At 69.0% G+C, this 112662-nt stretch carries 104 protein-coding genes (2 of these 104 cut by a window edge); 49 read left to right on the top strand and 55 right to left on the bottom strand.

Annotation, left to right across the window (positions count from 1 at the left end):
- Both AC1DGC_RS13600 and AC1DGC_RS13595 read left to right on the top strand, forming a co-directional pair.
- On the top strand, window positions 1–67 hold the 3' portion of the coding sequence (locus tag AC1DGC_RS13600) for a response regulator transcription factor (RefSeq protein WP_478048096.1). The gene continues 569 nt to the left of window position 1, outside the view; the window shows 67 of its 636 coding nt (coding positions 570–636); its start codon lies beyond the left edge, outside the window; the stop codon is at window positions 65–67.
- Between the two features lie 116 nt (window positions 68–183).
- Window positions 184–1743 carry a thioredoxin family protein gene (locus tag AC1DGC_RS13595; RefSeq protein WP_478048095.1) on the top strand — a complete coding sequence of 520 codons (1560 nt, stop codon included), beginning with the start codon at window positions 184–186 and terminating at the stop codon, window positions 1741–1743.
- 87 nt (window positions 1744–1830) lie between these two features.
- Here AC1DGC_RS13595 and AC1DGC_RS13590 read toward each other — a convergent pair whose 3' ends face one another.
- From AC1DGC_RS13590 to AC1DGC_RS13560, 7 genes are read right to left on the bottom strand one after another with little or no spacing between them, the layout of a single operon-like run.
- The gene (locus tag AC1DGC_RS13590) at window positions 1831–2592 is read right to left on the bottom strand and encodes a 2,3-dihydro-2,3-dihydroxybenzoate dehydrogenase (RefSeq protein ID WP_449334345.1); all 762 of its coding nucleotides are present in this window, start codon (window positions 2590–2592) and stop codon (window positions 1831–1833) included.
- Window positions 2589–6500, bottom strand: coding sequence for an amino acid adenylation domain-containing protein (locus AC1DGC_RS13585; RefSeq protein WP_478048094.1), 3912 nt, complete (start codon window positions 6498–6500; stop codon window positions 2589–2591). The genes AC1DGC_RS13590 and AC1DGC_RS13585 overlap by 4 nt, the downstream gene beginning before the upstream one ends.
- Window positions 6497–6763 carry a phosphopantetheine-binding protein gene (locus AC1DGC_RS13580; protein WP_259202772.1) on the bottom strand — a complete coding sequence of 89 codons (267 nt, stop codon included), beginning with the start codon at window positions 6761–6763 and terminating at the stop codon, window positions 6497–6499. The genes AC1DGC_RS13585 and AC1DGC_RS13580 overlap by 4 nt, the downstream gene beginning before the upstream one ends.
- Complete coding sequence (locus AC1DGC_RS13575) at window positions 6760–7395, bottom strand: isochorismatase family protein (protein ID WP_478048093.1); 636 nt, start codon at window positions 7393–7395, stop codon at window positions 6760–6762. The genes AC1DGC_RS13580 and AC1DGC_RS13575 overlap by 4 nt, the downstream gene beginning before the upstream one ends.
- A complete protein-coding gene (locus AC1DGC_RS13570; RefSeq protein WP_478048092.1) occupies window positions 7395–9047 on the bottom strand; it encodes a (2,3-dihydroxybenzoyl)adenylate synthase in 1653 nt (550 codons plus the stop codon). The genes AC1DGC_RS13575 and AC1DGC_RS13570 overlap by 1 nt, the downstream gene beginning before the upstream one ends.
- A gap of 16 nt (window positions 9048–9063) precedes the next feature.
- Window positions 9064–10242 (bottom strand): isochorismate synthase, encoded by a 1179-nt coding sequence (locus AC1DGC_RS13565; RefSeq protein ID WP_478048091.1) that lies wholly within the window; start codon window positions 10240–10242, stop codon window positions 9064–9066.
- On the bottom strand, window positions 10239–11438 hold the full coding sequence (locus AC1DGC_RS13560) for an MFS transporter (protein ID WP_478048090.1): 1200 nt from the start codon (window positions 11436–11438) through the stop codon (window positions 10239–10241). The genes AC1DGC_RS13565 and AC1DGC_RS13560 overlap by 4 nt, the downstream gene beginning before the upstream one ends.
- 246 nt (window positions 11439–11684) lie before the next feature.
- Between AC1DGC_RS13560 and atpC the strand changes: the two genes are divergently transcribed.
- The 6 genes from atpC to AC1DGC_RS13530 all read left to right on the top strand — a co-directional run bounded on the left by atpC (window position 11685) and on the right by AC1DGC_RS13530 (window position 18281).
- Window positions 11685–12146: an ATP synthase F1 subunit epsilon gene (gene atpC, locus AC1DGC_RS13555; RefSeq protein WP_478048089.1), complete on the top strand. Its 462-nt coding sequence runs from the start codon at window positions 11685–11687 to the stop codon at window positions 12144–12146.
- Window positions 12147–12177: 31 nt separating this feature from the next.
- A complete protein-coding gene (locus tag AC1DGC_RS13550) occupies window positions 12178–13683 on the top strand; it encodes a DASS family sodium-coupled anion symporter (protein WP_478048088.1) in 1506 nt (501 codons plus the stop codon).
- A gap of 308 nt (window positions 13684–13991) precedes the next feature.
- Window positions 13992–16367, top strand: a complete 2376-nt coding sequence (locus AC1DGC_RS13545) for a ribonucleoside-diphosphate reductase subunit alpha (RefSeq protein ID WP_478048087.1) — start codon at window positions 13992–13994, stop codon at window positions 16365–16367.
- Window positions 16368–16449: 82 nt separating this feature from the next.
- Window positions 16450–17490 (top strand): ribonucleotide-diphosphate reductase subunit beta, encoded by a 1041-nt coding sequence (locus AC1DGC_RS13540; RefSeq protein WP_259202781.1) that lies wholly within the window; start codon window positions 16450–16452, stop codon window positions 17488–17490.
- A 7-nt stretch (window positions 17491–17497) separates the two neighbouring features.
- Entirely contained in the window at window positions 17498–17977 is a 480-nt protein-coding gene (locus tag AC1DGC_RS13535) for a flavodoxin (RefSeq protein ID WP_478048086.1), read from the top strand.
- On the top strand, window positions 17949–18281 hold the full coding sequence (locus AC1DGC_RS13530) for a thioredoxin family protein (RefSeq protein ID WP_394162108.1): 333 nt from the start codon (window positions 17949–17951) through the stop codon (window positions 18279–18281). The genes AC1DGC_RS13535 and AC1DGC_RS13530 overlap by 29 nt, the downstream gene beginning before the upstream one ends.
- A 91-nt stretch (window positions 18282–18372) precedes the next feature.
- On the opposite strand, the gene AC1DGC_RS13525 is transcribed toward AC1DGC_RS13530, so the two are convergent.
- Both AC1DGC_RS13525 and AC1DGC_RS13520 read right to left on the bottom strand, forming a co-directional pair.
- Window positions 18373–18684: a DUF3817 domain-containing protein gene (locus AC1DGC_RS13525; RefSeq protein WP_478048192.1), complete on the bottom strand. Its 312-nt coding sequence runs from the start codon at window positions 18682–18684 to the stop codon at window positions 18373–18375.
- A 139-nt stretch (window positions 18685–18823) separates the two neighbouring features.
- On the bottom strand, window positions 18824–19585 hold the full coding sequence (locus AC1DGC_RS13520) for an SDR family NAD(P)-dependent oxidoreductase (protein WP_449334354.1): 762 nt from the start codon (window positions 19583–19585) through the stop codon (window positions 18824–18826).
- 102 nt (window positions 19586–19687) lie between these two features.
- Here AC1DGC_RS13520 and AC1DGC_RS13515 point away from each other — a divergent pair, with 102 nt between their 5' ends.
- From AC1DGC_RS13515 to AC1DGC_RS13500, 4 genes are all read left to right on the top strand, one after another.
- A complete protein-coding gene (locus tag AC1DGC_RS13515; protein WP_478048085.1) occupies window positions 19688–20596 on the top strand; it encodes a LysR family transcriptional regulator in 909 nt (302 codons plus the stop codon).
- Window positions 20597–20741: 145 nt separating this feature from the next.
- The gene (locus AC1DGC_RS13510; protein WP_478048084.1) at window positions 20742–21536 is read left to right on the top strand and encodes a DeoR/GlpR family DNA-binding transcription regulator; all 795 of its coding nucleotides are present in this window, start codon (window positions 20742–20744) and stop codon (window positions 21534–21536) included.
- An 11-nt stretch (window positions 21537–21547) separates the two neighbouring features.
- Window positions 21548–22696, top strand: a complete 1149-nt coding sequence (locus tag AC1DGC_RS13505) for an MFS transporter (protein ID WP_478048083.1) — start codon at window positions 21548–21550, stop codon at window positions 22694–22696.
- A gap of 244 nt (window positions 22697–22940) precedes the next feature.
- Window positions 22941–23765 (top strand): isocitrate lyase/PEP mutase family protein, encoded by an 825-nt coding sequence (locus AC1DGC_RS13500; protein WP_478048082.1) that lies wholly within the window; start codon window positions 22941–22943, stop codon window positions 23763–23765.
- A gap of 6 nt (window positions 23766–23771) precedes the next feature.
- Here the strand turns inward: AC1DGC_RS13500 and AC1DGC_RS13495 are convergent, their stop codons facing one another.
- Complete coding sequence (locus tag AC1DGC_RS13495; protein WP_259202792.1) at window positions 23772–24092, bottom strand: SMR family transporter; 321 nt, start codon at window positions 24090–24092, stop codon at window positions 23772–23774.
- Window positions 24089–24460: a DMT family transporter gene (locus AC1DGC_RS13490; RefSeq protein ID WP_478048081.1), complete on the bottom strand. Its 372-nt coding sequence runs from the start codon at window positions 24458–24460 to the stop codon at window positions 24089–24091. Before AC1DGC_RS13490 ends, AC1DGC_RS13495 begins: the two co-directional genes overlap by 4 nt.
- A 246-nt stretch (window positions 24461–24706) precedes the next feature.
- Between AC1DGC_RS13490 and AC1DGC_RS13485 the strand changes: the two genes are divergently transcribed.
- On the top strand, window positions 24707–25570 hold the full coding sequence (locus AC1DGC_RS13485; protein WP_478048080.1) for a LysR family transcriptional regulator: 864 nt from the start codon (window positions 24707–24709) through the stop codon (window positions 25568–25570).
- A gap of 14 nt (window positions 25571–25584) precedes the next feature.
- Here the strand turns inward: AC1DGC_RS13485 and cml are convergent, their stop codons facing one another.
- The 4 genes from cml to AC1DGC_RS13465 form a co-directional block, all read right to left on the bottom strand.
- Window positions 25585–26784, bottom strand: coding sequence for a CmlA/FloR family chloramphenicol efflux MFS transporter (gene cml / locus AC1DGC_RS13480; RefSeq protein ID WP_478048079.1), 1200 nt, complete (start codon window positions 26782–26784; stop codon window positions 25585–25587).
- 150 nt (window positions 26785–26934) lie between these two features.
- Window positions 26935–27864, bottom strand: a complete 930-nt coding sequence (locus AC1DGC_RS13475; RefSeq protein WP_449334361.1) for a M14 family metallopeptidase — start codon at window positions 27862–27864, stop codon at window positions 26935–26937.
- 65 nt (window positions 27865–27929) lie between these two features.
- Window positions 27930–28592: an SDR family oxidoreductase gene (locus AC1DGC_RS13470; protein WP_478048078.1), complete on the bottom strand. Its 663-nt coding sequence runs from the start codon at window positions 28590–28592 to the stop codon at window positions 27930–27932.
- A 72-nt stretch (window positions 28593–28664) separates the two neighbouring features.
- On the bottom strand, window positions 28665–29129 hold the full coding sequence (locus AC1DGC_RS13465; RefSeq protein ID WP_478048077.1) for a (R)-mandelonitrile lyase: 465 nt from the start codon (window positions 29127–29129) through the stop codon (window positions 28665–28667).
- A gap of 201 nt (window positions 29130–29330) precedes the next feature.
- Between AC1DGC_RS13465 and AC1DGC_RS13460 the strand changes: the two genes are divergently transcribed.
- Complete coding sequence (locus AC1DGC_RS13460) at window positions 29331–30224, top strand: LysR family transcriptional regulator (protein WP_449334462.1); 894 nt, start codon at window positions 29331–29333, stop codon at window positions 30222–30224.
- Window positions 30225–30993: 769 nt separating this feature from the next.
- Here AC1DGC_RS13460 and AC1DGC_RS13455 read toward each other — a convergent pair.
- On the bottom strand, window positions 30994–31971 hold the full coding sequence (locus tag AC1DGC_RS13455) for a zinc-binding dehydrogenase (protein WP_478048076.1): 978 nt from the start codon (window positions 31969–31971) through the stop codon (window positions 30994–30996).
- A 90-nt stretch (window positions 31972–32061) separates the two neighbouring features.
- On the bottom strand, window positions 32062–32835 hold the full coding sequence (locus tag AC1DGC_RS13450) for a hypothetical protein (protein WP_478048075.1): 774 nt from the start codon (window positions 32833–32835) through the stop codon (window positions 32062–32064).
- A gap of 184 nt (window positions 32836–33019) precedes the next feature.
- On the opposite strand from AC1DGC_RS13450, the gene AC1DGC_RS13445 reads away from it, so the two are divergent.
- A complete protein-coding gene (locus tag AC1DGC_RS13445; protein ID WP_478048191.1) occupies window positions 33020–34291 on the top strand; it encodes an Nramp family divalent metal transporter in 1272 nt (423 codons plus the stop codon).
- Here the strand turns inward: AC1DGC_RS13445 and AC1DGC_RS13440 are convergent.
- Complete coding sequence (locus AC1DGC_RS13440) at window positions 34245–34679, bottom strand: MerR family transcriptional regulator (RefSeq protein WP_394162136.1); 435 nt, start codon at window positions 34677–34679, stop codon at window positions 34245–34247. The genes AC1DGC_RS13445 and AC1DGC_RS13440 overlap by 47 nt on opposite strands.
- Before the next feature lie 78 nt (window positions 34680–34757).
- On the opposite strand from AC1DGC_RS13440, the gene AC1DGC_RS13435 reads away from it, so the two are divergent.
- Entirely contained in the window at window positions 34758–35591 is an 834-nt protein-coding gene (locus AC1DGC_RS13435) for a class I SAM-dependent methyltransferase (protein WP_478048074.1), read from the top strand.
- Between the two features lie 115 nt (window positions 35592–35706).
- Here AC1DGC_RS13435 and AC1DGC_RS13430 read toward each other — a convergent pair whose 3' ends face one another.
- From AC1DGC_RS13430 to cyoA, 6 genes are read right to left on the bottom strand one after another with little or no spacing between them, the layout of a single operon-like run.
- Window positions 35707–36276 carry an SCO family protein gene (locus AC1DGC_RS13430; protein WP_478048073.1) on the bottom strand — a complete coding sequence of 190 codons (570 nt, stop codon included), beginning with the start codon at window positions 36274–36276 and terminating at the stop codon, window positions 35707–35709.
- On the bottom strand, window positions 36273–36755 hold the full coding sequence (locus tag AC1DGC_RS13425) for a copper chaperone PCu(A)C (RefSeq protein ID WP_478048072.1): 483 nt from the start codon (window positions 36753–36755) through the stop codon (window positions 36273–36275). The genes AC1DGC_RS13430 and AC1DGC_RS13425 overlap by 4 nt, the downstream gene beginning before the upstream one ends.
- Window positions 36752–37105, bottom strand: a complete 354-nt coding sequence (gene cyoD / locus AC1DGC_RS13420) for a cytochrome o ubiquinol oxidase subunit IV (protein WP_394162144.1) — start codon at window positions 37103–37105, stop codon at window positions 36752–36754. Before cyoD ends, AC1DGC_RS13425 begins: the two co-directional genes overlap by 4 nt.
- Entirely contained in the window at window positions 37102–37740 is a 639-nt protein-coding gene (cyoC, locus tag AC1DGC_RS13415; RefSeq protein WP_259202811.1) for a cytochrome o ubiquinol oxidase subunit III, read from the bottom strand. Before cyoC ends, cyoD begins: the two co-directional genes overlap by 4 nt.
- Window positions 37737–39716 (bottom strand): cytochrome o ubiquinol oxidase subunit I, encoded by a 1980-nt coding sequence (gene cyoB, locus AC1DGC_RS13410; RefSeq protein ID WP_449334371.1) that lies wholly within the window; start codon window positions 39714–39716, stop codon window positions 37737–37739. Before cyoB ends, cyoC begins: the two co-directional genes overlap by 4 nt.
- A gap of 2 nt (window positions 39717–39718) precedes the next feature.
- Window positions 39719–40660: a ubiquinol oxidase subunit II gene (gene cyoA / locus AC1DGC_RS13405; protein ID WP_478048190.1), complete on the bottom strand. Its 942-nt coding sequence runs from the start codon at window positions 40658–40660 to the stop codon at window positions 39719–39721.
- Window positions 40661–40886: 226 nt separating this feature from the next.
- Between cyoA and AC1DGC_RS13400 the strand changes: the two genes are divergently transcribed.
- The gene (locus AC1DGC_RS13400) at window positions 40887–42251 is read left to right on the top strand and encodes an aminotransferase-like domain-containing protein (protein ID WP_478048071.1); all 1365 of its coding nucleotides are present in this window, start codon (window positions 40887–40889) and stop codon (window positions 42249–42251) included.
- Window positions 42252–42261: 10 nt separating this feature from the next.
- Here the strand turns inward: AC1DGC_RS13400 and AC1DGC_RS13395 are convergent, their stop codons facing one another.
- The 3 genes from AC1DGC_RS13395 to AC1DGC_RS13385 are packed head-to-tail and all read right to left on the bottom strand — an operon-like array spanning window position 42262 to window position 43368.
- Window positions 42262–42687 carry a hypothetical protein gene (locus AC1DGC_RS13395; RefSeq protein WP_478048070.1) on the bottom strand — a complete coding sequence of 142 codons (426 nt, stop codon included), beginning with the start codon at window positions 42685–42687 and terminating at the stop codon, window positions 42262–42264.
- Window positions 42674–43033 carry a hypothetical protein gene (locus AC1DGC_RS13390; RefSeq protein WP_449334374.1) on the bottom strand — a complete coding sequence of 120 codons (360 nt, stop codon included), beginning with the start codon at window positions 43031–43033 and terminating at the stop codon, window positions 42674–42676. Before AC1DGC_RS13390 ends, AC1DGC_RS13395 begins: the two co-directional genes overlap by 14 nt.
- Window positions 43030–43368, bottom strand: a complete 339-nt coding sequence (locus tag AC1DGC_RS13385) for a hypothetical protein (protein ID WP_449334375.1) — start codon at window positions 43366–43368, stop codon at window positions 43030–43032. Before AC1DGC_RS13385 ends, AC1DGC_RS13390 begins: the two co-directional genes overlap by 4 nt.
- A 593-nt stretch (window positions 43369–43961) precedes the next feature.
- Here AC1DGC_RS13385 and AC1DGC_RS13380 point away from each other — a divergent pair.
- Window positions 43962–45713 carry a GmrSD restriction endonuclease domain-containing protein gene (locus tag AC1DGC_RS13380; RefSeq protein WP_478048069.1) on the top strand — a complete coding sequence of 584 codons (1752 nt, stop codon included), beginning with the start codon at window positions 43962–43964 and terminating at the stop codon, window positions 45711–45713.
- A 74-nt stretch (window positions 45714–45787) separates the two neighbouring features.
- Here AC1DGC_RS13380 and AC1DGC_RS13375 read toward each other — a convergent pair whose 3' ends face one another.
- Window positions 45788–47296 carry an alpha/beta fold hydrolase gene (locus tag AC1DGC_RS13375; RefSeq protein WP_394162158.1) on the bottom strand — a complete coding sequence of 503 codons (1509 nt, stop codon included), beginning with the start codon at window positions 47294–47296 and terminating at the stop codon, window positions 45788–45790.
- Between the two features lie 150 nt (window positions 47297–47446).
- Between AC1DGC_RS13375 and AC1DGC_RS13370 the strand changes: the two genes are divergently transcribed.
- Together AC1DGC_RS13370 and AC1DGC_RS13365 are read left to right on the top strand one after the other, a co-directional pair.
- Entirely contained in the window at window positions 47447–49150 is a 1704-nt protein-coding gene (locus AC1DGC_RS13370; protein WP_478048068.1) for a histidine kinase, read from the top strand.
- A complete protein-coding gene (locus AC1DGC_RS13365) occupies window positions 49138–49839 on the top strand; it encodes a LytTR family transcriptional regulator DNA-binding domain-containing protein (RefSeq protein ID WP_478048067.1) in 702 nt (233 codons plus the stop codon). Before AC1DGC_RS13370 ends, AC1DGC_RS13365 begins: the two co-directional genes overlap by 13 nt.
- Before the next feature lie 6 nt (window positions 49840–49845).
- Here the strand turns inward: AC1DGC_RS13365 and AC1DGC_RS13360 are convergent, their stop codons facing one another.
- Both AC1DGC_RS13360 and AC1DGC_RS13355 read right to left on the bottom strand, forming a co-directional pair.
- Window positions 49846–50124: a hypothetical protein gene (locus AC1DGC_RS13360; protein ID WP_259202821.1), complete on the bottom strand. Its 279-nt coding sequence runs from the start codon at window positions 50122–50124 to the stop codon at window positions 49846–49848.
- Window positions 50125–50167: 43 nt separating this feature from the next.
- Window positions 50168–50548 (bottom strand): winged helix-turn-helix transcriptional regulator, encoded by a 381-nt coding sequence (locus AC1DGC_RS13355; protein ID WP_478048066.1) that lies wholly within the window; start codon window positions 50546–50548, stop codon window positions 50168–50170.
- Window positions 50549–50634: 86 nt separating this feature from the next.
- Between AC1DGC_RS13355 and AC1DGC_RS13350 the strand changes: the two genes are divergently transcribed.
- Window positions 50635–51699 carry an SDR family oxidoreductase gene (locus tag AC1DGC_RS13350; protein ID WP_478048065.1) on the top strand — a complete coding sequence of 355 codons (1065 nt, stop codon included), beginning with the start codon at window positions 50635–50637 and terminating at the stop codon, window positions 51697–51699.
- Between the two features lie 127 nt (window positions 51700–51826).
- A complete protein-coding gene (locus AC1DGC_RS13345; protein ID WP_478048064.1) occupies window positions 51827–53140 on the top strand; it encodes an acetamidase/formamidase family protein in 1314 nt (437 codons plus the stop codon).
- 32 nt (window positions 53141–53172) lie between these two features.
- Here AC1DGC_RS13345 and acuI read toward each other — a convergent pair whose 3' ends face one another.
- Complete coding sequence (gene acuI / locus AC1DGC_RS13340; RefSeq protein WP_478048063.1) at window positions 53173–54159, bottom strand: acrylyl-CoA reductase (NADPH); 987 nt, start codon at window positions 54157–54159, stop codon at window positions 53173–53175.
- Between the two features lie 194 nt (window positions 54160–54353).
- On the opposite strand from acuI, the gene AC1DGC_RS13335 reads away from it, so the two are divergent.
- Window positions 54354–54959 (top strand): TetR/AcrR family transcriptional regulator, encoded by a 606-nt coding sequence (locus AC1DGC_RS13335; protein WP_478048062.1) that lies wholly within the window; start codon window positions 54354–54356, stop codon window positions 54957–54959.
- A gap of 106 nt (window positions 54960–55065) precedes the next feature.
- The gene (locus tag AC1DGC_RS13330) at window positions 55066–55758 is read left to right on the top strand and encodes a type 1 glutamine amidotransferase domain-containing protein (RefSeq protein WP_478048061.1); all 693 of its coding nucleotides are present in this window, start codon (window positions 55066–55068) and stop codon (window positions 55756–55758) included.
- Window positions 55759–55842: 84 nt separating this feature from the next.
- Here AC1DGC_RS13330 and AC1DGC_RS13325 read toward each other — a convergent pair whose 3' ends face one another.
- A complete protein-coding gene (locus tag AC1DGC_RS13325; protein ID WP_259202828.1) occupies window positions 55843–56055 on the bottom strand; it encodes a CPCC family cysteine-rich protein in 213 nt (70 codons plus the stop codon).
- Window positions 56056–56067: 12 nt separating this feature from the next.
- Complete coding sequence (locus tag AC1DGC_RS13320; RefSeq protein WP_394162175.1) at window positions 56068–56301, bottom strand: hypothetical protein; 234 nt, start codon at window positions 56299–56301, stop codon at window positions 56068–56070.
- Window positions 56302–56583: 282 nt separating this feature from the next.
- Here AC1DGC_RS13320 and AC1DGC_RS13315 point away from each other — a divergent pair, with 282 nt between their 5' ends.
- On the top strand, window positions 56584–58641 hold the full coding sequence (locus AC1DGC_RS13315; RefSeq protein ID WP_478048060.1) for a TonB-dependent receptor domain-containing protein: 2058 nt from the start codon (window positions 56584–56586) through the stop codon (window positions 58639–58641).
- 64 nt (window positions 58642–58705) lie between these two features.
- On the opposite strand, the gene AC1DGC_RS13310 is transcribed toward AC1DGC_RS13315, so the two are convergent.
- Window positions 58706–59623, bottom strand: a complete 918-nt coding sequence (locus AC1DGC_RS13310; protein ID WP_478048059.1) for a bifunctional helix-turn-helix transcriptional regulator/GNAT family N-acetyltransferase — start codon at window positions 59621–59623, stop codon at window positions 58706–58708.
- A 285-nt stretch (window positions 59624–59908) separates the two neighbouring features.
- Here AC1DGC_RS13310 and AC1DGC_RS13305 point away from each other — a divergent pair, with 285 nt between their 5' ends.
- A complete protein-coding gene (locus AC1DGC_RS13305; RefSeq protein ID WP_478048058.1) occupies window positions 59909–62470 on the top strand; it encodes a TonB-dependent receptor plug domain-containing protein in 2562 nt (853 codons plus the stop codon).
- A 54-nt stretch (window positions 62471–62524) separates the two neighbouring features.
- Here AC1DGC_RS13305 and AC1DGC_RS13300 read toward each other — a convergent pair whose 3' ends face one another.
- The 5 genes from AC1DGC_RS13300 to AC1DGC_RS13280 form a co-directional block, all read right to left on the bottom strand.
- On the bottom strand, window positions 62525–65353 hold the full coding sequence (locus tag AC1DGC_RS13300) for a hybrid sensor histidine kinase/response regulator (protein WP_478048189.1): 2829 nt from the start codon (window positions 65351–65353) through the stop codon (window positions 62525–62527).
- A gap of 279 nt (window positions 65354–65632) precedes the next feature.
- Window positions 65633–66949, bottom strand: coding sequence for a PQQ-dependent sugar dehydrogenase (locus AC1DGC_RS13295; RefSeq protein WP_478048057.1), 1317 nt, complete (start codon window positions 66947–66949; stop codon window positions 65633–65635).
- Entirely contained in the window at window positions 66946–67362 is a 417-nt protein-coding gene (locus AC1DGC_RS13290) for a DUF2231 domain-containing protein (protein ID WP_259202834.1), read from the bottom strand. Before AC1DGC_RS13290 ends, AC1DGC_RS13295 begins: the two co-directional genes overlap by 4 nt.
- A 147-nt stretch (window positions 67363–67509) precedes the next feature.
- A complete protein-coding gene (locus AC1DGC_RS13285) occupies window positions 67510–67743 on the bottom strand; it encodes a hypothetical protein (RefSeq protein ID WP_394162187.1) in 234 nt (77 codons plus the stop codon).
- Between the two features lie 322 nt (window positions 67744–68065).
- On the bottom strand, window positions 68066–68395 hold the full coding sequence (locus AC1DGC_RS13280) for a hypothetical protein (RefSeq protein ID WP_478048056.1): 330 nt from the start codon (window positions 68393–68395) through the stop codon (window positions 68066–68068).
- Between the two features lie 234 nt (window positions 68396–68629).
- On the opposite strand from AC1DGC_RS13280, the gene AC1DGC_RS13275 reads away from it, so the two are divergent.
- Both AC1DGC_RS13275 and AC1DGC_RS13270 read left to right on the top strand, forming a co-directional pair.
- On the top strand, window positions 68630–68911 hold the full coding sequence (locus AC1DGC_RS13275; protein WP_394162190.1) for a hypothetical protein: 282 nt from the start codon (window positions 68630–68632) through the stop codon (window positions 68909–68911).
- Between the two features lie 14 nt (window positions 68912–68925).
- Entirely contained in the window at window positions 68926–69375 is a 450-nt protein-coding gene (locus tag AC1DGC_RS13270; protein ID WP_394162192.1) for a lysozyme inhibitor LprI family protein, read from the top strand.
- Between the two features lie 66 nt (window positions 69376–69441).
- On the opposite strand, the gene AC1DGC_RS13265 is transcribed toward AC1DGC_RS13270, so the two are convergent.
- The 4 genes from AC1DGC_RS13265 to AC1DGC_RS13250 form a co-directional block, all read right to left on the bottom strand.
- Window positions 69442–70986, bottom strand: a complete 1545-nt coding sequence (locus AC1DGC_RS13265) for an arylsulfatase (protein ID WP_478048055.1) — start codon at window positions 70984–70986, stop codon at window positions 69442–69444.
- A 200-nt stretch (window positions 70987–71186) separates the two neighbouring features.
- Window positions 71187–72089, bottom strand: coding sequence for an alpha/beta hydrolase (locus AC1DGC_RS13260; protein ID WP_478048054.1), 903 nt, complete (start codon window positions 72087–72089; stop codon window positions 71187–71189).
- A 46-nt stretch (window positions 72090–72135) separates the two neighbouring features.
- Window positions 72136–72630 (bottom strand): hypothetical protein, encoded by a 495-nt coding sequence (locus tag AC1DGC_RS13255; RefSeq protein ID WP_259202842.1) that lies wholly within the window; start codon window positions 72628–72630, stop codon window positions 72136–72138.
- Between the two features lie 71 nt (window positions 72631–72701).
- Entirely contained in the window at window positions 72702–73250 is a 549-nt protein-coding gene (locus AC1DGC_RS13250; protein ID WP_478048053.1) for a hypothetical protein, read from the bottom strand.
- A gap of 248 nt (window positions 73251–73498) precedes the next feature.
- Between AC1DGC_RS13250 and AC1DGC_RS13245 the strand changes: the two genes are divergently transcribed.
- The 3 genes from AC1DGC_RS13245 to AC1DGC_RS13235 all read left to right on the top strand — a co-directional run bounded on the left by AC1DGC_RS13245 (window position 73499) and on the right by AC1DGC_RS13235 (window position 77508).
- Window positions 73499–75286 carry an FAD-binding protein gene (locus AC1DGC_RS13245; RefSeq protein WP_478048052.1) on the top strand — a complete coding sequence of 596 codons (1788 nt, stop codon included), beginning with the start codon at window positions 73499–73501 and terminating at the stop codon, window positions 75284–75286.
- Between the two features lie 97 nt (window positions 75287–75383).
- The gene (locus AC1DGC_RS13240) at window positions 75384–77297 is read left to right on the top strand and encodes a DUF885 domain-containing protein (RefSeq protein WP_478048188.1); all 1914 of its coding nucleotides are present in this window, start codon (window positions 75384–75386) and stop codon (window positions 77295–77297) included.
- A 79-nt stretch (window positions 77298–77376) separates the two neighbouring features.
- The gene (locus tag AC1DGC_RS13235; protein WP_394162200.1) at window positions 77377–77508 is read left to right on the top strand and encodes a hypothetical protein; all 132 of its coding nucleotides are present in this window, start codon (window positions 77377–77379) and stop codon (window positions 77506–77508) included.
- Between the two features lie 13 nt (window positions 77509–77521).
- Here AC1DGC_RS13235 and AC1DGC_RS13230 read toward each other — a convergent pair whose 3' ends face one another.
- The 3 genes from AC1DGC_RS13230 to AC1DGC_RS13220 all read right to left on the bottom strand — a co-directional run bounded on the left by AC1DGC_RS13230 (window position 77522) and on the right by AC1DGC_RS13220 (window position 79823).
- Window positions 77522–77917: a response regulator transcription factor gene (locus AC1DGC_RS13230; protein WP_394162202.1), complete on the bottom strand. Its 396-nt coding sequence runs from the start codon at window positions 77915–77917 to the stop codon at window positions 77522–77524.
- 112 nt (window positions 77918–78029) lie between these two features.
- The gene (locus AC1DGC_RS13225) at window positions 78030–78680 is read right to left on the bottom strand and encodes a response regulator transcription factor (RefSeq protein WP_478048051.1); all 651 of its coding nucleotides are present in this window, start codon (window positions 78678–78680) and stop codon (window positions 78030–78032) included.
- Window positions 78681–78851: 171 nt separating this feature from the next.
- Window positions 78852–79823, bottom strand: coding sequence for a helix-turn-helix domain-containing protein (locus AC1DGC_RS13220; protein WP_478048050.1), 972 nt, complete (start codon window positions 79821–79823; stop codon window positions 78852–78854).
- 224 nt (window positions 79824–80047) lie between these two features.
- On the opposite strand from AC1DGC_RS13220, the gene AC1DGC_RS13215 reads away from it, so the two are divergent.
- The 4 genes from AC1DGC_RS13215 to AC1DGC_RS13200 all read left to right on the top strand — a co-directional run bounded on the left by AC1DGC_RS13215 (window position 80048) and on the right by AC1DGC_RS13200 (window position 83877).
- Entirely contained in the window at window positions 80048–81724 is a 1677-nt protein-coding gene (locus AC1DGC_RS13215) for a sensor histidine kinase (protein ID WP_394162208.1), read from the top strand.
- A 102-nt stretch (window positions 81725–81826) separates the two neighbouring features.
- A complete protein-coding gene (locus tag AC1DGC_RS13210; RefSeq protein ID WP_478048049.1) occupies window positions 81827–82675 on the top strand; it encodes an acid phosphatase in 849 nt (282 codons plus the stop codon).
- A 104-nt stretch (window positions 82676–82779) separates the two neighbouring features.
- Window positions 82780–83175, top strand: a complete 396-nt coding sequence (locus AC1DGC_RS13205; protein ID WP_478048187.1) for an OsmC family protein — start codon at window positions 82780–82782, stop codon at window positions 83173–83175.
- 114 nt (window positions 83176–83289) lie between these two features.
- Complete coding sequence (locus AC1DGC_RS13200; RefSeq protein ID WP_478048048.1) at window positions 83290–83877, top strand: fasciclin domain-containing protein; 588 nt, start codon at window positions 83290–83292, stop codon at window positions 83875–83877.
- A gap of 174 nt (window positions 83878–84051) precedes the next feature.
- Here the strand turns inward: AC1DGC_RS13200 and AC1DGC_RS13195 are convergent, their stop codons facing one another.
- The 3 genes from AC1DGC_RS13195 to AC1DGC_RS13185 form a co-directional block, all read right to left on the bottom strand.
- Window positions 84052–84912, bottom strand: a complete 861-nt coding sequence (locus AC1DGC_RS13195) for an outer membrane protein assembly factor BamE (protein WP_478048047.1) — start codon at window positions 84910–84912, stop codon at window positions 84052–84054.
- Window positions 84913–85005: 93 nt separating this feature from the next.
- The gene (locus AC1DGC_RS13190) at window positions 85006–89586 is read right to left on the bottom strand and encodes a YadA-like family protein (protein ID WP_478048046.1); all 4581 of its coding nucleotides are present in this window, start codon (window positions 89584–89586) and stop codon (window positions 85006–85008) included.
- Window positions 89587–89810: 224 nt separating this feature from the next.
- On the bottom strand, window positions 89811–90803 hold the full coding sequence (locus AC1DGC_RS13185; protein WP_478048045.1) for a helix-turn-helix domain-containing protein: 993 nt from the start codon (window positions 90801–90803) through the stop codon (window positions 89811–89813).
- Between the two features lie 786 nt (window positions 90804–91589).
- On the opposite strand from AC1DGC_RS13185, the gene AC1DGC_RS13180 reads away from it, so the two are divergent.
- The 14 genes from AC1DGC_RS13180 to AC1DGC_RS13115 all read left to right on the top strand — a co-directional run bounded on the left by AC1DGC_RS13180 (window position 91590) and on the right by AC1DGC_RS13115 (window position 105762).
- Window positions 91590–91793, top strand: a complete 204-nt coding sequence (locus tag AC1DGC_RS13180) for a Flp family type IVb pilin (RefSeq protein ID WP_394162218.1) — start codon at window positions 91590–91592, stop codon at window positions 91791–91793.
- 105 nt (window positions 91794–91898) lie between these two features.
- Window positions 91899–92441 carry a prepilin peptidase gene (locus tag AC1DGC_RS13175; protein ID WP_449334413.1) on the top strand — a complete coding sequence of 181 codons (543 nt, stop codon included), beginning with the start codon at window positions 91899–91901 and terminating at the stop codon, window positions 92439–92441.
- Window positions 92438–92914: a TadE/TadG family type IV pilus assembly protein gene (locus AC1DGC_RS13170; protein WP_259202876.1), complete on the top strand. Its 477-nt coding sequence runs from the start codon at window positions 92438–92440 to the stop codon at window positions 92912–92914. Before AC1DGC_RS13175 ends, AC1DGC_RS13170 begins: the two co-directional genes overlap by 4 nt.
- Before the next feature lie 31 nt (window positions 92915–92945).
- Window positions 92946–93983 (top strand): Flp pilus assembly protein CpaB, encoded by a 1038-nt coding sequence (gene cpaB, locus AC1DGC_RS13165; RefSeq protein WP_478048044.1) that lies wholly within the window; start codon window positions 92946–92948, stop codon window positions 93981–93983.
- A gap of 18 nt (window positions 93984–94001) precedes the next feature.
- A complete protein-coding gene (locus tag AC1DGC_RS13160; protein WP_478048043.1) occupies window positions 94002–95354 on the top strand; it encodes a type II and III secretion system protein family protein in 1353 nt (450 codons plus the stop codon).
- Window positions 95355–95378: 24 nt separating this feature from the next.
- Window positions 95379–96665, top strand: coding sequence for a CpaE/TadZ family protein (locus tag AC1DGC_RS13155; RefSeq protein WP_478048042.1), 1287 nt, complete (start codon window positions 95379–95381; stop codon window positions 96663–96665).
- On the top strand, window positions 96650–98002 hold the full coding sequence (locus AC1DGC_RS13150; protein WP_259202879.1) for a TadA family conjugal transfer-associated ATPase: 1353 nt from the start codon (window positions 96650–96652) through the stop codon (window positions 98000–98002). Before AC1DGC_RS13155 ends, AC1DGC_RS13150 begins: the two co-directional genes overlap by 16 nt.
- Before the next feature lie 2 nt (window positions 98003–98004).
- Window positions 98005–98955 carry a type II secretion system F family protein gene (locus AC1DGC_RS13145; protein ID WP_259202880.1) on the top strand — a complete coding sequence of 317 codons (951 nt, stop codon included), beginning with the start codon at window positions 98005–98007 and terminating at the stop codon, window positions 98953–98955.
- Window positions 98952–99929 (top strand): type II secretion system F family protein, encoded by a 978-nt coding sequence (locus tag AC1DGC_RS13140; protein ID WP_394162230.1) that lies wholly within the window; start codon window positions 98952–98954, stop codon window positions 99927–99929. The genes AC1DGC_RS13145 and AC1DGC_RS13140 overlap by 4 nt, the downstream gene beginning before the upstream one ends.
- Before the next feature lie 5 nt (window positions 99930–99934).
- Window positions 99935–100786, top strand: coding sequence for a tetratricopeptide repeat protein (locus tag AC1DGC_RS13135; RefSeq protein ID WP_478048041.1), 852 nt, complete (start codon window positions 99935–99937; stop codon window positions 100784–100786).
- A complete protein-coding gene (locus AC1DGC_RS13130) occupies window positions 100783–101211 on the top strand; it encodes a DUF3613 domain-containing protein (protein WP_478048040.1) in 429 nt (142 codons plus the stop codon). Before AC1DGC_RS13135 ends, AC1DGC_RS13130 begins: the two co-directional genes overlap by 4 nt.
- A 4-nt stretch (window positions 101212–101215) precedes the next feature.
- Window positions 101216–103390: a TadG family pilus assembly protein gene (locus AC1DGC_RS13125; protein WP_478048039.1), complete on the top strand. Its 2175-nt coding sequence runs from the start codon at window positions 101216–101218 to the stop codon at window positions 103388–103390.
- 168 nt (window positions 103391–103558) lie between these two features.
- Window positions 103559–104218 (top strand): DUF2968 domain-containing protein, encoded by a 660-nt coding sequence (locus tag AC1DGC_RS13120; protein WP_449334467.1) that lies wholly within the window; start codon window positions 103559–103561, stop codon window positions 104216–104218.
- A 173-nt stretch (window positions 104219–104391) separates the two neighbouring features.
- Complete coding sequence (locus tag AC1DGC_RS13115) at window positions 104392–105762, top strand: serine hydrolase domain-containing protein (RefSeq protein WP_478048038.1); 1371 nt, start codon at window positions 104392–104394, stop codon at window positions 105760–105762.
- Window positions 105763–105774: 12 nt separating this feature from the next.
- On the opposite strand, the gene AC1DGC_RS13110 is transcribed toward AC1DGC_RS13115, so the two are convergent.
- The 6 genes from AC1DGC_RS13110 to AC1DGC_RS13085 form a co-directional block, all read right to left on the bottom strand.
- Window positions 105775–106200 carry a hypothetical protein gene (locus tag AC1DGC_RS13110; RefSeq protein WP_478048037.1) on the bottom strand — a complete coding sequence of 142 codons (426 nt, stop codon included), beginning with the start codon at window positions 106198–106200 and terminating at the stop codon, window positions 105775–105777.
- 233 nt (window positions 106201–106433) lie between these two features.
- A complete protein-coding gene (locus AC1DGC_RS13105) occupies window positions 106434–106889 on the bottom strand; it encodes an N-acetyltransferase family protein (RefSeq protein WP_478048036.1) in 456 nt (151 codons plus the stop codon).
- A gap of 283 nt (window positions 106890–107172) precedes the next feature.
- Window positions 107173–109902: a TonB-dependent receptor gene (locus tag AC1DGC_RS13100; protein ID WP_478048035.1), complete on the bottom strand. Its 2730-nt coding sequence runs from the start codon at window positions 109900–109902 to the stop codon at window positions 107173–107175.
- Between the two features lie 381 nt (window positions 109903–110283).
- Window positions 110284–111048, bottom strand: a complete 765-nt coding sequence (locus tag AC1DGC_RS13095; protein WP_259202891.1) for a SapC family protein — start codon at window positions 111046–111048, stop codon at window positions 110284–110286.
- A gap of 151 nt (window positions 111049–111199) precedes the next feature.
- Window positions 111200–112102, bottom strand: coding sequence for a hypothetical protein (locus tag AC1DGC_RS13090; protein ID WP_478048034.1), 903 nt, complete (start codon window positions 112100–112102; stop codon window positions 111200–111202).
- Between the two features lie 67 nt (window positions 112103–112169).
- Window positions 112170–112662 carry the 3' portion of a CDP-diacylglycerol diphosphatase gene (locus tag AC1DGC_RS13085; protein ID WP_478048186.1) on the bottom strand. 299 nt of this gene lie beyond the right edge of the window, so only the last 493 of its 792 coding nucleotides appear in the window; its start codon lies beyond the right edge, outside the window; it ends in the stop codon at window positions 112170–112172.

The following is a 112662-nucleotide window of genomic DNA, read 5'->3' as shown; positions in this document are numbered from 1 at the left end:
GCGCAAGATGCAGGCACGCACCCTGGTGGACCTGGTCCGGATGTACGACCGGTTGGAGCCGGGCTGATCACCGCCGGTAGTGGCCAGATGAGCAATGGGCATGAACCGGCCCCGCTGCGGGCCGCGGCGGCTTCCTAGAATGCGGGATGGCCGCAGACGCGGTGCCCTCCCTGGAACCTGCCGATGCGCGCTGCCCTGCCCTTTGCCCTGCTCACCCTGTGCGCCGCACTCGCCGCGTGCCAACAGGCGCCCTCTGCCAGTCCGGTGGCCACCGCCTCGGCGGCCCCGGTCGCCGAGGAGATCGCCTGGCGCCACGGCGATGTCGAGGATGCCTTCGCCGACGCGCGGCAATCCGGCAAGCCGGTGCTGCTTTACTGGGGCGCGGTCTGGTGCCCGCCGTGCAACAAGCTCAAGGCGACCCTGTTCCGCGATCCGGGCTTCATCGCGCTGACCCGCCAGTACATCCCGGTGTACCTGGACGGCGACCAGGAAGGTGCGCAAGCCCTGGGCGAGCAGTTCGGCGTGCGTGGCTATCCCACGTTGATCGTGCTGGATCCGCAGCGCCACGAAATCACCCGCCTGGCCGGTGGCAACGACAGCGCCGAACTGACCCGCGCGCTCACCCTGGCCGCCGGTCGCCGCACCGCGGTGGCCGATGTGCTGCGGGTGGCGGTGGTGTCGCCGCAGCGGGTGTCCGAGGACGACTGGCGCGTCCTGGGCGACTATGGCTGGGAAGTGGACGCCAACCGCCTGTCCGGGCAGCGCGACCCGGCGGCGCTGTTGCGGCAATTGGCCGCGTCCGCACCGGAACCGGCGCTGCAGCGGCGCTTCGCCCTGCTTGCCCTCGGCGCGGAAAGCAGCGGCAAGGACACGACGCCGCCGACGCCGGAGGCGCGGGAACAGGCCCGCGCACTGCTCACCACCGTACTGGCCGCCCCGGCCGAGGTGCGCGCCAACCGCGACCTGCTCGGCTACCAGGGACCGGCGCTGGTGGCCCGCGCCGCCGCGACGCCGGCGCAGCGGGAGCCGTTGGGCGGCCTGCTGCTGGCCGCGCTGGAGCGCGCCGACGCCACCCAGGACAACGCCGCCGATGCGCGGCTGTCCAGCGTGATCACCGAGCTGGCCCTGTACAAGCAGCAGCATGCCGGTGCAACGGTGCCGGCGGCACTGGTGGAGAAGGCGCATGAGCGGGTCGCCGCGGCCGATGCAGCGGCCACGACCCCGCACGAGCGGCAGGCGACGATCAGCACCGCGGTGTACGTGCTGCGCGAGGTCGGCGACGATGCGGCGGCGGAAAAGCTGCTGTTGGCCGAACTGGATCGCAGCCAGACCCCGTACTACTACATGCCGGACCTGGCCGAACTGGCCGAGGCGCGTGGCGACAAGGACGCCGCGCTGGAGTGGCTGCGCAAGGCGTACGCAGGCGCGCAGGGGCCGGCAACCCGGGTGCAATGGGGCGTGTTGTACGTGGAAGGCCTGGTGCGCCTGCGTCCGGACGATGCCAAGGCCATCGAAGACGCGACCGCGGAGGTGATCGCGGAGCTGGACGCGCAACCGGCCGGCTACCACCAACGCACGCGCCAGCGCTTCGAGCGGTTGGCGGGCACGCTGCAGACCTGGAGCCACGCCCATCACGGCCAGGACACGCTGGGCCGCCTGCAGGCGCGGATGGGGGAATCGTGCGCGAAGGCTGCGCCGGGTGCGGATGCCAGCGCGGCCTGCGACCGTTGGCTGAAAAGCTGAAGCAAGCAGGAGGGTGTCGGCCGCAAGGATGGGGATCGCGTGCCGAACCGCCCCTGCGGCAGGACGACTCACGCCGAGCCGTGGAGCTCATCCCCGCAGCGTTGCGCCGCCGTCCACGTAAATGTCGCTCATCGCAATGTGGCCGGCCTGATCGGAGAGCAGGAACATGATTGCCTGGGCGATATCGTCCGGCGTGGCCAGCTTGCGCAGCGGGATGCCGGCCTTGTAGGTCAGGGGATTGCCGTCGATCACCCGCCGGGCGCCGTCCGCGTCCTGCCACATGCCGGTCTGCATCGGGGTCAGCGTGGAGCCCGGGGCGACGATGTTGCAGCGGATGCCATGCGGGGCAAGTTCCAGCCCCAGGCAGCGGGTGAACATGCTGGCGGCCGCCTTGGACGCGGCATAGGCCGCCATGCCGTGGCGCGGCACACCGGCGGCGTTGGAGCTGACAGTCACGATGGCACCGCGACGCCGCGGCGTCATCACCCGTGCCAACGCGCGCGACACATGGAATACCCCGTCGGTGTTGACCGCGAACACGCGCCGCCACTGCGCGTCATCGATCTGTTCCACCGTGCCGACCTGCAGCACGCCGGCAACGTTGATGCAGAAGCCGATCGGGCCAAGCGTGGTTTCGGCCCATGCGACCAATGCGTCCACGGCCGCAGCGTCGCTTACGTCCAGCGCCTTGGCGTGCAGATTGGCATGTACGGGGGCGTCCGGCGCAGTGAGGTCGGTGGCGATCACCACGCTGCCGCTGTCCAGCAGCAGCTGCACCAGCGCCGCGCCAATGCCGCCGGCCGCGCCGGTAACCAGGGCCAGGGTGCCGTCGAATCCGGTCAGTTTCATGCGGGACTATCCTGTTTTGATGCAATCACGGTGGGGGTGTCCCAGCGCTGCAGATGGCGCGACAGCCACGGCGCGAGCTGCGCCACGGCGTCGCGGCCGGTCAGCTCTGCGTGCAGGAACGGCAGTTCATGCGCATCCACCTCCCCGGCATGCGGCTCCCAGAGCGCGGCGTGCAGATGCGGGCGTGCGGCGTGGTCGCGGCCAGCGCGCACGTGCCGCAGCCGGCCGCCGTAGCGGCCATGGTGATGTGCGCGGATAAGGCTGTTGGTGCCGGTGACGGCGCGCACCACGCCGTCGAGTACGGCGTCGGGCAGGTTGCCCAGTGCGCTTTCGCCGCGGCGCAGGAACGCCAGGATGCGCGCGCGGCTGTCCAGTTCGGGATGTGCATCGGGATCGTGGCCGGCGATCGCCAGCAGGGCACGCAGGGCGGCGATCGGGTCGGGGGCCGGCTCGGCACGCCAGCATTCGCTGGGGTAGGCATCGAGCAGGACCAGCTCACCCACCGTGCGCCCGAGCGCCTGCAGGCGTACCGCCATGGCCTGGGCGATGATCCCGCCGACCGACCAGCCCAGCAGGTGCACAGCGCCCTCCGGCTGCACGGACAGGACGCGCGCCACGTAGGTGGCGGCCAGCGCGTCGATGCTGTCGGGCAAGGGGTCTGCCGGGTCGAGCGCCGGTGACTGCAGGCCATGCACGCTGCGCGCAGGCTGCAGGGCACGGGCCAGGTCGCGGTAGTTCCACGCGATGCCGCCCGCCGGGTGCACCACGAACAACGGCGCCCTGCCCGGCTCGCCAGCGGCCAGGGTGATCATCGGTGCGAGGCCGTGGTCGATGTCGCCCGACGGCGCGTCCAGCAGCGCAGCCAGGCCCGCGACGGTCGGGTGCGAGAACACCGCACCGAGGCCGGGGTCGCGCCGCCAATGCTGCTGGATCGCCAGCAGCAGGTGCACCGCAGACAGTGAATCGCCGCCCAGGCTGAAGAAGTCCGCGTCGGCGCCGACCGGCGCATCCTGGCCCAGCACCTGCGCGAACAGCCCGGCCAGCACCTGTTCGTTTGCCGTCCGCGGCGCACGGCCGGTGGGCCCCTGCGCTGCTGGGGCGGGCAGCGCGGTGCGGTCGAGCTTGCCATTGGCGGTGACCGGCCACTGTTCGATCTCGACCAGGGCACTGGGCAGCATATAGTCGGGCAGGCGCGCGGCGATCCCGGCACGCATCCGCTCGATGTGCAGCGCGGTGCCGGAGACGTAGGCCACCAGCCGGCGGTCGCCGGGCCGGTCCTCGCGCAGCATCACCTCGGCCCGCGTCACGCCGGGCTGCGCATGCAGCGCGGCCTCGATCTCGCCCAGTTCGATGCGCAGGCCCCGCAACTTGACCTGCTGGTCGCTGCGGCCGAGGTACTCGAGTGCACCGTCGGCGCGCCATCGCGCGATGTCGCCGCTGCGGTACAGCCGGCCGCCGGGCACGTGCGGATCGGCGATGAAGCGCTCGGCGGTGAGGTCGTCGCGGCCGAGATAGCCGCGCGCCAGCTGCACCCCGCCCAGGTAGAGATCGCCGGGCACGCCGGCAGGCAAGGCGCGCATGCGCGCATCGAGCACGTACAGACGGGTGTTCCAGACCGGGTGCCCGATCGGCACCGGCTGCGAATGGTCTTCGCGGCCGGCCGGCCACCAGCTCACATCCACCGCAGCCTCGGTCGGGCCGTACAGGTTGTGCAGTTCCGCCGCAACGGTGGCGTGGAAACGATCGCGCAGCGCCGGCTCCAGTGCCTCGCCGCTGGTGAACACGCGGCGCAGTTGCAACCCGCGCACCGCGGGCACGGCCAGGAAGGCGTCCAGCATCGAGGGCACGAAATGCACGCTGGTGATGCGCGCGTGGCGGATCAACCCGGCCAATGCGACGGGATCGCGGTGCAGCCCGGGCGCGGCGATCACCAGCGTGGCGCCGCACAGCAGTGGCAGGAAGAACTCCCAGACCGACACGTCGAAGGTGGCCGGGGTCTTCTGCAGGATGCGCTCATCGGCGCCGATGCCGTAATGGCTGCGCATCCACAGCAAGCGGTTGACGATGGCGCGGTGCTCGACCAGCACGCCCTTGGGCTCGCCGGTGGAGCCGGAGGTGTAGATGACATAGGCCGCGTCGTGCAGCGCGGTGGCGTCGACCAGTGCCTTGTCGCTGGCCGTCGCCCAGTGCGCTGGCGCCAGCACCGGCACGCTGCCGAAACGCTGCGCGTCGTCGCCGGCGGCCAGCACGCAGACCGGCTGCGCGGACGCCAGGATCCGTGCCAGGCGATCATCCGGGTGGGCAAGGTCGAGCGGCAGGTAGGCGCCCCCCGCACGCAGCACGGCGACCAACGCGACCAGCAGTTCCAGCGAGCGCGGCAGCGCTACCGCCACCGTGGATTCCCGCCCTACCCCCTGCGCCTGCAGCTGCAGGGCCAGGGCACGGCTGCGCTGCTCAAGCGCGGCATAGCTGAGCCGGGCATCGCCGAACACCAGCGCGGTCGCGTCCGGGCTGGCGTGCATCGCCGCCGCCAGCAGCGCGCTCAAGGTCACCTCCGGCACGGGATGCGTGGTGGCATTGAGCTCGACCAGATGGCGATGCGCCTCGGCAGGCGTTGCCAGGGCGATGTCCTCCATCCGCCCGCCCTGGTCGTGCACGTCCAGGGCGGAGGCGATGAAGTGCAGCAGGCGCTCGGCATGCGCGGCCACCGTCTCGGCCGTGTACAACGCCGGGTTGGCCTCGATTTCCAGGTCCAGCAGCGCGTGGCCATCGCCGCGGAAGCCGAATGTGATGTCCTCGACCGGGCCGGTGCCCAACACTTCCAGCCGCGCCTGCACGCCGGCCAGCGGCAACGGCCGGTAGAACGGCTGCAGGTTGATCAACGGCCCAAACAGGCGGCGCTGGCCGCCGATGAGGCCGAGGTCGCGGCGCAGCTGCTCGCCGCGGTAGCGGCCGTGCCGACGGCCGCGCAGCAGGTCGCGCGCGATCGTGCGCACGACGCCGGCCACGCTGTCGTCGGCCGCGCCCACCCGCAGCGGAAGCACGTTCATCACCATGGCCGGAACACGCGCCGAGGCACTGCCCAAGCGGCCCATGAACGGCACGCCCACGACCACCTCGTCCAGCGCGCTGAAGCGACGGCAGTACGTGGCCGCGAATGCGGCCAGGAGGTCTGGCCAGGGCTGCCCGATCTGCTGGGCGGCGCCATGCAGCCGCGCCCGCAGTGCAAAGGGCACGTCGCGGACCTGCCGCAGCGCGTCGGCCGCGGCGGCGGCAGCGGCGCCCGCCAGCCCCTCGGCGGCCGGCGCCCCCGCCATGTACTGCTGCCAGTACGCGGCATCCGTCGCCCGCCGCTCGCCGTGCCGATAGTCGGTGTCCTCGGCCAGCACCGGTGCCAGCGCTGCGAGCGCGGGGCTGTCGTGCCCTTCCCCGGCATACAGCGTGCTGACCCGCTCACTGAACACCGCCATGCCGTAGCCATCGGTGGCCAGGTGATGCACGCGCAGGTACCACGCGTAGCGTTGCCCGCCCAGCACGAACAGGCATTGCCGGGCGACCCGTTCGCGGGCCGGGTGCACCGGCAGCAACCGATCCCGGTCCATCGCCGCACGTGCCGCCGCCGTCGGGTCGGGCTGTGCGGTCAGGTCCACCACCTGCAGCGCGGGCACCTGCGCGGGATCGTGCCATTGCCGTGGCTGGCCCGCGTCATCGGTCGCGAACCGCAGCGCAAGCGCCTGCGCCTCTGCCGCCGCGGTGTCGCAGGCGGCGATGAACCGCGGCAGCGACAGCGCGCCGTCGATCCACAGCACGTGCGCGGTGTTGAACGCGGCCGGTTCGCTCGCCAACTGCTGGGCGTACCACAGCCCGGCCTGCGCCTCGGTCAACGCAACGGGGGTGATGTCGCTCATGCGCGCTCGGTGCTGGCCTGCAGCCGCTGCACCACGCGCCACCACCCAGCCAGGGTGGCGTGCTCGGCCAGGTGGCTGAACTCCAGCGCGATGCCAGTGTTGCTCCAGGCTAGCACCAGCCCCAGCACGCGCATCGAGTCCAGGCCAAGGTCGATCAGGTTGTCATCGTCGCCAATCGCCTCGGGGGCTTCGCCAAGCATGCCGGCCACGTCGGCGCGCATGCGCTCGATGTCCAGTGCCGCACTGCGGGTGTCGGGGGTCATGCCAGTGCCTCCAGCAGCTGCGCGGTGGTGAGCGGGACGCCGCAGGTGCGGGCGATCAGGTGCAGGGCCAGGTCATGGTCGGCACGCGAGAAGTCGGCCACCGCATCGGCGGCGATGAAGGCCTCGATGTCGCGTTGGAACGCCTCGCTCACCGTGGCCGTGCAGCCGATATGCGCGTAGACACCGGTCACCAGCAACTGATCGCGGCCGCGGGCGCGCATCAGGGTCTCCAGATTGCTGCGCTGGAAGGCGCTGTAGCGGTGCTTGACCAGCACGTGGTCGCCAGCCGCCGGGGCCAGCGCCGCCACGATGGGTTCGTGATCCGGCGTGGCGTGCATGCCGGGCCCCCACAGGTCGGCCTGCAGGCCACGGTCGCGGTGGTCCTGGTTGCCGCGCTGGGCGGTGTAGAACACCGGAATGCCGCGTGCACGGCAGTGCGCCAGCAGCCGCGCGATGTTGGCCAGGACCGGTGCCAGCGGTGCGCTGTCGGCGTCGAAAGCGGCCAGGAAATACTGCTGCATGTCGTGCACCAGCAGGCCCAGGCGCTCGCTGCGCGGTTGCCAGGGGCCGCGCCCGACCGGCAGTTCGCTGGCCAACGGCAGCGGATAGGGGGAAATCTTCGGCAGCGCCATCAGCGCGGTTCTCCTGTCTCTTCGAGGTAACGCGCGCGCAGCTGCGCACGCAGTTCGCGGCGGCTGACCTTGCCCACCGCCGTGGTGCCGAAGGCATCGACGAACACCACCTGGTCGGGCACCTTGAAGGCGGCCAGGCCGCGTCCGCGCACCCAAGCCTTGAGGCTGGCCGCGCTCGGCGGCGTGTCACGCGCGATCACGAAAGCACAGCTGCGCTCGCCGAGGTAGGCATCGGGCATGGACACCACCGCCGCGTCGAAGACATCGGCATGCGCCAGCAGGTGGTCTTCGATTTCCTCGGCGGAGATCTTTTCGCCGGCGCGGTTGATGTGGTCGCCTGCCCGTCCCTGCACCACCAGGTAGCCGCCGGGCAGCTGCTGCACCATGTCGCCGGTGCGGTAGTAGCCATCTTCGGTGAAGGCGCGCGCATTGGCGGCTGGATCATTGTGGTACGCGCGGATGGTGTAAGGGCCGCGCGTCAGCAGGTGGCCGATGCCGCCCGCGGCGACCGGGTGGCCGTGGTCGTCGACCACCAGCACTTCGTCATCCGGCGAAATCGGCCTGCCCTGCGTGGTCAGCACCACCTCCAGCGGATCATGCAGGCGGGTGTAGTTGACCAGTCCTTCGGCCATGCCGAATACCTGCTGCAACGTACACCCCAGCGCATCGACCACGCGCCGGGCGGCCTCCGGGACCAGTTTGGCGCCGCCCACCTGCAGCACCTTCAGGCTGGACAGGTCGTGCGTACCCGTGGCGGCGGCCTGGGCCCAGAGCAATGCCAGTGGCGGCACCAGGCCGACGCAGGTCACGCCCTCGCGCGCGATCAACGGGAAGGCCGCATCCGGCCCCGGGCCGGGGCTCAGCACCACCCGTGCACCGGCGTACAGCGCACCGAAGAAACCGGGTGAGCTCATCGGGAAGTTGTGCGCGGCCGGCAGTGCGACCAGGTACACGCTGCTGCGGTCGATGCCGCAGATCTCGTTGCTGGCGCGGAACGAATAAATGTAGTCGTCGTGGGTGCGTGGGATCAGCTTGGACAGGCCGGTGCTGCCGCCGGACAACTGCAGGAACGCGACGGACTGCGGGTCTGGATCGGCCGGCAGGCCGGTGTCGTCCCCGGCCAGCGCGTCGACGGCGGTGAACTCGGCGGCATCGCCGACGATCAGCACGTGCTGCAGCGCCGGCTCGGCGGCCTGCAGTTCGCGGGCGAGCGTGCGGTAGTCGAAGCCATCCTGCACGGCCGCAGCGATGTAGGCCCGGGCCTGGGCCTTGCGCAGCACATGGCCGACCTCGGTGATGCGGTGCGCCGGCAGGGCGAACACCGGCACCAGCCCCGCCCGGAACAGGCCGCAGACCACGCTCACGAATTCGGGGACGTTGCCCAGCTGGACCACCACCCGGTCGCCCGGCACCAGCCCGCGCGCGAGCAGCCCCGCGCCGATCCGGCCGGCCTCCTGCCACAGGGCGGCGTAGCTCAGGCGTACCGACCCCCCCACCACCGCGATGTCATCGGGGTAGCGCGTGGCGCGGTCGCGCAGGAAGCCGGGGAACGTCTCCCCGGTCCAATACCCTGCGGCGCGGTAGCGCGCCACCGATCCGGGCGGCCAGGTCTGGCGCAGCGGCACCAGCGCGGATGTGGGGGCAGCAGTCATCAGCAACTCCGGTTATTCATGAGGCGGGCACCTGGTCCACGCCGAGCGCGTTCAACAGGGCCCCGAACTTGGCGGCGGTTTCGGCAACTTCCAGCGCCGGCTGCGAGTCGGCAACGATGCCGGCGCCGGCGTACACGCGCGCGTGGTCGCCCTGCAGGCGTGCGCAGCGGATCGCCACGTACCAGTCGCCATCGCCCTCGGCATCGATCCAGCCGACGGCGCCGGCGTAGAAGCCGCGCGGCACCGGCTCCAGTGCCCGGATGGTATCCAGCGCCAACTGGCGCGGCGTGCCGCATACCGCCGGCGTGGGGTGCAGCGCCGCGACCAGGCTGGCGACCGATGTCGTCGCGTCGGCCAGCGTGGCGGTGATGCGCGTGCCCAGGTGCCACATGGTGGCGGTGGCGTGCAGTGATGGACGCGGCTCGGCCTCGATCCGCGCGCACCACGGCGACAGCGCCGCGACGATGGCCTCCACCACGTGGCGGTGCTCGTCATGGTCCTTGGCCGAGGCCAGCAAGGCCTGCGCGGTACGTGCATCGTCGTCGGGATTGCTGCTGCGGCGCGCCGAGCCGGCCAGCGGATGCGACAGCACCTCGCGGCCGCGGCGCGAGACCAGCAGTTCCGGCGTCGCCCCGACCAGCCACGCCGGTGCCGCATCGGCCGCGACCGGCAGCGGCACCAGGTAGGTGGCCACGCTGGCGTCATGCCCAAGGCGCGTGGCCAGCTCGCGCGGCGCGACCGGCGGGTCGCAGCGCAGGTGCAGGCTGCGTGCCAGCACCACCTTGTGCAGTGCCGGCCGGGCCTGCCGCAGGGCGGTCAATGCATGCGCCACGCTGTCGGCATAGCGCGCGGCGCTGGGCTCGGCGGCGATGCTGCCGGCAAAACGCGGTGCGGGTGGCGCGGTGGTGGTGGCGTTGCTGGACAGCCATTGCGGCTGGTGCAGCGCATCGTGTTCAACCGGATCGAACGGCAGCGCACCGACCAGCAGCGGCAGGCCTGCGCGTGGCGTGGCAAAGAAGGCGGCCACGCGGTCGGCCAGCGTGGCGAGGCTGCCGCGCGGCAGCGGCGCGCGACAGCCGTGCGCCTCCAGCGAGCGCAGCGGCGCGCGCAGCAGGAACGGGGTGGCATCGCTGGCCTGCGCGACGCACACGCCGGCATCGACGTGGGACGCACCCGGGTGCAGCACCTCGTTCATGCCGCTGCCCCCGCCCGGTGGCGCAGCGCCGCGATCGACAGCAGCACCAGCAAGGCGCCCACCAACAGGTACGGCGCACTCGGCCGCCACTGGTAGAGCAGCGTGCCGAGCATCGGCCCGATCACCATGCCCAGGCCCTGGACCGACGCCACGGTACCGGCGGCGGCGCCCTGCTCATGGGCCTGGACCGAATCGGCGGCCAATGCCTGGAACGAGGGAAACACGAAGCCCATCCCGAACGCGGCCACGGCGTACGCGGCCAGCAGCGCCCAACGGCTCTCCACCAGCGCCACCGAGGCGAAGCCCACGCCGCTGATCAACGCGCCGATGGCGATCCAGCGACGCGCCGGCACGCCGGTCAGCTTCATCACCAGTCCCTGCGCCAGGATGAGGCCCACGCCCACCGCGGTGAGCGCGAGCCCGGCCGCACGCGCGCCATCGGCCGGAGACAGGTGCAGGCGGTCGATGGCGAAGAAGCCCACGGTCACCTGGGCGATGGTGACCGAAACCATGGCCGCGAATACCGCCAGGATCGGCAGGCGCAGGCGTGGATCGGCCCAGTGCAGGGGGGTGCGTGGGGCGGTGTTGGCGGGGGTGCGCGGTGCGTCGGCGGGCAGGCGCCAGGCGATCACCGCCAACGACAGCAGCGGCAGGACGGCGGCGACGTACAGGGTGAGCGACAACTGTTGGAAGGCGATCCAGCCTGCGGCCGCCGGCCCCACCACCATGCCCAGCGCATTGGCGCTGCCGAGCTTGGCCATGGCGGCAGCGCGCTGCCCGGGCGCGGCGCCGTCGGCAACCAGCGCCGCCGCGGTCGGGGGCACCGCGGCATAGAACAGGCCGACCAGCGCACGCGTGCCCACCAGCACCGCGACGGACAGCCACAGCGCGGGCGGGCGCGCCAACGCGGTGTCGACGAACACGGCCAGGGCCACGTAGATCACCACATAGGCGGCCAGTGCGATCAGCAGCACGCGCTTGCGCCCGACCCGGTCGCTCAGCACGCCCCAGCGGCGTGCCGACAGCATCCACAGCACGCCCGCGGAGGTCACCGACAACCCGGCGTGCCACTCGGCCAGGCCGAGCAAGCGCACTACCGGGCCGATCACCGCGACGAAGGCCATCATCGCCATCGTCCCGGTCAAGGCCGCAAAGACCAGGGCAGGCAACCCTGGCACCACCGAACGCTCACCCATGCACCACCACCACGCCAATCAAGGAAAGGTCGCGCGGCGCGGCAGCGCGGCGCGTCGGACTGATCGGCTTCGACGATGTGCATCGACGTGGCTATCCGCACAAATGATAACAGGTCGTATTCGCGATTTGGCCGAGGTGCGCCCGCGCGTTCATCCACGCCGCAGCCTTGCCACGGCATTGATGTCGATCAACACGCACACACAGCGACGCGACTAAGCTGGCCCTACCCCACCACGGCCTCTGCAATGGCGTCACTCCCACCCGGCACTGCCCTCCCCCGCATCGTCGCCGATGCAGCGCACGGCCTGGCCGTGCAGATCATCAGCCTGACCGGCGAAATCTGGAGCGGCGACGTGCGTGAGATCAGCCTGCCCGGCAGCGAAGGACGCTTCGGGGTGCTGGCCCAGCACGCGCCGCTGCTGGCCACGCTGCGCGAGGGCATGGTCTCGGTGTTCCCGGTCGGTGCCGAGCCGCCCCTGCATGTCTATGTGTCCGGCGGCCATGTGGAGGTGCAACCTGGCCGGGTGATCGTGCTGGCCGACCTCGGCCTGCGCAGTGAGGACCTCGACGACGCGCGGGCCCGCGCCGCGCGCGAGGCGGCCAGCGCGCCGATGGCCGCCGAGCTGACCGACCCGGACAACGCCAAGGTGCATGCCGAACTCGCCTGGCTGCGCGGTCAGCACCTGCGCGCCTTGCCCTGGAAGTAACACCGCCGCCCTGCCCGCAAGGACTCCCGCGATGCTCAAGCGACTGCAGGACCTGTTCCGCTATTTCAATGGCGCCGTGCCGTTCCGGCTGGTGCCTGCCCTGATCGCAACGGCGGTGCTGGTCACCCTGTTGCTGCTGCCCTGCCCCGACGGGCTCACGCCGAAGGCATGGGGACTGGTGGCGATCTTCCTGACCACCATCGTGGCGATCATCCTCAAGGTGATGCCGATCGGGGTGATGGCGCTGATGGCGATCGTGATCGTCTCGTTGTCCCAGGTCACGTCCAGTTCCTCCAAGGGGGCCATCACCGACGCCCTCGGCAGTTTCGCCAGCCCGCTGATCTGGCTGATCGTGGTGGCCATCCTGATTTCGCGCGGGCTGAAAAAGACCGGGTTGGGAAGTCGGATCGGGCTGATGTTCATCGCCCTGCTCGGCAAGCGCACGCTCGGGGTGGGCTATGGGCTGGCGATATGCGAGCTGGTGCTGGCCCCGTTCACCCCCAGCAACACCGCGCGCGGCGGCGGCATCGTGCACCCGGTGATGCGCTCGATCGCCAATGCGTTCGATTCGGACCCGGCCAAGGGCACCGAAAGCAAGGTCGGCACCTACCTGGCGCTGGTCAACTACCACGCCAACCCGATCACCTCGGCGATGTTCGTCACGGCGACCGCGCCCAATCCGCTGGTGGTGGATTACGTGGCCAGGGCCACCGGCCAGCAGCTGCACCTCAGCTGGACCACCTGGGCGCTGTGCATGCTGGTGCCCGGCCTGGTCTGCCTGCTGCTGATGCCGCTGGTGATCTACCTGCTGTCGCCGCCGCAACTGAAAGCCACGCCCGATGCGGTCGACTTCGCGCGTGGCGAACTGGCAAGGATGGGGCCGCTGGCGCCTAGGGAGAAGGTGATGATGGGCACCTTCGGCCTGCTGCTGGTGCTGTGGGCGAACGTGCCGGCCATGCTGTTCGGGCCCGCCTGGACACTGGACCCGACCGTCGTCGCCTTCCTCGGGCTGTTCGTGCTGATCATCACCGGTACCCTCGACTGGGACGACGTGCTGTCGGAGAAGAGCGCCTGGGACACGCTGGTCTGGTTCGGTGCCTTGGTGATGATGGCCGAGCAGCTCAACAAGCTCGGCGTCATCGGCTGGTTCTCCGAGGGCATGAAGCACGCCATCGTCGCCAGCGGCATGGGCTGGCAGGCCATCGCCGCGGTGCTGGTGCTGGCCTTCGTGTTTTCGCACTATCTGTTCGCCAGCACCACCGCGCACATCAGCGCGATGCTGCTGGCCTTCCTCGGCGTCGGTGCGTTGCTGATTCCGGCCGACTACGTGGTGCCCTTCATGCTGATGATGACCGCCGGCTCGGCGATCATGATGACGCTCACCCACTACGCCACCGGGACCTCGCCGATCATCTTCGGCAGCGGGTACGTCAGCCTGGGCACCTGGTGGCGGGTCGGATTTCTGATGTGCGTGTTCGAACTGCTGGTGTTCGCCGTCATCGGCGGCGCGTGGTGGAAAGTGCTCGGCTATTGGTGATCCTGCGCCCTCGCGCCGCTGCGGCGTTTGGTCACGCCCGGCACTGCCTCAACCCAACATATGATGTTGACGATGAGGCAGACCCACACTATGTTGTGTTTATCGGCTCCCCGCTTCCGCCAGGCCCGGTTCCCCGTCACGCCCTTGCATGCCCCCTCGGCTGCACGGCATGACCACCCGAACAGCGCCTGGAAGCGAGCCCCCTCCTCGGTCAACACCGCGGACGATCCCCCTGCCTCCATGACGCCCGCCCGGCCGTCGCGATGCCCGCATCGCGACGCGACATCTGCGCACCGCATGGACTCCCGATGATCAACGAAGACACCACCGTTACCGATACACCCCCGCAGTTGGAGGCGATTGCCAGCGGCAGCCAGCCGGGCCTGTGGATCAGCAAGGAAGGCGGCAACCGGCGCATGCCCTTCGAACAGGCGCGCCTGCTGCGTTCCATCCAGGCCGTGCATGCCGAGTTCCCGCACCTGGACCTGGCCGACTACCAGCGCAGCGTGCTGGCACTGGTGCACCGTCGTGAACAGCTCAACGCCGATGAACTGGTCGACCTGCTGATCCGCGAGGCCGAATCGCGCATCGACCTGGTCGCGCCGGACTGGGAACACTTCGCCGCACGCCTTTACCTGCGCCGCCTGTACAAGCGCGCCAGCAAGAACCGCTTCTACGATGCCAGCCTCAAGTACGGCTCCTACGTGGGCCTGCAGGAAAGCCTCGCCGATCGCAACGTGTATTCGATCGATATCCTCAAGACGTACTCCAAGGACGAGCTGGAGGAAGCCGGGGCGATGATCGAGCCCGAGCGCGACCTGCTGTTCGCCTACAACGGGCTGTACCTGCTGGCCACGCGCTACCTGGCCACCGACCACTCCCGGGGGGTGTACGAGCTGCCGCAGGAGCGCTGGCTCACCATTGCGCTGTACCTGATGCAGAACGAGCATCTCAGCGGCGACCGCACCCGCGCCCGGCGCATGCGCCTGGTCCGCGAGGCCTACTGGGCGCTGTCGCACCTGTACATGACCGTGGCCACGCCGACCCTGGCCAACGCGGGCAAGGTGGGCGGGCAGCTGTCGTCGTGCTTCATCGACACGGTGGACGACAGCCTGCAGGGCATCTACGACTCCAATACCGACGTGGCGCGCGTGTCCAAGCATGGCGGCGGCGTGGGCGCCTACCTGGGCTACGTGCGCTCGGCGGGCGCGCCGATCCGTGGCGTGGCCAACTCGTCCGGCGGCGTGGTGCCGTGGATCAAGCAGCTCAACAACACGGCCGTCAGCGTGGACCAGCTTGGCCAGCGCAAGGGTGCCATCGCGGTCTACCTGGACGTCTGGCATCGCGACATCGAGGCCTTCCTCGACCTGCGCCTGAACAATGGCGACCAGCGCCTGCGCGCGCACGATGTGTTCACCTCGGTGTGCCTGCCGGACCTGTTCATGGAGGCGGTGGAGCGGCGCGGCGACTGGTATCTGTTCGATCCGTACGAGGTGAAGCGGATCAAGGGCTGGTACCTGCAGGACTTCCACGATGAGCAGCGCGGCCAGGGCAGTTTCCGCGAACGCTATGCCGAGGTCGTCGCCGACGAACGCATCGGCCGCCGCACGATCAAGGCCATCGACCTGTTCAAGCGGATCATGGTCAGCCAGCTGGAAACCGGCAATCCCTTCATGTTCTACCGGGACGAAGTGAACCGGATGAACCCCAACAAGCACGCCGGCAAGGTGTATTCCAGCAACCTGTGCACCGAGATCCTGCAGAACATGAGCCCGACCCGGCTGATGCAGGAGATGATCAGCGGTGACCAGATCGTCACCACCCGCCAGGCCGGTGATTTCGTGGTGTGCAACCTGTCCTCGATCAACCTCGGCCGTGCGGTCACCGCCGCGCCGGACCTGCTGTCCAGCGATGTGCTGGAGCGGCTGGTCCCGATCCAGGTGCGCATGCTCGACAACGTCATCGACCTCAACCAGCTGCCGGTGCCGCAGGCCACCATCACCAACCGCAAGTACCGCGCCATCGGGCTGGGCACGTTCGGCTGGCACCACCTGCTGGCGCAGCAGCAGATCCACTGGAATGACGTACAGGCCGAGGCCTACGCCGATACCTTGTACGAGCGGATCAACTACCTGGCGATCCAGGCCAGCATGCGCCTGGCCGAGGAGAAGGGCCGCTACAGCACCTTCCTCGGCAGCGACTGGCAGACCGGCGAGTACTTCCGCGCGCGCGGTTACGACAGCCCGGCCTGGCAGGAGCTGGCCGCGCAGGTCAGCGTGCATGGCCTGCGCAACGGCTGGCTGCTGGCGGTGGCGCCGAACATGAGCACCGCGCAGATCGCCGGCTCCAGCGCCTCGATCGACCCGGTCTACGGCGCGTTCTACTACGAGGAAAAGAAGGACTTCCGCCGCCCGGTCGCCGCGCCCGGCCTGTCGCTGGAGACCTACCCGTATTACGAAAAGGGTGCCTACCGGCTGGACCAGTTCGCCAGCATCCGCCAGAACGCCCGCCGCCAGCGCCACGTGGACCAGGCAATCAGCTTCAACCTGTACGTGCCCAGCACCATCCGCGCCAGCACCCTGCTCGCCCTGCACATGAGCGCCTGGCGCGAGGGCCTGAAAACGACCTACTACGTGCGCTCCAACGACATCGACATCACCGAATGCGAGTGGTGTGGGAGCTGACGACCGCCGGTCGTCAACGGGTAGTGCCGGCCGTTGGTCGGCCACCAGGCAAACGCACGTCACCGATAACCAGGATACCCCCATGGCAACACCCCTCGAGCGCATCAAGATTCTCGAACCGCGCCACCCCAACCGCTCCACCGGCATCATCAATGGCCGCACCAGCGGCATCCTCAACTGGAACGACATCCCCTACCCGTCCTTCTACCGGGCGTACAAGGAGCTGTCGACCAACTTCTGGATTCCCGACGAAGTGGACATGAAGGGCGACGCACGCGGCTACGGCGAGCTCAACGCGCGCGAGAAGAACGCCTACGATTCCATCATCGGCCTGCTGGCTACGCTGGATTCGCCGCAGACCCGTTTCATCTACAACGTGGCCGAGTACATCACCGACCCGGCCGCGCACGCCAACGCGGCGATCATCGGCCAGCAGGAAGTGATCCACAACGAGAGCTACAGCTACGTGCTGGCCTCCATCGCCGGGCTGGCCGACCAGAACCGCGTGTTCGAGATCGCGCGCACCCACCCTACGATCCAGGCGCGCAACCAGCCGATCATGCAGTCCTACGACGACTTCATGCGCGAGAAAACCGCCGAGACCCTGATCCGCTCGCTGATCCAGTCCTCGATCCTGGAGGGCATCAATTTCTATTCGGGCTTCGCGTTCTTCTACAACCTGGTCCGCCAGAACCGGATGACCGGCACCGGCAAGATCATCAGCTTCATCAACCGCGACGAGCTGGCCCACACCAAGTTCATCAGCGAGCTGATCCGCGCCATCATCGGCGAGAACCCGCAGCTGCAGGGTGACGCGCTCACGGCCTACGTGCACGACGCGTTCGAGCACGCCATCGCGCTGGAAACGCGCTGGACCGGCGAGGTGCTGGACGGCATCGACGGCATCGACGTGGACGAGATGATCCGCTACGTGAAGTACCGCGCCAACAAGATGGCCGGCATGCTCGGCATCGAGAAGCTCTACAGCGATACCAACGTCAACGTGATGCCGTGGATCAAGGCCTACGCCGACAATTTCACCGAGACCAAGACCGACTTCTTCGAGATGCGCAACGCCAGCTACAAGAAGACCAATGCGGACAATGGCTTCGACGATCTGTGAGCCGCCCATGCGCATCCTGATGGCCTATGCATCGTTGAGCGGCAACACGCGCGAGGTGGCGCGGCGGGTCGCGGCACGTTGCCAGGCAACCGGCCACTCGTTGCAGCTGCTGGACGTGGACGGCGATGCAACCGCCGCACTGGCGCAGCCACGCGATGCGCTGTTGCTGGGCTGCTGGACCGACAACGCCGGCCGTACCCCGGCGGAGATGAAGGCGTTCGTGGCCACGCTGCGCGATTCCGCAGGGCTGCCGCCCGGCCCCGGCGTGGCCGTGTTCGGCACCGGCGAAACCCAGTGGGGCCCGGAGTACTACTGCGGCGCCGCGCACCGCCTGGCACGGTTCTTCGGCTCACCGCACCCGGTACTCCAGATCGAGCAGATGCCACACGGCCAGGCCGATACCCATGCCATCCACCAATGGACCGACACCGTGTTGGCCCGCATCGAGACCGCTATCCATGCAGATCCTGCACGCCGCCACGCCTGACGCCTACCGCGCCGCCCTGCGCGACCATCCCGCCGTGCTGGTGGATTTCCACAAGGACAACTGCCCCGGCTGTCGCATGCTGGACATGTCGCTGGCCAGCATCGCCGACTCGCCACGGGCCGCGGGCATCGTGCTGCTCAAGGTGCACCTGGAAACCATCGGCGACGTGTTCTTCCGCAGCCTGGGCCTGCGCCAGACGCCCACCTTGCTGCTGATCCGTGACGGGCAGGAAGTGGCGCGGATGGCCGGGTATCAGTCACCGAAACAGATCGGTGAGGCGCTGGCCTCGCTGATGCCGGCCTGAAATGCCCCGCCAGGTGAAGGCCACGTCGCCCGGGCGGTGAGCCATTTCGTGCAGCCGAGCAACGCTCCGCGCTACCGGTGTGGTTGCGTGGTTACGCCGTTTGACGGCCCAGCAACCCGCGCCGTTTGAACCACCACTCCAGCGGCAGCGTCACCAGCGGCGGCACGGCGGCCAGCAATGCGAGCGCCGCCGCCCACCACGGCCAACGCAGGCGCACCGCCGCCAGCAGGGTCACCACCACGTACCCCATGAAGGCGACGCCATGCAACGGCCCGAACACGCGCACGCCCACCGGGGTGGGATCGGCGGCGTGGTATTTGAAGTACATGCCGATCAGCAACCCGGCCCAGGTCAGTGCTTCGATGAAAGCGACGGTGGCGAATACGCGACCCATCGGGCGCATCGGAAGAGTGGCGTTCAAAGCAGGCTCGGCTCGGCACGGGAGAGAACGCCCATGATAGCCGCGAATCGAGAATGCGACCCGTTTACAGGTCTCCGCCGTCGCCACGGGCGTGCACGGCGACCGCGCACGCCCGCATCCCTCAGACGAACATGCCGCCCGAGGCTTCCACGCGCTGCGCGTTGATCCACGCGGTGCGCGGCGACAACAGCGCGGCAGCGACCGGACCGATGTCATCCGGCTGGCCGGCGCGGCCGAGCGCGGTGATCGAGGCGACCATGCCATTGACGTGCTCGTCGTCGCGCACGCGGCCGCCGCCAAAATCGGTGGCGATGGCGCCCGGCGCGAGCGTGTTGGCGCTGATCCCCCGTGCGCCAAGTTCCTTGGCCAGGTAACGGGTGAACACCTCGATGCCGCCCTTCATCATCGCGTAGGCCGAACTGCCCGGCAGCGAGAACCGCGCCAGGCCGCTGGACACGTTGAGGATGCGTCCGCCGTCCGCGATCAGCGGCAGCAGTGCCTGGGTCAGGAAGAACGGCCCCTTCAGGTGCACTGCCACCGCGTGGTCGAACTGTTCCGGGGTGGTGTCGGCGATGCTTGCGTACAGGCCTTCGCCGGCGTTGTTGAGCAGGCCCTGCAGGTGCGTGGCACCCCAGCCGCCCAGGACCTGCTTCACCTGCCCGGCGAACGCGGCGAAGCGGCCGCTGTCGGCCACGTCCAGCGGCAACGCGGCGGCGCGACGGCCCAATGCCTCGATCTGCGCGACCACCTCCAGGGCGGCGTCGGCCTGGCTGCGGTAGGTCAGCACGATGTCGGCGCCATCGGCGGCCAGGGCCAGGGCGGCATTGCGGCCCAGGCCACGGCTGCCGCCGGTGACGAGGACGATACGGGAGGAGCTGCTCATTTCGATTCTCCAGCGTTGAGGTGTGGGTACAGCCTATTGATCTTGCGGCGCCGCATAAATAACGCGATCCTGATTTGACTGTTCAACATCAGATAACAATCCATGGACCGCCTCGACCAGTTGCGCAGCTTCCTGCGCGTCGCCGAACTCGGCTCGTTCACCGGGGCGGCCGACAGCCTCGGCCTGCCCAAGGCCAGTGTGTCGCTGGCGGTGCAGCGGCTGGAGGCCGAGGTGGGCGTGCAGCTCCTTCACCGCACCACCCGTCGCGTCCAGCTCAGTGCCGACGGTGCGCAGTTCCAGCAGCGCGCCCGCGACCTGCTCGACGACATGGAAGAGCTGCAGGGCATGTTCCGCCGCCAGACCAGCCAGCTCAAAGGCCGGCTGCGGGTGGATATGTCCAGCGGCCTGGCCCGGCAGCTGGTGATCCCGCACCTGCCCGGTTTCCTGGCCCAGCACCCCGGCCTGGAAATCGAGCTGAGCGGCACCGACCGCCGCGTCGACCTGGTGCGCGAGGGCTTCGACTGCGTGCTGCGGGTGGGCAGCCTGGACGACAACACGCTCGTCGCCCGCCCGCTGGGGCTGATGCAGATCGTCAACTGTGCCAGCCCGGCGTACCTGGCCGCGCATGGCACCCCGCACGAACTGATGGACCTGTCCGATCACGCCCTGATCCACTACGTCGGCACGCTCGGCCAACGTTCCCCGGGGTTCGAGTATCCCGACGGCGCCGGCTACCGCAGTCTGCCGATGCGCGGGCCGATCACCGTCAACAGTGGCGAAGGCTACAACGCTGCCGCGTTGGCCGGGCTGGGCATCATCCAGGTGCCCCGGCTCGGGGTGCGCCAGGCGCTGGCCGCCGGCACGCTGGTGGAAGTGCTGCCGCAGCTGGCCGCCGAGCCGATGCCGGTGACCCTGCTGTATGCGCAGCGCCGCCACCTGCCGCAACGCGTCACGGCGTTCATGGACTGGGTAGCCGGGGTGATCCAGCCGGAACTGTCGCGGGAGGACTAGCGCAACCGCGCAGGCGGTGAACATTCATGCACGATTGAATGCACGGTTATGCGCATTAGCGCGCACGTTTTGGTATAGTGTGCCGCTCAAGACGGCGAGAAGATGCGCGTTTTCGCCGGTTTGACCGACATTCCCTGCACCTCCCATGTCCTCCGAGTCGTTCATGACCTCCGAAGCCCTGCCCGGCGAACGCCAACAGACCATCCTGCGCCTGCTGCGCGAACACGGCCGTGTGTTCTCCGCGCCGCTGGCGGTGCAGATGGGGGTGTCGGAAGACTCGATCCGCCGCGACCTGCGCGATCTGGCCAGCCAGGGCCAGTGTCGCAAGGTGTACGGCGGCGCCCTGCCCGCCGCGCCGGCGTTCCCGCCACTGGTCGACCGCCACGCCCAGCAACGCGAACAGAAGCAGGCCCTGGCCCGCGCCGCTGCCGCGCATGTCCGCCCGGGCGAGCTTGTGCTGCTCGACGCCGGTTCCACCAACAGCGCCATCGCCGCCTGCCTGCCCGACCAGCAGGGCATCCGGGTGATCACCAACGCGCCGGATATCGCCGTGCTGTTGATGGCGCGCAGCGGTATCGAGGTCAGCCTGATCGGCGGCCGGCTGGACCCGCGCATCGGCGCGGCCGTCGGTGCGCAAGCGCTCGAAGCGATCGCCGCGTTGCGGGTGGACGTGTGTTTCATCGGTACCTGCGCAGTGGATGCGGAGGCCGGGATGTGGGCCGTGGATGGCGAGGAGGCTGCGCTCAAGCGCGCGATGCTCGCCGCGAGCAGCCGCTGCGTGGTGGTGGCCAGCAACGAAAAGCTCGGCGCGCAGGCCGCGCATCGCATCGGCGGCGTCGAGCAGATCGACATCCTGGTGCTCGAAGCCGACGCACCGTCCGCCCAGGCCGAGGCGTTCGCGCGTCGCGGCGTCGATCTCCACCACGCCCGCGCAGAGTGAGACCGCCCCCGATGTCCACGCTTACCCGTTCCGCCCTTGCCGGCACGCGCACCGAACAGCACGCCACCCGCGCCGCGTTCTTCCTGCCCGGTTTCGCCACCGCCGCGTGGGCGCCCCTGGTGCCCTTCGCCAAATCCCGCACCGGCCTGGATGAAGGCTCGCTCGGCCTGGTGCTGCTGTGCCTGGGCGCCGGTTCGCTGCTGTCGATGCCGCTGGCCGGCATGTTGGCCGCCCGCCATGGTTGCCGGGCGGTGATGATCGCAACCCTCATCATGGTGATTGCCGCCCTGCCGCTGCTGGCCATTGCGCCCTCGCCGTGGACGCTGGGCCTGGCCCTGTTCGTGTTCGGCGCGGGCGTAGGGGCCTGCGACTGCACCATGAACATCCAGGCGGTGATGGTCGAGCGCGACAGCGGGCGCCCGATGATGTCCGGTTTCCACGCCTTCTACAGCATCGGCGGCGCCGTCGGCGCGGCGGCGATGACCGCGCTGCTCGCCCTGCATCTGCCGCCGTGGCTGGTGTGCCTGCTGGGGTCGGCGGTGATGGCCGCGCTGCTGGCGGCCTCGCTGCCGTTCTGGCGCAATGACAAGGCAGCGTCCGGCGCACCGGTATTCGCCGTGCCGCAGGGCGTGGTGCTGGGTATCGGCGTGCTGTGCTTCGTCGCCTTCCTCGCCGAAGGCGCGATGCTCGACTGGAGCGCGGTGTTCCTGCATGAAGTGCAGCACGTCGACCCCTCGCGTGCCGGGCTGGGCTTCATGACGTTCGCGATCGCGATGACGGTCACGCGACTGGTCGGCGACGGCGTGGTGGCTCGGTTGGGACGACACCGCGCGATCCTGCTTGGCAGCCTGGTCGCCGCGGGCGGTTTCGCCCTGGTCACCTTCGCCCCGGCGCTGCCGCTGGCGCTGTTCGGCTACGCGCTGATCGGCCTGGGCTGCGCCAACATCGTGCCGGCGCTGTTCTCGATGGCCGGCAACCAGAAGACCATGCCCGAAAGCCTGGCCATCCCGGCCATCACCACGCTCGGTTACGCCGGCGTACTGGCCGGGCCGGCGCTGATCGGCTTCGTCGCCCAGGGCAGCAGCCTGGTGTTCGCGTTCTGCCTGGTCGCCGCTGCGCTGTTGCTGATCGGGCTGTCGGCGCGCTGGCTGAAGGCCTGAGCCCCACCCTGACCCATGCAGCGGCGCCCAGCCTCACCTGCGCGCCGCTGCGTCGGCCGTACGCATCCGTTCCCCGCAGCGTGCGCGGCGGGGTCGCACGTGGCGTAGCCGCGCTGGCTGTACCGGCAGGGCTCCCTCGCGTGTCGAGTTGCCGGCGCGACGAGGCCCACGCGGTCGCGCAGCGCAGCACGGCGCCGGCGGCAGCTGGCGTTACCATCGGGTGACTGCTTACCGGATGCGCACCATGACGGCCCTGGCCTTCGATCCCCGCCCGCGCCGCGCGGCCTTCCGTGCGCTGCATGACACGGGCTGCTTCGTGCTGCCCAATCCCTGGGATGCGGGCAGCGCACGCTACCTCCACGGCCTGGGCTTCCAGGCATTGGCCTCGACCAGTTCCGGCTATGCGTGGAGCCAGGCCCAGGCCGATGGCACGCTGACCCTGGAGGAGACACTGGCCCATCTGCATTCCCTCGCCGCTGCCACGCCGCTGCCGTTGAACGCCGATTTCGGCGATGGCTTCGGCGCTCTCGAGGAGGTGGGCCGCAATGTCACCCGCGCGATCGCCACCGGCGTGGCCGGCATCTCCATTGAAGACGCCAGCGTGGATCCTGCGAGCCCGTTGCGCACGCTGGACGATGCCGTGGCACGGGTGCGTGCCGCGCGCCGCGCGATCGACGCGTCCGGCGAGGACGTGCTGCTGGTCGGCCGCGCCGAGAACTTCTTCGTCGGCCGTCCCGACCTGGACGATGCGATCACCCGCCTGCGCGCCTATGCCGAGGCGGGCGCGGACTGCCTGTACGCACCGGGCATCAGCACCCGCGAGCAGATCGAGGCCGTCGTGGCTGCGGTGGCGCCGCGGCCGGTCAACCTGCTGGTCGGCAGCGCGTTGCCGTTCACCCTGCAGGATATCGCGGGGATGGGGGTACGCCGGGTCAGCGTCGGCGGTGCGATGGCGCGCACCGCCTGGGGCGGAATGATGCGCGCCGCGCAGTTGCTGAAGGACGAAGGCCGCTTCGACGGCTTCGCCGATGCGGCCTCCGGGGCCGTGCTGAATCAACTGTTCCGCTGACCCGGCTCAGTGGCTGGACAGCACCCCCACCGCGCCGGTGACCAAGGCGATCCCTGCCCAGCCGATCGGGCGCAGGCGGTTGCCGAACAGCACGCGCCCGCAGAGGGCGGTACCGATTACGCCCATGGCACCCCACATCGCATACGCCGTAGCCAGATCCAGTGTCTTGACGGCCTGGCCGAGCAGCGCGAAGGCGATCCAGACCAGCACGATCGCGGCGAAGCCCCAGGCCGGCTTACGGAAACCATCGGACGTGGCGACCATCATGTTGGCGGCGATATCGATCAGCGCCGAGCACAGCACGAACAGGAAAGCGGTGAGGTTCATGGCGCGTGCTCCTCGCCGAGGGTGACGCAGACGATGCCGACCGCCGCCATCACCAGCCCGATCATCTGCTGCACGGACAGGCTGTCCTTGAACACAACGATGCCGACCAGCGTGAGAAGCGTCAGGCCCAGGCCTTCCCAGACGGCGTAGGCCACGCCCACCGCGATACCGCGCACCGACAGCGCCAGGAAGTAATACGAAATGGCCAGGGCCACGGCCATGACGGCATAGCCGAGGTAACCGCCATGACGCGCGGCATCGGCCATGAACGTGGTGCCGACCACTTCGGCGACGATCGCCACGATCAGGCAGGCCCATGCGATAAGACCGCCACGGGCACGGGGTTGGGAATGCACCTGTGTGTGCATGGAAAGCTCCTTGATTGCGGCCGGTACGCGCTGACGGAACGCCGGGCACCGGGCATCGGCCGGGAGGGCGGATGCGGATGTGTCGCTGCTTGCCGGTGACGTGGGTGGCGACACCGACACGAGGGCCGGTAAGGACCGACCGATGATCGGCACGCGGCCCTGCGATGGCACCCGAACGACGCGGCCAGTATCATCGTATTTTCCATCAGGCCAAAGATGGAACCCATCGACAAAGGCGATACATCCATGCGCTATGGCCCGGAATCCCTGCACGCCTTCGTCGAGGCCGCGGCACTCGGCTCGTTCTCCGCCGCCGCGCGCCGGCTGAAAAAGACCCAGTCCACCGTCAGCACCGCGATCGCCACGCTGGAGGCCGACCTGGGCCTCACCTTGTTCGACCGCAGTGGCCGTTATCCGGTGCTGACCGAGGACGGTCGCAAAGTGCTTGGCCATGCGCAGGAAATCCTCGCTGCCGCCGACCGCCTGGAGCAGCTCAGCATCCGTCTGGCCGATGAGGTGGAGCCGCGCCTGAGCCTGGTGTTCTCGGATATCTACCAGCTCAACCCGGACCAGCACCTGCTGCGCCGGTTCGAACAGCGGTTTCCCGATATCGACCTGGAGTGGCTGGATGCCGAAGGCAGCGACGTGCTGGAGGTCGTGCAGCGTGGCCGCGCCCATCTCGGACTGATCCCGCATCAGCCGGCGTACCCCTCCGAACTGGCGGTGCGCGCCCTGCCCCTGCGTGCGGAAATGGCCGTGTTCGTTGCCGCCGATCACGCGCTGGCCGCGCTGCCCGCACCGGAGGAATCGCACCTGGCCCGTCATCGCCAGATCTGCCTGAGTGGCGATGCGCTGCGCGACGGCCACGCGCGCGGGCGCACGTGGTCGGCCTCGGACTACCTGATGGTGCTGGAGATGGCCGAGGACGGCTTCGGCTGGGCCGAACTGCCCCGGGCGCTGGTGGCGCGCTACGGTCGGGGCATGCTGGTCGAGCTGCCCCTGCCCGGCTGGCCACGGCTGGTGTCCACCGATGCGGTGTGGCGCAAAGGCGCGCCGCTGGGGCCGGCAGCGCTGTGGTTGCTGGATCAGTTTCAACTGCCGGCCCCCTGACACCCACCCGCCGGTCAGGACGCAGCCTGCTCCCTGCGCTGCAGCGCTGCCAGGGCCACCATGACCACCACCGCCATCCCCGCAGAAAAGGCGACCAGCGGCCACGCCGTGTCTCCGGGCAGCACCAGCACCACGGCAGTGCCTACCGCACCAACGAGCACGCTCTGCGCGCAGAAGTACGCCGCCACCGCAGTGCCCGCGGCATCGTCGGCATGCTTCAACGCCCCGTTCGCGGTCACTGCCACCGTCGCCACCATGCCCACGGCCGATACCCACATCGGCACGATGAAGGTCACGAAAGACGGGCGACCCAGCCACGGCCCTGCCATGAGCAGGGCTGCACCGACCAGCAGCAGTCCCATGCCGCGTGCCAGGCAGCCGGCCTCGCCCCAGCGCAGCACCGCGCGACGGACCCCGCGGGTGGCCACCATCATCACCACAGCGACCGTGCCGAAGACCAGGCTGAACGCCACCGGCGCGAAGCCGGCGCGCTCGATGAGCACGCGCGGCGCTGTCGAGAAGAACACGAAGAACGTTCCCATTGCCGCGCTGAAGCCCAGCGTGTATGTCCAGAAGCGCAGGCTGCGCAGCACCTGACCCATCGGCGAGCGAGATACGCGTGTGCGACGGACATGGGTTTCCTGCCATCCGCGTACCGCATTGGCTACGGCGAGTGCGGCAAGCACAGCCAACGCGATGAAGATCGCGCGCCAGCCCCAGCTGCTCTCCAGCAGCGCACCAAGAATCGGCCCCAACGCGGGAACGAAGGCCAGCGCCGCACCGAACATGGCGTAGATCGTGGTGCCCTCCTCGCGATGCGCATAGACGTCGCGCACGGTGGCGAACGTTGCCACCAGCATCGCCGAGGCACCCAGCGCCTGCAGCACACGACACGCGATGAAGGGCGCCGCGGTCGAGGACGCGGCCAGGCCAAGCGAGGCGACCGCAAACAGCGTGCCACCCCCAAGCAGGACCGGGCGCCGACCAAGACGATCCGCAAGCGGACCAAACAGCAGTTGACCCACGCCGAGCAGCACCATGTACACGCTCAGCGTTAGTTGGATGACCGCCGGGGTCGTGCCGAGCACGCGTGGCATCTCGGGCACGACGGGAAGATAGATATCCATCGCCAGCGAGGCCAGGATATCGAAGGGCGCCATCAGCCACAGGGCTGCGGACAGGGAATGGGACCAGACAGGATGTTGAACAGGCATGGATGCGCCTCCGCACAGTGATGAACACAGGGCGGCCTCTGCCACATCGGAACAATGCAGTTGGACAGAGCGCCGCAACAACAACGAGGGTTGCTGCGGCTTATTCGTCGGAGGTCTTGGTGCTTCCCATCAAGATGCCCTCAAGCCGGGTCAGCGGCGGACTGGATGCGCCAACGCGTAATCGATCGCCGCGCAGATCGCCGCCACCTGGGCGTCATTGCACTGCTGCGGGGTGGCGCGCGGGCTGTCCGGGTAGACCTCGGTGGTGGTGGTGTATTTCGCGCCGCTGACGCTGGCGCACAGGCCCAGCTTTTCCAGCGGATATTCGATCACGCCCGGGGCCACCACGGGCGAGCCGATGATCTCGCCCTTGTCGTCGGCCGGGGCGATATGGGTCACCCGCTCGACGGCCGCATTGACCGCGGTCTGGAACGCCGGCTGCGGGTTCTCGCTGTCATCCACGAGATAGAAACCATCCGGGATCAGGCCCGGCTCGAACGGCTTGCCATCGCGCGCGGCCAAGGCCGGGCGGAACTCGGTTTCATCGGTGTCCGTGGTTTCGTGCAGGTCGATATGCATCGCGATGCTGCCGCGCAACGGCGCGACGAGCGCGATCAGTGCGGCCGATTCGGCCGCCGGGCTGTCGGCCATGAAGGAGCGGTTCGGATCGATCGCCTCGGCGTTCCAGCGCTGGATGCGCTCGTAGCCCCACGGGCTGACGCAGGGCACCACCAGCAGATTGGCGCGCCCGGCGTACTCGGCCGCGCGGGTCTGCAGGAACTGCAACGCGCCCTGCACGCCGCTGGTTTCGTAACCGTGGATGCCCCCGGTGACCAGCATCGTCGGCAACGCCGGATTCCAGTCGCGGCTGCGCACGGCGAACAGCGGGTACTGGTCCGGGGCGTAGTCGAGCGTGCCGTACTGACTGACATCGAACGCGTCACGCAATGCCTCCACCACCGGCAGCACATCGTCGGCATAGCGCCGCTGGGGCAGCTGACGGGCACGCCACTGCGCCTTCTCCGCAGCGCCCCAGGGCTGGCCAGGGGTGCCGATGGGATAGAAGGGGGCGTCGTTCATGGCGTGCTCGTCTGTGTCGCGGTGTGGAAACGCGATTTTACCACTGCCGCACCGGGCGGCCCCGCTTACGCGTGGGCAAGCGCCGCGATTGCGTCATCGACAGGCTGGTCGCCTTCGGTCAGCTCGATGATCGTGCGCCGCACCTCCGGATGTTCCACCAGCGCGACCAGCGTGGCGGCGACATCCGCGCGTGGGATGTCGCCATAGGCGATCGCCGGCCCCGCGGTGACGCGCCCGGTGCCCGGTGCATCGCTCAAGGTGCCGGGGCGCAGGATCACCCAATCCAGATCGCTCGCGGCCAGATACACATCGGCGCGCTTCTTGACCGTCATGTAATTCTCGAAGCCCTCACCCATCGCCTTGTTGCGACCGGCTTCCGGGAACGCCGAGACCAGCAGGAAACGACGCACGCCTGCCTGCCGGGCGGCATCCACGGCCAGCGCCAGGCCACGGCCATCGATGGCGTTGGTCACCTCCACGCCCGCGCCGCCCGCACCGGCGGTGAAGACCACCACATCGCTGCCCGCCATGCAGCCGGCGAGCGTATCCACGTCGATGGCGGTGAGGTCACCGGAGACCGGCGTAGCCCCCAGTGCGCTGAGTTCATCGCCCTGCCCGGCACGACGATGCAGCGCGAGCACGCGATGCGCCCTGTCAGCCAGCTGCTTGACGAGATGACGGCCAACCTTGCCGGCGGCGCCGACGATGAAAACACTGCTCAAGACCATTCTCCTGTGTCGATCTGCCTGGGAGGGTACGCAGGCGGATGTGACACGGCCGTCCGCATCGCGCGCCGACGTTCAGCCGCCGCTGTACTGCGCGTCGCTGACCTGCTCCATCCACGTTACCGGCGAGCCGTCGACCGCTTCGGCGATCGCGATATGCGTCATCGCCGTAGTGGCCTGCGCGCCATGCCAGTGCTTGACGCCCGGCGGGATCCAGACGATGTCGCCCGGGCGGATCTCGCGCGCGGGCTTGCCCCACTCCTGCACGCTGCCCACGCCTGCGGTCACGATCAGGGTCTGGCCCAGCGGATGGGTATGCCATGCGGTGCGTGCGCCGGGCTCGAAGGTGACCGTGGCGCCGCCAACACGTGCGGGCGCATCGGCCTGGAACGGTGCATCCATGCGGACGCGACCGGTGAAGTAGTCCGCCGGACCGGCGGCAGAAGCAGTGGTGCCGGCGCCGGTGATGCGGATGGGGGCCGTCGCGGCGGGCCCGGTGGCGGCCATCGACAGCGACAGCGCTGCAGTGAACAGGTCCATGAAGCGATCTCCTGGGGGAGCGACGGATCACGCCGCGGGGAAGATCACTGTAGGCGTGCCCCGGGACGGGGACTACCCACCGCAACCGGGATGCAGCCATGACCATGGCTCATCAATGCAATCAGAACGCGGCTTGAACTCATCAGTCTGGGCCGCGCATCATGGGCGCGCATGACTGCCATGCGCCCTTGGCCCCGCCCCATGGCCCGCGAGAACTTCAACGATCTGCAGGTGTTCGTCACCGTCGCGCGCGAACGCAGCTTCACCCGCGCCGCCGCCCAACTGGGCGTCTCGCAGTCCGCGCTCAGCCATACCGTGCGCGGACTGGAGGAACGCCTGGGCGTCCGCCTGCTGACCCGGACCACGCGCAGCGTCTCGATGACCGAGGCCGGCGAGCGACTGTATGACACCGTCGCCCCGCGCATGCAGGAGATCGAGGCCGAGGTGGCGGCGATCAGCGAGTACCGCGACCGCCCGGCCGGCACCATCCGCATCACCACCGCCGAGCATGCGGCCAACACGATCGTCTGGCCGCGGCTGGCCGCGGTGCTGCCGGCCTACCCCGACCTGCATGTGGAACTCACCGTCGACTACGGCCTGGCCGACATCGTCGCCCAGCGCTACGACATCGGCATCCGCCTGGGCGGGCGCGTGGCCAAGGACATGATCGCCGTGCCGATCAGCCCGCCGCAGCGCATGGCGATCGTGGCCAGCCCGGGCTACTTCGCCACGCATACCGCGCCGCAGGTGCCAGCCGACCTGGCCGCCCACAACTGCATCGGCCTGCGCCTGCCCACCCATGGCGGGCTGATGGTCTGGGATCTGGAGAAGAACGGCGAGGAAGTGAACGTGCGCGTGGACGGCCAATGGACCTTCAACGGCAGCAGCGCGATTCGTCGCGCGGCGCTGGCCGGTGCCGGCCTGGCCTATCTGCCCGAGGACATGGTCCTCGATGACATCGCCGCCGGTGCCCTGCGGCGTGTCATGCAGGACTGGTGCGACCCCTTCGACGGGTACTACGCCTACTACCCCAGCCGCCGGCAATCCTCCAGCGCGATGAAGGTGGTGATCGAGGCATTGCGCGCGGACACGTAGAGCCGACCGTTGGTCGGCTATCGCGGTGCCCGATCCAGGGCAGCCGACCAACGGTCGGCTCTACCGATCCGGCGACGCCCTCACGGGCGCAGCAGCACCTCGCCGTTGCGGCCCGGCTCGAGGCTGGCCTTGGCGGCATCGGCCACCTCATCCCGTAGAGCCGACCGTTGGTCGGCTATCGCGGTGCCAGACCCAACGTAGAGCCGACCGTCGGTCGGCTATCGCGGTGCCCGATCCAAGGCAGCCGACCAACGGTCGGCTCTACCGATCCGGCGCCGCCCTCACGGGCGCAGCAGCACCTTGCCGTTGCGGCCCGGCTTGAGGCTGGCCTCGGCGGCATCGGCCACCTCATCCAGCAAATCCGAGCGTTGGTCTGCTATCGCCGTACCAGACCCGACGTAGAGCCGACCGTTGGTCGGCTATCGCGGTGCCCGACCCAACGTAGAGCCGACCGTTGGTCGGCTATCACGGTGCCCGGCCCAATGTAGAGCCGACCGTTGGTCGGCTATCGCGGTGCCCGATCCAAGGCAGCCGACCAACGGTCGGCTCTACCGATCCGGCGCCGCCCTCACGGACGCAGCAGCACCTTGCCGTTGCGGCCCGGCTCGAGGCTGGCCTTGGCGGCATCGGCCACCTCATCCAGCAAATCCGACCGTTGGTCTGCTATCGCCGTAACAGACCCAACGTAGAGCCGACCGTCGGTCGGCTATCGCGGTGCCCGATCCAGGGCAGCCGACCAACGGTCGGCTCTACCGATCCGGCGACGCCCTCACGGGCGCAGCAGCACTTTGCCGTTGCGGCCCGGCTCGAGGCTGGCCTTGGCGGCATCGGCCACCGCATCCAGCCCGAACACACCGTCCACCGGCAGGCTCAACCCACCGCGCGCGGCCAGTTGCAGCAGCTCACCGACCAGGCGGCGCTTGTCGTCCGGGGCCATGGCCTGGCTGACCTTGCTGCCCCAGAAGCCCTTCACAGTGGCCTGCTTGAAGATCACGTCGCCCGAGTTGAGCTGCATCGGCTCCCCGGTCATCGAGCCGAACGACACCAGCGTGCCCCCATCGCCCAGCAGGGTCATCAGTTCGCTGCTGGCGCGCCCGCCCACCGAGTCGACCGCCGCGGCGATCGATGCCTCGCCGACCGTGGCCTGCACCTGCGCCATCCAGTCCGACCTGGCGGTGGAAATCGTGTTTTCGATGCCCAGCGCGTCCATTTCCGCGACGCCGGCGTCGCGGCGCACGAGGTTGACGCAGTGCACGCCGCGCGCCTTGGACAGCATCGCAAGCGCCTTGCCGACCGCGCCGTTGGCGGCGTTCTGCAGGATCCACTGGCCCTCGCGTACCTGCAGGAACTCCAGCAGCATCAGCGCGCTGAGCGGCATCGCGATCAGCTGCGCCGCGGTTTCATCGTCGATCGCATCCGGCATCGGAATCACCATCTTCGCCGGTGCGATGAACTGCTCGGCCCAGGTGCCATGCACTGACGCGGCGCTGACCCGCTGGCCTACCGTCAGGCCTTGCACGCCCTCGCCCAGCGCATCGATCACGCCGGTCGCTTCACTGCCGGCAACGGCCGGCAGCGTGGGCGTGTAACCGTACTTGCCGCGGACGGTCCACAGGTCATGGTTGTGGATGGGGGCCAGCACGGTGCGGATACGCACCTCGCCCGCGGCCGGTTGCGGGGCGGGCACCTCGCCTCCGTGCAGCACGACGGTGGGATCGCCAAAGGTGTCATGCAATGCAGCGCGCATGGAATTCTCCTGTTGCCAGTTCAATGGGGGATTGCCGGGCAGCGCCCGGCCTTGCAGGGGCACGCGCGGTGCCCGGAAACGCGTAGGACCTCAACGCCGATGGCGGTGCGCGGCCACGACCGCTACGGTCGGATGACGCCACGCCCGCGTGCGCAGCAGCAACGTCTGCAGCACCAGCAGCGCGGCAATCGCCAGCGCCAGCACCGACACCGTATCGGCACCCGGCAGGCGCCAGCCCGACTGCTTCACGTACACACCGACCAGTGCCCACACCACGGCGGCCGGGTAGGCAAAATGCCCACGCAGGCGCTGGTTCATCGCCCAGGCCAGCAGCGTGGCCAGGGCCAGCAGCACCACGCTCCAGCCGAACATGTCGGCGGTGGGCAGCCACTGATAGGCCACGATCACCTGGGCCGTGTTGAGGAAGGCGGCCATCGTCAGCCAGCCGGCGTGCAGGGCCAGTGGATACGCCGCCCAGGCGCGCTGGCCGCCGGTCGCGTCGATGGGCGCGGCGCGCACGGCTGCCATCAGCAGGCACACCAGCGCGGCCCAGATGATCGCCAGCGCGGGCAGGAACCACTGGCTGGAAAACACCGGCATCCACGCGGCCGTCAGCGCGAAGCCCGCTGCCGCCCAGCCACGCACCCCGGGCAGGTCCGGGCGGCGGCGACGCAGTTGCCACAGCCCGAAGATCACGTCCCACAGGAAGATCACGCCCCAGATCGCAAACGCGTACCCCGCGGCCACCAGCAAGGTGGGATAGCGGTCGGAAATCGCGCCATTGGTCGGGCCGAATGCGCCGGATTGCGAGAACCACGACACCACCGGCATGGCCAATGCGGCCAACAACACGATCCAACGCATGCATCCACTCCAACTCAAAGAGCGGTGACGATACGCGGTTCAGGGTTAAGGCGTTGGGAGGCCGCAGATTGCAAAGCCTTGATAACATAGCCTCTGCTATATTGCGGCCGTGGACATCCAACGCCGCCCCGACACCTCCCCCGCCTGGCCGTCCCCGGACAGCCACAGCCCCAGCCTGGGTGAGATGAACGCCAGCGTTGCCGTGCCCACCGGCGGCCATTGGTGGTTCCGCTTGTTGGCCTTCCTTGGCCCCGGCTACATGATCTCCGTCGGCTACATGGACCCCGGCAACTGGGCCACCGACATCGCCGGCGGTGCACAGTTCGGTTACCTGCTGCTCTCGGTGATCCTGCTCTCCAACCTGATGGCGATCGTGCTGCAGGGGCTGTCGGCGCGGCTGGGCATCGCGACCGGGCGCGATCTGGCCCAAGCGTGCCGCGACCACTATTCGCGGCCGGTCAATCTGGGCCTGTGGCTGCTGTGCGAGATCGCGATCATTGCCTGCGACCTGGCCGAAGTGATCGGCACGGCGATCGCCTTGAAGCTGCTGTTCGGCATCCCGCTGCTGGCTGGCGCGATCATCACCGCCGTGGACGTGGTGCTGGTGCTGCTGCTGATGAACCGTGGCTTCCGCGCACTCGAAGCGTTCGTGATCGCGCTGCTGCTGGTGATCTTCGGCTGCTTTGCGATCCAGATCTTCATCGCCGCGCCGCCGCTGCAGGCGGTGCTGGCCGGGTTCGTTCCGCACGCGCAGGTGGTGACCGATCCCAAGGCGCTGTACCTGGCGATCGGCATCATCGGCGCCACCGTGATGCCGCACAATCTGTACCTGCATTCGTCCATCGTGCAGACCCGTGCCTACCCGCGCACGGATGCCGGTCGCCGCAGTGCGCTGCGCTGGGCGGTGACCGACAGCACCATCGCCCTGATGCTGGCGTTGTTCATCAACGCATCCATCCTGATCCTGGCCGCGGCGGTGTTCCATGCGCATGGCCGGACCGACGTGCAGGAGATCGAGCAGGCCTACGAGCTGCTCGCGCCGATGCTGGGGGTCGGGCTGGCCTCGACGTTGTTCGCGGTCGCCCTGCTCGCCTCGGGCATCAACTCCACCGTGACCGCGACACTGGCCGGCCAGATCGTGATGGAAGGTTTCCTGCGGCTGCGGATCGCGCCGTGGGCGCGGCGCCTGATCACCCGCGGCATCGCGATCGTGCCGGTGGTGGTGGTCACGGCCATCTATGGCGAGCAAGGCACCGCACGCCTGCTGGTGCTGAGCCAGGTGCTGCTCTCGATGCAGCTGCCGTTCGCCGTGGTGCCGCTGGTACGGTTCGTATCGGACAAGGCCAGGATGGGCGCGCTGGTGGCGCCACGCTGGCTGATCGTGCTGTCCTGGCTGATCGGCGGGCTGATCATCGTGTTGAACCTGAAGCTGCTGGTGGATGTGGGCCGGGGCTGAGCGGCGTGGCCCGGCGCATCAAGGCACGGAAACGCGGGCACGCCAGGTGACTGCTCGCGCGGCAGGCGGCGGCATGGCGCAGGCCGTCGCGCATCGCGGTCATCCGGGCGATGCCCTGGTCGAGCGCATCGGCCCGGGCCGCCAAGCGTGCGCGGTCGATGCGGGTGCCACCGTCAGCGCTGAGCATCGCGCCAATCTCTTCCAGCGAGAGTCCCGCCGCCCTGCCCAGCGCGACCAGGGCCAGGCGCTCCATCACCTCCTCGGCAAACACGCGACGCAGCCCGCGCCGGCCCACCGAGCGGATCAGGCCCTTTTCCTCGTAATACCGCAGGGCCGATGGGGCCAGCCCCGCCCGTCGCGCCACCTCGCCGATATCCAGTTCCTGCATCCGCTTGACCTCAAGCCCACTTGAAGTGCCACAGTGCGACCTTCCCATCCCACTCGCAAGCCCGGACCGAGCCACGCAATGACCGATACCACGCAGCACGCGTTATGGAATGGCCCGGCCGGTGAGGCATGGGTGGAAGCGCAGCGCATTCTCGACCAGATGTTCGCGCCGCTGGCCAGCCACCTGCTCGACAGCCTCGCGCCGGGCGCCGACGCGCAGGTGCTGGACGTGGGCTGCGGCACCGGCGCGGTGGCATTGGGAATTGCCGCCAGCCTGGGTCCGGAAGCACGCGTCGCCGGGGCCGACATCTCCGCGCCGATGATCGCCTTGGCGCGCGAGCGCGCGCAGCGCGCCGGGCTGGCGGTGGACTTCCTCGTCGCCGACGCGCAGCGGCACGCGTTCGCCCCGGGGCGCCTGGACCGGATCGTGTCGCGCTTCGGCGTGATGTTCTTCGATGACCCGGTACAGGCGTTCGGCCAGCTACGGCGCGCCGCCAGGCGCGGCGCGGTGCTGCAGGCGCTGGCCTGGCGCGGGGCCGAGGAAAATGCCTTCATGACCACCGCCGAGCGCGCCGCGTTGCCCTGGCTGGCGTTGCCACCGCGCCAGCCCGGCGCACCGGGTCAGTTTGCGTTTGCCGATCAGGCCCGGGTCGAGCAGATCCTGGGCGACGCCGGCTGGGAGGATGTCGAGCTGCTGCCGCTGGATGCCGTGTGCCGCATCGACCGTGCGGATCTCGCCACGTACGTCTCGTTGCTGGGACCGGTGGGAAGCGCACTGCGCAACGGCGCCCTTGCTGCGCACATCCGAACGCAGGTGCTCGACGCGGTGCTGCGTGCGTTCGAGCCGTTCCTGGACGGCGATTGCGTGACGTTCACTGCCGCCTGCTGGGACGTGCGGGCCCTGGCAAGGTGAGCGACGGTGGAATCAGCGCCGGACCGTCAGCGTGCCGATCCGCTGCAGCGCCGACGAGGTCGGCGCGAGCAGGCACATGGCAGCGCATTCCCCCGGGCCGTGGCCGTCGGCCGGGTCAGCCGCCGGTCACCGCCAGGCGTCGCCGCAGCGAGTCAACGATGGCCTGCTCGCTCATGGCGTAGCCATAGACGTCCTGCAGTTGCCCGTCGGCACCGAGCAGGAACCACGACGCCGTGTGCTCGAAGGTTGCCAGGTCGCCTTCGCCGACGCGCCGATAGCTCACGCCCAGGCTCTCGGCGATGGCGCGGGTACCGGCCTCGTCGCCGGCCAGGCCCAGGAACGTCGTATCGAAGGCGGCCAGATACGCACGCAGGTGCGCCGGCGTATCGCGCTGCGGGTCGACGGTGACGAAGGCCACCTGCAGGTGTTCCGCCGCAGGGCCCAGCCGCCGCTTGATCTGCACCGCCTTGACCAGGCTCAGCGGGCACACCTCGGGGCAATGGGTGAAGCCGAAGAACAGCAGCGTCGGCTTGCCTTGCAGGTCACGGATTGCAAGCGTGCGCCCGTCGCTGCTCGCAAGCCTGACCGTCCCGAGGGCCGCCTGGCCCATCACCGGCGCCGCGCCATCGGCGCAACCGGCCAGCAGCGCCGCCGTCACGATGCCCGCGGCCAGCCAGCGCCTCACTTCGCCGCTCCGTGCGGCACCAGCCCATCACGCACGCTGAAGTCCACCCCCTGCGGTGCGCTGCGGGCGAACTGGAGCGTGACCCGCACCGCCTGCCCCGCCGACAACGGCCGGCGCGGCTTGAGCAGCATCAGGTGGTAGCCCCCGGGCTGCAGCGCGACGCTCTGGCGCTCCGGCAAGGCCAGGCCGTCGGGCAGCGCCTGCATGCGCATCACGTCACCGTCCATGCGCATGGCATGGATCTGTACCTCGGCAAACGCCGGGGACGCCGCCGACAGCAGCCGGTCCTCAGCGCCGCCGTTATGCAGATGCACATACCCGGCGGCCACATTCGCCGCTGGCGGTGGCAGGCGGACCCAGGGATCGCTGACCGACACCGTTGGCGTGGTGGGGGCCTGCGCGGCCGCAGCCACCGCCGGCATCACCGGGGAGGACAGCAGCAGCCCGGCCAGCAGGAATGCGCGGGATGAACGGCTCATGGCGTGCCCGACATCTGCATCGGCATCATGTTGAGGTTGGCGTTATGCATCACCCACAGCGATCCGGCCACCACGATGGCGATCAGGAACGCCGTGCACAGGAAGATGCCGGTGTTCTCGCGCTGGCTGCGCCCTGCCCCGATGTGCAGGAACAGCACCAGCTGCGCCACCAGCTGCACCACGCACAGCACCACGATGGCGGTCAGCCGCAGCGGCTGCGGGAGCAGATCGGTCATGACCACGCCGAACGAGGCGCCGGTCAGGGCCAGGCACAGCAGCAGGCCGAGGAGGTAGCCCTTCAGCGTGGCGTGGCCGCCACCGTGATCGGCATCAGGCGCGTTCGCGCTCATACAAACTCCCGCAGGTAGACGAAGGTGAACACACAGATCCAGATCAGGTCCAGGAAGTGCCAGAACAGGCTCAGGCACGCCAGGCGGCGGCGCACGATCCCGTCCAGGCCGAAGGTCAGCACCTGGTGGATCATGATGGCCAGCCACAGCAGGCCGAAGGTGACGTGCAGCCCGTGGGTGGCCACCAGCGTGAAGTACGCCGAGAGGTAGGCGCTCACATCCGGTGTGGCGCCTTCATGGATCAGCTCGGCGAACTCGTACAGCTCCATGCCGATGAAGACCGCACCGAGCACGCCGGTCACGGCCAGCCAGCCCACCACCCGGTTGCGCCTGCCCGCCTGCATGCCGAGCATCGCCAGGCCGAAGGTGAAGCTGCTGAGCAGCAGCACCACCGTTTCGGAGAGCACGAAGCCGAGCTTGAACAGTTCCTTGCCGCTGGGGCCGTCGGCCGTCCCGTTGAGCAGCACGCCGAAGGTGGCGAACAGCACCGCGAAGATCAGGCAGTCGCCCATCAGGTACATCCAGAACCCGACGACGGTCTTGTTGCCCTCGTCGTGGTGCTCGTGGGCAGGGTCGTGGTGACCGGCCGCGAGCTGTGCGTGCTGCGTGGCAGCGGTCAGGGTATCGCCGCTCATGCCTTGGCTCCTTCCAGCTTCGCGAAGTAGGCGTCTTCGATGCGCTTCACCTCGGCGGCGGGCACGTAGTAGTCCACGTCACGGTCATACGAGCGCAGTACGAAGGTGGCGATCGCGCCTACGAGGCCAATCGCGGCCAGCAGCCACATATGCCAGACCAGGGCGAAGCACAGCACCAGGCTGAACGCGGAGATCACCACGCCGGCGGCGGTGTTGCGCGGCATGTGGATGTCCTCGTAACTGTCCCGGCGCTGCCAGGCACGGCCGTGCTGTTTGTCGTCCCAGTGCTGTTCCAGCGAGGTGATCGCGGGCAATGTGGCGAAGTTGTAGAACGGCGGCGGCGACGCGGTGGCCCACTCCAGGCTGCGCGCGTTCCACGGGTCGCCGGTGAGGTCCAGGTTGGCCTTGCGGTCGCGCACGCTCACATAGAACTGGATGAACATCGCGGCGATGCCGGCGGCGATCACCAGTGCGCCGATGGCGGCCACGATCAACCACGGCTGCCAACCCTCCACCGCGTAATGGTTCATGCGCCGGGTCATGCCCTTGAAGCCCAGCACGTACAGCGGCATGAAGGCCAGGTAGAAGCCGACCAGCCAGCACCAGAACGAGACCTTGCCCCAGCGCTCGTTGAGGGTGAAACCGAACGCCTTCGGGAACCAGAAGGTGATGCCGGCCAGACAGCCGAACACCACCCCGCCGATGATCACGTTATGGAAGTGCGCGATCAGGAACAGGCTGTTATGCAGCACGAAGTCCGCCCCCGGGATCGCCAGCATCACGCCGGTCATGCCGCCGATGGCGAAGGTGACCATGAAGCCGATCGTCCACATCGTCGAGGAGTGGTAGCGGATGCGGCCGCGGTACATGGTGAACAGCCAGTTGAACAGCTTCACCCCGGTCGGGATGGAGATGATCGAGGTCATGATGCCGAAGAAGGCATTCACGTTCGCGCCGGAGCCCATGGTGAAGAAGTGGTGCAGCCAGACGAAGAACGACAGCACGCCGATCGAGCAGGTGGCGTAGACCATCGAACGGTAGCCGAACAGCGGCTTGCCCGAGAACGTGGCGATGATCTCCGAGAACGCGCCGAAGCACGGCAGGATCAGCACGTAGACTTCCGGGTGGCCCCAGATCCAGATCAGGTTGACGTACATCATGGCGTTGCCGCCGGCGTCATTGGTGAAGAAGTGCATGCCGAAATAGCGGTCCATGCTCAACAGGACGAGGGTGGCGGTCAGCACCGGGAAGATCGCCACGATCAGGATGTTGGTGATCAGCGCCGTCCAGGTGAACACCGGCATCTTCATCAGGTCCATGCCCGGCGCACGCATCTTGAGGATGGTGACGATGAAGTTGAGGCCGGTCAGCGTGGTGCCGATGCCGGAAACCTGCAGCGACCAAATGTAGTAGTCCACGCCCACCGTCGGGCTGTACTGGATGCCCGACAGCGGCGGATAGGCCACCCAGCCGGTGGCGGCGAAATCGCCGACGAACATCGACAGCATCACCAGTACCGCGCCTACCGCCGACAGCCAGAAGCTGAGCGAGTTGACGAATGGGAACGCCACGTCGCGCGCGCCGATCTGCAGCGGCACCACGATGTTCATCAGCCCCACGATAAGCGGGGTCGCCACGAAGAAGATCATGATCACCCCGTGCGCGGTGAAGATCTGGTCGTAGTGTTCCGGCGGCAGGTAGCCGGCGGCATCGTTGGCCGCGATGGCCTGCTGGGCGCGCATCATCAGCGCATCGGCGAAGCCGCGCACCAGCATGACCAGCGCCAGCAGGATGTACATCACGCCGATCTTCTTGTGGTCCACCGAGGTGATCCACTCGGTCCACAGGTAGCCCCACTTCTTGAAGTAGGTGATCGCCGCGATGATCGCCACGCCCAGCAGCAGCGACCCGGCCAGCGCCGACATGATGATCGGGTCGTGGTAGGGAATCGCTTCGAGGTTCAACTTTCCAAGCACAATCAGTTCTCCGCGGTACGGCTGGCGGCAGGCGCGGCCAGGCTCACGAGTTGGGTTTTCGCCCCGGGCGCTTCGCCCGGCAGGCAGATCTCGTCATCGGGCATGCCGCCGTGGCGGCGCACGATGCTGTCGAACAACCCGCTATCCACCGCACTGAAACGAAGCAGCGGCGAGCCGTGGGTAGGCGTCTCCAGTTCGGCCAGGCGGGTGGCGCCGAGGTGGTCGCCACTGCTGCGGGCCTGCGCCAGCCAGCTGGCGAAATCGGCGTCGGTGACTACCCGTGCCGGGAACTTCATGTCCGAGAAGCCGGCGCCGCTGTAGGCCGAGGACATCCCGGCATAGGTGCCCGGGGTGTGCCCGATCAGGTGCAGGCGGGTCTGCATGCCGGCCATGGTGTAGACCATGCTGCCCAGCTGCGGTACGAAGAAGGCGTTCATCATCGACTCGGAGGTCAGCTTGAACGCCACCGGCGTATCCACTGGCATCACCAGCTCGTTGACCGTGGCCACGTTGTGGTCGGGGTAGATGAACAGCCACTTCCAGTTCAACGCCACCACTTCAACGCGCAGCGGCGCCTTGTCCGATGCGATCGGCCTGTACGGGTCCAACGCGTGGGTGCTCTTCCAGATCAGTACCGCCAGCACCACGATGATCAGGCACGGGATGGTCCAGATCACCACCTCGATGGCGGTGGAATGCGACCAGTCCGGCGCGTAGGTCGCCGTGGTGTTGCCCTCGCGGTAGCGCCAGGCGAAGTACAGCGTGAGCAGGATCACCGGGATCACCACCAGCAGCATCAGCCCGGTGCAGACCAGGATCAGCTGCATCTCCTGCTCGGCGATGCTGCCCATGGGGTTGAACAGTTCCAGCGAACTGCACCCGGTGAGCAGCGGCAGCAGCGCTGCCGTGCCCAACCAGCGTGCGGCGCGGGCCCTACCGGCCAGCGTGGTGCGGCGAGCGTGTTGTGTAGCGGGGTTCATGCGGGTCGGCCCTTCCAACGCAGTGCCGGGCCCTGTGGCCCGGATCATGAGAAGTGGCGAACACCCCCCTGCATGACCGATATGCATGGGGGGTGCCCGCCGCAGCCGCGTACGTTAGGCAACGACATGATCCCTACATGATGCGACACACTGTCGCAGCCGCCGACCGGTGCGGGCGTAAGATGCGCCGATGCAGTGGAACACCCTCATCGCCGATGGCCACGGGCCGATCTACCTGCGTATCGTGCAGGCGCTGGAACGCGCGGTCTGGTCCGGTACGCTGCGCCCCGGCGCCCGCCTGCCCGCCCAGCGCGCCCTCGCCACCGCGCTGGGCGTGGACCTGACCACCGTCACCCGTGCGTTCACCGAAGCACGCAAGCGTGGGCTGGTCGACGCACGCGGCCCCCTGGGCTCGTTCATTGCCCCGCCCACAGTGGCGCTGGACCAGGTGGTGGACCTGAGCATGAACCTGCCGCCGCCCCCGCCCGGTGGCGAGGTGGCCGACATGCTGCGGCGTGGCCTGTCCACGGTGCTCACGCGCAGCGACGCCGGCAACCTGATGACCTACCACGTCGGCGGCGGCAGCCGCGCCGATCATCTGGCCGCGCAGCAGTGGCTCAAGCCGATGTTGGGCAAGGTGGACAGCGATCGGCTGGTGGTGACCGAAGGCGCACAGGCCGCGCTGTCGGCGCTGCTGCTGGCGCTCACCGATGCCGGCGACACGATCCTGTGCGAACCGCTGGTTTATCCCGGCCTGCTGCATGCGGCGCGGGTCCTGCAACGCACGCTGCAGGTGGTGGCGTGCGACGAGCACGGCATGCGCCCGGATGCACTCCGCCGGCAGGCACGCGCGAGCGGGGCGAAGGTGGTGTACCTCAATCCGACCGCGCAGAACCCCACCGCCCATACCGTGCCCGACGCGCGCCGGGCGCAGCTGGCCGAGGTCCTGCGCGCACAGGACCTCCGCCTCATCGAAGACGATCCGTATTGGCTGCTGGTCGACGATGCCCCTGCCCCGCTCGCCCGGCTGGCGCCGCAGCACACGTGCTACATCGCCACGTTGTCCAAGTGCCTGAGCCCGGGCCTGCACACGGCGTTCGTCCACCTGCCCGACGGCGTGTCACGCCAGGGCATGCTGGACGCGCTGCGCGCGGTCAACCTGATGGCGCCGCCGTTGATGAATGCCCTGGTCACCCAGTTGATCCTGGATGGCTCGGCCACCGCGCTGCTCACACGGGTGCAGAACGAAGCGGCCGAGCGCCGCTACCTGGCACAGTCGGCGCTGTCGCCGACGCTGCTGCAGCACTGCGCCGGCGTGCACGCATGGTGCCGCGTGCCGCCACAGTGGACCGCCGCCAGCCTCACCCATGCGGCGCGTCTGCAGGGATTGGGCATCGCCTCGTCGTCGGCGTTCACCCCGGACGGGGTCGCCATCCAGGACGCGGTGCGGATCTCGCTGGGGGCGGCCGCGAGCCGGCAGGAACTGCACCGGGCGCTGCGCCAGCTGGACCAGTTGATGCATGTGGACGCCGGCCAGGGCGGCTGGACGGTCTAGGCCGGCGCTGTCAGTCGGTTACGGGTGCGACGCGAGATCGTCTCGGTCGGCTGTAACGCCTGCCCGGATTGCCCACGTACTGGTCCATGGAGCGCCGACCGTCCGCGGTCTCCACCGTCACCTGGAAATGCGGTCCTGCCACTCTGTCGGTACCGAAACGTGCGGAGAGAACCCGGATCTGGCCGATGTCCAGACCGTGCTGCGACGCCAGCGCGGGCAGTCGCTGTGCGAACTGGCCGACGGCTTGTTTAACCTCGGCCGAGGCCGGGCTGCCCGCGGTCTCCCCTGTCAGGAAATTGACCACGATTTCGCCCTCGCGGGACGCTGCGGCCTCCGCAAAGATATCCAGCGTGTAAAAGCCGATCATGAAGCACAGGCCGCTGGCCAGCGAGTCGGCCACGTTATGGCCGAAGGCAGTGAGCTCACCCAGTTTCATCGTCAGCCCTGCGCAACAGATCGTGCAGGTCGATGCCGTTCGGGTTCAGCAGCGTCCGTTCACGGCCCGTGTGGAACAACTCGAACCTGCCCTTCTCATCATCAACCACGCGCGCACCGTCCAGCACTGCCAGCATGCCGAACAAGGTCGTTGCAGTGGCCTCGGCCACCACGCTGCGCACCTGCGCCTGGTCCTGTGCCGACAAGCCGTTGTACCACGCGGAGCGTTCGCGACGCGCCTGCGGCGGTCGTCTTCCCGGTGGCGATTGCAGGACACTGATCGTCGCGTCCGTCGCCGCATCCTGCACGTACGCTTCCAGCGCGGCGACAAACTGCTGGCTGTTCATTGCGCGGCCTGATCCGCATCGGCGCGCAGGCGCTGCTCGCGCAACCGATGAACCCGTGCCTGGTCGGCCTTGTCGGCCCGGAACCTGAAGAAAAAGAACGCGGCCAGCGCGCCCACCAGCAGGGCCGGCGTCAGCGTGTACCCCAGCGCATAGCCGAAAGCGGCCGGTGGCAGGTCCGCGCGCACCGCGTTTACCACCATGTAGACGGCGAAGCCGAGGGTGAGCAGCAGATGGATCGCCGCACCATTGACGGTCAGCCTGCCGCGGATCGCGTTGACGGCCTTTGCCAGGCCCATGCACAGCAGAAACACCACGAAGAAACCGAGAATCGCCATCCCACGCCCCCTTGGCGCAGCGCGCCTGTTCCCCGCCGGTCCGCGCTGCGGCCCCGACCTGGACATTCCCTTTCCATTGCCGTCCGCACGGGGCGATACCGGCTCCCTGCCGCACCGGATCCGATGGCGGCGAGAGCCGACTCTACAGGCGCTGCCGCCACGCCGACAAGGCCGGCGGCGAAACTCCCATCAATTCACTAGGAAAAAGAAGGCCGACAGCAGCCGCTTGGGCCATCACTCCCCTTCACTTTGGCGGAACGCAACAATCGATGTGGTGCGGGCCCAACAGAATTCAGCAGCTGGCCGGCAGTGGCCACGCCGGCAGATGAGGCAGCCGAATAAGCTGGCGCATCAGGAGCGCACGAGAATGTCGTAGGGCGCGCTGGTCCAGCAGCATGACGACGGATGGGGAGTGGCAGGATGGGTCAAGCTGTGCCGGGACAGCACTTCGCATGGGAGGCTGCGCGCTCGATTCCCGAACCATGACTATCTTGCCTTCCTGAATCTCCATCCTTATAGAATGCTCCGGCGCGGCGACAGCCAGGCAGCCAGACAGCCAGCGACCAATGAACAGCAGAGGCGGATTGCCCTGCATGCTCGACGTGTGGAGATGGAGTGACATCGTCTGTTGCCGCTGTTGCACCACCCACGCTCGTATGGACACTAACAGGGGACATCCAGTGGTAACGAAAAAAATCTCAACGCAAGCGGACCAGCCAGTTCTCCTGCGCCCTGAGAATGCGAACAAGAAGTACGAGGCGCTCTTTCTCGAGATTGACTCTGGCCAGATCAAGCTCCCCATGTTCCAGCGGGATTTCGTCTGGGACAAAGAGCAGAGTGCCAAGCTGATCGATAGCATTCTCAAGGGCTACCCGATCGGAACCTTCATCCTCTGGAAGACACGGGAGGCACTCGGAACCGTCAAGGATATTGGCAATCACCGCCTTCCCGACACGCCAAAGGGTGACTACGCGCAGTACATCCTCGACGGTCAACAGCGGATAACGTCCTTATATGCCATTCGCAAAGGCATACGCCTCACCAAGGACAACAAGGAAGTCAATTACAAGGATATTTACGTCAATCTTGACTATGACCCCTCGATCGACGAACAAATCGTTACCAGCCAGCAGCAAGATGGCAAGGTGTACGTGTCAGTACATGCCATGCTGACCTCCGACGCGCTTGATTTCGTTGAAACGATTGGCAGAGAGCGTGCCAAGAAGTTCCAGGCGTACAAGACCAACCTGACCACATACGATTTCGCGACGATCACGATCAAGGACTACCCTATTGAGGTTGCATGCGACGTTTTCTCACGCATCAATACGGGCGGGAAGCCGTTGACGCTGTTCGAAATCATGGTTGCCATGACCTACGATGACGCAAAGAATTTCGATCTCGCGCAGAAGTATGACGAACTTGTCAATGGTAGTGATGAGGTAAGCAAGAGTCTTGCCAAGGCCCAATTTGAGACAGTGCCTGCTGCCACGGTGCTCCAAGCAGTTGCCGCCATTGCCCTGGGCAGTGTCCGTGCCAAAGACATCCTAAAGATCCGGAGAGAGAAATTCATCGCGAATTGGGATCCGATGGCGTCGTCCATGTTTACCGCCGTCGACTTCATCCGTACGTCATTGCACGTACCAGTCTCTCTGCTCCTCCCATACGCCTCGCTCCTAGTACCGTTTACATACTTTTTCTACAAGAATGGAAACAAGAAGCCGACCGAGAAGCAAACGAAGCTTCTAAGGCAGTTCTTCTATTGGGTCGGCCTGAACAGCCGATACAGTGGGTCCACCGAGACGAAGATCGATGATGATCTGAAGAAGATGGGGCAGATACTCAAGGCGCAAACGCCAAAGTATCCGTCGGACGAGCTGATCGTCTCGGCGGAGGACATTGCCGAGACCTGGTTCTCTGCCGGAAATTCGTATGTGAAAGCCATTCTCTGCCTTTTTGCATCGCAGAAGCCCAGGAACCTGGATAACGACAGCGATGTGATTCTCGACAACACCAACCTCAAAATCGCGTCGAGTCGCAACTACCATCACTTCTTTCCAAAGGCGTATGTCAGCAAGCGCTTCAAGGACTATGAGTCGAATCTCATCGCCAACATCACGCTTATTGATGCCACTTCAAACAATAAGATCCGCGCGAAGGCGCCCAGCTTCTACGTGAAGGAGTTCAAGGGTGCCAATTCTAAGCTGGCGAGCTCCTTGAAGACCCATTTCATCGGGAGCGCCAAGGATTTTGGAATTGTTGACGACGACTATGGGCGATTCTTGGCCAAGCGCTCCGCGGCCATTGCTGCCGCACTTCAAGTCGCTCTGAACCCTGACGTCTAGCAGAGCGAGGTATGCGGGTCCAAGGTGGCGGAGAGCGCGTGGTGCATGCCCTCTTTCCACCTCCACCCGCCCCTTCATCGCGGGAACGACGCCAGCAGTGCCTCGTTGCTGGTCACGAATTCCGGCGGCGCCAACGCCAGTTCCGCATCGTGCACCTCACCGCCGGCAAGGAAGGTGGCGATGGCGGCGGCGATCGCCGGGTTGCCCAGCCACATTTCGTTGTCATGGCTGGCCCCGCGAACCAGCAGCGCGGTGCTGTGACTGAATCCCGGCCGCAGCGCCTCGGCATTGGCCGGCGGGGTGCGTCCATCCAGCGTGCCGCTGATGAACAGCACCGGCACATCGCTGCGCAGCGGAGCACGGAAGCCCTCGCCGAGGTCGGCCAGGCCCAGCCCATCGGCCAGGGCCGGGAACGGGAAGTTCAAGGCATCGCCGAACAGGCTGCGGCGCGCCTGCTGCTCGACCAGGGCGCGGCGCTGCGGGCTCTGCCCGGACGCCACGTCCATCGCCAGCGGCATCGCCGCGAATGCACCCAGCTCGCCGCGCAGGAAGAGCACGATGTCGGCCAACGGACGGTAGTCGCCCCGTTCGGCCTGGCGCAGGGCGAACGGGATCCACTGCTGGGTGGTGCGACGGCCCAGCATCGCCGCCAGCGCGAGCTGCAGGTCGTACGCGCCCAGGGTCACCTGCCTGTCCGGTTTCACCAGGCTGCGCGCCTGTTGTGGCTGCCCGCGCAGCGTGGCCAGCACGCGGCGTGCCGCGCCGGTGAGGTCATCGAACCCGGCCCCTGCCGCGAGCACGCCCAGCTGCACGAACAACGCGTCGGCCGCCATCGGGGGCTTCAACGTGTCGTCCGGCCCTTCGCTGCCCATCAGCACCACCCGCTCCAGGCCTGCCCCGTGCAGGCGCACCGTGGCCAGCGCCAGATGGGTGCCATAGCTCATCCCCCACAGGCTGAGCGTGCGCACACCCAACGCTCGGCGCAGGTCATCGATATCGCCCGCGCTTTCCGCCGTGGTGTAAGCGCCCAGGTCGACGCCGGCGTGTTTCCAGTACGCGACGCAACGGGCGGCCGTGTCGCGCAGGGCCGCCAGCGTGGCCTCGCGCTGGATCGGCTGCGCATCCTCGAAGGTGTGCGAATGCGGGCACGCCGGCGGCGGCTCGGACTGGCCGGCGCCGCGCTGATCAAGCAGCAGCACGTCGGTCTCGCGCCGGACCTGGTCGAACACCGGCCAACGCGGCCCGCGTGCGGTGCCGATGCCCGAACCGCCGGGCCCGCCGGCCAGGTACACCACCGGTGCGGCGCGGCCGTCGCCACCGGTGGCGCGCAGCCGAACCACCCGCAGGCGCATGCGTGGTCCGTCCGGCTGCGCGTGCCGGCGTGGCACCTCCAGATAGGCCGCCTCGGCCGCGATCGTGCCGTGCGCCTGCGTCTCCAAGGCATACGGTTCAAATACCAGCGGCGCCGCGCCCTCGCCTGCCAGAGCCGGTGCCGCGGCGGCGAACGCCACGTACGCGGCGACCAGCCCGGCCTGCAGACGCGGGTGGACGACATGTGTCTTCAACAGGGATGGAAGGGTCATGGCAGGCTCCAGGGATGGCAGGGGGTCGGACCGGCCGAGGTGGGCCGGTGCCTCCAGCATCACTGCCGCCGCTGCGCGGATGTCACGCCGGCCTGCCGAACAGCTCCCAGCGGGGGACCACTGTCTCCACGCAGCCGATAGGATGGGCGCATGCACATCCTCCGCACCCTGACCGCCTTCGCCGTGTTGCTTGTCGCGGTCGCCGCGTGGCTGTGGGCGGTGGCACCGCCGACGGGAACGATCTACCTGGCCGCCACGGACATGGCCCCTGCCACGATCGGCGACGGCGTCCCCGCGACGCCACCGCGCGACATCGCCTGGCAAGCGCTGGATCAACGCGCCCTCGCGGGTTGGCGGGGGCCGTACTGGCTGCGCTGGCAACTGCCGGCAGCCTCGGCGGCGCGCACTGGCGACGTGGCCGTGCGGCTGTCGCTGCGCGCCGCCAGCCAGCCTTACTGGCATGGACAACCGCTGCCTCCCAACGGCGTGGTGGGGCGCACCGCCGCGCAGGAACGACCCGGCCAGATCGACGTCCTGCGCATGTTGCCAGCCGTGGCCGGCACGGCCGACGATGCGTTGGTCGTGCTTGCGTCCAGCCAGCACCAGTGGCCGCGCCTGGCCAGCGCCGATGCGGTCCTTGCGGTGGGGCCCATCGCGTCGATCTACGGGTACCGGCTGACGCCGTGGCTGATCGCCGCGTTCGCGGGTGGCGCGCTCGGCGCGGCCTGCCTGTATTTCCTGGCCGCCCAGCGTGGCCGGGCACCGGTGCCCGGCGCGCGCCTGTTGCTGGCCCTGGGGGCGGTGGGCCTGGCGCTGCCGGTACTGGAAGGCTGGCGCCCCCTGCTCGGCTATGCCTACCCGTGGCACGGCCCGCGCCTGCTGGCATTGCAGGCCCTGCATCTTGCCGCGGCGGTGCTGTTGCCAGCGTACCTCGCGCGCCGCTTTGGCGTGGCGCTGCCGGCGAGCGTGCGCATCGGCTATCTGGCCGCACTAGTCGTCGTGATTGCCTGGGTGCCCGGGTTCGACAACCGCGGGGCCGCGCTGTTGCTGTTGAGCCTGCTCGGTTCGGTCGCACTGCTGCTGCGTGCACGCGGCGAGCGCGAGGAACGCTGGCCGATCCTGGCGCTGGTCGCCGCCGGCGCGCTGGCCATTCCGCTGCTCGGCGGCGTCTTCCTGGATGGCCCCTACTTTCTGTTCCTGGCGGTGCTGATGGGGTTCCTGCTGGTGCGCCACGCCGCCCAACTGCGCGCCCTGGACCAGCACAACGCGCTGCTGCGCGAGGAGCGCGCGCGCCTCGCGCTGCAACTGCTGCAACGGGGCATCCAGCCGCACTGGCTGATGAACACCCTCACCTGCCTGCAGGAATTGATCGAGCAGGCACCGTTGCGGGCCAGCCGCCTGGTCGAGGCGCTGGCCGAGCAGTTCGATCGCCTGCGCGACAGCAGCAGCCAGTCGAGCGTCACGCTGGAGGACGAACTGGCCCTGTGCCGCAACCACCTGGACATCGTCGGCATGGCCATGGAGCAACACATCGGCTTCGAGGTCGAGGCCGACCCTGCCGGTCTGTGGCTGCCACCGGGCGTGCTGCATGCGCAGGTGGAGAACGCACTCACCCACGCCGGCGCCCCGGCCTGTGCGCAGCATCCCTTCCGCCTGCGCGTGCAGCGGCACGGTCCTTGCTGGGTGCTGGAACTGCGTAGCGCGCAGGGCGTGGCCGCGCATCGTGGGCGTGGCACGGGGACGGCCTACATCGAAGCCAGCCTGGCGGCGGCGTGGCCGGGCCGCTGGCGGTTCGTGCAGGGGCCCGATGGCGCGGACTGGTGCAGCCGGATGGAGCTGCCATGCGCATCCTGATCGTCGAGGACGAACTGCTCGTGCGCCAGCGCCTGCTCCGTCTGTGCAGCGAGCTGGCCGGCAGCCGGGCCCGCTTCGATGCGGTGGCCGACCTGGAGAACGCGGGCGACCGGCTCCAGCGCAATGTCTACGACGGCCTGCTGCTGGACCTCAACCTGGGTGGGGAAGACGGCTTCGAGCTGCTGCGCCGCGCCGTTGCGGGGCGCTACCACTGCGTGGTGGTGTCGGCCCATCGCGACCGTGCGCTGCAGGCGTTCGAGCACGGCGTGCTGGATTTCGTGCCCAAGCCCTTCTCACGCGAGCGCCTGCAGGCCGCGTTGGCGCGACTGCTGGAGGTGGGGCACGTGCGCGCGGGTGCGGCGCGCTACCTCGGCATCTGGCGCGCGCAGGGCACGGCGGTGGTGGAGCTGGCCGACGTGCAGTGGATCCGCGCCGACGGCGACTACAGCGAACTGCACCTGCGCGATGGCCGCTGCGAACTGCACGACAAGTCGCTGGCCAGCCTCGGCGCGGTGCTGCCGCCGGACTTCGTGCGCTGCCACCGCTCCCACCTGGTCAACCTGCGCCACGTTCGCAGCCTGCATGCCGCGACCGGCAGCCGCTACTGGCTGCTGCTCAACGACGGCACCGAGCTGGCCGTCGGCCGCGCGCACCTGGCGGGGCTGCGCGACGCGCTGGCGCTGGGCTGAGCGCGCTCAGCCGCCCGTGGTTGCGGCCTTGGCCTTCTTCCACGCGGCCTCGAACTCGCTCGCGGTGATGCCATCGTCCGAATCCAGGTCGAACCAGGACAGCGGCTGGTCGGCCAGCAGGAAGCGTGCATCGCTCTGGCCGGTCTTGTCGGCCCAGGTGGTGAGGCTGCGGTACATCTCCACCTGCCGCACGATCACCTCGCCCACCGCTTCGATGTAGACGTTGCCCTGGCCCAGGTCGGACTCCGCCCAGTGCTTGAAATACTGCTTTTTCGGGGTGCTCATCGAGAAGGTCCGGCGGTGGCGCAAAAAGGGGGGCGAATATACCTCAGCGCCGCCGTGACGTCGCCCGCGGCTGCAGGGCGTCCAGCGCCCCCGCGTTGCGCCGCGCCCAGTCGTAGATCAGCTCGATCGGCTCCACCAGCTGCACGCCAAGGGGCGTCAACGCGTATTCCACCGACGGCGGTACGGTCGGGTATTCGGTCCGCAGCACGATGCCCGCGCCCTCCATCTCGCGCAGGGTCTGGACCAGCATCTTCTTCGAAATGGCCGGCAGGCTGCGGTGCAAGGCGTTGCTGCGCGCGCTGCCGCCGTGGCGAACCGCCAGGGTGTGCAGCACCATCGACGTCCACTTGGTGCTGAACAGCTCCAGCACCCGCCGCGGCGCGCAGTCTTCGCGCCATTCATCTTCCGGACTGCCGGTTTTCATCGCCTGGTTACCATTTGGTGCCTTCTTTCAAGGCGTACGCACCTATCCTACTGTGTGCGCCTGATTTCAGATGCAAAGGCGGCAGCGTGGCGAACAAGGCACTGGTAGTGGGCGCAACCGGCATCGTCGGCAGCGCATTGGTCCGGCAGTTGCAGGACGCGGGCTGGGAGGTGCATGGGCTGGCGCGCAATGCCGGTCTCCTGCCGCGCGGGGTGGGCGCGGTCGCGGCGGACCTGCGCGACGCGCCGGCCACGGCGGCGGCCCTGGCCGGGCTGGCGCCCACCCATGTGTTCATCACCACCTGGTCGCGGCAGGCCAACGAGGCCGAGAACATCCGGGTCAACGCGGCCATGGTGCGGCACCTGCTCGACGCCGTGCGCCCGGCCGGCTCGGTGCGCCACGTGGCGCTGGTGACCGGCCTGAAGCACTACCTCGGGCCCTTCGAGGCGTATGCACAGGGTGCGTTGCCGCAGACGCCTTTCCGGGAGGAACAGCCGCGCCTGGCGGTGGACAACTTCTACTATGCGCAGGAAGACGAGGTATTCGCCGCGGCCGCGCGCGACGGCTTCCATTGGAGCGTGCACCGCCCGCACACGGTGATCGGCGCGGCGGTCGGCAATGCGATGAACATGGGGACGACGCTGGCGGTGTACGCCTCGCTGTGCAAGCGCAGCGGCCGCCCGTTCCAGTTCCCCGGTTCGTCCGCGCAATGGAACGGGCTGACCGACATGACCGACGCCGGCGTGCTGGCCCGGCACCTGCTGTGGGCCACGCAGACGCCGGCCGCGGCCGACCAGGCCTTCAACGTGGTCAACGGCGACGTGTTTCGCTGGTCGTGGATGTGGGGCCGCATCGCCGACTGGTTCGGCCTGGAACCGGCGCCGTTCGCGGGCGAGCCGCGGCCGCTGGAAGCGCAGATGGCCGACGACGCCGGCGCGTGGTCGGCCCTGGCCGCCGAGCACGGCCTGGCCGAGACGGACATCCATCGGCTGGTGTCGCCCTGGCATACCGACGCCGACCTGGGCCGGCCGCTGGAAGTCCTTACCGACATGTCCAAGAGCCGGCGCATGGGCTTCCTCGACTACCAGCCCAGCGACGATGCGTTCTTCGCGCTGTTCGCACAGCTTCGCGCGCAGCGCCTGATTCCCTGAGGCGTTGGTTGCCCATCACCGGCAGCGCGGCTTCCCGCCCAGGTTACCTTCGACACTGTGGCGGCCCGGCCGCCACCGGCTAGGCTGCGGCCATCGCCCCCAGGGGCATGCCGCGAAGCCGCTCGCCATGACCCGGGCCTGGAAAGTGTCGTCGCTGTTGATCGCTGCCCTGCCGCTGAACGTGTGTGCGGCCGATCAATGGATCGTGGCCACCGATCTGTGGGGCAACACCCACTATCAGACCCTGCACCTGGAGGTGCAGGGAACAGCGGTCAGCGGCACGCTCGATGGCGACCCGATCCGCGGCACGCTGGCCGACCACGCGTTGGCGTTCACCGCCACCGGCAGCGACGGGCAGGTCTACCGCTACAGCGGGCGCATCGACGCTGCGCGCATGCAGGGCCAGAGCGACCAGCCGGACACCAACAACCGCGCCGCGCGTGCACAGCACGCTTTCAGCGCATGGAAGGTGCCCGCGCGCACCCAGGCGACGGCACAGCGGCATGTGTTTACGCCCACCGGGTATTCCAACACCTTCAGTGCCGACCGCGCGCCCGTGCTGGTCATCCAGCCCGGCGATTCGGTGGCGACCAGGACGCTCGATTCCGGCGGCGTGGACGAGCACGGCGTCACCCGCGCCCTGTTCGGCAACCCGCAGGTGGGGCCGTTCTTCGTGGCCGGCGCCGAGCCGGGCGACACGCTGGCGGTCACGCTGACATCGCTGAAGCTCAACCGCGACTACGCCGACAGCCTGGACGGCATCGTAAGCCGGCTGAAGACCGCGCGCGTGGCGGCCGACACCACTGCGCTGGGCAAGCCGGTACGCTGGGAACTGGATCGCGCCCGCGGAGTAGCACGCCCCAAGGACCCGAGTGCTGCGCTCAAGCACTTCGACGTGCCGGTCAAGCCGATGCTGGGCGGCCTGGCCGTGGCCCCCGGCTTCGGCTATCCGCCGTTCTCCACCGGCGATACCGGCGACTTCGGCGGCAACATGGATTTCAATGCCGTGGTGGAAGGCAACACCGTGTACCTGCCGGTGCAGCAACCCGGCGCCCTGCTCTACCTGGGCGACGGGCATGCACTGCAGGGCGACGGCGAAACCACGCAGTGGGCGCTGGAAACCTCGCTCGACGTGGAGGTGAAGGTGGCGCTGGTGAAACGCCAGTCGATCGTCACCCCACGGGTCGAATCGCCTACCCAGATCATGACCCTCGGCCAGGCCGGTTCCACTGACGACGCCCTGCGCGTGGCCACCGCCGGCATGCTGCAGTGGCTGCGCCAGGGCTACGGGCTGAGTGTGTCCGACGCCACCCAGGTGCTCGGCGTGGCCGTGCAGTACAGCGTGGCCAATCTGGCCGGGCGCAGCGTGGGCGTGGCGGCGAAGCTGGACAAGGCCGTGCTGCGAACCTTGCCGCCGGCGGCGCCCGTCGCCAAGGACTAGGCGCGCGCCGAACACCGCCGGGTGCGGCAGCGTCAGGCGTTGACGTCGACCACCGTGCGGCCCTGCACCTTGCCCTCCAGCACCTGCGTGGCCACCGCCGGCACCTCGGCCAGCCCGACAACCCGCGTGGTGCGGGCCAGCTTGCGCAGGTCCAGGTCCGTCGCCAGGCGGGCCCAGGCCTGCTGCCGAACCGGCAGCGGTGCGTTGACCGAATCGATGCCGGCCAGGGTGACGTTGCGCAGGATGAAGGGCAGCACCGAGCCCGGCAGGTCCGCGCCCTGGGCCAGCCCGAACGCGGCCACCACGCCGCGGTAGCGCGTCTGCGCCAGCACGTTGGCCAGCGTGTGGCTGCCGACCGAATCGATGGCACCGGCCCAGCGCTCCTTGCCGATCGGCGCGCCCGGCTCGGACAGCGTGTGCCGGTCGATCACCTCGGCCGCGCCGAGATCCTTGAGGTAGTCGGCCTCTTCCAGCCGGCCGGTAGAGGCCAGCACGCGATAACCCAGGCCGGACAGCAGCGCGATGGCGATGGAACCGGCGCCGCCATTGGCGCCGGTCACCAGGATCTCGCCGTGGGCAGGCGTGAGGCCACCGTGTTCCAGCGCCAGCACCGACAGCATCGCGGTATACCCGGCTGTGCCGATGGCCATCGCATCGCGCGTGCTGAACGCGTCGGGCACCTTGACCAGCCAGTTGCCCGGCACCCGCGCCCGCTGCGCATAGCCGCCATGGTGGGTCTGGCTGAGCCCATAGCCATTCAGCAGCACGCGGTCGCCGGGCACGATGCCGGCGTGACTGGAACGTTCCACCACACCGGCCAGGTCGATGCCGGGAATCATCGGGAACGTGCGGATCACCGGCGAGCGACCCGACAGGGCCAGCGCATCCTTGTAGTTCACCGTCGAGTACTCGACCGCGATCGTCACTTCGCCGGGCATCAGGTCGGCGTCGTCCAGATCCACCTGGCGGGTGCTGATCGAATCGCCATTGTTGGTCGCAAGTAGTACCTTGAACGTCATGCCAATCTCCGGTGCGGGGGAATCAACTGTGCGCGGAAAGCGCGGTGGCATCCAGTCGCAGTGTCCTGCGGATGCCGCGATCGGGCCCGCTGGCGGCCGCGACGTGGCCGCCGTCACCGCAACCTCGATGCCCTGGCACACCGGGGACGTCGAGCCACTAGACGACCGGTCTAATCCGCGGTAGAGTAGCTCCCATGAACTCCGCCTCCGCCCCTGACACCATCGACGCCCGCGACAGGATCCTTGCGACCGGCCAACGCATCATGGGCGGCAAGGGTTTCTCGGCGGTCGGGCTGAACGAGGTGCTCAGCGCCGCGGGCGTGCCGAAGGGCTCGTTCTACCACTACTTCGGCTCCAAGGAGGCCTTCGGCGAGGCCCTGCTCGAGGACTACTTCGCGGCCTACCTGGCCGACATGGAGCGTGTTTTCCGCCTGCCGGGCCTGACCAAGGCGCAGCAGCTCGATGCCTACTTCGACGCCTGGCGGGCCAACCAGTCCTTCGACGACTGCCAGGGCAAGTGCCTGGCCGTGAAGCTGGGCGCCGAAGTGGCCGACCTCTCGGCCAGCATGCGCGCGGCCCTGCAGCGCGGCACCGCCGGCATCGTCACCCGCCTGGCCGGCGCACTCCAGGCCGGCGCCACCGAGGGCTCACTGCACCTCCACGACGACCCCGCTACGGTGGCGCAGAGCCTGTACCAGCTGTGGCTGGGCGCCAGCATCATGGTCAAGATCGTCCGCTCCACCCAGCCGTTCGATGCCGCGCTGGCCACCACCCGTCAGATCGTCCCCCCCACCGCTTGACCCGCCAGACCCGGCGCATTCCTGCCGGCACACGTCGTACTGCGTTCCCTTGATTTGCCCCCAAAGTAGACGACCGGTCTACTCACAACCTCCCAGGAGCACCCGCATGAAGATCCTCATCGTCCTTACCTCGCACGACCAGCTTGGCGACACCGGCCGCAAGACCGGTTTCTGGCTGGAAGAACTGGCTGCGCCCTATTACACCTTCAAGGACGCCGGCGCCACGCTCGTGCTGGCCTCGCCCAAGGGCGGCCAGCCGCCGCTGGACCCGAAGAGCAACGAGCCGGACTTCCAGACCGATCTCACCCGCCGCTTCGAGGCCGACGCCGACGCGACCGCACAACTGGACAGCACCGTGCGCCTGGACAGCGTGGACCCGGCCGACTTCGACGCGGTGTTCTACCCCGGCGGCCACGGCCCGCTGTGGGACCTGGCCAATGACCGCCATTCCATCGCGCTGATCGAGGCATTCACCGCCGCCAACAAGCCGGTCGCCCTGGTCTGCCACGCCCCGGGCGTGCTGCGCGATGTCACCACCGCCGAGGGCACGCCGCTGGTCGCGGGCCGGAAGGTCACCGGCTTCACCAACAGCGAAGAAGCCGGCGTCGGCCTCACCGACGTGGTGCCGTTCCTGGTCGAAGACATGCTCAAGGCGGCCGGCGGTGAGTATTCGAAGGGCCCGGACTGGGGCTCGTACGTGGTCCGCGATGGGCTGCTGATCACCGGGCAGAACCCGTCCTCGTCGGCGGAAACCGCCGCGGCGCTGGTGAAGCAGCTGGGCGGCAGCGACCAGGCCTGACCCGGTCCGCCAGGCAGGGCGCGCGGTTGCCCTGCCTGGCGACACCACGGCAGCGACACGCACCCGCGTGATCGCCTGTGCTGCTCAGGCCACCGGTTCGCCGCGCGCCCACGCCTGGCGCGCGGCATGCAGGCTCATGCGATTGGCGCCGCCGGCCATGTCGGGCCGCGCGGCTTGGCTGGGGTCGTCCTCCCATCCGCAGCGGCTGCAGATCTCGTAGCCGCCGGCCTCCAGCAGGCCGCGGTGCCCGCAACAGGGACACGGCAGCAGCGGCGTAGTGGCGTTGATCGAGTTCATGGTGGCGCCATGCTATCGCAGCGTTGCACGCACTACGGCGAATGTGCCGGCCGCGATGGCCAGCCAGAACACCAGGCCGACAAGCGTGCAGGCGGCATCGGACGGCGTCTTTTCGGGGCGCACCCAGCGCAGGATCCGGTAGCCGGTGCCCTGGATGACGATCTCGATGAAGACGTCGAAGAACAGCCACGCCACCAGGCGCAGGATGCCGCCAACGACACTCCCGGTCACGTCGTCGATCGGCATTCGCACTCCCTGCGCTGCGCTCCGGGGCACGGCCCCCGCCGCGCGATCTTATCGCTGACGCTGCATCCGCGACAACGCGTCCGGGTCTTCGCCGCCACGACCGCATCTTCAACTCATCTGCCCTGAATCGCGGACCCGCGCCGACGCGGTGGAGGGCGTCACGTATCCGAATGTTACAAATGCGAATGGCTTGCATTACAATTGTTAACAGATTCTGAAATTCCCCACATGGACGTCCCAGCCATCGCCAGCGGACCCCCTTACCCAAGGAGTACTGCGTCGATGTTGTTCCCCTCCCCCTCCCTCGCCTCCCACCGCTCCGGCAGCGCGCTGGCCCTGGCCATCGGCCTGGCCCTCAGCGCACAGGTCCACGCCGACGCCAGCGCGGACGCGGCCTCGGCCAAGCAGATGGACACCGTGGTGGTCACCGCCACCGGCGCCCAGCAATGGATCAAGGATGCCCCGGCCAGCATCAGCGTGATCACCCGCGAGGAGATCGAGCGCAAGCCGGTCACCAGCATCGGCCAGCTGCTCAGCACCGTGCCCGGCGTGACCGGCGGTTATGCGCTGTCCGGCGCGCAATCGAAGATCAAGCTGCGCGGGCTCCCCGAGCAGTACACCCTGATCCTCATCGACGGCCGCCGCCAGGGCAATTCCGCGGGCGTCAATTACCGCGACGACCTCGGCCCGCAGGATCTGAACTGGCTCTCCCCGGACATGATCGAACGCATCGAGGTGGTGCGTGGGCCGATGTCCTCGCTGTACGGGTCCGATGCGATGGGCGGGGTGATCAACATCATCACCCGCAAGATCGCCGATCACTGGGGTGGCTCGGTCACCTTCAACTACAGCAAACCCGATTCGGACACGCGCGGCGACACCACCCAGATGGGCGCGCTGTTCAGTGGTCCGCTGACCGAGAACCTGGGCCTGCGCGTCGGCGCCAACGTGACCAACCGCGAATCCGACACCGGTGCACGGCAGACCCCGGGCAGCAAGGCCGAGAACGCCAACGCGCGGCTCGACTGGCGCATCAACGATGACCACACGGTGGGCTTCGAGGCCTCGCGTGGCGAGCAGCGCAACAGCGGTGCCGGCGCGGTCGGTGCGTGGGGCCTGTCCAAGCTGGTACAGACCGGTTACGTGGCCACCCACGATGGCCGCTACGGCGATGCGTCCACCTCCAGGACCACGCTGGTGCAGAACGATTACGAAGACAAGGGCAGCACGGTCGGCAACCACGCCAAGGAGACGGTGTTCGATACCGCGTTCACCCGCAGCTTCCACTGGGGTTTCGAGCAGAGCCTCAACGTCGGCGGCCAGTGGAAGCGCGAGGAGCTGGAGAACCGCGACACCATCGGTACCGTGCCGGTGACCTGGACCGGCAGCGGGCGCATCAGCCCGACCAGCGAGGCCGATTCCTGGGCGCTGTTTGCCGAGGACCACATCACCCTGCACGAGCGCTTCGTCCTCACCGTGGGCCTGCGCTGGGACAACACCGACAACTACGATGACAACCTTAGCCCGCGCCTCTACGGCGTCTGGCACCCGGCCGATGCGTGGACGGTGCGCGGCGGCGTTTCGAAGGGCTTCCGTGCCCCCACCCTGAAGCAGGGCACCGCCGGTGCGGCAACCCAGTCCGGCGGCAACGGTTGCACCGCACTCACCGTGGAAGGCTGGACCAACCGCTCGGTGAGCGCCGATGGCACCACCGGCTGCTACATGGCCGGCAACCCGAACCTGGAGCCGGAAACCAGCACCAACTACGAGCTGGGCCTGGGCCTGGACAAGAATGGCTGGGCAGCCTCGGCGACCTACTTCCTCACCGATTTCGACGACAAGATCCAGCAGGTGCCGCTGCGCGACATCCCGGGCCAGACCACCAGCTTCGTCAACGGCTTCTGGTGGACGGTGGCGCAGAACATCCAGAAGGCCCGCACCCGTGGCGTGGAAGCCAGCGTGACCGTGCCGCTGCATGAGCGCCTGACCTGGACCACCAACGCCACCCGCATGCTGGAATCGAAAAACCGCACCACCGGTGCGAGCCTGCTGGTGGTGCCCAAGCTCACCGCCAACACCTCGCTGGACTGGCAGGTCACCGACGCATGGTCGTTGAACCTCAGCGCACAGCACATCGGCGAGCAGCTGGTGTCCTCCACCAGCGCCACCTTCGCCAAGGCCTACACGACCTGGGACCTGGTCACCGGCGTGGACGTCAACGAGCACCTGACCCTGCGCGCGGGCGTGCTCAACCTGGGCGACGTATCCACCATCGAGGAAGGCAACAACTACGACGGCGGCGCCCGCACGTTCTTCCTGGGCGCCACCGCGCGGTTCTGACCGCCGCCGCCACGCACGCCAGGCCCGGCATCCGCCGGGCCTGGTTGCCGCCGCCGGCACTCGCCTACAACGTCCTGGCCCACAACTGCGAGACCTGCGGCTTGCCGAACAGCTGTTCGGGCTGCTCGGTCAGCAGTTCGAATCCCGCCTCGGCAAACAGTCGGCCCGCATCGACGAGCGCCGCGTTGGTCCACAACACCATCCGCCTGTAACCCACCGCCGCCGCGAACGCGATGGCCTCGTCCACCAGCCGGCGGCCGATACCCCGGCCGCGTGCGCTGGCGTCCACGTACAGCAGCCGCAGTTTGGCGGTCTGTGCGTCGTGGCGGACCACCAACACCGAGCCGACCGGCGTGCCCGCGCACTCGGCGATCCAGCAACGCTCGGTGCGCGCATCGTGCTCGCGCAGGTAGCGGGCGACGATGTCGGCCACCAGTGCCTCGAACTCGGTATTCCAGCCGTACTCGCGCGCGTACAACGCACCGTGCCGGTGCACGACCCAGCCCATGTCACCCGGCCGCGGATCGCGCAGCACGTAGTCCGTGCCAGGCTCGGACAGCAGCCGCCGGATCTGCTCCATCGCCTCGACCAGTTGCGCCCGGCCGGCGGCGCTGAGCGCGCCGAGCAGGCGCGCGCCGGCCGCGCTGGCGGCGGCGTCCAGTTGGTTGGACACGGTACGCCCGGCATCGGTCAAGACCAGCACGCTGGCCCGTGCATCGTGCACGGCAGGCCGGCGCGCCAGCACACCGCGCATTTCCAGTCCGGCCAGCAAGCGGCTCACGTAGCCGGCAGTGAGGCGCAACAGCCGGCACAGGTCGGCAGCGGTCACGCCGTCGCGGCAGGCCAGCTCGAGCAGCACCCGCACCTCGGTGGGGTTGAAATCACCGCGTACCAGGCCCTCTTCCAGCATGGCGAGGTGGCGCGCGTAGTCGCGGTTGAACGCCTGCAGGCGGGCCACGTCGTTGGTCAGGGCGTCGGACATGTAGCTCCCCCATGAATGCCTTTGGCAAGTATTGATTGCCTTTGGCACCTATACCAGCCTTTTTTGTGACCGCCCGCGAAGTGCATGAGGCACAAACGAAAGATGCGTTGCAGTACGGTTTACGTTCTGTTAATTATTTGTGCGGCGCATCAGGGCCCTGGCGCGCAAGGAGAACCAACGGGATGACCCAGTAGACGAACGACACCTCCGACCCTCCAACTGCAAGGTGCATGCATGAACGACCGCATTGGCAAGTGTGTTCACGCTCCAAACGCAATCTCGTCATTGGCATCTGCGGTACACGTGGCGCTGGCCGCCACGCTGTTGGCCACCAGCTCGGTCGCGCTGGCACAGGACAGCACACCTCCGGCCGCGCCGGAGGCCTCCACCCTCGACACGGTCTCGGTGTTGGGCAGCCGCACCAAACCGCGCACCGTCTCGTCCTCGGCCGTGCCGATCGACATCATCAGCGGTGACGAATTCCGCAACCAGGGCGCCACCGACGCGCTGGACCAGCTGCGCGTGCTGGTGCCCTCGTTCAACGTCAGCACCATCCCCATCGACGATGCCGCCAGCCTGGTGCGCCCGGCCAACCTGCGCGGCCTGCCGCCGGACAACACCCTGCTGCTGGTCAACGGCAAGCGCTTCCATCGTGCCGCGGTGATCACCTTCCTCGGCCACGGTCTGTCCGACGGCGCGCAGGGCCCGGACCTGTCGGTGTTTCCGTCGCTGGCGCTGGAGCAGGTGGACGTGCTGCGCGATGGCGCCGCGGCCCAGTACGGCTCCGACGCGATCGCCGGTGTCATCAACTTCGGCCTGAAGAAGCTGCGCGAAGGCGGCAGTGCCGAGGTGTTCACCGGCAAGTACTACGAGGGCGACGGGCTCACCACCCAGTACTCGGCGCAGATCGGCCTGCCGCTGACGGCCCGCGGGTTTGCCACGCTCACCGCCGAATGGCGCAAGGCCGACGACACCTCGCGCAGCGTGCAGCGCGACGATGCCGCCGCGGCCATTGCCGCCGGCTACCCCGGCGTGGGCCAGCCCGCGCAGGTGTGGGGCTCGCCGCAGGTGGACAACGACCTCAAGCTGGTCGCCAACCTTGGCCTGACCACCGATGCGGTGGATTTCTACCTGTTCGGCAACTACGCCAAGCGCGACGTGGATGGCGGCTTCTACTTCCGCGACCCCACCGCCCGCTCGGGGGTGTACTCCAACGACGGCGGCGACAGCCTGCTGGTCGGCAACCTCAATGGCGCCGGTGCTGGCGCCTGCCCGGGCATCGCGTTGCGCGATGGCGCCGGCAACCTGCTGCCGTACAGTTCGGTCAGCGGTGCGGTCGCCGCGCTGCCCTCCAACTGCTACACCTTCCTGTCCAGCCTGCCCGGCGGCTTCACCCCGCGCTTCGGCGGTTCGCTGGAGGACATGTCGCTGGTGGCCGGTGCCAAGGGCCTGTGGGGCGACTGGTACTGGGACGTAAGCGGCTCCTGGGGCCGCAACGACATCGACTTCATCATCTACAACACGGTCAACGCGTCGTTGGGGCCGGACCAGCCCGAGGGCCTGCGGTTCCATCCCGGTGGCAACACCCAGACCGAGAAGAACCTCAACGTCGACGTGAGCCGTGATATCGCCACCCGCTTCACCAGCCAGCCGCTGCGCCTGGCACTGGGCGCGGAGTGGCGCGAGGAGAGCTTCAAGATCAGTCCTGGCGATGGCCCGTCCACCGCGATCGGCCCGCTCACCTCGCAGGGCTTCGCGCTGGGCTCCAACGGCTTCAACGGCTTCAGTTCGCGCACCGCCGGCACCTTCGACCGCCGCAACTGGGCGGCCTATGCGGACCTGGAGGCGCAGCTCACCGAGCGCGTACTGCTGGCCGGCGCAGTGCGCTATGAGGACTACGATTCGTTCGGCAGCACCACCACCGGCAAGTTGACCGCGCGCTTCGACGTCAACGAGCAGTTTGCCGTGCGCGGCGCCTTCAATACCGGCTTCCGCGCCCCCACCCCGGGGCAGGCCAACATCAGCCAGATCAGCACCGTGTTCGGCGGCACCGCCCTGGAGGACATCGCCACGCTGCCGCCGACCAATGCCATCGCCCAGCTCAAGGGCGCCCAGCCGTTGACCCCGGAGAAGTCCAGGAACGCATCGCTGGGTGCGGTCTGGACCCACGGCGACTGGTTGGTGACCCTGGATGGCTACCAGATCAAGGTAAAGGACCGGATCGCGCTGAGCACCAGCTTCGTGGTCACCCCCGAAGAGCGCGCGGCGCTGGTGCTCGGCGGCAACCCCGAGGCGGCCTCGATCTCGCAGGTGACCTACTTCGGCAATGCCTTCGACACCACCACCACCGGCGTGGACCTGGTGACCAGCTACAAGAGCGACCACTTCGGCGGCACCACCACCTACTCGCTGGCCGCCAACTGGAACCGCACCGAGGTGGACCGCTACGACACCGACTTCATCGATGCCGCGCGCGTGTACAAGCTGGAGAAGTCACTGCCCAGGACCAAGGGCTACTTCAGCATCCACCACCAGCGCAAGGTGTTCCACGCCAACCTGCGCCTGAACTACTACGGCTCCTGGTACGAGGACCACCTGGACAGCGGGGTGATTTCGGCCGCCGACGGCGGCCTGCCGATCTACGGCGGCAGCGCGCTGATCGTGGATGCCGACGTGGGCTGGACGTTCGACTCGGGGCTGTACGTCAGCGTTGGCGCGCAGAACCTGTTCGACCGGGTGCCGTCGAAGAACCCCTGGTCCGGCGTGGCCGGTGCGGAATACCCGGTGCACTCGCCGTATGGCTTCAACGGCGGCTTTTACTACGCGCGGGTGGGCTGGAAGTTCTGATCCCAGGGGGCGAAGCGGCGCGGCGGGATCTGCCGGGATCCCGCCGCGTGCTGCTCATGCACCGTCGCCAACCACCAGCGCACGCGCCCGTCGTTCCAGCTCGGCCGCGGTGAACGGCTTGGTCAGCACCTGCATGCCGGGCTCCAACTGGCCGGCCCCCACCGCGGCGGAGGCGGCGTAGCCGGTGATGAACAGCACTGGCAGCGCCGGTCGCAGCTGGCGACCGGCGTCGGCCACCTGGCGGCCATTGAGCCCGCCGGTCAGGCCAACGTCGGTGACCAGCAGGTCGATGCCCTCGTTGGACTGCAGGATCTCGATCGCGCGGCCACCTTCCGGCGCCTGCAGCACGCGGTAGCCGGAACTGGACAACACCTCGGTGACCAGTGCCCGGATCGCATCGTCGTCTTCCACCACCAGCACCGTGCCCACGTTGCCCGCCGGCGCCGCGCCGGCCTCGTCGGGCGGCGTCGGCGTGGACGCGTCGGCGGCATCACCGAGGAAACGCGGCAGGTAAAGGTGCACCGTGGTGCCCTGCCCGGGCTGCGAGTCGATCCGCACCTGGCCACCGGACTGGCGGGTGAAACCATAGATCATCGACAGGCCAAGGCCGGTGCCCTGGCCGATGGGCTTGGTGGTGAAGAACGGTTCGAACGCCTTCTCGATGACCGCCGCGTCCATGCCGGTGCCGGTGTCGGCCACCGACAGCCGCACGTACTCGCCAGCGGGGATATCCAGCTGCGCAGCCGCCGGGTCGGCCAGGGCCACATTGGCGGTGCCGATCGCCAGCGGGCCGCCCGCGGGCATCGCATCGCGGGCGTTGATGCACAGGTTGAGCAGCGCGTTTTCCAACTGCGGCACGTCCACCAGCACCGCCCACGGCGCGGGGGCCAGGTCGGTGGAAATGGCGATGGACGGGCCCAGCGTGCGCGAGATGATATCGAGCATCCCGCCCACCATCGCCTCCACCACCACGGGGGTGGGCGCGAGGGTCTGGCGGCGCGAGAAGGCCAGCAGCCGCTGGGTCAACGCGGTGGCGCGGGCCGCACTGGCCTGTGCCATCTCCAGGTAGCGCCCCACGTCGTCGTAGCGTTGCTGGTCGATCCGCAGTTCCAGCAGTTCCAGGCCGACGGAGATGGAGGTCAGCAGGTTGTTGAAATCGTGCGCGAGACCGCCGGTCAGCTGCCCCACCGCTTCCATCTTCTGGCTCTGGCGCAGGCGCTCCTCGGCCACCTGCAGCTCGGCGCTGCGGGCCTGCACGCGCTCTTCCAGGGTCTGGGTGAGCTGGCGCAGCTGGGTTTCGGCCAGCCGGCGCTCGGTCACGTCCGAGGCCGTGCCGAACCACTCGGTCACCGCGCCGGCGTCATCCAGCAATGGCACCGCGCGCATCAGCACCCAGCGCACGCTGCCATCGGCCAGCAGGGCGCGGTGTTCCAGCCGCAGCGGCTGGCGCGTGGCCATCGCCTGGGCGATGGCGGCCTCCAGCAGCGGGCGGTCGTCGGGGTGGACGCGCTCCTCGCGCCAGCCGGTGACCGCCGGCAAGGCCCCGTCCGCCGCACCGGCGCCGGCGATCGGCCGCATCTCCTGCCAGTCCGCCGACATCGCATACAGCGACTGCGACGAGGCACTCACCAGCGCACCCAGGCGGCGTTCGCTGTGGGCCAGTTCGCTGTTGGCACGTTGCTGCTCGGTGCGGTCGCCGAGCACCTTGACGAAGCCGCGCACCGCACCGTCGCTGTCGCGCAGGGCGGTCATCGCCCCGTTCGCCCAGAAACGTTCGCCCGACCTGCGTTGCAACCAGCGCTCGCCGCTGACCCCGCCGCAGACCATGCAGGCCCGCTGGTTGGTTTCCAGCCGCCGGGCCTGGATGTCCTCCTCGGTATAGATGCGTTCCACGCTGCGCCCGAGCATCTCCGCTTCGGTCCAGCCGAAGAGGTGCTCGGCACCGGTATTCCACAGCGTCACCCTGCCCTCCATGTCCGAGGCCACGATGGCGTAGTCGCTGGCACTGTCGATGATCTGCCGGTGGCGCGCCTCGACGTCGCGCATGGAGCGCTGCAACTGCACGTGCGGGGTGATATCCAGGCCCTGCACGAACACGCCGGCCGTGTGGCCGTCATCGCCGAGCACCGGCTGGAACACGATATCGAGCTGGCGCTGGCCGCCGGCGCGATCGCCGGCGCTGGGGGGATCGTAGATGACCTCGCTGCCGATATAGGTTTCGCCGGTGCGGTACACCTGGTCCAGCAGCGGCAGGAAGCCCTGTTCGACCACTTCGGGCAGCGCGTCGCGGATGCACGTGCCCGGCACCGCGCGGTCACCGACCAGGCGCTGGTAGCCCGGGTTGACCAGCTCGATGCGGTGCTCCGGCCCGCTGAGGAAGGCCATGAACATCGGCGATTTGTCGAACAGCGCGATCAGCCGCTCGTTCTCGCGGGCCAGCCGCTGCTGCGCCACCAGCACCTCGGTGACTTCCTTGGTGACGCAGAACGCGCCGCCGACGCTGCCGTCATCCAGATAGAGGGGCGAGAACGAAAAGGTCCACCAGGTGTCCTCCGGCACGCCGCGGCGGCTCATCGCCACCGGCATGTTCTCGAACCGCGAGGACTCGCCGGCAAAGGCGGCCTCGATCGGCGCACGCACCGCGTCCCAGGCATCGGCCCACAGTTCGCGCAACGGCGCGCCCAGCGCACCCTCCAGGCGTGGGCCCAGGATGGGGCGGTAGGCATCGTTGAAGAAAAACGTCAGCGCCGTGCCCCATACCACGTACATGCTTTCCGGCGAGGCCAGCATCAGGTTCACCGCATTGCGCAGCGCGCCGGGCCAGGTGTCCACCGGCCCCAGCGGCGTGGCCTGCCAGTCATGCCGACGGACCTGCTCGGCCATCGGCCCGGTGCCACCGGGGAAGTGCACGCCGGCCGCGCTCAAACGGCAGGCTCCGGCAACGCGCGGGTCGGCGCCGCGCACGCGCGGGCGGCAGGCAATACGGGGACAGGCAACATCGGAACACCGGACCTTGGGCTGGAAGCGTTGCAGACGCAGACGAAAGGCGGCTGGCACCTGCCAGCCGCCCGTGGTGGGTCAGCAATTTACGCCAATCGCGGCAATACCGCGTCAACACAGGCGCGCCTCGTCGTGCGCGCCTGCAAGGCGGCCCAGCGTGGCTCAGCGCGGCGCTGCGGGCGCCGTGCCGGGGGTGATGCGCCAGATCGTGTTGGCCAGGTCGTCGGCCACGATCAGTGCCCCGCGCGGGTCCACCGTGACTCCCACCGGGCGGCCGCGCGTGCGGCCATCCTCACCACGGAATCCGGACACCACATCGACCGGCGCGCCCGCCGGACGCCCGTTGCTGAAGGGCACGAAGACGACCTTGTAACCCACCGGCGGGTTGCGGTTCCAGCTGCCGTGTTCGCCGACGAACACCCCGTCGGCGAACGGCGCGCCCATCGCCGGCGTGGAGAACGCCACGCCGAGCGCGGCCACGTGCGAGCCCAGCGCGTAATCCGGCGCGATCGCCGAGGCCACCTTCTGCGGGTTCTGCGGCATCACCCGGGTGTCCACGTTCTTGCCCCAGTAGCTGTAGGGCCAGCCGTAGAAGCCGCCCTCGCGCACCGAGGTGAGGTAATCGGGCACCAGGTTGGGGCCGATCTCGTCGCGCTCGTTGACCACCGCCCACAGCGCACCGGTGCCGGGTTGGATCGCCAGCGCGGTGGGGTTGCGCAGGCCGGTCGCAAAGGGCCGGTGCGCGCCGGTGGCGGCGTCGATCTGCCAGACCTGGGCGCGGTCCAGTTCCACCGCCATGCCGCGCTCGGTGATGTTGCTGTTGGAGCCGATGCCCACGTACAGGTAGCGGCCATCGGCGCTGGCGGCCAGCGACTTGGTCCAGTGGTGGTTGATGGCCGACGGCAGGTCGGTGACCTTGGTCGGCGGTGCGGCCGCGAGGGTCTGGCCGGGCTGGTAGTCGAAACGGACCAGCGCATCCTGGTTGGCGACGTAGATCGCATTGCCGATCATCGCCAGGCCATAGGGCGCGTTGAGCTTGTCGGCGAATACCGTCTTCATTTCGTACACGCCGTCGCCGTCGGCATCGCGCAGCAGGGTCAGGCGGTTGCCGCTCTTGACCGCGGTATTGCCCTTGGCCTTGATCTTGCCGGCAATCACGTCCTTGGGCTTGAGGTTGGGCGCGCTGCCACCGCGTCCCTCGGCCACCAGGATGTCGCCGTTGGGCAGCACCAGGGTCTGCCGCGGGATGGCCAGGTCGGTGGCAATCGCGCTGACGCGGTAGCCGTTGGGCACGGTGGGCACGCGGTCGCCCCATGCGGCCGGCTTGGCGATGGTCATGTCCGGCATCACGCCACGGTGCGGCGCGGGCAACTCGGGCGTGGCGCCGATCTGGTTCAGCGGCGGGGCCTTCTGGCTGCACGCGGCCAGCGCGGCGGCCAGCACGGAGACGGCAAGGATCCGAACGGTACGGCGGTTCATCGCACACCTCCCACGCGCAGGCTGGCAAACCCGATCCAGGTGGCCAGCAAGGCCAGCACGGTAACGATCACCGACCACACCAGCGCACCGGGCATGATCGCCCAGGCGTCGCGGGCGTGATGCAGTGCGTTGATGAAGCCGACCACCCAGGTGGCAGCCAGCACCAGCACATACCCCAGGCGGCGCGTGCGCCGGACCAGGCCGACGATGCCGCACAACAGCGCCAGCGTGGTGAACACCATCGCCCCCACCAGCAGCCAGGCAGCGAAGTTGGCCCACTGGATTTCGTAGCTGCTCCAGTAGGCGTAATCAGCCAACAGCGCGCCGAGGAACAGCGGCAACACGCCGCCCAGCACCGCGGCGTGGAACGGATGGATGGCCCAGGATCGGGGCGGGACGGCAGTGGACACCATGGCTGTCTCCTCGGGAACGCGGATACGGAAGCCTGGATGCTGCCAGCGCCGGCGGCTGCGTGGCGTGATGCTACGACCAGCGGCGGCCAGGCTTGCCCCTCCGCAGCACCAGCAGCGCCACGCGCCGGTGGGCCACCGTGTCCTCGCTCAGTACTGCCGCACCGCGCTCGCCGCCAGGTGGCGTTCGGCGTCGGTCACCGACGCCACCCGCGCCACCGTGAGCACCGACCACACGGGCAGCCGCCACTGCGGATCGACCACCTTGTGCAGCACCGCCACCTGCAGGGTTCCGTCGGCGTGCTGCACGATCCGCTCCAGCCGCTCCGGCTCGGCACGGTAATGCTCGGACACCACCACCTCGCCCGCGATGGGCGCGAACATCCAGATTCCACCGTGCTTCTCTTCCATGCCCGTCCCTGTGCGGCGCCGACGCGGGTGGCCGGATCGCTCGCCTGTGCCGGCATTCTATCCCGCCGTGCCACTTGTGCCGGCAGGCCCTCGCCGCGTCGCGTCGTTCTGGTGCCGCTGCGCCGCTGATACGCGGGTGCTGCATCCTGGGGCGACACGCACGTTCATCGCAGGCTCCTGGCGGATGCGCATCCGGGCAGGGTCCAATGCGCCCATCCGACGGTGACGGGGGACGTGGCGCCGATGGGGCCGGCAGGCGAGTGGCGATCGGTGGGTGGGCCACCTGGCCGCGCGATCAGTGCGCGCCGGCACCGGGAAGCGCGGCGGCCGCGTCCCGAACCTCGGGGCAACGCGTTTCATAGCCGGCCAGTGGCAGCGCCTCGATCTGTCTGGCCAGCGCCTGCGGATGGTCGGTGCGCGCGACCGCAGCGGCGATGGACTGGATCGCGCTGGTGTAGCACAGGCCCGCGTCGACCTGCCGGGAGAATGCGCCGAGCCAGAAAAATACCGGCGCCACGCTGGCGATGAACGCGATCCCGATCCACCGACGGGGACCCGATGTGTCCCTGGCCGTCAGCAGATAGGCCAACGCCATCACGATCAACCCCACGCACATCATCAGCATCGCGGCCTTCCTTTTCCCTTCCCTGGGCGCGGGTATCACCTGCAGCCGACACCGTTGGCCACACGTTGGCACGCGGGTACCCGGGCTGGGGACGAGGCGCCGGCGGGTGCAGCCGTGGCTCCGGAGCGGACCCCTGCCGACCGCTGCCGCCCTGCTGCTTTCACGGGCCGATCATTGCCCGGGCGCGGTAATACGCCCGTGCAACATCGCCCTTCCCTCCTGCCAGGAATGCGTATGTACAGCCGACTCCCCGGCGTCACGATACTGCTGTGTGCCACCCTGCTCAGCGCCGGCTGCGGCACTGCCCAGATCAAGCGCTGGAGCAAGCCGGGCGCCAGCGAGGCGCAGAAGCAGCAGGACCTTGCCGAATGCGATTACGACGCCTCCAAGGCCACCGTGGGGGATGGCAGGGCGCCGCGCAGCACCGATGACGCGGTGGGCGACGGCGTGGTGCGGGGCATGGAGAAGTCCGACCTGATCAAGACGTGCATGCGCGTCCGCGGTTACCGCGGCTGAGGAGACCTTCTGTGATGAAATCGCTCCTGATTCTGCTGGCCGTGGCCAGTTGCGGCGTGCCGGGCGCGGGTGCCGCGCAGGCCGCGGCGAGAACCTCCGATGGCATGGCCTGCGACAGCCCGAACCAGTCGCAGGTCGGGCTCAACCAGTGCGCCGGGATCGGTGCCAAGGCCGCCGACGACGAGCTCAACCGGGTGTATGCCCAGGTGCTGGCGGCCAATGCCGCCGAGACCGCCTTCGTGACCCGGTTCAAGGCCGCCCAGCGTGCCTGGCTTGCCTTCCGCGACGCACAGATCGCCGCCCGCTTCCCCGATCCCCGCAATGCCGGCAGCGTGTTGCCGATGTGCCAGAGCAGCGAGTACGAACTGCTCACCCGCGACCGCGTGAAGCAGCTCAGGCAATGGCTGGATGGAACCGAGGAAGGCGACGTGTGCGCCGGCTCCTATCCGATCGGCGGCCGGTAACGGCGCCGGCAGCGGTCGCTGCGCGACGTTGCCGCCGCGCAGCGCAGCCAGGTGTGGCAGCCAGCGTTACTTGCTGGCCACCGCATCCTGCAGCTTTTCGATGGCCTGGTCGGCGGTGAATGTGTTCGGCTTCTGGATCTTGGGGAAGTCGATGAAGGTTTCGTTGAACCTGGTCAGCAACGCGATCGCACCGTAGACGATGTAGACGTGGTTGATGTACCAGTCCCAGTACGTGTTGGAGGTGACATCGGCGAACTCGTACGGGTCGGTGCGCAGGTTGTAGATCTTGGGAATGCGCATGGCCGTGAACGGTTCGCCCCAGAGCTGCATGGTGCCCTTGCAGCGCTGTTCCATGAACGTCACTTTCCAGTTGTCGTAGCGGATGCCCAGCATGTCGCCATCGTCGGAGATGTAGACGAACAGGTTGCGCGGGGAGGCATCCGCCTTGCCGGTCAGGCGCGGCAGCAGGCTCACCCCGTCGATGTGGTTCTTGTAGGTGCGCCCGATGGCCTTGACGCCCTTCTTCAGGTCATCCACGACGGTCTTGTTGCCGGCCAGCTCCAGGAACGTGGGCAGCCAGTCATGGTGCTGCACGATGTCGTTGGAGATCGTGCCCGGCTTGATCTTGCCGGGGTAACGCACCACCAGCGGGATGCGGAACGCGCCCTCCCAGTTGGTGTCCTTCTCGCTGCGGAACGGGGTCATGCCGCCATCGGGCCACGAGTTGCGGTGCGGGCCATTGTCGGTGGAGTACACCACCAGCGTGTCATCGGCGATGCCCAGTTCGTCCAGGTAGTCCAGCAGCGAGCCCACGTTCTTGTCGTGGTCGATCATGGTGTCGTGGTACGGCGACTGCCAGCGCCCGGCCTGGCCCAGGCTTTCCGGCTTGGTGTGGGTATACAGGTGCATGTGGGTGAAGTTGACCCAGACGAAGAACGGCGTGTCTTCGTCGTTGGCCTCCTTGATGAACCCCTTGGCGCGCTCGGCGAAGTCGTCATCGCAGGTGAGCATGCGCTTGCGGTCCAGCGGGCCGGTATCCTCGATCTTCTGCTTGCCCACCTTGCCCCAGCGCGGCTGCTCGGTGCTGTCATCGGCATCGGTGGCGAAGCTGTGGATCACCCCGCGCGGCTTGATGGTGTCGATGAACTTGCCGAACTCCTTCTCGGGGAAGTAGTCGTACATCTCCGGCTCTTCCTCGGCATTGAGGTGGTAGAGGTTGCCGTAGAACTCATCGAAGCCGTGGTTGGTGGGCAGCATGTGGTTGAGGTCGCCCAGGTGGTTCTTGCCGAACTGGCCGGTGGTATACCCCTCGTTCTTCAGCAGCGCGGCGATCGTCACGATTTTTTCGTTCATGCCCACCGGCGCGCTGGGGATGCCGACCTTGGACAGGCCGGTGCGCAGCACGCTCTGGCCGGTGATGAAGGAGGACCGGCCCGCGGTGCAGGATTGCTCGCCATACGCGTCGGTGAACAGCATGCCCTCGTTGGCCAGGCGATCGATATTGGGGGTCTGGTAGCCCATCAATCCGTGGGTATAGCAGCTCAGATTGGAGATGCCGATGTCGTCGCCCCAGATCACGAGGATGTTGGGCTTTTTGGATGCGCTGGCCATGCAAGTCTCCGGGGACGGGGTGGCTTGATGGTCCTCGTCGTGCGCCGATGCAGCCAGCGTGTTTCTACTTAGCGGGCCTCAGTAAGTCTTCGTCTCGCCCACCCTGGGCGGCGGTCGGCCAGGCAGTGCTCGGCACGCGGCGTCCTGCCCGCATTCAGTGCGACGCTTCAGCTCCCAACATTGCTGCATGGGCCCCCAGCTCAGAGCACCTTGAGGCCCTTGAGCCACTGTTCCACCAGGGCCGGCCACGCAGACACCGGCTGTGCGCTGGGCCGCACGCCGAATGCATGCCCGCCGCTGGCAAACAGGTGCACCTCGGCCGGCACCCCGGCCTCGTCGAGCGCTCGGGCATACACCGTGCTGTTGCAGATCTTGTCGACCGGGTCGTCCCACGCCTGCAGCAGGAAGGTCGGCGGCGCCTCGGCGGTGACCGTCAAGCCGGGATCGAGGGTGCCGCCGGCGCGACACAGGTGCCCCGGATAGAGCGCGATGGCGAAATCCGGGCGACTGCTCACCTGGTCCACCGCATCCACGGCGCGGTAGCGCGGCGCAAGCTGGTTGCTGGTCTGCGCGACCAGATAACCGCCGGCCGAAAATCCGATGACGCCGATCTTCGCCGGGTTCACGCCGAGCCCGCCGGCACGCGAGCGCACCAGCCGGATCGCCCGCTGCGCGTCCTGCAGCGCGAACGGCACCGGGGGCGTGATGTGGCAGTTGCAGTCCTTGTTCCAGTAGTGGTTGCCGCCGGGCACGCGGTACTTCACCAGTACGCAGGTGATGCCGCGCGAGGTCACCCAATCGCAGATCTCCGTGCCTTCGATATCGATGGCGAGGATGCTGAAGCCGCCGCCAGGGAAGACGATGATCGCCGCGTCGGTTGCCACGCCCTTCGGCGGCACGATGGTCAGGGTGGGCACGCTGACGTTGGCGACCGCCAGGTAGCCGTGCCCGCCCGGCGCGCTGACCGCGGTCACCGACTCGCTGGGCGCCGCCGCCTGGGCAGCGTCGGGCGCGCCGTTGGGCCACAGCGCAACCTGGGCCAGCCCAGCGGGCGGCGTCCATGCAGCGGGCGTGGCAGCCTCGGCAGCGGACGCTGCTGTCACCCCCAGGCAGGCTACCAGGCCCGCCAGTGCGCAGCGGCGCAAGCGCTCACGCATCGCCGGGGGTGCCGCAAGGCGCGCGTGCGAGTGGCTGGTAAGCCCCGTCGAAATCCAGGTAGTCCTCGTGCAGGCCCTGCACCAGGCGGCCGGTGGGCTCGCCGTCGGCATCGGTCTCCATCAGTTGCCAGCCCGGCGTGTCCGCGCCCTGCGCCATCGCGCCGTCGTCGAGCGTCATCACGAACCCGTTGCCCAGCGCCCGGCCGTAGGCCAGCAGCAGCGCCTCCAGCGCCGCAGGCGCCACGGCCGCCTGCAGGGCAGTCAAGGTGTCCTGCAGATCCGGCCGGTCGTACACCGCCTCGGCAAGCGTGTCCTGCACGGCATCGGCCAGATGGTGCACATCACGCAGCAGCAGGAACCGCGCGAACTGCGGGATGTTCTCGTCAAGCTCGCTGCTCACCCAGTCGCGGGGATCGACGCAGCCCGCCGCCTGCATCGCGTCGGCCAGTTGTGTGCGGCGGTTCGTGGGGGGTGAGGGAACAGTCATGGGCGGCGGCCTGGGCATCAGGCAATGAGGATCGAGCAGGAAAGTCTACCTGCGGTGCAGGCCGGGGCGTATCAGCGCGGGCGTCGGGCCAGCAGGCGTGCGTCCAGGATCGCCTCCACCGAGCGGTCGGTGTCCAGTTGCTCGCGCAGCGCCTCGACCACGGCCACGAAACGCCGCCGCTGCAACGCGTAGCTCACCCCGAACAGCGGCAGCAGGAGCAGCAGCGCGGCCGACGCGGGATGCGCGACCGCCACCGGCACCGACGACAGCGCGATGGCCACCACGTTCCAGTTGCACAGCCCCAGCACCCGCACCTGGCGACGCCGGGCATCGACGATGATCCGGCCGCGCATGACCGGGTAGTAGCGCCGCGCGAAACTCGCGCCCCAGCGTTCACGGAACGCCATGCTGCCATCGGGCAAGGCGTGGAACGCCAGCGGCAGCCAGCCCGCCGGGTCGACATCGTGCTGCAGGCTGCCCAGCGCAAGCTGGTTGCGTGCGGCCGCCGTGGCCGGCAGGGAGTGCTTGAACACCACGATGCCCGCGCCCCAATAGGCGGCATTCCAGAAGCCCTGCAGGAGCAGCTCGAGCAGGAGCAACGCGATCAGTGCCATGGCCATCGGCCGTCCCCGGTGACAGCGCCGTCCCCGCGCCAGGCGGCGAGCTTACTTTGCCGCGCCCGGCCCCCGGCGTAATGCAGGCCAGGCCACCCAGGGTCGGGCGGCGATCCGGGCGCAGCGGCCACTCGTCCCTGCCCACCCGCCACTGGTCACCGCGCCCCTCCCTCCGTCCCCGGCCCAATGACGGCGGGGCGTGGCGGGCACACACTCACGGTCATCCCGATTGCCTGCGCCAAGGAATGCCCCCGATGAAACGACGTGACTGCCTCAAGGCCAGCCTGGCCCTGCCCCTGATGCCGCTGGTGCTCAAGGCCGCTGCCGCGCCAGACGGCCCCTGGTCGCGGGTGCGGCCCGGTACCGCCGGCTGGCCAGGCGCCGACCAGTGGGATCAGTTGTCGCGCGCCGTCGGCGGGCGCCTGTCGGTGCCGCAATCGCCGTTCCTGGGCGACGCGGCCACGCACGCCGAGGCCATGGCCCAGATCCACAACCCGTTCTACATCGGCGACCAACCTGCCCTCACCCAGACCAGCGGCTACTTCGGTGCCTGGCGTTCGGTGCCCAGCGCACAGATGGTGAGCGCCCGCGACAGCGCCGATGTCGCCGCCGCAGTCCGCTTCGCGCGGCAGCACCGCGTGCGGTTGGTGGTCAAGGGCGGCGGCCACAGTTATCACGGCACCTCGTGCGCGCCGGACTCGCTGCTGGTCTGGACCCGGGCGATGAACCAGGTGCAGCTGCATGACGCCTTCGTGCCGCAGGGCGCGCGGCCCGGCACGGCACCTCAACCGGCGGCAAGCGTGGGCGCCGGGGCGATGTGGATCGACGCCTACGACGCGGTAACCACCCACGGCGGGCGCTATGTGCAGGGCGGTGGTTGCACCTCGGTGGGGGTTGCCGGGCTGGTCAGCGGCGGCGGCTTCGGCAGCTTCTCCAAGGCCTTCGGCAGCGCCGCCGCCAGCCTGCTGGAGGCCGAGGTGGTCACCGCCGACGGCAAGGTGCGGGTGGTCAACGCCGACCAGGACCCGGAGCTGTTCTGGGCATTGAAGGGCGGCTGCGCGGCCAGCTTCGGCATCGTCACCCGGCTGACCCTGAAAACGCATGCCCTGCCCGCCACCTTCGGCGGGGTGTCGCTCAAGGTGCAGGCCGACAGCGATGCCAGCTGGCGCGCGTTGGCCGCCCAGGTGCTGCGCTTCTACCGCGAGGCCTTGTGCAACCCGCACTGGGGCGAACAGATCACCTTCGGCGGCGACCGCGTGCTGTCCATCTCGATGGTGTTCCAGGGTCTGGACCGCCAAACGGCGGAGGCCACGTGGCAGCCGCTGCTGGCGTGGATCCAGTCACGTGCGGGCTACACCGTGCGCGAGCCGCTCCAGGCGCTGGCGATGCCGGCGCGGGACTTCTGGGACGCCGATTTCTTCCGCCAGCACGCGCCCCGGCTCATCGCCGACGACACGCGCGCCGGCGCGCCGCCCCGGCACATGCTGTGGAAGGGCGACCAGGGCCAGGTCGGCTGGTTCCTGCATGGCTATGCCTCGGCGTGGATGCCGTCGGCGCTGCTGGGCGAGGACCGCGTCGAGACCGCCGCCGATGCGCTCTGTGCGGCGGCCGAGCACATGGACGTGGGCCTGCACTGCAACAAGGGGTTGTTCGGTGCACCGGCCGACGCGCTCGCCGCCAGCGCCGGGACCGCCACCCACCCGGCCGTGCTGGATGCCTTTGCGCTGGCGCTGATCGGCAATGCGGGCGGCCCGGTCTACCCCGGCTGCGGCGGCGCGGTGGACGAGCCGGATGCGCGCCGCGGCGCACTGCGCACGCGCCGCGCCTACGACGCACTCAGTGCGGTGGTGCCCCACGCACCGGCCTATGTGTCCGAGTCAGACTACTTCCAGGCCGACTGGCAGCAGGCGTTCTGGGGGCCGCACTACCCGCGCCTGCTGGCGGCCAAGCGCCGCTACGATCCGGACGGCCTGTTCGTGATCCATCACGGTGTGGGCAGCGAGGACTGGAGCGGCGATGGTTTCGAGCGGCGCGCGGGCTGACAGCCAAGCGGTTCCCCTCGGGGGCCGCGTGCAGGTTGGGGCCGGCTGGCGTAGCCTGCGTGCAGCCCGCGCCGCCCGCCACCGGAGATGTCCCGTGATGCCGATTCCGACCGCTTCCGCCCTGCCTGCCCTGTTGTCGCTCGCCATCGGTACCGCGCTCGCACTCGGCGCACCGGCGACGCACGCCCAGGCGCCGGCCGCCGCGGCGATGCCGCCGGCAACCGTCGCCGGCCCGCCAACACCGGTTTCGTTCAATGGGTTGCTCGATGCGCAGACCATGGCCGCGATCAACGCCGATCCCGAGCTGCGCACGATGCTCGGCATCAGTGGCGACGGCCAGGCCGACAGCTCCGACCGGCTCACGGATGTATCGCTGGGCCAGCGCGAGGTCAACCGCCGCTTCCTGGCCGACAACCTGGCGGCGATCACGCAGTGGCGCGGCGCGCCGCTGGATGCGCAGCAGCAGCTGAGCGATGGCCTGGCGCGCTGGTTCTACCAGACCCAGATCGACCTGATGGCGGTGCCATGGTCGGCGGCGTGGCTCCCGGTGGGCGGCAGCACCTATGCCGTAGACCAGTTGTTCAGCCTGCCGGTGAACCTGCCCCAGTTCATGGACAACCAGCACGCCGTCACCGATGAGACCAGCGCGGCCCACTACATCGCCCGGCTGCAGGCGATGGGGCCCAAGCTGGACCAGGTGCGGGCCAACGTGGACATGCAGGCCGCGCAGGGCGTGGTGCCGCCCGAGGTGGCGCTGCAAGGCGCCGCGGACCAGTTCCGCGCCCTGCTCACCCCCGCGCCGAAGGACAGCCTGTGGGTGCAATCGCTGCAGCGCAAGCTGGAGAAGGTACCGGCCATCACCGCCACCCGCCGTGCCGCGCTGGTCGAACAGGCCACACGTGCAGTGGCGGATGCGGTCAATCCCGGGTACCAGCGGCTGCTGGACGATGTGACCCGATTGCAGGCGCGCCACCTTGGCAACAAGGGCGTATGGGCATTGCCGCAGGGCAAGGCCTACTACGACGCTGCGCTGCGCTGGTACACCAGTACCGACCTGGATGCCGATGCGATCCACCAGATCGGGCTGGACGAAGTGGCGCGGCTGGAAAAGCAGATGGATGCACGGCTGAGCCAGCTCGGCCTGCGCGACGGCAGCGTGGCCGCGCGCGTGCAGCAGCTACGCGAAGACCCGCGCTACCGCTATGCCGACAGCGATGCCGGGCGCGCGCAGCTGCTGGGCGACATCCAGCAACGGCTGCGCGACCTGGACCCGATCCTGCCACGCTGGTTCGGCCACCTGCCGCCGCAGCAGCTGGTGGTCATGCCGGTACCGGCCCACATGCAGGCCACCTCGCCAGGCGGCTATTACTACCCGCCGGCGATGGACGGCTCGCGGCCGGGCACGTTCTTCATCAATCTCGGCGACATCGACGCAAACACCCGCTGGAGCATTCCCACCCTCACCTACCATGAGGGCTCGCCCGGCCACCACTTCCAGATTTCGATCGGACAGACCCTCACCGACCTGCCGCTGCTGCGGCGCAGCCTCAACCCCAGCGCCTTCAGCGAAGGCTGGGCGCTGTATGCCGAGCAGTTGATGGCCGAGGCCGGCGTCTACAAGGACGACCCGGCCGGCGACCTCGGCCGGTTGCAGGCCGAGATGTTCCGCTCGGTGCGGCTGGTGGTGGACACCGGCCTGCACCGTAAGCGCTGGACACCCGACCAGGCGGCCGCGTACATGCAGGAAAAGACCGGCATGAAGGCCAGCGAGGTGCGGGTGGAGATCAACCGCTACCTCGTGCAACCCGGCCAGGCCAGCTCGTACAAGATGGGCCAGCTGCAACTGGTGGCGCTGCGTGCACGCGCGCAGAAACAACTGGGGCCACGCTTCGACATCCGCGCCTTCCACGACCTGGTCCTGGGCAATGGTGCGATGCCGATGACGGTGGTCGGCCAGGCGGTGGATGCGTGGATTGCCGCCGGTGGCGCGGACCCGCACCGGGCCCCCTGAGCAGCGCCGGCATGACGTTGACCACGGCGATGCATCGGCTTGCGCGCATTTCAGCAGGGTCTACCAAGGCCTTGCACGGATGTCGGTGGTACCGTTCAACCGCTGGAACCTGCTGTGGGTCGCGCTGTATGCCGCGCTGCTGCTGCCGCTGGCACTGATGGCCATGTCCGTGGATGAGCTGGTGAAGAAGCTGGTCGGTATCCTGGTTTGAGCGGGCGGCGCGCTCAGCGCTGCAGCGAGCGCGATACGAAGGGCGTGCCCTCCAGCGCCGCCTGCACCGCCACCAGCAGGTCGTCGCCCGCATCGGCCTTCAACACATAGCTGCATACGCCCAGCCCCATCGCATGGCGCACCATCTGCAGCTCGGCATGCACGGTGATGAACACCACGCCCAGCACGGGCCGCTGCGCGCGCAGCCGGCGTGCGGCTTCCAGCCCGCTCAGCCCGGGCATGGCGATATCGGTGACGATCACGTCCGGGAGCATGGCCACCGACGCCTGGACCAGTGATTCGCCATCCTGCACCAGGCCGATGACATCGAACTGCTGGCACAGCAGGCCACGGAGCTGGCGCCCCATCGCACATCCATCCTCGGCCAGCAGCACACGGAGCGCATTCATGGCTTCTGCCCGTTCGACACGTGGACCGATGGTGGGCGCGCCCGGAGGGGCGAACAAGGGAAAAACAACCGGGTGGCGGCAAGCAAATCTACTTGCCGCCCCCCGTGGCCGCTCAATGCCGGATCAGGCCTTCCTGCTCGGCCTTGCGCACCAGCTCCAGGGTGCCGTGCACCCCCAACTCCTGCATGATCACGTACTTGTGCGACTCGATCGTGCGCACCGACACGCCCAGTTCGTAGGCGATCTGCTTGGAGCGCAGGCCCAGTGCCACGTACTCGAGGATGCGCAGCTGTTTTTCGGTCAGGGTGTACGCCGGTCGGCCCGAGCACACGATGGCGTTGGCGGCCAGGGTCGGGGTGACGTAGGTCTGCCCGTCCATGATGCCGGCCAGGGCGCGCATCAGTTCGTCGCCGGCTGAACTCTTCAGGATGTAGCCGCGGGCACCCGCACGGATGGCCTCGGCCGCGACGCTGGACTCATCGTGCATGGTCAGGAACACGAACGGCATCGCGTAGCCTTCGCCACGCATCAGGCGCATCGCATCGATGCCACTCATGCCCGGCATGCTGATGTCGGTCACCACCACGTCGGGGGGATCGCGCCGCACCGATTCGACCAGCTGCTCGCCCGAGGCCACCAGTTCGACGGTGGCGAACGTATCGGTCAGCAGCCGTTCGATGCCCTGCGCCACCAGCATGTGGTCGTCGGCCACCACGACCCTGCGGAACTGCGTTGAAAGCGAACGCTCACACATCACGCTCATTGCGATGTCTCCGTCGGTATCAATCATCCCCTGATTGAGTCGCGGCACCCTTGGTAGTGCGACCGGCGGCGATGCCGGAGCGCAGTGCACGCAGGCGTGCAGCGCGCTGACCATGCGAGCCTTACCGTGACGAGATTGTGAGGCGGCGACGTGGCCGGCCGCGACTGCCGATCACGTACGCAGGGTGTCGCGTGGACATTCTCCAAAGACATTGCGGTACGTCACAGAAAAGCGCCCCAAATGGGAGAATCCGCAGCGCGTCGCAATGTCGGTCACGCTGTCATTGCGACCCGCCTGAAGCAGCGCACTGCGCGCCAGGTTGAGCCGCGCCATCTGGTGCCAGTGGCAGGGCCCGTGGCCGTAGACATCACGGAACAGGCGCTCCAACTGCCGCTCGCCCACGCCCAGGGCCAGTGCGAGGCCGCGGCTGTCGAACGCACGGTCCAGCTGTGTCTTCAGGTAGCGCTCGGCGCGGCGCACGATCGCATCGCGCTGCCGCTCCACCCAGTTGCCGACCGCCCGGCTCTCCGGCCCGCTGTCGCTGGCGTACACCGCATCGATGAACACGCCCAGCAGCAGTTCGCCCTGTGCCTGCACCTGCGCCGCACTGAGCAGGCCCTGGTGCGAGGCCGCGCTGCCCAGCACGCTGCCCACGCCATCGCGCAGCGCCTGTGCGTCGGCCGGCGCGGCCGCACGGCTGTACCAGCCATGGCTGGGCAGGCGCAGTTCGCGGCCTACCCGCTGCAGTGCGCCGCGCTGCAGGACCTCGCGCGGGATCAGCAGCACCGCCCATTGCCAGCCTCCCGGGCTGGGCCGCACGTTCAACTCACTGTCCTCGGCAAAGACCATCACCTGGCCGGCGCCGATCCAGCGTCCGTTGGCCCACATCGGCTGCGTGCAGGACACCGCCATCGCCAACGCGATCAAGCCTGCGCCAAAGCTGCCACTGGCGAAGATCGGCGACGAATAGGCCCCGCTGTCCAGGCTGAACTCGGGAAACACCAGCCGCTGCAGGCAGGCGCGGAAATGCCCGGCACCGAGCAGGCGCTGCTCGAAGCGGGTATCGCGGACCACGCCGAGCAATGCATCGGCATCAAAGCCATCGACCACGAAGCGGGTATACGGCGCCATCGGTTCGTCCATGCCAACTCCCTGGAGCAGGTCGGAAATCGGATAGCAGGTGTACGACGGACGTGCTTAGATCGGCGCGATTGTGGGGCCGTTGGGCAGCGCCGACAAGCACCGCCTGCACGCGCCCATCCACGCACGGACGCAGACCTGCAGTGGCATGCCGAAGAATGGCGTGGTCGAGCCGGGGATGCATCCGCGTACGCCCCAACCGTCCCAGCCAACGTGTGCAGAGGTGCATGGTCCAGGTTGCGAGCCCCGTCAAGCCGATCGGCATCGAGCCCGTGGACCCCGGCGTCCCCCGCTCCAGCGACGCCCACGACGAGATCTCTACGCGCCCCTCACCTGATCTGCGCACCATCTTCACCTGCGGCGCGCCGCTGCTGGCCGCCTGCCTGCTCGGCCAGCTGCTGCCCAATGTCAGCGTGGTACCCGGCCTGCGCCTGCACGTGCTGTGGCTGCCCGGGCCGCTGTTGCTGGGCTGGTTGCTGTGCACGCCGCGCGCGGCGTGGCGGACCTGCGTACTGGCCGCCTGCGCTGGCACCGTGCTGGGCGCGGCGCTGGTGCCCGATACCGCGGTCGTGCGCCTGCTCGCCAGCCTGGGCGAAATCGCGTTGGTGCTGGGGGTGGCCGCGCTGCTGCTGCGCTGGCGCGGCGCGCACTCCGCGCTGGAAGGCTATCTGGATATCGCCTGGTTTCTGCTGCTGGCCTGCATCGCACTGCCGCTGTGCAGCGCCGGCTGGCAACAGGTAGTGGGCACCCGCGCAATCGGCGCGCTGCCGCATCCGGACCTGCGTTCGGCCGCGCTGTGCGGCAGCGTCAGCTACCTGCTGATCGTGCCCGCGGTCGTCAGCCTGGCCCGCCTGCTGCGCAGCCCCGAGCGGCGGCATGGCTGGCACTGGCGCAGCATCGTACTGGCCGTGACCCTGCTCGGCGCGTTGGCGCTGTTGTGGCAGGTGGATTGGCCGCCGGGCGCGCTGACCCCGCTGCTGGCGGTGGCCCCCATTCCGTTGCTGGTATGGGCCCTGATCGTGTTCGGGGTGAGCGGGGCCAGCCTGAGCATGCTGGTGGTGGCGGTGCTGGGCATGCAGCTGGGCATGCTGGGCATGGGGCCCTTCGCCGCGCCCGCGCCGGGCCACGACCTGCTGCCCGCGCAGGCCTGGACGCTGGGCACCGGCTTTGCGCTGCTGTTCCTGGGTGCCCTGTCCGAGCAGAAACTTTCCAACCACCTGCAACTGCAACAGGCCTACCGCCGGCTCGGCGAAGTCACCGGGCGCATGCTGGTGGTGCAGGAAGAAGAACGCACGCGGATCGCGCGCGACCTGCACGACGACGTGAACCAGTCGCTCGCCGCGATCTCGATCCGCCTCAGCGGCTTGCGCCACCAGGTGGCCCCGAGCGAGCGCGCCGCGATGGTGGAACTGCAGGAAAACCTGCTCGCGGTCTCCAACGACATCCGCTCGATCTCCCACGAACTGCATCCGAGCATCCTGCGCTTCACCGGGCTGGCCAGCGCGCTGGATGCGTTCTGCATCAAGCGCAACGCACGCGGCACGCTGCGCCTGCGCTGCCGCATCGAAGATACGCCGCCGTTGCAGGGCGACCAGGAACTGAGCCTGTTCCGGATCGTGCAGGAAGCGCTCAACAACGTGGACCGGCACGCCCAGGCCCGGCTGGCCGAGGTGCTGGTCGCGGTGCGTGGCCAGGATCTGGTCCTGCGTGTGGACGACGATGGCCGCGGCATGCCCGCGCCGTGCAGCCGCTCGCTGGCGCCGGGGCTGGGCATGATCAGCATGGAAGAACGCGCGCGCCTGCTTGGCGGTACGCTCGCGGTAGACCGCAGCCCACTCGGCGGCACCCGCATCGAGGTGCGGTTCCCGCTGGCCGCGGGCCCGCATCCAGGCGACAGACAGTAGTTTTACTGTCGCCGCGCAGGTAGGAACCCGCTTGCCGCTCCACCGCGATGCTTCCAGATTGGAGGCCTGTCGGCCGGCACGGCCATGATCGTGGAGGTTGCCATGCGTGTTGCCACCCGGGTGGTGCTGCTGTCTTCGCTGCTGGCCGGCTGCGCATCGGGACCCCTGCAACCCGTAGCTCCGCCGTCGGCACCGTCTGCTCCCGCACGCGCCGTGCCCGAACTGCGGCCCGGGGTACCGGCCGGCTATCTCGGCCGCGCCCTGCCCGACAGCCTGACGTTGCTGCCACCGCCACCGGCCAAGGGCTCACCCGCATTTGCCCGCGACCAGGCGGTCAGCCGCGCATCGCAGAAGCTGCGCGGTACGCCGCGCTACGCATTGGCCAGTTCCGATGCGGACCTGCGCTTCCCGCATGTCGCCGGGACCTTCGCCTGCGCGCTGGGCGTACCGATCAGCCAGCAGGACACCCCGCGCCTGTACCTGCTGCTGCAGCGGAGCATGGTCGATGCGGGCCTGGCCACCTATGCGGCCAAGGACCATTACAAGCGCACCCGCCCGTTCGTCTACTACAAGGAAGCCACCTGCGCGCCGGCCGATGAAGCGGCGCTGCGCACCGATGGCTCCTACCCCTCCGGCCACACGGCGATCGGCTGGACCTGGGCGCTGCTGCTCACCGAGTTGAGCCCGGACCAGGCCGATGCGCTGCTGGCGCGTGGACGCGCCTTCGGCGAGAACCGGTTGATCTGCAACGCGCATTGGCAGAGCGACGTGCTGCAGGGCCGTGCGGTGGCGGCCGGCGCGCTCGCCAGGCTGCATGCCGACGCCGACTTCAGCGCAGACATGGCCGCCGCCCGCGCCGAGATCAGCGGCCTGCGCGGCAGCAGCGTGCCGGCAAGCGGCTGTGAGGCCGAGGCCGCGGCGCTGAAGCAGGTGATCCCCGGGGTGGAGTGAACGCGGCCACGGCCATGACGCTGCGTTCCGCGCGCCGCGTGCGCCGGCCCAGGCAGCGCCATGCGATGCTGCGCTCCTTCTACCACCGCAGCAGGGCGCATCGCATGGCACAGGTCCAGATCGTTTCAGACGGCCCCCGTTACCGCCACCAGATCCGCAGCGGCACGCACCAGCTCAGCGCCGATGAACCATTCGCATTGGGTGGCCAGGGCGCCGGTTTCGCGCCGTTCGATCTGTACCTGGCGTCGTTGTCGGCGTGCACGGCGATCACGCTGCGCATGTATGCCGAAAAAAAGGGCTGGGACCTGGGCGAGTTCCGCGCCGAGTTGGCCTCCAGCCGCGACGACGCCGGTAAGCTGGTGGTGCACCGCGTGCTGCACGCCAGTGGCGCGCTCAGCGACGCACAATGGACGCGGCTGCTCGACGTGGTGGAACGCACCCCGGTGACCCTGGTGATGCGCGAGGGCGCGGTCATCACCAGCGAGCGCGGCACGGACTGAGCCGCCGTCACCTGTCGCTAACAAGCCGGCCAATGTGCCGGGCACTGCATCCGCGGTGCCACTTCCCGCGTAGATCCAGTTGCGTCACTTGGACGCTCTGTCGGGAAGAACCACATGAAAACCTCGTTCACCGGTCTGCTCCTGCTTGCCTGCCTGTCCACCGCCGCTGCACCGCTGGCCTTCGCGCAGGCGCCGATGGCCGCGCATGACCACGCGATGGCCGCCAACCCCACGGTGGGCGGCGCGGCGATGTACGCCAACAAGGACATCATCGACAACGCCGTCAACTCCAACGACCACACCACCCTGGTCGCGGCGGTCAAGGCCGCCGGCCTGGTGGAGACGCTCAAGGGCCCTGGCCCGTTCACCGTATTCGCGCCGACCAACGCGGCCTTCGCGGCACTCCCCAAGGGCACGGTCGATGGACTGCTCAAGCCGGAAAAGAAGGCCGACCTGACCAAGGTGCTGACCTACCACGTCGTGGCAGGCAACCTGGATAGCACCGCGCTGCTGGCCCGGATCAAACAGGGCGGCGGCAAGGCCAGCCTGACCACCGTGCAGGGTGAAACACTGACCGCGCGCCAGGCCGGCAAGGGCATCACCGTCACCGACAGCAAGGGCAATACCGCCCACGTGACCATCGCCGACGTTCGCCAGAGCAATGGCGTGATCCATGTGGTCGACAAGGTCCTGATGCCGTAACGCCGGCGTAGCGGCAAAAGGATGACCTGGCCCGCCGCCCCGATGCGATGACGGGGGAGACATCCTGCCGGGACGTCGGGCCAGGTCAAAAGGGACCCCCGGACGATGTGGGAGAGGCACATCGGCCCGGGGCATTGACGGGGGAGGACGCGCGGCCCACGGCCGCGCAACGGCTCAGCGCGAACGCGCCAGGCCGGAAATCTCGACGCGTCGATTCGGTGCCAGGCAGGCGATCACCGCCTGCCGATCACCCTGGGTGCACTGCACCAGCGCATCGGCCTTGCCGCGGCCCTCGGCCACGATCGCCGCTGCCGCCACGCCGCCCTGCACCAGCGCGTCGCGCACTGCCTGCGCACGCCGCTGCGACAACAGCTGGTTGTAACTGTCGCTGCCGATTCGGTCGGTGTAGCCGAGCACCTGGATGGTCTGCACCTGGCTGGCATTGCGTACCTGTTCCAGCAACGCGTTCACGCTGCGCCGCCCCGCGTCGGTCAGCACGGCGCTGTCGAACGCGAACAGCGCATCGGCGGACAGGCGCACCGGCGTCTCCGGCATCGGCGCAGGTGCAGGCGCTGGCGGTGGTGCCGGCGGCTGCAGCAGTGCCGCGCACGCCTGCGGCTTCCAGTCGCCGGCCTGGGCGATGCCCTTGCCGTCGAAGTGCACCTGGAACTGGCAGGTGAAGTAGTCGCCGCCGGGCGAGCTGCGGAAGTTGAACAGGTAATTCCAGTCGCGCACGCCCCACATGCCCTCGCCGAAGTGCGGGGTGCCCAGCAGGGTGTACAGCTGGCGCTTGCTCATGCCGCGTGCGAACAGGCGCAGGTTGTCCAGGTCCACGAACAGGCCTTCCTTGAGCGTGGCCCGCTTTGGATCGGGAAAGCGCACCGCCGCGCCCTCCCCGCGGGCGTCAGGCAGCGCGGCGGCCGCCGCCTTGGGTTTGCCGGTGCTGGCGCAGGCACTGAACAACAGCACCGCCAGGCACAGCGACAGCGAGCGCAGCAACGGTGCGTGGTCGTACAGCGTGGTCGATGCGGACATGGATTCCCCCTTGTGCGCCGCTGGGCGCTGGACTCCCCGATGCGGCCGCTGGCGCGCACCGGGAACGATCACGGCAGGTGGTGCATCGGGCCATCACCACTGGATGCCCGCGCCGACCGATACGCCGCCTTCGCCGCGGCTGTTGGTGGTGCCGGCCACTTTGTAGATCCAGCGGCCGCCTTCGGAGACGCCGGAGATCCCCAGCGCCACGCCCGACTCGCCGTTGTAGCTGCCGGCGGCGATCGCGGCCATGCTGCGCCCGGCTTCATACGGCTGCGGCAGCCCGGCCACCGCCATCGCCGCCGCGACACCGGCCGATGCGCGGTCGTCGGTGCGGCGCAGGTTGCGGTCGAACGAATCGAAGCGCTCGTCGGTGTAGGCCTTGGACCAGTCCAGGCTCTGGTTCATGCCGGCGCGCAGCTGGTCCACGTTGACCGCGTCGGTCCCGGCGGTCCCGGCGGCGACATTGCGCACCGTGGTCGGGCCAGTGCTGGTGCTGCCCAGAGTGACGCTGTTGAGGTTGGTGCTGCCGTTGACCGTGGTGTCGTAGCGGATCGTGCCCTGTTGCGAAGCCTGCAGCTGGCGCACGTTGACCGCATCGGTGGCCGCGCTGCCGTCGCCGACGTTGGTGATCTGGCGCTCGGCACCGGCGCTGCCCACCGAGACCGTGTTGTCGCGGGTCGCCACCGAGCCGGCCCCCAGCGCCACGGTGTTGGTGCCCTGCGCGCTGGCCCCGTTGCCGAGCGCGGTGCTGTTGGCCCCTGCCGCGCTGGACCCCACGCCGCCTGCGGCTGCGTTGGCGCCGGTGGCGGCGGGCGCGGCCAGGTTGTTGGTGTTGTTGACCTGGAACATGCCCGAGGTGCCGTTGTTGATGTTGTTGATCTGGGTGTCGGTGTAGGCCTTGGACTGGTCGATGGCGTAGCTCACCCCGTTCTGCAGCTGGCCCACGTTGACCGCGTCGTAGCGGTCGGAGCCATCGGCCACATGGGTGACCTTGCGCTCGGCACCGGTGCTGCCCACCGAGACTTCACCGGCCGAGTTGCTGCCGCCGGCCGCGCCATAGGCGCCGGTGTAGCCGGTCTCCGCGCCCACGCTGGCCACCGAACCGCTGCCGAGCGCCACGCTGTTGTCGGCACTGGCATCGGCGCCATCGCCGATGGCGGTGCTGCCGCTGCCGGTGGCCGAGGCCACCGGCCCGATCGCGATGCTGTTGGCGCCAGCCGCGCTGGCGGCAGCCTTGGCCGAGTTGACCTGCACGAACGGGCTGCCCGCGCCCGGCTGGATCTGGCTGATCCGGGTGTTGATGTTGAGCAGCGAGTCGTCCACGGCGGCGAAGGCCACGGTGACGTTGCTGTAGTCGTTGCTCAGCACGCTGCCGTCGGTGGCGATGGACGAAATGCTGAAGGTCGGCGCGGTCCAGATGCGGGTGGCGGGATCGAAGCTGGTGGTACCGCCGAAGTAGCCGATGATCGCGTTGTTGGTCTGGAACAACTGGTTGCCGGTGACCGCATCACGGCTGCCGGCCAGCACGCTGCCGTCGGCCAGGTTGGTCAGTGCCACCGCCGCGCCGCCGCCGGTTCCGCCCAGCGTGACCGTATCGGTGGCGTTGCCGCCGGCATCCACGTCGTACTTCACCGCCAACCGGTCCACCGCATCGGTCTGGTCGGCCACATTGGCCAGCGACTGGCTGACCGCGTCGAACGCCGTGCCCACGTCGCGATAGTCGCCCGCCGTGACCTGGCCGGTGCTGGACACCGCATTGATCGTGTAGGTCGGCGCGCTGAGCACCCCGTTGGCGTCCACCGCGGCACCGCCGCCCAGGTGCGTGGCCAGCGCCTGGCTGGCATTGAACAGCTGCGCACCGTTGATCGCCTCGGTGCTCACCGCGGTGACCGCGCCGGCGCGGAGGTTGCCCAGGCGGGTGGTGCCGGTGCCGTTGCCGAGCGTGGCGCTGGCGTAGTTGATGCTGCCGTCGGGGTTTTCGTCATAGCGCAACGCACCCAGTTCGGAGGCCTGCAACTGGCCCAGGTTGACCGCGTCGGTGGCCAGCGTGCCGGCGGCGACATTGACCACCTGGCGCTCGCTGCCCACCGCCCCCACCGACACCGTGCCGTCACGATCGGCCATTGCACCGGCGCCCACCGCGATGGCATTGGCCGCGGTCGCGGTGGCGCCACTGCCGACGGCGATGCTGTCGGTGCCAGCGGCGGCGGCGGCCAGGCCGATCGAGTTGACCTTCAGGTACTTGCTGCCGGCCCCGTTGCGGATGTCGGTAATCTGCGTATTGAGGTTGACCAGCGAGCCATCCACCGCCGAGAACGCATCGGTGGCGTTGTCGTACACGCCCTGGGCGATCGTGCCGCCGTCGGACACGCTGGTGATCGCAAAGCTCGGCGCGGTCCAGGCACCGGTGGCCGGGTCGAACGCAGTCAGCCCGCCGAAGTAGTCGACGATGGCCTGGTTGCTGGAGAACAGCTGCGCGCCGTTGACCGCCTCGGTGCTGCCCGCGCCGATCGCGCCCGGGGCCAGGTTGGCCAACGTGGTCGTGCCGGTGCCACCGCCCAGGGTGATGCGGCGGTAGTCGGCGCCACCGGCGCCGTCGTCGTCGTAGGTCACCGCGAACACATCCAGCGCGTCGATCTGGTTGATCGCGCCCTGCAACTGGCGCACGTTGACCGCATCGGTGGGCGCGCTGCCGGCGGCCACGTTGGTCAGTTGGCGCTCGCCGCCGGCGAAACCGACCGAGACCTCACCGGCCGACACCTGCGGCGTGGTCAGGCCATACGCGCTGTAGCTGGCCTGCGCGCCGCGGTTGGCCACAGTGCGGTAGCCCAGCGCCACGCTGTTGGCCTGCGTGGACGTGGCCTCCGCGCCCAGCAGCACCTGGCCGTTGGCCGTGCCCTTGGCGCTGTCGCCCACCACCACCGAATGGCCCATGCGCGCGGCGTAGTCGGCGGTCGGGACGCCAGTGGGGTCGTTCGGATCGTTCTGCCCTGCCCCCGGGAACGCCACGTTGGCATCCACCGGCGCCAGCTCATGCCGCGCGTTGGCGCCGATCACCACTTCGCGCGACCCATTGGCATAGGCGCCGTCGCCGACCAGCACCTGGTAGTCCTGCGCGGCGTTGACCGCCCAGCAATCGACGCTGGCCACCAGCAGGTCCACGCACGTATTGGACCAGCCCGGGGCCTGGTCGGGCAGCAGCAGGCCGAGCAGCCCGTTGGGATTGCCATTGTTGATGTTGTAGATGTAGCTGTCGGAGGTCACACCGCCGATCAGGGTCAGGTGCGAACTGCCGCCGGTGGTGGCCCCGCCCAACCCGTTGAGCAGGGTCCCGGCCGGGGTCAGGTTGACCACCGGCAGGCCCAGCACGTTGGTCACCGAATAGGTCTGCATGACGTTGGCGCTGCTGACGGCCAGGTTGCCATTGCGCATGTAGCCGTCGCCACCGAGCAGGCCCTGCGCGGTCGGCCCGACCAGACTCGACAACGACCCCACCAGGCCGCCGGTGCCGATGATCAGCCCCGCGTTGGGATCGGTGGGTGCCGGTGCCTTGGGGTGGCCGGGCGGCAGCGACGTGGGTGCCGGGAAGACCACCCCGCCCACGCCACCGACGATGTTGCCCACGGTGCCGCCGACCCCGCCCACTACGTTGCCCACCGTATTGCTCACCCCGCCCACGACGTTGCCGACGGTGTCGCTCACCCCGCCCACCACATTGCCCAGCGTGTTGCCCACGCCATTGAGCAGGTCGCCCACGCCGCCCAGCAGGCCACCGGAGGCGGCCGTCGGCGACATCGTCAGGGACGTGGTCTGCATCAGGCTGGCCCCGGCGTCCACCCGCTTTTCGTTGCGGTCGGCCACCACTGCCGCGTGCGCGAGTGCATCCACGCCCACCCCGCCGGCGACGCCGGAGGCCAGGGTGGCCTGCACCGCGTCATCGACGCTGGCCGTGACGGTGTCCGTGGCGGTGGCGGTGGCGCCGATCGTCGCGGTGGCCGCGATGCCGGCCTTCGCGCCGCCCGTTGCGCCGGCACCCGCCTCCAACGCGGCCTCCGCGCCCGCCTGCAACGTGGCATCCAGCTTCACCGGGGCGGGCACGCTCGCGGCGAGCGTCGCCCGGGTCGCCACGGCCGCCTTCGGGTGTGCGGCCACGGTCGCGTTCTCCGATGTATCGGCGCCCAGTACCGGCGTGCCGGCCAGCGTGACCGTCGCGTTGGCCGCCCCCGACGCAGCGGTTCCGGGCACGGCCACCTGCTGCGGCAGCGCGGCCTTCAGCGTGCCCCCCACCTGCACCGCAGGCAGGGGCGCCGCCGTGCCGCCAGCCTTGCCCAGGCCCAGGTTGAGGGACACGTTGGCATCGGCGTTGAGCGCGGGCGAGCTGTCGCGGGCACGCACCACCGCTGCCAGCGCGGCATCGGCATCCAGCTTGACCGGCAGCGGTGCGTACTTGGCGGTCAGCGCATCCAGGTCGCTGCGGGTCTGGCTCTCACCGGCCAGCGCCGTTCCGCTGCTCAGGGCCAGGGCCAGGCCCATGGACAGCAGCGACAGCGGTACCTTCAGGTGAACCACGACCGGGCCGGCCACCAGGCTGCCACGCGAGGTGGCCACTTCGGAAACGACCACCAGGGCATTCAGCCGGTGGCTCCAGACCAGTCGAAAGATACGGTTCATCAGGTATTCCCCCGTGTACGGACGATGTGGACTGCATCAGCCATGCCTCTCGGCACTTGGATGTCATTACAGTCGCCACGTCATCTGCGGGGCACTTCATTCCGGCAGCGCATGCGTGCGTTCCGGCAATACAGGGACGATAACCGGCAGCGGCATGCGCAATTCCGGCAGATTGCCGGAAACGTGCATGGCACCTGGAGGGGGGCGGCGCCTGCCGCGAACGATCAGGCCGGGCTGCCGATCTGGGCCGGCGCGCGCATCAGCGTGTCGCGCGGCAGCTCGCCGAATACACGACGGTAATTGTCGGCAAAACGGGACAGGTCCCAGAGCCCACAGCTGAGCGCGACGGCCTTGACCGACTTGCGGCTGGAGTCGGCCATCGACAGCCCGCGACAGGCCGCGCACAATCGCAACATGGACAGGTAACGGTTGGGCGAGGTGCCGAACAGGTCTTCGAAGGCGTAGCGCAGCGCACGCTCGCTGACCCCGGCGGCGTCGCAGATCTCGTGCATGTAGATATAACGCCGCAGATTGAGCCGCATGAAATTCTCGGCGCGCTGCGCGATCAGGTAATGGGCGCGGCGTGCGCGCGAGTTGGACGGCCGGTCCTCGCTCCCCGCACCCAGCAATGCCTGGATATGGTCGTGCAGCACCGTTTCCACGGCATCGGCGGCGAGCGCGCCGTCCGCCGCGGACAACTGCGCATGCAGCGCTTCGTAACGCTGCAGCAGGCGCGCCTGGCCCCCGCTGGCCTCGCTGTTGAACAGCGACAACGCCTGCCCCGAGGGCAGCGTATTGCGCAGGCTCAGTTCGGTCAGCTTGCGCTGGACGCGCTGCATCGGCGCCAGCAGCATGCTCAGCCGGGTGCCCGCGCTCAGGGCGAACTCGCTGATGCCCTCGGGAAGGACGGTCACCACCATCCCCGCGCTGAGCGGAATGCCATGGCACCAGCTGCGCCCCTCGTCGGTGGCGTGGATGAAGCCAAGCAGGCACCAGTCCTGCGGCAGCATGAAGCGACCGCGGAAGTGGAACCCGCAGTGCGCGGTGCAGAACAGGGCTTCGTCGTGGACGCGCGAATGCAAGGTCGCGCGCGGACCATTGCCATCGAGCAGCACCATTTCCAGGTCGCAGACACGCAGCACGCCGCTCAGCGTGGCCAGGTCGTAGGACCGGAACACGCCGTCGCCGCCATTGTCGCCCACTACACCATCTACCATGACAGTGATGCCCCCTTGCGCCTGGATGCGCGCGACGCCGCTCAAGCCGGCCGCGCCCGTCTCTTCCTGTATGCACTCGGCGAATGCGCTGCATAAACCCGCCACCGGCCGCCAGCGCAGCAACGGAAAACCCTGAATACCCTGACTGCATATTGCGCGCGGGTCGTCGCCCGATTATCGATGCGCATTTTCGGCAAGTATGCATGAACTCGCTGGAAGGTAAACCCACCCACCTCGCGGGCACTGCAGGTGAAGAAATTCCTTTGAAAACAACTTGGAACGGTCTAAATGCAGCGTCAAAAAGCCGCCGTCACCACACCATCACGTTATAAACACATCTCTTTCACTTTATAAACATTAAATGGTGCTCATCGCTCATGCGGAGATAACGGGCGGATTGCGGCGATTAAAGTCGGACCCGACGCCGCCGATGATTGATTTGGATTCTGTTGATGACGCCGGACTTTCCGGCAGGCACGCATCCCGGCAGTTCCATGGCGGAAACCGGGTTTGCACGACAGGGGGATGCAATGCAGATGCTCAGGGATGTCACGCTGTTTCCGACCCGACCGGCGCAGGCGATCACGCCGCGCGGTCCGACGCTGCCTGCCCCGCCCTTCCCGCACACGGTCCGCCTGGCAATGCCCAGGTAGGCCTGCGGCCGCAGGTGCGGCCGCACCCTGCGCACGGAGCGCGCAGGTCACAGGATGGATCCGGCGGAGCCGGATATCCCCCATCCATACGCAGGCAGTTCAATCCATTGACTGGAACAGGGAGTAGACCGTCATGAAAGCCTCCATCCGCACCTTCCTTGCCGAAGAAGACGGCGTCACCGCGCTCGAGTACGGCATCCTCGCCGCCGTGATCGCCGGCGTGCTGGTCGTCGCCGCCCGCACCGGCCTGAGCGACATGTTCGACACGCTCTTCAGCAAGCTCAAGACGCTTGTCGAAAGCGCCAGCGGCGGCGCGCCGAGCACCCCGACCACCTGATCCACAGCGCACTGCCCGAAGGCTGCGCCCGCAGGCCACCCTGCGGCGTCGCCAACGGCATGCCTTGCCCCTCGGTTCGATGCGCCATCATGGAGGAACCATCGGATGTCACTGCTGCCGGTATTGGCCGTGCTGCTCAGCGCCCAGGTCGCCACCAGCGACCTGTACGCGCGGCGCGTGTCCAATCGGTGGCTGCTGTGCGTGGCGGTCCTGGCAACGGGCGCGCTGCTGTGGTCATGGATGACCGGTGCCGCCTTCCCCGGCATGCATCTGCTCGGCCTGCTGCTCGGGCTGCTGTCGCTGCTGCCGTTCTATGCGATCGGCTGGATGGGCGCGGGCGATGTGAAGTACTTCGCCGTGCTGGGGCTGCTGCTCGGGGCATCGGCACTGCTGCCGATCTGGATCGTGGCGAGCCTGCTTGCCGGCCTGCATGCGACGGTCGTCGTCCTCGCGCCCGGCCTGCGCGCCAGCCTGCCACTGCGTGCGCAGCTGCTGCAGGCACGCGTGCGCGAGCACTGGCAGACAGGCCCCGCCGCCCAGCGCCTGCAGGCCCTGCGCCAGGGCCGGACGGGCATTCCCTACGCGGCCTACCTGGCCGCCGCCACGCTGGGCTACCTGCTCTGGCAGGGCCAGGGAGCGGCTCCATGAAGGCTGCCCTCCTCGCCCGTCGCCAACGCGGCGTGGCCACCCTTGAATTCGCCTTCATGCTGATCATCGGGGTGGTGCCGCTGCTGCTGCTCACCTACACCGGCGTGATGATCATGGCCGCCCAGCAGACCCTGTCGCTGGCCTCGGCCGAGGGCGCACGCGCGTCGCTGCGCTATGCCAGTCCCAACGACCGCCGCGTCGCGGCCTGCCAGGCCGCGCAGCGCTCGATGCAATGGCTGCTCAACTTCGCCGGCCAGCAGGCCAACTGCAACAACGCCGCCGCGCCGCCGATCGTCGTGTCGGCACCGGCCCCGTGCGTGGGCCTGGCCAGCGCGCAATGCATGCAGGTGTCGGTGAGTTACGACTACAGCAGCAAACCGTTCCTGCCCGGTACCGGGCGCATGTACGGGTGGCTGATGACCCAGCCGATCCGCAGTACCGCCGTGGCCCAGCTCGACCTGGGTACGCCCTGATGCGCGGCGCACCCTTCCCGGAGGCAGTTGCATGCTCAAGCTGACCCGCATCGCCGCAGTGGCAATGATCGCCCTGGCCCTGCTGCTGGCCGTGGTCGCGTTCCTGGTCAGCCGGCGCACGCCGAACACGGCGGCGGCACCCTCGCCGACCGTGGCCGGCCAGCCGCAGCAGTGGCCCGTCGTCGAGGCCGCCACCCTGTTGCCCGCCGGGCGTCCGATCAGCGCCGCCGACCTGCGCATCGGCGCCGCGCCGCAGGCCCCCACAGGCGGCTATGCCAACATCGCCGCCGCCACCGGCGCGGTCCCCGTGCGCGACATCCCGGCGGGCACCGCGTTGAACAGCGCCCTGATGGCGCAGGGCTATGCGCTGCGCCTCAACCCGGGCGAACGCGCGCTTGCCGTGCCGGTGGATGAGCTGGTGGCCGCCGGCAACCGCATCCTGCCGGGCGACTACGTCGATGTGTTCCTCAACCTGCGTGCGCCCCCGGGGATGAACACCGATGGCCAGGCCCAGGCGCGCCTGCTGCTGTCGCGGCTGCGCGTGCTCAGCTACGGCGCCGCCGATGCGGCACCGGGGCAACCGGTTGCCACCGGTGCGGACGGCCCCACTGCCGCCGCCGGTAGCGACAGCCGGGCCCAGGATATCCAGGGCGGTGCGTCGAGCAGCGCCAGCAGCACCAGCACCAATGCACCGATCCGCAGTGCGGTGCTGGCGGTGCCGGTGGCCGACGCCAACCGCCTGCTGCTCGGCGCGCAACAAGGTCGCTTGTTCCTGGCCCTGCGCAATCCGGCCGATGTCGGCCAGCCGGACCAGAGCCTGTTCGCCCCGCCCGCCAGCGTGCTCGACCCGCGCCGCGAACTCAGCCCCGAACAACGCCTCGCCCTGGCCTCGCCCGAGAACGACGCCTACGCCGGCCTGGACAGCGATGCCCTGGCCGGTCGCAGCAGCGCCCGCGCCCCGCGTGCGGCGGCGCCGCCACGCGCCAGCGCACCGCGCACCGCCCCACGGCTCGATCGCGGTGTCGAGATCATCCGCGGCGATGTTTCCTCCCACAGCGGCTCTCCGTGAGCCATGCCGAGACCCTCCATGACGCCACGCCCTGCCCGCCTGCACCGTCCCACGCACCGCTGGTCCACGCGCCTGCTGCTGGCGCTGGTGCTCGGGGGCAGCCCGGTGCTGGGCATGGCCAATGCCGATGTGGTCCTGCAGACGCGCGAACAACGCCCGTGGACGCTGCCGGCCGACCTCGAGCGGGTCGCCATCGCCGACCCCAGCGTGGCCGACGTGGTGATGCTGCGCGGTCCGCGCCAGGCACTGCTGGTGGGCAAGGCACCGGGCACCACCACGCTGCTGGTCTGGCGCCGCCAGCAGAGCGAGCCGCAACGGATGCAGATCGACGTGCGCAGCGCGGTCCAGGGGGCGCTGCCACCGTCGGAGGGCCTGCAGGTCACCCTGCAGGACGGTCAGGGCCTGCTGCAAGGGAGTGCGGCAGGCCTGCTGGACCATGAGCAGAGCCGCAAAGCCGCCAGCATGGCGCTGGGCAAGGACGGCCAGCTCGCCGATGTCTCCACCATCGCCAGCGGCGGCGTGGTGCAGGTGGACGTGAAGGTGGTGGAGTTCAACAAGTCGGTACTGCGCCAGATCGGCATGAGCTTCGCCAACCAGAACAACGGCTTCTTCTACGGCATCACCCGCCCGGGCGGCACCCTGCCCGGCGTGGCGCCGATCGGCACCGACCCCGACGTCCCGGTGGTCAACAACCCGCTGTCATCCGCGTTCGGGCTGGTGTTCAAGTCACTCACCCACGGCTGGGATGCCAACATCGACCTGCTGCAGAGCAACGGCATGGCGCGGGTATTGGCCGAGCCCACGCTGGTGGCGCTGTCCGGGCAGAGCGCCAGCTTCCTGGCCGGCGGCGAGCTGCCGATCCTCGAGCCGCAGGGGCTGGGCACCACCACCATCACCTTCAAGCCGTTCGGCATCGGCCTGACCGTCACCCCGACGGTGCTCGGCCCGGACCGGATCGCGCTGAAGGTCGCCCCGGAGGCGAGCGACCTCAATTACGCCGCCGGCATCTCCTACAACGGCGTGCAGATTCCCTCGATCACTACCCGCCGTGCCGACACCACCGTCGAGCTGGGCGACGGCGAAACGTTCGTGATCGGCGGACTGGTCAGCAACACGGTCAGCTCCAGCGTCGACAAGATCCCGCTGCTGGGCGACCTGCCGATCATCGGGTCGTTCTTCCGCAGCCTCAACTACAAACGCGAGGAAAAGGAACTGGTGATCATCGTGACCCCGCGCCTGGTGCAACCGCTGGCGCGCGACACCGTGGTGCCGCTGCCCGGCGACCGCGAGGTCAAGCCGAACCTGCCGGTCTGGGGTGCGTGGCTGCTCAGCCCGGCATCGTCGGACCAGCTGCCCGGCTTCTCGCGCTGAGCCGATGCCAGGAGCCCCTTCCCCATGTCTTCCGCCCCCATCCCGTTGCTGCATCCGATGGCGCCGCCGATGACACTGGTGCTGGTCGCGCCCAGCCCCGAGCTGCTTGAAACGCTCGGCCCACGGCTCCCGGTCGGCACCCGCGTGCACTGGGAGGACAGCCGCGGTTCGAGCATCGCGCTGGATGCGCACCGGCGCAGCGGCACCTGCGTGGTGCTGCTCGACTTCCGGCGCGAACAGGCCGCGGTATCCACCGATCTCACCCGGCACCTGCAGCGCAGCGTGCCCGACCTGGCCCTGGTGGCGGTCGGCTCCACCGCCCCCGACCAGCTCGACGGCGTGGTCGCCGCCTTGCGCGCCGGCCTGCGCGACATCCTCGACCTGGATGCCGCCACCGCCGATATCGATACGGTGCTGCGCCGCGCCGGCGGTGCCGCACCCATCCGCAGCGTGGCGCCCGAGCCCGCGCACAAGGCGCGGCTGGTGCTGGTGCTGGGCGTGCGCGCCGGCGTGGGCAGCAGCACCCTGGCCGTGCATCTGGGCGTACTGGCGCAACAGCTCGGCCGCCCGGGCGGCGCCGCCACCGCCGACGCCGACCCGGCCCGGCACGACAACAGCCTGCTGCTGCTCGATCTCGGCCATCCGGCCGGCGATGCGGCGCTGTACCTCAACCTGGACAGCCAGTTCCACTACGAGGATGCGCTGCGCAATGCCACGCGCATCGATGCCACCCTGGCGCGGACCGCGATGACCCGGCACCCGGGCGGGCTGACCCTGCTCGGCCAGCCCGCCGGCAGCGAGGGCGGCCCGATCGCCGATCCGGCGGTGCTGGTGCAGCGCCTGCGCGGCGTGTTCGACACCGTGCTGTGCGAGCTCGGCGGGGCGCCGGTGCGACAGATCCCGCGCTCGCTGCTCAACAGCGCCGACGAGATCTGGCTGGTCGCCGACCAGGCGATCGGCACGCTGGTCTCGCTGGACCTGGCGCTCAGGCAACTCGAAGCGCTCGGTGCGCGCGACGCCCGCCTGCAGCTGGTGGTCAACCGCCACGATGAGGCGGGCGGGCTGGCGCCGACCCAGATCGCCGAGCGCTTCGCGCTGCCGTTGCTGGCGACCCTGCCCGACTGCCACCGCCTGCGCGCCAGCGCCAACCATGGCCACCTGCTGCTGCAGGATGCACCGCGCGATCCCTACCTGCGTGCCCTGACTCCCCTGCTGGCGCGGCTGGACCCGGCACTCGCCGGCGCCCTGCCCCGTGGCTGGCGGGAAAAACTCGTCCTCCGCCTGAGTGGTCTCCCATGGAAGACAAAGTGACGCCGTTCGCTCCCCTGCACGCGCGCAACGAGGCCGCCCCCGCGGTCGATGCCGCGCCGCCCCCCTTCGCCCAGTCCGACGAATACCAGAAGGTGCTGGTGGCCGCCCACGAACACCTGCTCAACAGCATCGAGGACGAACGCATCGACATCGATGCGTGGGCACCGGATACGGTGGCCCGCTACGTGCACACCCAGACCGCGATCTTCGTGCAGGAATGGCGCATCCCGGTCAACGAAGCCGAGATGGACATCGTCGCCGGCGCGCTGGTCAAGGAGCTGACCGGCTTCGGTCCACTGGACGACCTGCTGCACGATCCCAGCATCGAAGACATCCTCATCAACGGCTACAAGGACATCCACGTCTCCCAGGGCGGCCGCCTGGTGCGCGCCACCCAGCGCTTCAGCGATGACAGCCACCTGCTGCGGATCCTGCGCCGCATCCTGGCCCCGCTCGGCCGCCGCCTGGACGAATCCAACCCGATGGTCGATGCGCGCCTGCCCAACGGCGGCCGCCTCAATGCGATCATCTCGCCGCTGGCCGTCGATGGCCCGATGGTGTCCATCCGCAAGTTCCGCAAGGACCCGTTCACGCCCGACGAACTGCTGCGCATGGGCACCTTCGACCGCGCCATGCAGGCGCTGCTGCATGCCATGGTGCTGGGCCGTTGCAACATCCTGGTCTCCGGCGGCACCAGCTCGGGCAAGACGTCGCTGCTCAACGCGCTGGCCAGCTACATCCCCGCCGACGAGCGGGTCATCACCGTGGAAGACACCGCCGAGCTCTCGCTCAACCACCCGCACGTAGTGCGCCTGGAAAGCCGCATCGGCGGTGCCGATGGCCAGGGCGCGGTAAGCATCCGCGATCTGGTGCGCAACAGCCTGCGCATGCGCCCGGACCGCATCGTGGTCGGCGAAGTGCGCGGGGCCGAAGTGCTGGAAATGCTGCAGGCGATGAACACCGGCCACGACGGCTCGATGGCCACCATCCACGCCAATTCGCCGCGCGACTGCCTGTACCGCATCGAGATGCTGGCCGGGTTCGCCGGTTTCCAGGGCAGCGAGGACAGCCTGCGCCGGCAGATCGCCAGCGCGATCGACTTCATCGTGCAGATCTCGCGGCTGGGCAGCGGCCGCCGGGTGCTGGTGTCGATCACGGAAATCACCGGGGTCAGCGACAACCTGATCAGCACCCAGGAAATGTTCCGCCACGAAATCCAGATCGACGCCGACGGCCGGGAGCACGACCGCTGGGTCGGACTTGGCTTCCATCCCCACTCGCACAAGCTGGAGCCATTCCGGCGCCAGCTGCGCGAGGCATTGGACGGAGGCTACTGAGCATGACCACGGTGCTGCTGCTGTGCAGTGCGATCCTGGTGCTGGTGGCGGTGGCCATCGAGCTGTGGTGGGGCGCGGCCCGCCGCGAACGCCAGCGCGCCTCGCTGCAGCACGCCGAACACCGCCTGGCCGCCCATCCGGCCACGCCGCTGCTGGCCGGCATGCCGGCACGTCCGGCCGCGGCCGCATCAACGCCGCCCGCCGCCGCACGCCCCGACGCCCTGCCCTGGGACGCGCTGCTGCAACGCGCCGCGCTGCGCACCGGCTGGCGGCTTCCGATCCTGTGGGCGCTGGGCGGCGTGCTGCTGGCCTGGGCAGCGGCGGCACGCATCGGCACCGGCTGGGTCTGGCCGATCGCGCTGGGCCTGTATGCGCTGGTCCTCGGGCTGTGGGTGTCGCGCCGCATCCTCGGCCTGCAACGGCGCCTGCTGCGCCAACTGCCCGACTTCCTCGACAACCTGGTGCGCCTGACCGGGCTGGGCAACAGCCTGCAGATGTCCTTCCAGACTGCCAGCCAGCAGGTCCCGATGCCGCTGCGTGGCCTGCTCGATGACACCCTGTCCGGCACCCGCAGTGGCCTGGACCTGGACCGCGCGCTCAGCCAGGCAGCGCAACCGTACCGGCTGGATGTGCTGGACGTCCTGGCCGTGGTGCTGGGGGTGAGCATCCGCATCGGCGGCCGCTCGGACCAGATCCTGCAGCGCATGAGCGACTTCATGCGCGATGTCGACCAGGCCCGCCAGGAACTCATGGCCACCACCGCCGAGACGCGCATGTCCGCCTGGGTACTCGGCCTGCTGCCGCCACTGTCGGCGCTGTTGATGGCGATCGTCAGCCCGGACTTCTTCGAGCCGGTGCTGCAGGTGCCATTGGGCCATCGCATCCTCGGCGCCGCGCTGCTGCTGGAGCTGGTGGGCGGCTTCCTGCTGTATCGGCTGGCGCGCTCGCTATGAGCGCCGACAGCCTGCTCATCCTCGCCCTGCTCCTGCTCGCCCTCGGCGTGGGCCTGCTCGGCGTGGCCGGGCTGTGGCTGAGCGGCCAGCAGCAGCGCACCGCCGCCACCCTGCAGACCGCCTTGCGCAACCGCGAGGAGGCCCCGCGCGATGCCGCCACGGCCGCCACCGCGGCCACCGCGGCCAACACCTCCACCACTGCCGACGCGGGCCCGCGTGGCTGGGCGTGGCTGGCCAGCCTGGGCGAGCGCTTCAACGGTGGTCGCCTCGAGGCGGCCCTGCTTGCGCCGGAGGACCGCCTGCTGCTCGACCAGGCCGGCTGGCACACGCGTGCCGGCACCGCCAGCTTCCTCGCGCTGCGCCTGTTGCTGGCCGTCCTGTGCCTGGTGCTGGCGATGCTGTTCTATCGCGGCGATGGCCTCAGCCGCCTGGTGGTGATGCTGGGCGCACTGGGCACCGGCGTGCTGCTGCCCAAATTCGCGCTGCGCGCCTGGGCCACGCGCCTGCGCAAGCGCGTCTCGGCCGAACTGCCGCTGCTGATCGACCTGCTGCGCCTGCTGCAGGGCGTCGGCTTCAGCATGGACCAGAGCCTGCAGACGCTCGGCGACAAGCTGCGCAGCGCCATCCCGGTGCTCGGTCGCGAAATCCAGCAGGCCAACATCGCCTACATGCACGGCCGCACGCGCCAGCAATCGCTGCGCCGGCTGGCCGAATCGTTCGACGACGAAGACCTGCGCAGCCTGGTGCAGTTGATGCTGCAGGTGCATGAACATGGCGGCGCGGTGCAGGAGCCGCTGCGCCAGTTCAGCGTGCGCCTGCGCGAACAGCGTCGTTCAACGCTGAAGGAAAAGGTCGGCAAGCTCTCGGTGAAGATGACCGTGGTGATGATGCTGACCCTGCTGCCAGCCCTGATGCTGGTGTTGTCCGGCCCGGCGATCATCGCCCTGGCCAACGCCGTGAACCGACTGGGATGACCACCATGCCGAACCGCCTGCCGCATCTCGGGCTGCTGCTCACCACGCTGGTGCTGTGCACCGCCTGCGGGGCGGCGCACACCGCCTACCGCCCCGACCCGCTCAGCCTGGCGCCGCTGGAGACACCGCCGCAGGACGACAAGCGCATGTACCTGGACCTGATCGGCCAGATGCAGCGCCAAGGGGCGTACTTCGCCTCGCTGGCGCACGTGGATGCCTACCGCCAGCGCTATGGCGACAGCCCTGCCCTGCGCCTGCTGCAGGCCGATGGCCTGCGCGAAACCCAACAGGTGGACGCGGCCCGCAGTCTGTACACCAGCCTGGCCAACGGCCCGCAGGGCGCCGCGGCATGGCACGGGCTGGGCCTGATCGCGGCCCGTGCCGGCGATGCGGCGCAAGCCGAAACCAGCCTGGCACGCGCCGTGCAGCTGCAGCCGCTCAACACCGACTACCTCGGCGACCTCGGCTTCGCGCGGCTGCGCGCCGGCCACCTGGCCCAGGCCCGCGAACCGTTGGCCAAGGCTGCCGAGCTGGCCCCGGGCAACGTCAAGGCCAACGCCAACCTGGCGGTGTGGGCACTGCTGCGCAACGACACCGCGATGGCCGACCAGATCATGCGCAGCGCCGCACTGCCTGCCGCCGCGCGCGACGAAGTGCAGCGGCTCGCCCAACAGTTGCGGCAGCCACCCGCCGCCGTGCCGCCCGCCGCCGCCCCGGCACCGGTCAGCGAACCGGCCCGCCCGGGCGCGCCGGTTGCCGCCACCGCGGCCCGCCCCCCGCGCGCCGATGCGCGCCTCGCCCCGTCGATGCTGGAACGCTTCGGCGGCGCCGATCCCGCCCACGAGAGCACCCCATGAACGCCTTCGCCTCGCCCGCCATGCGTCTGTCGATCGCCGTGGGATGCCTGCTGGCCTGCGCCCTCGCACCTGCCCAGCAGCGTCCGTTGACCGGGCAGATGCTCGGCGACACCGCCGCGCCGCGCACCGAGGTGCCGGCCACGGTGCCGGCACCGCCGCCCGTGCCACCGGCCACCCCGATGCCCGCGCCCGCGCCGCTGGCACCGCCACCGCGCCCACAGATCGGCGACACCACCCGCGCCCTGCTGCGCCTCCAGGCCAGCGGCGCCCAGGCCGGCGCCCACCTGCCCATGCTCGGCGACCAGGCCTCGCTCAGCTACGCGCGCTACCTGCAGAGCTTCACCCACCCCATCCCGGAATTCCTCGACACCAGCGTGCGCAAGGACATCAGCGGGGATGGCATCGGCAGTGGCAGCGGAGACTGAGCCCATGAGCCGCCCGCAGTGCACCCCTGCCATCCGCTCGGCGTCGCGCCGGCGCCAGCGTGGCGGGATGTCGGTGACGATGATGGTGATCATGGTCGCGCTGGTCGCGATGCTCGGCCTGGTCGAGGTCGGTTACCTGTACTGGGCCAAGCGCGACGTGCAGAAGATCGCCGACCTCGCCGCCCTGGCCGGCGCGCAGCGCCTGGACCTGTGCAGTGCCGACCGCACCGACAACAGCGCCGCCCGTGGCAACGCGCTGCAGGCCAACCGCTTCGCCGGCACCCTGCGCGTGCGCTGCGGCGACTGGAACCCGACCCACGCCAGCAGCGACCATTTCATCGACAGCACTACGGTCAACGCGGTCAAGGTGATCGCCGAACGTCCGGTGCTGCCGTTCTTCGGCCCGTCCCGCGGGCTGCCGCAGGTGAGTGCGCAGGCCGTGGCCACCCGGGCGCCGCCGCTGGCGGTGTTCAGCGTCGGCTCGCAGCTGCTGCGGGTCAACGGCACCACGCCGCTCGGGAGCGTGCTCAAGCTGGTCGGGGTCGACCTGGACCAGACCACGTTGCTCGGCTACGACGGCCTGGCCCAGGCCAAGGTCACCCCCGGGGGCCTGCTCAAGGCGTTGGGCATTCCGGTGGATGCCAACATCAGCATCGGCGACTTCAACGCGCTGCTGGCCGCGCACAAGGTCTCCCTCGGCCAACTGCTCGACGCCACCGCCAGCGTGCTGGCGCAGAGCGGCGTGGCCAACGTCGACCTGCGGGCCCTGCGCGATGCGCTCGGCGCGCAGCTGGACATCGACCAGCTCAACGTCCAGTTGGGCAGCAACGCGGCCGGCAGCGGCCTGTTCGGCAGCATCGTCGCCCCGGACGGCCCGGCCTCGGCCGCCCTGCAGGCCGAGGTCAACGCGCTGGACCTGATCACCACCAGCATCAGCATCGCCAACGGCGGCAAGGGCGTGGCGGTCAACCAGCTCAACATCCTCGGCCTGGTGCAGGCCAAGGCGGCGATCATCGAGCCACCCTCGATCGCCATCGGCGGCGTCGGCGCGCGCGCCTACAACGCGCAGGTGCGGGTCAGCCTGGACATCGACAGCAACAACTTCGTCCTGGGCGTGGGCCGGGTACTGAGCCTGCTCGGCATCCGCCTGCGCCTGCCGGTGTATGCCGATGTCACCAATGCGATGGGGACGCTCACCAGCCTGCAATGCGCCGCGCAGCCGGCCACCGCCAGTATCCGCGTCGAGTCCTCGGTACTGCGCGCGTGCGTAGGCAAGGTCGATGCGGCCTCGCAGTTCTCCAGGCGCAACGTCTGCGACGCCAGCCTGCAGAACGAGCAACTGCTCACCCTGCTCGGCGCGCCGCTGATCAACGACCGGATCTCACTCAACGCGCTCACCCACGACGAGACCGTCACCCTGTCACCGGGCGACACCCGATCGACCTGGATCAACGGCGCGCAGATCGGCAACGCCGTCAACGACCTGGTGCGCGAACTGCTGCGCGTGCTCGGCGGCGTGCTCAACCCGGCCCCCAAGGGCATGGACAAGGCCGAGACCGCCAGCCAGCTGGCCGACCAGTTCCTGATGGCCACCCGCAAGAGCAACGGCCAGTTCGACGTGGACGCCAGCATCGCGCTGTTGCGCGATGGATCCACCAGCCTGGGCATCCAGCGCTTCGGCGACTGGCAGGTCAAGAACGGCGTGCCGTACGCCTGCGGCCTGCTCGGGCTGGCCACCTGCTACCGCGATGGCTCGGTGTGGGAAGCGTACCGGGTCACGGTCACCGGCCAGGGCCTTGGCGCACTCGATGGTCTGCTCGGCACCGTCCTCGGCGGATTGGTGATCAACCGCTGCAGTGGCCTGGTCAGCGTGCTGCTGTCCTACAACAACTGCGTCAAGGGCAACCTCGCTTCGTACCTGCAGACCGCCGATGCGGGGCTGCTGGACAGCTACCAGGGCAACGGCGGCATCACCGACCCGAGCACCAACACGGTGGCCTGCAGCGGCCTGCTCTGCACCCTGCTGCGGCCGGTGCTGGAGGGCCTGCTCAAGCCGCTGCTCAACGGCGTCGGCACCCTCCTCACCCAGACCCTGGCACTAGTGCTGGGACTGGAGCTGGGGCGCACCGATGTGCACCTGCACGCGGTGCAGTGCACCCCCGCCCAGCTGGTCTATTGACCCCTCCCCGCGCGCTGGCGGCAGCGCGTGGACTGCATGCTAGACTGCCGCGGGGACTGGAACTTCACAGACGAACTTTCACCGATTGAGCCATTCGTGGACGGCCTGATGATGCGAGAGAGAAAAGCAGTGGTATCCCGTGGCCGGACGCTCCTGGCCGCCAGCCTGATGGTGGTGGCAGCAGGCATCGCGCCGCAGGCGCTCGCCGCGCGCGCGCCCAAGGGGGAGCCTGCGGAACCCGCGCGCAGCGCACCGGTGGTCCGCAACAGCGTGGACGAACTGCGCCAGCTGATGGATTCGCAGCAGCTCACCGAGCTGCGCACCACTTACAACGGCAGCTACGGCGCCAGCCTGCTGTTCAACACCGCCACGCTGCAGTACTACGCGGCGCTGTTCCATGAGAAGGACTTCTGGCGCGTAATCAAGACCGACTCGGTCGACAACGCCGAAAAGGTCTACCGCACCTTCGTGCAACAGACCGAGGAACTGGCCCAGGTGTACATCGACACCACCCGCCTGGAAGCCGGCAAGCGCTACACCGAGAACCTGGTCGCCTTCAACGAACAACGCCTGCGCAGCCTGCAGCAGGAAGCCGAGCTGCAGCGCCAGCAGTCGCTGCAGGTCAGCAGCTCGATCCAGCAGGCCAAGCAGCAGGCCGTCTCGCTGAGCACCGACCTGCGCAGCACCCACAGCCAGCTCGACGCGCTCAACCAGCGCATCCAAGCCTTGCAGGCCCAGCAGGGCAACCCGGAGCTGTCGTTGCCGCCGCCGGAGGGCAGCGCACCGGTTGCGGCCCCGGCACCGGCCGGCACCACCGGCAACCCGTAAGCCGGGCGGCTCCCTGCAGCGCAGGGAGCCTGCCGCACGCGCGCGCCCCTGCCGCGTTTTCCCGCGCCCCAGCCGCTTCCGCGTCGCCCTGGCCGCGCTGCCCGCTGCCACGCGCGGTGCAGTACCCTCTCGGGTAACCGCAGGAATCCTTGCGCTCGCATGAGGAGATGGCCATGGCGACCACCACACCGGCCCGCCGGACCCGTTCGCACCTGCCCCTGGCCTGCGTGGCGGCACTGCTGGCCGCGCTCGCCTTGTTCCCGGTGGCGCATGCCGCGCCACGGGCTACCCCGCCCCTGGACGCCGCCGCCTCCGACCCGCAGGCGCTGGGCTGGATGCAGGGTTTCCCGCCACCGGAGGCCAAGCGCATCCGCTACACCGACGACGACTACTTCAGCTTCCCGAAGTTGCGCTGGACCGCCTGCCATTTCCGCCAGTTGATGCCGACGGTCGGGGTCAGCCGAGGCAGCGGCGCGGCCTCACCGCTGCCGCAACAGTCGGATCCCGCCATCGATGCGCTGCTGTTCACGCCATTGAACACGCACGCCACGATGACCTGGGCGCAGTCGCTGCAGGCCAACTACACCGACGGCATCGTCGTGCTGCACGACGGCGTGGTGGTCTACGAACGCTATGCCGGCTGCCTGCAGGCCGATGGCCAGCACGGCGCGATGTCGGTCACCAAGTCGATCACCGGCCTGCTCGGCGAGATGCTGGTCGCCGAGGGGGTGATCGACGAGAACGAAACGGTCGGCGCGATCATCCCCGAACTGGCCCACAGCGCCTTCGCCGATGCCACGGTCAAGCAGGTGCTGGAGATGACCACCGCGCTGCGCTACAGCGAAGACTACGCCGACCCCAACGCCGAGGTCTGGCAGTTCTCGGCCGCCGGCAGCACGTTGCCACCCGCACCCGGCTACACCGGGCCGCGCAGCTACTACGATTACCTCACCACCGTGCAGAAGCAGGGCCGCCACGGCCAGGCATTCGGCTACAAGACGATCAACACCGACGCCCTCGGCTGGATCATCGCCCGCCGCACCGGCACGCCGGTCTCCACCCTGCTGTCCGAGCGCATCTGGAAGCGCCTCGGTGCCGAGCAGGACGCCTACTACACCGTCGACTCCACCGGTACGCCATTCGCCGGCGGCGGCTTCAATGCCGGCCTGCGCGACCTGGCGCGGCTCGGCCAGGTGCTGCTGCAGGACGGCCGCGCCAATGGCCAGCAGATCGTGCCCGCCGCCGCCATCGCACGCATCCGTGCCGGCGGCGACAAACGGGCCTTCGCCAAGGCTGGCTATCCGCTGCTGCCGGGCTGGAGCTATCGCGGCATGTGGTGGGTCAGCCATAACGACCACGGTGCCTACATGGCACGGGGGGTGCACGGCCAGGCGTTGTACATCGACCCGACCGCCAAGGTGGTCATCGCCCGCTTCGGCTCCCATCCCACCGCGGGCAACGCGGCCAACGACCCCACCACCCTGCCGGCCTTCGATGCGCTGGCGCGCTACCTGATGACCCGGCAGCTGCCCCGCACGCCCTGAACCCGTGGCCCGTCACCGGCACGCGGCGTACACGCGGTCGTCCATCTGCCGGCTCGGCGCGAAGCGCCGCGTCATCCCTGCCCGGGCGTACGCCCGCTCACGCTGGCCTCGGGCCGTTGCGCACGCGCGCGGCTGCTGATGCAGCGAAATGACCGCGCCGGGGGTTGCCCGTGCGCGCCGCCTGGGCGCACTGCCGTCACGGCGTGCCGGGCGTGGCCGGCGATGCTGATGGTGATGCTGATGCGGTGGCGCGCGCTCGGCCTCCAGCGCCCGCTTGCGCGCGAGCAACTCGCGGCGGATCGCCTCGATCCGTGCCGCGTGCCGGCGCTCGGCCGGCACCACGTCCACCTCCCAGGCCTGCTCGGCCTGGCCGTCGGCGCAGGCATGGCGCTGGAAGGTGGCCACACCATCCACCCGGCATTTATGGATCTGCTGCACTTCGGGCGTGGGCGCCGGCGCTGCTGAGCCTGCGGGCATCAGCGCAAGCGTCCAAAGCAAGAAGCAGACAACGGGTCGTGCTGTAGATCGCGATGGCATCGGCAGTCTCCCTGACCGGCCGCCAGCATCCCGCGTACGCACTGCCGCTACCGCGACGCAGGTGGCGTTTCCGCGGCGGCGGGCCTTGCACCTACCGCGCCGTGCGGACTATCCGACCTCAAACATCGAAACGATCACACTGCCAGGCGCAACTCCAGGACCTCATCGCCCAGGTCATCGATTTCCCCGGTCGGCCGCCATCCCAGGTGGCGATAGAACCCGTGCGAGCGCACCGCGGGATCGGCCGCGCACCCCAGGAACAGACGTGCGAATCCCCAGCCGCGGAAATCCTCGACCATCCGCGCCAGCAGCGCCTTGCCGATGCCCTTGCCCTCCCAGTCCGGCAGCAACGCCAGCACGATGATCTCGCCACTGTCGCGATCACCGAAGCAGTAGCCGACCATGCGTCCGTCGACCTCGGCCACGTGGCCGGGAAACCCACCCTGCGCGATGCCCTCCGCCCAGCTCTCCGCGGTGATGCCCAGTGCCGCCAGTTGCGCCGCCGAGAATGCGTTCTCGCGGGTGCGACCGCGCAGGTCGATGCAATCGGCGGCATCGTCGGCGATGGCGGTGCGGTAGGTAATGGGCATGCAGCGGCGTCCTGATGGATGATTCGAACGCGGACAATAGCGCGGATGGCGCCGTCCACGCCGCGCCGTTGGCGCCATCGGCTGCACGACGGCATGGAGCAACCCGACGCTGCACGTGGATGCCGCGTGGTTGGACACGCTCCGCGACACCGGCGTGCTGATTGCCCTGTCGATGTCGCTGTTGCCGTCACCGGGTGGCGGTGGATGTCGCACCTGGACCCAAGCTGCGCACACAGAGGCCCGGCGATGCCGGGCCTCTGCTGCGATCACAGCAGCGCGCCGATTACAGGAAGCGGTAATCGAACTCCAGCCACAGCTGACGGCCATACGGGTCGTAGTTGCCGACCGGATAGAACGGCCAGCCCCCACCGTTCCTGTCCGCCGGGGGCCGACTGTCGCGCAGGTTGTTGACGATCAGGCCCACGCTCGCGTTGTCCGTGAGCCTGCGGTACACGCTGGCGTTGTAGGTCATGTAAGGGGCGATGCGACCACTGCCATCGGTCTTGGGCAGCGAGCCGTAACGGATGCCGTACAGGGTGGCGGTCCAGTCGTTGATCGCCCAGGTCACGCTGCCGTTGACCTTGCTGCGCCACTGGTAGGAATCCAGCGAGTTGCGCTGGTTGATCGCCTCGTCCTCGGCGAACTGGCGGTACTCGTGGTCGATCACCAGCGAATAGGCCAGCCGCGCGGAGAACTGGCCGTAACGGCCGGCATCCCAGCGCGTGTTCGCCTTCAGGTCGATGCCGCGCACCGACTCGGAGGCGGCGTTGACCGGGTTGATCAACACGCGTACCACCTGGTTGGGTTGCACCGCGGCGTCGGCCGGGTTGCGGATCACCCGCGACAGCGCGTCCTGGCACTGCGCCGAGTTGATGTCGCGCGCTTCCCCGCCCACGGTCTGGCCGAGGCGGCAATCGGCTTCGTCGCGCAGGATCCGCGAGGAATCCAGGTTGGTCACTTCCTGGTCGATGCGGATGTCGTAGTAGTCGGCGGTGAAGTCGACATTCGGCGATGGCGACCACACAAACCCTGCGCCATAGGACGTGGCCGTCTCCGGCTGCAGCTGCGGATTGGCGCCGCTGGTGTAGTCGATGGACAGGCCGCTGTAGTCGCAGTCGTCATACGCCTGGCCGGCACTGCGGCAGCGCCAGTAGTCGGTCATGCCCGGGTTGTAGCCGCGGGTTTCGCTGGCAAACACGTAGTTCATGTCCGGCGCGCGGAAGCTGGTGGCCGCGCTCGCGCGCAGCAGCAGCGTGTCGATCGGGCGGAACTCCAACCCGGCGCTCCAGGTGGCCTTGCCGATGTGGTCGCCGGCCGCGCGGTACTGGTCGTAACGACCGGCCACCGTGGCGGTCAGGCGTTCCAGCAGCGGCAACTGCAGTTCCACGCCGGCCGCATAGCGGTCACGCTCGCCGCCGGCCGGGATGCCGGCGCTGGTGTTCCAGACTTCGCCGGTAGCCAGGCGCGGGTCCGGCCGGTTGTTGTAGCCCTGGCTGCCCGCTTCCAGCACCGCCGCCAGCGCGGCACGTCCACCGGGCAGATCGAACAGCTGCCCGTTGACGCTGAAGGTGGCCGCCTGCAGCCACGCCGCGTTGCGGCTTTCCTGGGTGGCCGAGAGGTCGGCGTACTCGTTCGGGGTCAACGGCTGGTACAGCCGCGCCGGGTCCGGGGCATACACATCCACGCCGTTGCGGGTGCCCAGCTTCGGCCCGAGCAGGTAGTCGTTGATGCCGGCCAGCAGCACCGGGCGGCGCGTGCGGTTTTCGTAACGCGAACGGCTGTAGGCCGCTTCATAGTCCCAGTCCGAGCTGCCCAGGCTGCCGCGCGCGCCGACGTTGAACGACCACGAGGTCTCCAGGAACCGGTTGGCGTTGCGCTGTACGCCACCGATCTCCTCCGGCGCGAAACGGCGATACCAGCTTTCCAGCTGGCCGCTGGCCTGGTTGTAGAAATAGTTGCGCGACGACGTCCAGCTGGGCGCACGGGTGTTGTTGTAGATGCGCGCAGTGCCGATGGCCACGTCGGCAAACAGCTCCTGGCGGTCGTTGAGGCGCCAGGTCAACGCGCTGTAGGCATCGATGTTGCGCTTCTCGGTCTGCACGGTCCAGAAGGTGGCCGCGGCCTCGTTGCTGCCGCAGTACGCGCCTTGCCGCGGGTTCTGCGCCCGGAACACGCTGCCACCGTACAGGCCGGCGCTGGCATCGCAGCCGGCCAGGCCCGGGTCGATGTAGGTGCTGGTGCTGGCGTTGCGCCGATAAGCCACGGCGGTCGGCAACGGGGCCACGCCGCGCGGGTCGTCGGTCAGCGAATCCATGAAGTCGCGCTGCGAGCCGTAGATCGCCTTGCGATTGGCGATCTCCAGGCCGAAGATCGCGTCCCACTGGTCGCTCGAACTGCCGCCGACCACCTGCAGTCGCTGGTTGTCGCCGCCGCCCTGCCCGGTGGTGCCGGCCTTGAGGTTGATGCCCACCCCTTCGTAGGTCTTCTTCAGGATGATGTTGACCACGCCGGCGATCGCGTCCGAGCCGTACACCGCCGACGCGCCACCGGTGAGCACCTCGATGCGGTCGATCAGCGCGCTGGGGATATTGGCCAGGTTGACCACGTTGACCGAGCCTTCGTAGGCCAGCGGGTAGTCCGACTGGCGACGCCCGTTGACCAGCACCAGGGTGCGGTTGGGGCCGAGGCCGCGCAGGTTGATGGTGTTGGCGGCCGGAGTAAAGGTATTGCCGAAGTCCTCGCCCTGCACGCTGCCCGTGTTCTCGGTCAGTGCGCTGAGCGCTTCGAAGGCGCTGCGGTAGCCCTGCGCCTCGATCTGCTGCTGGGTGATCACGGTGACCGGGGAGGGGCCTTCTACGCTGGCACGCGGAATGCGCGAGCCGGTGATTTTGACCGCCTCCAGTTCGGTGGGGGCGGCGCCCTCGGCGGCGAGCGCCAGCGGGCTGATGCCAAGCAGCGGCAGCAGGGACACGACCAGGGGACGCAGGCGCAACGGACGACGAAGCAAAGACATGCAGGTTCCAGGATGGGGAGAGTCGCTCCGGTGCGGGCAAGCCATTGCCGCAGGGGGGCCGGAGGGCGCGCCAGTCTGCTGAATGGGCACCCGCCCCGGAAATGATCGCCCGCGATATGCATATCGGCTTTCCGCCTAAGGCCCATCGCGCGTGGCCCGCGCGTGCGATGCCTTGCCGGCTGCTGCGTCGACGTGGCGCCACGTCGTTGCGGAACCATCCCGTGTCTCTTCCCGACGACCGCGCCGCCTACGGCGCGCTGTTGCTGCAGATGCTGCAGGGTCCCGACCAGCCGCAGTGCGGGCGCCGCGGCAGCGCCGGGATGCAAAACAGAAACGGCGGCCCTGCGGCCGCCGTTTCGCTGCAACGCCTTGCCAGGCCGGTCAGGCCTTGGCAGCGGCCTGCAGGCTCTGCCGCTGCACCAGCGCGTTGAAGCGCGCCAGCGAGCTCAGGTGGTGGTGCACCAGCGCCAGGTAGCCGTTGCGGTGCCAGGCCAGGACGACGTCGTCGGGCAGCTTGGCCAGCTTTTCCACGTCCACCACCTGGAAGCCGTTGACCGACATCTGCTCGCCGTTGTTCAACGTCACATCGATGCTGCGATCGATCAGCAGGTCCTGGGCCTTGATCGCCGCGCTGAACTGACGGGTCAGCTCATGCTCGCGGGTGAAGTCGCCGCAGAACCGCATGGCGTTGTCGAGCAGTTCGGTCGGCTTGCCGTCCACGAACAGCGGCTCGCCTTCTTCGCTGGTGCCCTGGTTGACGTGTTCGGCACCGGCGTCGATCGCCAGCATGTAATCGCTGTCCGGTTCGCCCTGCATGAACACGAACGGGTAACGGCGCACGTACGCGGGTGCGTAGGTGTCCTGGGCCCACTTGTCGCCGTCGATGAACAGGTTGTTGCGGGCCAGGCCCACGGCCACGATCGGGGCGGCATCGTTGCCGGTGAACAGGATCGGGAAGTGCTGCGCGGCCAGGCCGAATTCACCCACCACTGCCGGGATGGCGTTGGTTTCGGCGGCGAAGGACACGGTGCCCTGCACCAGGCGCCAGTTGGCGTGCTTGTCCGATTGCAGCGGCAGCGGCTCGCGGTAGAACAGCGGGCTGGAAGCCTGGGCCGGAGCCGGCGGAGTAGTCGTTTCAGCAGTCATGGAATAAGTCAGGTACGACGCGCCAGACAGCCCGGGCGCGAAAGCGGGCACCGCATTGATCGGCAACTATAGCGTGGCTCCATGACGAATGTGCGGCCCTGGACAACAGGGCCCCTGCATCCGGCCTGAATTGGCGCCGCGGCGTCGCCCTCTAGAGCCCGGTGTAATCGGCACAGTCCGGCAACGGCGAATCGGGTTGGTAACGGGTGCCATCGAAGTGCAGGACGCGCAGGAACGAGCAGGCCGCCACGGTCTCGGTACGCAGGTCCTTGCGCCGCAGCGGCGGCTTGGCCAGCGAATCCTCGCGCCGCGAGACCCCCGCCGGGTAGCGGGTGGCGGTGGTGCGGTAGCGCAGCACCGGCATGCCCTGCCCGGCCGGGTCCAGCGTCACGTCCGCCGAGAAGGTGTACTCGTCATGGCAGGCACCCGCCCGCTGCGTGGTGTCGGCTGCGCTGAAACAGGCCCGGATCGACGCGTTGCCGTCAGCGGGCAGGACCAGCACGTCCGCGTCCACCTGGACGCCGTCGTCCTGGTGGTAGATCCGGGTCAGCCGCACCGTTGAGGCACTGGCACCGCCGCCGGAGTAGCCGGTGGTGGCTTCGTCGAGCACGCCGACCAGCACGTTCTGCAGGCGTGCCTGGGCCGGATCGGCCGGCACCTGCGGCGCACCGATGCCCGGCGCCATGCGCACGATGAACGGCCATGGCCGCACGCTTCCGGACTCGGTGAGGCCGGTCAGCGGCACAAAGCGCATGCGCGGCTCGGCGTCGCCGGCCACATGATGCTCCACCTCCAACTGGGCGGTGCCGCCCCCGGCGTCGGCGCGGGTACGCACGCACCACTGGTGGTCGGCACTGCAGTAACGCGGCGAGGCGTCGCGATCATCGGCGTCCGGCGCGGTCGGCGCCGGTTGCTCGATCAGCGCCTCCAGCCGGTTGCCGGCGCGGTCGGCAAACCCATCGGCGGGGCGGGCGGCGAGGGCCGCGTCAGTGGCCAGCGCAAGCAGCGCGAGCAGGGTCAGACGGGAGAACAACGGGTCACGCTTCCTTGCCATGGATCGCATCCTGCGCGCCGCAGGGCGCGTGTCGAGAGGCGGCATGATAGCCCAGCGATGCGGTGGCTCAGCGCACGCCGTCCAGCGGCCCGTCCGCACCGGTCACCGCGGCGCATGCGTGATCCTGCAGTTCTTCGCCGCTGGCATCGTTGCCGGCGGCCTCGTCCATGCGCGTGGCCAGCAGCAGGAAGCCGGGCTGGCCGTCACGGTCGTGTGCGCCGCTGACCACCAGCGACCAATGGCCCATGTCCTGCGCGCCGGCCAGTTCACCGGCCAGCAGCTGGATCGGGTCCACCTGCAGCGTCGCCCCCTGCACGCGGCGCGCCTGGTAAACATGGCCGCGCAGCGGCTCCGGCAGTGGCTTCCAGCGCGTATCGATGCCCTCCCCCATCCGCGCCAGCTGCGCCAGCACGTCCGCGCGCAGGCAGTCGATGTGGATGTGCAACTGGTGCTGCGAGCGCCCATGTGGCGAGTTCAACGCCAGGCTGGCCACCTCGCGCGGCAACGGCCGTCCCAACGCCAGCGCGGTACGCCAGCGTGCGTCCCACGCACTGGCGAAG

This window comes from Stenotrophomonas sp. 05N37 (assembly GCF_056397365.1).
This window is presented reverse-complemented; position numbering and strand designations above follow the sequence as displayed.

Coding starts and splice junctions, on each gene's coding strand:
- AC1DGC_RS13255 (WP_259202842.1), bottom strand. CDS start 72,630: ATGACTGTTCCCTCACCCCCCACGAACCGCCGCACACAACTGGCCGAC.
- AC1DGC_RS13115 (WP_478048038.1), top strand. CDS start 104,392: ATGGCGACCACCACACCGGCCCGCCGGACCCGTTCGCACCTGCCCCTG.
- AC1DGC_RS13525 (WP_478048192.1), bottom strand. CDS start 18,684: ATGCGCCCGATGGGTCGCGTATTCGCCACCGTCGCTTTCATCGAAGCA.
- AC1DGC_RS13370 (WP_478048068.1), top strand. CDS start 47,447: ATGCACATCCTCCGCACCCTGACCGCCTTCGCCGTGTTGCTTGTCGCG.
- AC1DGC_RS13295 (WP_478048057.1), bottom strand. CDS start 66,949: ATGAACCGCCGTACCGTTCGGATCCTTGCCGTCTCCGTGCTGGCCGCC.
- AC1DGC_RS13380 (WP_478048069.1), top strand. CDS start 43,962: ATGCTCGACGTGTGGAGATGGAGTGACATCGTCTGTTGCCGCTGTTGC.
- AC1DGC_RS13465 (WP_478048077.1), bottom strand. CDS start 29,129: ATGGACCTGTTCACTGCAGCGCTGTCGCTGTCGATGGCCGCCACCGGG.
- AC1DGC_RS13195 (WP_478048047.1), bottom strand. CDS start 84,912: ATGTCCGCATCGACCACGCTGTACGACCACGCACCGTTGCTGCGCTCG.
- AC1DGC_RS13250 (WP_478048053.1), bottom strand. CDS start 73,250: ATGGCCATGGCACTGATCGCGTTGCTCCTGCTCGAGCTGCTCCTGCAG.
- AC1DGC_RS13185 (WP_478048045.1), bottom strand. CDS start 90,803: ATGGTAGATGGTGTAGTGGGCGACAATGGCGGCGACGGCGTGTTCCGG.
- AC1DGC_RS13535 (WP_478048086.1), top strand. CDS start 17,498: ATGCGCATCCTGATGGCCTATGCATCGTTGAGCGGCAACACGCGCGAG.
- AC1DGC_RS13280 (WP_478048056.1), bottom strand. CDS start 68,395: ATGCTGATGATGTGCGTGGGGTTGATCGTGATGGCGTTGGCCTATCTG.
- AC1DGC_RS13565 (WP_478048091.1), bottom strand. CDS start 10,242: ATGAACGAGGTGCTGCACCCGGGTGCGTCCCACGTCGATGCCGGCGTG.
- AC1DGC_RS13510 (WP_478048084.1), top strand. CDS start 20,742: ATGTCCTCCGAGTCGTTCATGACCTCCGAAGCCCTGCCCGGCGAACGC.
- AC1DGC_RS13375 (WP_394162158.1), bottom strand. CDS start 47,296: ATGACCCTTCCATCCCTGTTGAAGACACATGTCGTCCACCCGCGTCTG.
- AC1DGC_RS13135 (WP_478048041.1), top strand. CDS start 99,935: ATGCCGAACCGCCTGCCGCATCTCGGGCTGCTGCTCACCACGCTGGTG.
- AC1DGC_RS13460 (WP_449334462.1), top strand. CDS start 29,331: ATGGCCCGCGAGAACTTCAACGATCTGCAGGTGTTCGTCACCGTCGCG.
- AC1DGC_RS13245 (WP_478048052.1), top strand. CDS start 73,499: ATGAAACGACGTGACTGCCTCAAGGCCAGCCTGGCCCTGCCCCTGATG.
- AC1DGC_RS13390 (WP_449334374.1), bottom strand. CDS start 43,033: ATGAACAGCCAGCAGTTTGTCGCCGCGCTGGAAGCGTACGTGCAGGAT.
- AC1DGC_RS13330 (WP_478048061.1), top strand. CDS start 55,066: ATGAAGATCCTCATCGTCCTTACCTCGCACGACCAGCTTGGCGACACC.
- AC1DGC_RS13090 (WP_478048034.1), bottom strand. CDS start 112,102: ATGGCAAGGAAGCGTGACCCGTTGTTCTCCCGTCTGACCCTGCTCGCG.
- AC1DGC_RS13210 (WP_478048049.1), top strand. CDS start 81,827: ATGCGTGTTGCCACCCGGGTGGTGCTGCTGTCTTCGCTGCTGGCCGGC.
- AC1DGC_RS13125 (WP_478048039.1), top strand. CDS start 101,216: ATGAGCCGCCCGCAGTGCACCCCTGCCATCCGCTCGGCGTCGCGCCGG.
- AC1DGC_RS13345 (WP_478048064.1), top strand. CDS start 51,827: ATGACCCGGGCCTGGAAAGTGTCGTCGCTGTTGATCGCTGCCCTGCCG.
- AC1DGC_RS13240 (WP_478048188.1), top strand. CDS start 75,384: ATGCCGATTCCGACCGCTTCCGCCCTGCCTGCCCTGTTGTCGCTCGCC.
- AC1DGC_RS13445 (WP_478048191.1), top strand. CDS start 33,020: ATGAACGCCAGCGTTGCCGTGCCCACCGGCGGCCATTGGTGGTTCCGC.
- AC1DGC_RS13275 (WP_394162190.1), top strand. CDS start 68,630: ATGTACAGCCGACTCCCCGGCGTCACGATACTGCTGTGTGCCACCCTG.
- AC1DGC_RS13470 (WP_478048078.1), bottom strand. CDS start 28,592: ATGGTCTTGAGCAGTGTTTTCATCGTCGGCGCCGCCGGCAAGGTTGGC.
- AC1DGC_RS13520 (WP_449334354.1), bottom strand. CDS start 19,585: ATGAGCAGCTCCTCCCGTATCGTCCTCGTCACCGGCGGCAGCCGTGGC.
- AC1DGC_RS13105 (WP_478048036.1), bottom strand. CDS start 106,889: ATGCCCATTACCTACCGCACCGCCATCGCCGACGATGCCGCCGATTGC.
- AC1DGC_RS13490 (WP_478048081.1), bottom strand. CDS start 24,460: ATGCACACACAGGTGCATTCCCAACCCCGTGCCCGTGGCGGTCTTATC.
- AC1DGC_RS13320 (WP_394162175.1), bottom strand. CDS start 56,301: ATGCCGATCGACGACGTGACCGGGAGTGTCGTTGGCGGCATCCTGCGC.
- AC1DGC_RS13300 (WP_478048189.1), bottom strand. CDS start 65,353: ATGGCCGAGCAGGTCCGTCGGCATGACTGGCAGGCCACGCCGCTGGGG.
- AC1DGC_RS13290 (WP_259202834.1), bottom strand. CDS start 67,362: ATGGTGTCCACTGCCGTCCCGCCCCGATCCTGGGCCATCCATCCGTTC.
- atpC (WP_478048089.1), top strand. CDS start 11,685: ATGGCGTCACTCCCACCCGGCACTGCCCTCCCCCGCATCGTCGCCGAT.
- AC1DGC_RS13530 (WP_394162108.1), top strand. CDS start 17,949: ATGCAGATCCTGCACGCCGCCACGCCTGACGCCTACCGCGCCGCCCTG.
- AC1DGC_RS13590 (WP_449334345.1), bottom strand. CDS start 2,592: ATGAAACTGACCGGATTCGACGGCACCCTGGCCCTGGTTACCGGCGCG.
- AC1DGC_RS13580 (WP_259202772.1), bottom strand. CDS start 6,763: ATGACCCCCGACACCCGCAGTGCGGCACTGGACATCGAGCGCATGCGC.
- AC1DGC_RS13585 (WP_478048094.1), bottom strand. CDS start 6,500: ATGAGCGACATCACCCCCGTTGCGTTGACCGAGGCGCAGGCCGGGCTG.
- AC1DGC_RS13355 (WP_478048066.1), bottom strand. CDS start 50,548: ATGAAAACCGGCAGTCCGGAAGATGAATGGCGCGAAGACTGCGCGCCG.
- AC1DGC_RS13310 (WP_478048059.1), bottom strand. CDS start 59,623: ATGTCCGACGCCCTGACCAACGACGTGGCCCGCCTGCAGGCGTTCAAC.
- AC1DGC_RS13495 (WP_259202792.1), bottom strand. CDS start 24,092: ATGAACCTCACCGCTTTCCTGTTCGTGCTGTGCTCGGCGCTGATCGAT.
- AC1DGC_RS13515 (WP_478048085.1), top strand. CDS start 19,688: ATGGACCGCCTCGACCAGTTGCGCAGCTTCCTGCGCGTCGCCGAACTC.
- AC1DGC_RS13385 (WP_449334375.1), bottom strand. CDS start 43,368: ATGGCGATTCTCGGTTTCTTCGTGGTGTTTCTGCTGTGCATGGGCCTG.
- AC1DGC_RS13235 (WP_394162200.1), top strand. CDS start 77,377: ATGTCGGTGGTACCGTTCAACCGCTGGAACCTGCTGTGGGTCGCGCTG.
- AC1DGC_RS13575 (WP_478048093.1), bottom strand. CDS start 7,395: ATGGCGCTGCCGAAGATTTCCCCCTATCCGCTGCCGTTGGCCAGCGAA.
- AC1DGC_RS13360 (WP_259202821.1), bottom strand. CDS start 50,124: ATGAGCACCCCGAAAAAGCAGTATTTCAAGCACTGGGCGGAGTCCGAC.
- cyoC (WP_259202811.1), bottom strand. CDS start 37,740: ATGAGCGGCGATACCCTGACCGCTGCCACGCAGCACGCACAGCTCGCG.
- AC1DGC_RS13335 (WP_478048062.1), top strand. CDS start 54,354: ATGAACTCCGCCTCCGCCCCTGACACCATCGACGCCCGCGACAGGATC.
- AC1DGC_RS13175 (WP_449334413.1), top strand. CDS start 91,899: ATGTCACTGCTGCCGGTATTGGCCGTGCTGCTCAGCGCCCAGGTCGCC.
- AC1DGC_RS13285 (WP_394162187.1), bottom strand. CDS start 67,743: ATGTTCGCGCCCATCGCGGGCGAGGTGGTGGTGTCCGAGCATTACCGT.
- cyoD (WP_394162144.1), bottom strand. CDS start 37,105: ATGAGCGCGAACGCGCCTGATGCCGATCACGGTGGCGGCCACGCCACG.
- AC1DGC_RS13095 (WP_259202891.1), bottom strand. CDS start 111,048: ATGACTGCTGAAACGACTACTCCGCCGGCTCCGGCCCAGGCTTCCAGC.
- AC1DGC_RS13180 (WP_394162218.1), top strand. CDS start 91,590: ATGAAAGCCTCCATCCGCACCTTCCTTGCCGAAGAAGACGGCGTCACC.
- cpaB (WP_478048044.1), top strand. CDS start 92,946: ATGCTCAAGCTGACCCGCATCGCCGCAGTGGCAATGATCGCCCTGGCC.
- AC1DGC_RS13140 (WP_394162230.1), top strand. CDS start 98,952: ATGAGCGCCGACAGCCTGCTCATCCTCGCCCTGCTCCTGCTCGCCCTC.
- AC1DGC_RS13225 (WP_478048051.1), bottom strand. CDS start 78,680: ATGAGCGTGATGTGTGAGCGTTCGCTTTCAACGCAGTTCCGCAGGGTC.
- AC1DGC_RS13435 (WP_478048074.1), top strand. CDS start 34,758: ATGACCGATACCACGCAGCACGCGTTATGGAATGGCCCGGCCGGTGAG.
- AC1DGC_RS13190 (WP_478048046.1), bottom strand. CDS start 89,586: ATGAACCGTATCTTTCGACTGGTCTGGAGCCACCGGCTGAATGCCCTG.
- AC1DGC_RS13550 (WP_478048088.1), top strand. CDS start 12,178: ATGCTCAAGCGACTGCAGGACCTGTTCCGCTATTTCAATGGCGCCGTG.
- AC1DGC_RS13560 (WP_478048090.1), bottom strand. CDS start 11,438: ATGGGTGAGCGTTCGGTGGTGCCAGGGTTGCCTGCCCTGGTCTTTGCG.
- cml (WP_478048079.1), bottom strand. CDS start 26,784: ATGCCTGTTCAACATCCTGTCTGGTCCCATTCCCTGTCCGCAGCCCTG.
- AC1DGC_RS13425 (WP_478048072.1), bottom strand. CDS start 36,755: ATGAGCCGTTCATCCCGCGCATTCCTGCTGGCCGGGCTGCTGCTGTCC.
- AC1DGC_RS13100 (WP_478048035.1), bottom strand. CDS start 109,902: ATGTCTTTGCTTCGTCGTCCGTTGCGCCTGCGTCCCCTGGTCGTGTCC.
- AC1DGC_RS13160 (WP_478048043.1), top strand. CDS start 94,002: ATGACGCCACGCCCTGCCCGCCTGCACCGTCCCACGCACCGCTGGTCC.
- AC1DGC_RS13220 (WP_478048050.1), bottom strand. CDS start 79,823: ATGGACGAACCGATGGCGCCGTATACCCGCTTCGTGGTCGATGGCTTT.
- acuI (WP_478048063.1), bottom strand. CDS start 54,159: ATGACGTTCAAGGTACTACTTGCGACCAACAATGGCGATTCGATCAGC.
- AC1DGC_RS13130 (WP_478048040.1), top strand. CDS start 100,783: ATGAACGCCTTCGCCTCGCCCGCCATGCGTCTGTCGATCGCCGTGGGA.
- AC1DGC_RS13150 (WP_259202879.1), top strand. CDS start 96,650: ATGGAAGACAAAGTGACGCCGTTCGCTCCCCTGCACGCGCGCAACGAG.
- AC1DGC_RS13475 (WP_449334361.1), bottom strand. CDS start 27,864: ATGAACGACGCCCCCTTCTATCCCATCGGCACCCCTGGCCAGCCCTGG.
- AC1DGC_RS13450 (WP_478048075.1), bottom strand. CDS start 32,835: ATGCGTTGGATCGTGTTGTTGGCCGCATTGGCCATGCCGGTGGTGTCG.
- AC1DGC_RS13145 (WP_259202880.1), top strand. CDS start 98,005: ATGACCACGGTGCTGCTGCTGTGCAGTGCGATCCTGGTGCTGGTGGCG.
- AC1DGC_RS13400 (WP_478048071.1), top strand. CDS start 40,887: ATGCAGTGGAACACCCTCATCGCCGATGGCCACGGGCCGATCTACCTG.
- AC1DGC_RS13200 (WP_478048048.1), top strand. CDS start 83,290: ATGAAAACCTCGTTCACCGGTCTGCTCCTGCTTGCCTGCCTGTCCACC.
- AC1DGC_RS13170 (WP_259202876.1), top strand. CDS start 92,438: ATGAAGGCTGCCCTCCTCGCCCGTCGCCAACGCGGCGTGGCCACCCTT.
- AC1DGC_RS13545 (WP_478048087.1), top strand. CDS start 13,992: ATGATCAACGAAGACACCACCGTTACCGATACACCCCCGCAGTTGGAG.
- AC1DGC_RS13395 (WP_478048070.1), bottom strand. CDS start 42,687: ATGAAACTGGGTGAGCTCACTGCCTTCGGCCATAACGTGGCCGACTCG.
- AC1DGC_RS13540 (WP_259202781.1), top strand. CDS start 16,450: ATGGCAACACCCCTCGAGCGCATCAAGATTCTCGAACCGCGCCACCCC.
- AC1DGC_RS13440 (WP_394162136.1), bottom strand. CDS start 34,679: ATGCAGGAACTGGATATCGGCGAGGTGGCGCGACGGGCGGGGCTGGCC.
- AC1DGC_RS13365 (WP_478048067.1), top strand. CDS start 49,138: ATGCGCATCCTGATCGTCGAGGACGAACTGCTCGTGCGCCAGCGCCTG.
- AC1DGC_RS13215 (WP_394162208.1), top strand. CDS start 80,048: ATGGTCCAGGTTGCGAGCCCCGTCAAGCCGATCGGCATCGAGCCCGTG.
- AC1DGC_RS13500 (WP_478048082.1), top strand. CDS start 22,941: ATGACGGCCCTGGCCTTCGATCCCCGCCCGCGCCGCGCGGCCTTCCGT.
- AC1DGC_RS13570 (WP_478048092.1), bottom strand. CDS start 9,047: ATGACTGCTGCCCCCACATCCGCGCTGGTGCCGCTGCGCCAGACCTGG.
- AC1DGC_RS13270 (WP_394162192.1), top strand. CDS start 68,926: ATGAAATCGCTCCTGATTCTGCTGGCCGTGGCCAGTTGCGGCGTGCCG.
- AC1DGC_RS13120 (WP_449334467.1), top strand. CDS start 103,559: ATGGTGGTGGCAGCAGGCATCGCGCCGCAGGCGCTCGCCGCGCGCGCG.
- AC1DGC_RS13315 (WP_478048060.1), top strand. CDS start 56,584: ATGTTGTTCCCCTCCCCCTCCCTCGCCTCCCACCGCTCCGGCAGCGCG.
- AC1DGC_RS13265 (WP_478048055.1), bottom strand. CDS start 70,986: ATGGCCAGCGCATCCAAAAAGCCCAACATCCTCGTGATCTGGGGCGAC.
- AC1DGC_RS13325 (WP_259202828.1), bottom strand. CDS start 56,055: ATGAACTCGATCAACGCCACTACGCCGCTGCTGCCGTGTCCCTGTTGC.
- AC1DGC_RS13155 (WP_478048042.1), top strand. CDS start 95,379: ATGTCTTCCGCCCCCATCCCGTTGCTGCATCCGATGGCGCCGCCGATG.
- AC1DGC_RS13230 (WP_394162202.1), bottom strand. CDS start 77,917: ATGAATGCGCTCCGTGTGCTGCTGGCCGAGGATGGATGTGCGATGGGG.
- AC1DGC_RS13205 (WP_478048187.1), top strand. CDS start 82,780: ATGGCACAGGTCCAGATCGTTTCAGACGGCCCCCGTTACCGCCACCAG.
- AC1DGC_RS13595 (WP_478048095.1), top strand. CDS start 184: ATGCGCGCTGCCCTGCCCTTTGCCCTGCTCACCCTGTGCGCCGCACTC.
- AC1DGC_RS13485 (WP_478048080.1), top strand. CDS start 24,707: ATGCGCTATGGCCCGGAATCCCTGCACGCCTTCGTCGAGGCCGCGGCA.
- AC1DGC_RS13505 (WP_478048083.1), top strand. CDS start 21,548: ATGTCCACGCTTACCCGTTCCGCCCTTGCCGGCACGCGCACCGAACAG.
- AC1DGC_RS13455 (WP_478048076.1), bottom strand. CDS start 31,971: ATGCGCGCTGCATTGCATGACACCTTTGGCGATCCCACCGTCGTGCTG.